The following is a 115,343-nucleotide window of genomic DNA, read 5'->3' as shown; positions in this document are numbered from 1 at the left end:
GTTATAATAGAGCATTTTCCTCTATCTCTCACAATCACACAAGATACTCACGTGAAAGCTTGTAAAAAATATCACTCAAACGCGATAGATTTATGCCACGAATACCGCACAGCTTCCCTTAGCCAAACCCCCATTGCCCGCTATATCCTCACGTGATAAACAGACTCGATGTTCCTTACATCGACTACTCAATAACGTTAAACTCCACCTTGCTAAAGACTAATATTTGTGATCTGTCAATCTACTCTTAGAAGTTCTACTTCTAACCGTCTAATCGCTTGCTGTTGTTTGAACGCCGCCTTTGCATATACCCAACATAACTTTCTTCTTCCCTGCATACTTCTTAAATTTGCAAATACATAAAAAACGAACCTTTTGCCCTTAAATGCATTGTCATTTCAGACCTTAATCTCTTTCTCCCAAAACCTATAAGCTCACGCACCCTTATCCTCATAATATAACTTTAGCAATTCTTTCTTTTATTTTGAACAAAAACTCTGCTAAAAACAGAGGAAAGTGAATCTTGCGAAGGAGGGTAAATCAATGACGACATTTATTGCCAAGAGAATAAAGAATTACATCTCTAAATATCTTTATTATACACAATATCCACTCAAAAAAATTATTGTAAATGGTTTATGTGCTCTTATCTTTGTTTTCATAATTCTGCCATCTGCACTCGCTCAACAATACCGACTTGGCGACATAGAAATCATTAATCCTTGGACGCGCGCAACACAAAAAGGTATAAAAGTTGGAAGCGGTTATCTCTATATCATTAATCATGGTAACATCCCAGATCGTTTGGTTTCTGTTTCAACAAATGGAGTACAGACAACAGAAATCCACTCCATGACCGTTGTTAACGATATTATGAAAATGGAAAAAGCACATAATGGCATTGAAATTCCGGGCAATGGCGAAATCACACTTAAGCCCGGAGGCGATCATATCATGTTCATGGGACTTGCACAACCGTTCAAACTAGGTGACAAAATCGGCGCAATATTGACATTTGAAAAAGCGGGGAAAATTGACGTCGAATTCTCTGTAAATGCTACGAGAGCAGCATCGCCTCCAAAATAAGCTCCTGCTCACCAATTCTTTTATCACAATTAACCTAACATTCCAACATAAGAAGCGTGAAAAAAATTTTCACGCTTCTTATTATTTTTGTCTAGCGTCGCAAAACATACCGTAAAAAAGCAAAGGACTTACCCTTTGTCTAATTAGGCGCAATCGATTTCAGGAATACGCAAGACTTGTCCAGGATAAATTTTATCTGGTGATTTCAGCATCGGCTTATTGGCTTCAAAAATGAATGTGTTTTTATCACCTTGCCCTTTTCCGTAAACTTCTTCAGCAATTTTCCAAAGATTATCACCAGATTTTACTTCATAAAAACGAGAGGCTTTCATAGGCGCATTATCTGCAATCTTTAATTGGTCAACATCAACAGAAGAAATACCATGCGAGTTGCCAACAATCAAAAGTGCTTTTTCAAGTGTTTCCCTATCTGGAACCTCACCACTTAGAACGGCTTTACCTTTTTCAACATGAATATTTACTTTTTCTGTGCCAAGTTGAAAATTATTAAATGCAGCTTTAAAATCTTCTTCTTCTGGCTCATGATCCCCAATACCTAGCTTTTCACCAACCGTTTTCATGAAATTAAAAAGTCCCATTATAGCCTCCTTTGCCTGTAGCGGAAATAAATTTTTTATGCATATGACACCACACTCTTTTCTTTGCTCTTAAAAAGAGATAGGCATTTTTTCTAAACTTCAACAATCAAAAGCAAACCTGTTCAATTATGGGACAAATACAACTATAAATTTTGATAAAAAATACCTTTATAAAAATTTTCTCTCAAGCGGAGGGATCTTAACACACGCAAAAACATTATAAAATTGCAAAGATAAAACAAGCTTTTATCGCAAAAATAGAAGGGTTTTTACTTTGCTACAATTTGTATCATATTTGTTTTGCAAAAAAAATGTGAACTCCCATATAAATAGCGTGAGTAGTTTACTACCACGACAATAGAAAGGTCTAAGAAGCCATGAAAGATACACCAGCAATCACGCAAACGATTGTACTTGTTGATGATGACCGTAACATCTTGACATCTTTATCTTTTGCGCTTGAGACAGAAGGATATCGCGTTGAAAGTTATACAGATGGAGCATCTGCACTCAAAGGTTTAACACTGCATCCCCCACATTTAGCTATTTTTGATATTAAAATGCCCCGAATGGATGGGATGGAACTTTTGCGCCGATTGCGTCAAAAATCTGATATTCCAGTTATTTTTCTTACCTCTAAAGATGATGAAATTGATGAACTATTTGGACTCAAAATGGGAGCTGACGATTTTATTACCAAACCTTTCTCTCAACGTCTTCTCATTGAACGCGTAAAAGCTATTTTGCGCCGTTCCAGTGCTCGTAACCAGCCGCTTGCAACAGGAGCATCTTCCACCTCGTCTCTCAAACGTGGAGATCTTGTGATGGATCAAGAACGTCATACCTGTACATGGAAAGATAAACCTGTTATCTTAACTGTTACAGAATTTTTGATTCTACAAACTTTAGCGCAAAGACCAGGAGTTGTAAAAAGTCGTGATGCTTTAATGGATGCTGCCTATAGTGATCAAGTTTATGTAGATGATCGTACCATCGATAGTCACATCAAGCGTTTGCGTAAAAAGTTTAAACAAGTGGATGATGATTTTGCAATGATTGAAACACTTTACGGTGTGGGCTATCGTTTCCATGAGGTGTGAAGCTATTTTGTCGCAAAAATTTGAACGGCGATCAAATCGATGACAAAAAATAATCAACCGGAAACTCTGCAAAAAACAGCATCAAATGATATCCCTTCAACACCATTTCTTATGTTTTCCCATTTCCATTTTCAAACACAACGTCTCCTCAGACAATTGTTTTTTTCCAGTCTTACACGCCGCATCGTCATTTTAAATCTTGCTGCCCTTGCTATTCTTGTTACAGGCATTTTATACCTTAATCAATTTCGTGATGGTTTAATTGAAGCAAAAATCAAAAGCTTATGCACCCAAGGAAAGATTATCGCTGGAGCCATTGCGGCTTCTGCAACGATAGATACAAATTCTATTCTCATTGACCCCAAAAAACTTTTGGAATTACAAGCTGGAGAAAGCGTTACACCCGCACCTCAATCAACAGACTCTTGGGATTTTCCCATTAATCCTGAACAAATTGCTCCTCTTTTACGGCGCCTCATCACACCTCAAACAACAAGAGCACGTATCTATGATCGTGATGCTACCTTACTCCTTGATTCGCGCGTTCTTTATTCTAGCGGCGAAGTTTTTAGCTATGATTTACCCCCAATTAAAACGGAACAAAACCTGTGGAAACGCTTCACTTCATGGTTTTCAAGCGCATTTTATAGCGATGGTATTGCCATTGATAGAGAGCAAGCGAAAATCCGAGGTATTGCTTATCCAGAAGTTTACCGAGCACTCAATGGATCTATTGCTACTGCCAAACGACGTAACAGACAAGGTCAATTAATCGTTTCTGTTGCCGTGCCTGTTCAGCGCTATCGTGCAGTGGTGGGAGCGCTTCTTCTTTCAACTACCGGTTCAGATATTGATAACATTGTAAAGGGTGAAAGACTGGTTATCTTTAAAGTCTTTGCCGTTGTCGGAAGTGTGCTGTTGATACTTTCCCTATTTTTAGCCCATACGATCGCGCATCCATTGAGCAAATTGTCTGCCTCTGCCAACCGTGTGCGCAATGGCAACAATAAGCGTGTAGAAATTCCTGATTTTTCAATGCGTGAAGATGAAATCGGTCATCTTTCAACCTCTATTCGTGATATGACAAATGCTCTTTACACACGCATTGAAGCCATTGAACGCTTTGCTGCTGATGTAAGCCACGAATTAAAGAATCCACTTACTTCCTTGCGTAGTGCTGTTGAAACACTCCCACTGGCTAAAAATGAAGAAGCTCAGGAACAATTGCTTGAAATTATTCAACATGATGTACGTCGTCTTGACCGTTTGATTACTGATATTTCTGATGCCTCACGGCTCGATGCAGAACTCGCTCGTGAAACCGCGCAAATCGTGGATATAACATTGCTTCTGGAAAGCCTTGTTCATGCTGTTCATGAAGTATACCGTAATACGCAAACCATTGATATCAGCCTTAATATTGTCCCGCGTCCTCATGGAAAAGCCTATCTTGTTTTGGGACATGAACTCCGTTTGGGACAGGTTATTTCAAATCTCATTGAAAATGCGCGTTCTTTCATTCCCCATGATAACGGTAAAATTTGTATAACTATGAAGAGTGATGCTTCAACTCTCACCTTAATCATTGAAGATAATGGCCCTGGTATTCGTTCAGAGAATATTGAACGCATTTTTGAACGCTTCTATACGGATAGACCAAATGAAGATACATTTGGGCAAAACTCAGGACTTGGCCTTTCTATTAGTCGGCAAATTATCGAAGCTCATAATGGGACAATTACAGCTGAAAATATTGTTGACCCCAAACTCGAAAATAGTAAAACTGGTGCACGCTTTATCATTGTGCTTCCCTTCGCTAAATAAACCCTTTACCCAAAGCAAAAAGCATGACAACAAAAAATGAAATACTCCATGCAAATTGCCTCCAACTTGGAGGAAAGGGTCTATTGATTATAGGCCCATCTGGCTCAGGAAAATCAACACTCACCCTTTCTTTGCTGGACCGTGCTAGGTGGTCAAAACGTGAAGCAAAACTTATCAGTGATGATTATACAATGCTTTGTGTGGAAAATGGAAAACTCCGTGGATATACTCCAGAAGGTTTGCAGGGCGGTATCGAGATTCGTGGTGTTGGTCTCTATACGATAGAGTTTGAAAAACAAACAACTATTGATTGCGTTATTCTTCTTGGTCCTGAATATGAGCGCTTCTCAACGAATCAAACTTTTAAATTTGCGGATCTGCATATTCCTCTTTTAAAACTTCCCAGCCTTCATGAAGCAGATTGCACTGCCATTTGTCAGGCTATTGAAGCATTCTTTTTTAGAAAAATATGGTCGAAATCTGTCTAATTTTTTATAAAGGGGAAAAAATCATTATTTTTGCCTTTTTTTGAAAATTTTTCTTGGCAGTACAGCAAAGCTTTGTAAAATATCCTTCCTACCATATGGTTGGATCTTTTAGTTAACAGGAGTTTTTGTAAAATGATTGGACTCGTGCTTGTAACGCACGGTGAGTTGGCTATTGAATTTCTGCATGCTGTGGAACATGTTGTTGGAACACAAGAAAAATTTGCAACAATATGCGTCTATCCCGATGATGACATGGATCAGCGCCAAGATGATGTTATAGCCGCAGTTTCCTCTACAGATACAAACCATGGTGTGATCATATTAACAGACGTGTTCGGTGGAACACCATCAAATATAGCTATTTCTGCTGTTAAAAAAGGACGTGTTGAAATGATTGCGGGTGTTAATTTACCCATGCTCATTAAACTGATTTCTATTCGCCAATGCCCTGATATTTCATTATCTGAAGCTTTAAGAATAGCGCAAGAAGCAGGGCGTAAATATATTAATGTGCCAAGTATGATTTTAGCGGATAATTAAATACTAATGCTCTCTAAAGACACTCTCCCACGTATATTAAGTCGCCATTTCAATATCTGTAATAAGCGTGGATTGCATGCGCGTGCTTCTGCAAAATTTGTACAAACTGTTGACAGTTTTAACGCCATTGTTGAAGTTGAAAAAGATGGAAAAATCGTTGGTGGTTCATCAATTATGGGACTTATGATGTTAGCTGCTTCATCCGGTTGCAACCTCACCATTCGCGTTTCAGGACCAGAAGCAACTGACGCTCTTGATGCTCTTGAAAAACTTATAAACAATAAATTTGGAGAGGAAAACTAGAATTTATTACCAGAAAAAGAATGATGATTATTTCTGAGATAAGAAAATTTTTTCCCATTATTATATTGATTGGCTTTTTTGCTTTTCTTTTCAAAATATCAACGTTCATATCCATTATGAATTGGCATTATGGTGATCGTAGGCGTAGATTGTAGCAATTTTGTTGTGTACAACATTATATTCCTATTCTTTTCCAACAATATTTGAATGTTTGTTGTATATTATGGTTATTATCATACTTAACATGTATAATGAAGTATTTACAGTAAAGAGAAACATTCATCCTTTATTGGATGTGCTAACCCTTAAGCTACCTTGGAAAAGGTAAAATGTACTCACAATTAGAAATCTATCTTTATCTTAAGCCGTTTTTGCGGTATCTATAGATGAAAGCACAAAACAACCTTCTACTCCACATCTTTATGATGAGATGCATGCAAATACAGCTTTTATTGTCATCATAACCATTCTTTTAAGATTAAAAAGCTTTATGAATTCAATTCACCATTATAGCAGACATTCTTTAAATATTCTCTTTCTGCATCATTGCATTATCCAAAATGATACATATCTTACTTTCACAATCTGCCATCGCGCTTGCGGTGGCGTCTTTTTATTGTAAGGAGATACCATGCAACGTCTATTTAGCGCTCTTCAGATTCCTCCACAAACAACGGAAGCACTCATATCACTGCAAAATGGCTTACCGAACGCGCAGTGGATTAACCCGCAAAATTTTCACATCACTTTATCTTTTTTTGGTGAAGTTGAGAGCTCCACAATGGATGCACTTATTTGTGCCTTTGATACAATAAAGCTTCCTCCTTTTGTACTACAACCAAGGGGTTTTGAAGTTTTTGGTTCAGAAAAAGCTCCACATTCTCTGGTTGTTCGTATTGAGCCTTGTGAAACTCTCAACCTTTTACACGAACAAATGCAATCCATTCGAAGTAGCCTGAACTTAACGCCTGATGAAAAGCAATTTACCCCCCATATTACTGTTGCACGATTGCTTGATATTAAACCCGAAGATCTTCCTTCTTATCTGTCTTCTCAAGGTGATTTTTCATTTCCTGCCTTTGAGGTTGATCATTTTGTTTTATTGTTATCGCCATCCCCCTCAAGCGATGCCCCATATATTGTGAGAAGAAGCTGGATACTTCAAGAATAAAAGGGTGTCAAAACACCCTTTAGAGCTCTCTGGTAAAATGCTTTACGAATATGAGATCATGTATAATACTATACTTCTGTGTCGATGATGTTGTTATTGATATGTCTTAGACCGAATCAGATTCAACAGAGGGTTCTTTTATCCCCCCTTTGGCTACACCCACTATCGCAGGACGCAAAACGCGCTCACCGATAATGTAACCTGCCTGAATAACTTGCTGAACAGTATTATCTGGAACATCAGAGTTAGGGATTTCAAACATTGCTTGATGAAAGTGAGGATCAAATTTTTGCCCTTCCGGATGAATTTTCTGTACCCCGTGGCGCTCTAACGCTGCTATCATTGCACGCTCAGTCATTTCCACGCCCTCAGCTAATGTTTTCAACCCAGCATCATTCTCCTTTGCCCCTTCTGGAATAGCCTCCAAAGCCCGATTAAGGTTATCAGAAACGGATAACATATCACGTGCAAAACTAGCAATTGAATAAGCCTTCGCATCTGCTACATCACGTGCAGTACGACGTCGAAGGTTTTCCATATCTGCAGCAAGACGTAAAAGCTGATCTTTCAACTCTTTATTTTCGTCCTGCAAAGCAACTAAGGGATCGACAAGTTCATTCTTTTCTTCTTCAACCTCTGCGCAAGCCTCTGCTTCATGTGTTTTTAAAAACTCATCAGCTGCTTGTTTAAGTGCATCGCGGTCAGCTGGATTTTTCAAATCGTAATTTTCAAATGAAGCGTCAGTAAATTTGTTTTTTTCATCAGACATAAAAGTTCCATTCCTTCATAAGATTTGTTATTATCGATATTGAAATTTTGTAAACAAAAATCAAGAGGTATTTACGTATCTTAATACAATAAGCATTTATAGTACAAATATTCACTTGGTCGTTTTAACGCAACAATTGTGATATAAGCTGAGCTGTGTAATCAACCATGGGCACAATCCTGGCATAATTAAGCCGTGTGGGGCCAATAACTCCTAAGGCACCAATGACTCTTTGCTTTGAATCGCAATAAGGTGCCACAACTAAAGAAGAGCCAGAAAGTGAGAACAACTTATTTTCCGAACCAATAAAAATGCGAACTCCCGAACCTTCATCCGTTAAATCGAGAAGCTGTGCCATACTTTCACGCGTTTCAAGATCATCAAATAGGTGTCGTAACCGCTCTAAATCTTCTTCTGCTTTCACATCTTCAAGCAAATTGCTCCGCCCACGAACAATAAGATGTATTTTATGATCAGCACCTTCTCCTCCCCAAAGAGCTAACCCCGTTTCAACAAGATGATGAGATAAATGATCAAGTGCAGCCCGTGTTTCTGAGCATAAACGTGCAATTTCCTCTTTAGCTTCACTCAATGTTCGCCCCTGAATATGAGCATTAAGAAAATTCGTTGCCTCCGTTAGTTGTGCATGGGTAACCCCTTCTGGTAAATGAACAATACGATTTTCAACCTCACCTTGTTGTGTCACCAAAACTGCAAGGGCATGCTCCCTATCAAGGCGCACAAATTCAATATGCTTTAATGTCCCTTCATGTTTTGTTGCTAAAACGAGCCCTGCTCCACGTGATAGATCCGAAAGAACTTGGCTCGCTTGAATGAGAAAATGTTCAACTGATTGTGCGTGACCAGCCTCCTTGACTTGATTTTCAATACTTTCGCGCTCCTCAATTGGCAAATCACCCGCCTCCATAAATGCATCGACAAAAAATCGTAAACCTGATTGTGTCGGCATTCTCCCTGCAGATACATGAGGTGCATAAATCAAACCGAGATGTTCAAGATCACTCATCACATTACGAATGGTTGCAGGTGATAATGTCTGTTGCAAAAGCCGTGAAAGATTGCGTGACCCTACAGGTTCACCATCATTAAGATAGGCTTCAACAATATGGCGAAAGATATCACGTGAACGCTCATCAAGATATTGTAGTTCATTATCAATAGGTTTGCGCTTCATCACAATTGTTTCACTACTTTTAAAATATTCTCTCCTTATATAAGTTTTGCCAGGGTTTGGTCAAACAGTTTAAAACAGTGCAAAAGCGTAATACATATTTATCATAAAAAAAATGCTATCATCAAAAAGAAAGATACTTTTATGTATCTTTCCAATTATTGTCCTTATCAAATACATAAGATGTCATTTGAACAAAATATGAATGAACATTCAAAAATATTATGTCTCGTAAAATCTGGCAGAATTTATATTATATGATCGTTCAAGCTGGTTTTTAGCACAAAAAATCGCTATCCCCTTTCAATTTGGAGAGATGTATATGAGAAGCATAACAACTCAAAAACTCGTCATTGCTACACATAACACCGGCAAATTGCATGAAATTAGTGCATTGGTCACTTCTTTTGGTCTAAAAATACAATCAGCAAAAGAGCTTGGATTGCCTGAACCAAAAGAAACAGGAACAACGTTTGAAGAAAACGCTTATATCAAAGCCTTTGCAGCCGCAAAAAATACAGGACTTCCTGCCCTTTCTGATGATTCAGGCCTAGAAGTGGATGCATTGGATGGTGCACCAGGTGTTTATACAGCAGACCTCGCTCTTCAACCCGATGGAACACGTAATTATTTAAAAGCTATGCAAAAAATAGAAGACGAACTCCAAAAAATCAAAGCTTATGAAAAAAAACAACGAAAAGCTCGGTTTATATCGGTTCTTTGCATTGCATGGCCCGATACGCATGCAGATTATTTCCGCGGGTGCGTTGAAGGTACATTCATTTGGCCTCCACGTGGCGATAGAGGTTTTGGCTTTGATCCCATTTTTTTACCAGATGGATATGAAAATACCTTTGGCGAAATGACAACGGAGCAAAAACATGGCTGGAAACTCAACGATAAAACACCCCTCTCGCATCGTGCGCGTGCTTTCAAGCTTTTAGCAGAAAATCTTCTGGTACGCTCATGAATAAAGCTTTTGGCATTTACATTCATTGGCCTTTTTGTGCAACTAAATGTCCTTATTGTGATTTTAATTCACATGTGCGTGCCCATGGTGTTGATCAACCACGTTTTGTAACCGCCTTTGAACGTGAAATAGAAACGCAGTACTATAAAATAGGACCACGTCGTATTACGAGTATTTTTATCGGCGGGGGAACACCTTCTCTTATGACACCTCAAACTGTTGATGCCTTGTTGCAAGCAGTTGCAAGAAAGTGGACAATCGATGATAACGTTGAAATTACACTGGAAGCCAACCCATCAAGTGTGGAAGCAGAACGCTTTCGCGGATACCGCTTGGCAGGCGTTAACCGCCTGTCCTTAGGAGTACAAGCACTTAATGATAAAGCGCTACGAAAACTTGGCCGTCTTCATGATGTGAAACAGGCTCTTCACGCCATTGCTTTAGCACGAGAAATCTTTCCACGATTATCTTTTGATCTCATTTATGCCCGCCCTGAACAAACACTCGAGCAATGGAAAGATGAACTTTTTCAAGCCATAGACTTGGCAGCAGATCATCTTTCTCTTTACCAACTGACTATCGAGGAAGGAACTGCCTTTAAACGGCTTCATGCCGCCGGAAAACTTATTCTCCCCGCTTCAGAACTCGCAGCAGATCTATATCATCTTACCCAAGAAATAACTTCACTGCACGGACTTCCAGCCTATGAGATCTCAAATCATGCGATCCCCGGTGCCGAATCAGCACACAATCTTCTCTATTGGCGTTATCATGAATATGCGGGCTTTGGTCCAGGAGCTCATGGACGCTTTATTGAACGCTCACCTAATAATTTTTCTGCTTATTCAAAAACCCCTTTCTCTCAAATTGAAAACTGTGAGCGTTATGTCACAATAAATGAAAAATACCCTGAACATTGGCTCGAATTGGTAGAAAACACAGGGCATGGCTGTGTTGAAACAGAAAAATTGACCGCACCACAACAAGCAAATGAAATGCTTCTCATGGGACTGCGTCTTTGCGAAGGCTTGGATCTTTCGCGTTATGAAATCTTAAACCCCTATGGCTTACCAATGGAAAAGCTTATCGATTTACAACAGCAAGGACTGGTCGAAATGGTAGGAAACCAGCGCTTAAAAGTGACAAACAAAGGGCGCATTCTACTTGACCACATTATCGGCCAGTTGGCACACTAAAATCCTTGTGATTTTGACCTGCTGTTATATCACTTGCTGCATAATATTTACGGTTTTCAGTTTGAAAAAAGTTGCTTTAAAAACAATTGCGTCTCACTGAAAAAAATCAACAATGAAACATTCATAAATAGAAGTGAGGGTTTCCAATGCATCAAGGGGCACACATTCATCTACCATATGCATAGTCTGCCCCGGTAAGCCAAATTCAATCACTGGGCAATAATCTTTAATAAATCGCGCATCTGAAGTTCCCCCTGAAGTTGAACATTCTGGTATGTTCCCTGTCACACTTTCAATAGCATTCGATAAAGTTTTAACGAGTTTATCATTTTTGGTCAAAAAAACATCCCCAAAACTTGGAATCCATTCAAGCTGATAATAGGGGCATTGATTACCGTTGTTTTTTGATTGCACTGAAGAAAGACGCTTTTCAATTTCCGCAGTGAGCGTTTCTTTTGTCCAGATATCGTTGTAGCGTATATTAAAACGGACTGTCGTTTGCGCTGGAATAATATTTACTGCGCAATTACCTGTATCAATGGTTGTTAATTCCAAATTACTTGGTTGAAAATTCTCTGTGCCTTGATCTAAGGCTGTTTGTGTTAATGCTTGAATAAGCTTATTTACTAAAGGCAATGGATTGGCTGCCCGCTCAGGAAAAGCAACATGACCTTGGCGCCCTTTAACCGTAATGATACCAGAAATTGATCCTCGGCGGCCAATCTTGATCACATCACCAACAGTTTTTACGCTTGTTGGTTCTCCTACAAGAGCCGCAGTCCATTTTTCCCCTTTTTTCTCTGCCCATCTGAGAAGCTTGACCGTACCGTTAAGTGCAGGACCTTCTTCGTCACCAGTGATCAGAAGACTTATTGTTCCTTTAATAGACTGTTTTTCTAGAACTCGGGCCAACGCCGCAATAAAACAAGCGATCCCACCCTTCATATCAACAGCACCCCGCCCGTATAATTTGCCCTGCTCTATTACACCTTCAAAAGGAGGATATGTCCAGCTTTCTAGCTCACCTGGCGGCACCACATCAGTGTGACCCGCAAACATAAGATGCGGATCCTCTTTCCCCATTTTTGCATAAAGATTTTCAACATCTTCTGTATTTTTATCCGAAAAAATAGGACGCTCAACACGAAATCCCATCTTTGTTAGAAACTGTTCTAAAGTTGATAAAATACCCGCTTCATGAGGTGTAACAGAAGGACAACGAATAAGTGCCTGTAAAAGCTGAAGTGGGTCTGTAAGGACAGGCATAAGCACTTTTCCAATCTGAATTTAAGAATTATCAAAGATTAGTAAGCTGAATTACAAAAAAGATAAAGTAAAAACATTGAAGACACTCAGCAAACCAAGCAGGGGAAGACAATCGTGCTGAGGCTTCAATGAATTCCTCATCATATGATGAAGCACATACATAATGGAAAGCTCAATAAAAAGTTCCATTAAATGGTGTTCTATTCAAGATTTTTTCATATTTCCAGATTCATCTAACCGATATGAATGAAAATTGATTGCTTGCAACATATGACCATTTTCCTTCAACCAAGCGCGATATGTTTTGCTTTCTGGACAAAGTTTTTCACAGAGAGCCCAAAATTTAGGTCCATGATTCATTTCAATAAGATGGGCGACTTCATGCGCAACAATATATTCAACAATTTCTTTTGGTGCCATAATAAGACGCCACGAAAAAGAGAGGCGCTTGTCTATCGAGCAAGATCCCCAACGACTTTTTGTATCTTTATAACAAACTGACTTCACTTTACGCTCTACTTTATGTGCATAATGTGTAACCAATGGCGTTATAGTAAGCGCAGCCTGTTTTTTTAAAACATCAGCAACACGCCTTGGCAAATATTCTAATTGTCCATAAACGACAATCTGAGGTTCTTGTCCCGCATCACCTGCAATGATTTCCGTCACCCCACGCCCTGCTCTATGTCTTATGGTATGTGCAACACCCAGTAAAGGAATCGTTACACCCTCTTTGAGGCAAGAATTTTTGTGAGAAAATTGTAGGCGAGCAAGGCGTGCTTCAATCCAAGATCGGTGTTTTTCAATAAAACCTTGAACTGAACAGAGACTTATCCCCGGTGGTGTTGTTACGCAAACTCCTCCATCACTTGCATCAATACGTAATGTAAGACGGCACGCACGCTTATGTTCATGTACCTGTAAAGGCACAACGCGATCAGAGAAAATAAAATACTGTTCATAAATAGTCATACATTATGTCTTCATCATCAATGAATTTGACCCTTCTTCCGCATTAATCCGATCAATCAATGACCTCAATACCGTTTCGAGGCAATCCAAATCTTGCGGACGCGAAAAGCGATGATCTGCATCACGAACAAATGTCAATGTTACATCATTTAAAGGCAAATGATTAAGTAAAGTCAATGTATGTTGATAGGGTATCTCCTTATCTTCCATCCCTTGTAGAATATGGATTGGACAGCCAACATCAATACATCCATTCATGACACAGTTGTCTCGTCCATCTTCAATTAACGCTTTTGTAAAGGGCATTGGCTCCGCATCACCAACTGCAGGTCGTTCAACATACCCTTTTTCTTCCAAAATTTTCCATTCCTCTGGACCCAACTCTGGTTCTACCAATGTTTGTGTAAAATCAGGAGCTGGCGCAATCAATACCATACCAGCAAGCCTCTTGTTTTTCTGCGCTAGCATCATAGCAAGCCTTAGAGCAATCCATCCCCCCATAGAGGAACCAATCAAAATTTGCGGTCCTTCACAATAGGTTTCAAAAGTTGCTAAACTTTCTTTAACCCAACGTGAAATCGTCCCTTGAAAAAAATCACCCTCAGACTCTCCATGGCCAGAGTAATCAAAACGTAAACAGGACAAACCACTCTTCTGAGCAAAATTATCAACCAACATCGCTTTGCTCCCCAACATATCAGATTGATAGCCAGAAAGCCAAACTAACCCAGGAGAGCAACTGCCTTTACGATAACGTACTGCAAGAGCAGTGTTTTCAAACGAAAAAAATTGGCAAGGAATATTTTGATCCATCATTATTTTCCTCTATAAAACACTTTTACTAATAAAAGAAAAATTTCTACCTCCGAATTAAACTTCAAAATCATAAATCAAATAATGAAAAAAGCACGAATTCTAGTTGTTTTTCTGTGTGTAATTGTATATTAAATTAAGCTATAGATAAATCAAAATTAAGGAGCATAAACCATTCGTAGACCGTTTAAAATGACATCTACCCAGAAAGATGGGCCACGCTCAAATCAGGATATCCGTGTTCCTCGCGTCCAGCTTATAAATGATGAGGGACAGCATCAAGGTATTGTTGCAATACAAGAAGCACTCGCCATGGCTGCGGATGCAGGGCTTGATTTAGTTGAAATTGTACCAAACGCGGAACCACCCGTGTGTAAAATCATCGATTTGGGCAAATTGAAATATCAAACCCAAAAAAAAGCAGCTGAAACACGTAAAAAACAAAAGGTCATCGAAATCAAAGAGATTAAGATGCGTCCGAATGTTGATGTCCATGATTATGACGTCAAACTCAGAGCTATTCACCGCTTTATTGGTAATGGCGATAAAGTAAAGATTACTTTGCGTTTTCGTGGTCGTGAAATGGCGCATCAAGACCTTGGGTTAAAGCTACTTCAGCGTGTTAAAGAAGATACAAGTGAAATTGCTAAAATCGAATCTGAGCCCAAACTCGAAGGTCGTCAAATGATGATGGTGATAGCAGCTAAGTAATTTTTCATTGGGATAATGTACAAAATGAAACTTATCTAGAGTTTGAGTGGATGTATATGGTTTAAAGGCACTGCATATGGTTGTTGTGGTGCTTTTAAGTGGTCGTTGTGGTGTTCTAATTTCTCTGTTAAGATAATACTCTTTTTTATTATCTTTCTCATTATGAAGACTAAACATTTTTAATAAGAGTGCTTCAATCTTGCATAAAACAACGATAGAATATAGAAGCACTTCATGATCAAAAAACAAATTTCCGCTTTTGATAAGCATCTTATCTTTCGTCTCTTGCGAGAAAATTTTCATAAACATGTGCGTTGGTATAGTGCAGCTATTCTTTCAATGATCATTATTTCCTGCACAACTGCAGCTAGCGCATGGATTATGCGTGATGTGGTCAATTATATTATTGATGCGCAAAATTTTGGTATGATTGTTTTGGTTTCTAGCATCATTGCGTTCATTTTTATTCTCAAAGGGATTGCAACTTTTGCTCAAATTTACTTTTTAAGTAAAGCAGGCAATAGCATCGTTGCTGAACAACAGCGCAAAATTTACGCACGTCTTATGGAACAGGGTGTTTCTTTTTATCACAATAACACTTCATCTGATCTTCTTGTCCGCGTAACTCACAACGCTACAGCAGTACGTAATATCATTGATACAATTATCACAACTTTTGTGCGTGATTTACTTTCTGTTAGTGGTCTGTTGCTTGTCATGTTTATTCAAAACTTTACGTTAATCGCTATTACTTTAATAGTGGGACCACTGGCTTTTTTAGGGGTCAGAATGGCTTTAAAACATGTTCGTAGCCTTGTGGAAAAAGAACTCCTTTCACTCGGTGAAATTATCAAAATTGTGCAAGAAAGCTCTATTGGTATTCGAGTCATCAAGGCTTTTTCATTAGAAGAACTTATGAAAAAACGTATGGACAAAGCCATTTATAATGTTGAAAAACAAGCAAATACTATTGCAATGCTTCAAGCCATTACAAATCCGATTATGGAGACACTCGCTGGTATTGCTATTGCGGGAATCATCTGTTTTTCCGGCTATCTTGCCACCCAACGGGCAGGTGTTCAAGGTGAGTTCATGTCCTTTATTGTCGCTTTACTTCTTACTTATGAACCGGCAAAAAGACTTGCAAATGTACGTGTCAAAATTGAATCTGGCTTGGTTAATATCCGTACAATGTACGAAATACTCGATCATCCTCTTACGATTACAGAACACGAAGAAGCTAAAGATCTGGATAAAAAACAAGGGGGCATCCGTTTTGAACATGTTTCTTTTGCATATACGGATAACCAAATGGTGTTAAAAAACATCAATCTAGAAATAGAACCCAAAAAAATGACCGCATTGGTAGGACCTTCAGGATCAGGAAAATCAACCCTTATTAATCTAATTATGCGCCTTTATGACCCCACACAAGGACGCATATTAATCAACAATCAAGACATCCGCTATACTACATTTCGCTCCCTTAGAAGTCTGATAGCCTATGTGGGACAAGATACTTTTCTTTTTCAAGGAACAATCAAATATAATATAGGACTTGGAAAAGCAGGAGCCAGTGATGATGAAATTATCAGAGTAGCAAAATCAGCCAATGCACACGACTTTATTATGGATCTACCAAATGGCTACGATACACAAATCGGTGATAATAGCTGTAATCTTTCAGGTGGACAAAAACAGCGACTCGCTATTGCTAGAGCAATGCTTCATAACAGTGAAATTCTCATTCTTGATGAAGCAACAAGTGCTCTAGATTCGCACACTGAAGCACAAATTAATGAAGCTCTTGATCATCTCACCAAAGGGCGTACAACTATCATTATTGCTCATCGCCTTTCAACAATTGCTCAGGCTCATAAAATTATTGTCATAAAAGATGGTCAACTGATTGAGCAAGGTAACCAAAAGGAGTTGCTGGAAAAAGAAAATGGTTTTTACAAAAAACTCCATAATATCCAATTCAAAAAGCACACATCCTAGTTCTTAGATATTTAAGCAAGATTTGAGATAAAAAGTGGATAAGTGATCTTGTTTCTTTGTAGAGAACGGTGGAATACTATGGAGAGTTATTACATTACGTACGGCAATTAGTAAAAGATGCACGGTTTAATGAAAATAAGTATCTAAGTTCGCAACTAAAAACCTTACCCATTGTTTTCTTGAAAGTATTTGTTTTAAAAACAGGAGCTCAATAGCGAGAGTTTTCCCCATTTTTCAGAACAGCAGTGCGGTATCTATAAATGTTATGATCCTCATACATGTAGAGGGAGATGAAACAAAGTTTTGAAAGAACTTGCTAAGAATTATTATGGTGGAACTGTGATGATCGATACCATCTTTGTCGGTACTTATCCGCGTGCTACAGGCTATAGATTAAGAATAGCATGAGAAAAAAGCAAAGGGGGACGTACCATAAAACCTCACATATTGCGAAGAATGCCATCTTATCGAAGTCTTATTCAAAAAATATAATACATTGATTTACAATAATTCATCACTTTGCAATTTATTTAAATGAGTGATCAGAATATCGTAAGATTCTCTTATTGCAAACTCCCTTATGATCAACCAGAAAAGAAAAGATCATTCACTCGCACATCACAAACAGAATTGGTGTATAAATAAAATCATTTAAAAAAATGAGTAAATATGTCTCTTATACATCTCAATGCAAAAACAATCACAACATTGAAATCTGCTCAAAAATGACGGTACCGGTTTTGTCATCCATAGGCGTAACAGATAGCGGTGCCTGATGGATTTTCGTTCTACCATTCACGGGTAGCGCTATAATAAAGGGATTGGAACAAACAGAGATGTTAAAATAAATATATGAATGAAAAGCTTATCCCATAAGAGAATATTATAAACAAAAAAACAAATACTTCAGACGTATCTTCCCACGATCTGGTAAAAAAGTCTCTTCTTTACGTGGGATTCCTAGCCTATACTCCAATCTTCCCATGGCTTAGAGAATTAAATGCATAAACTAAGCAATTGGAATTTCACAAATTCAATCCTTAATAATCTCTTTCATAAAATATACCAACACTAGAATTCTTTTCATTTCCTATGGCACCTTTAGCTTTGAGATGACGAGAAACATCTAAATTAATTATTCCTTTTGTGGTTCCATCTGACCCTGCTTCAAAACCTAAATAAATGTTATTGTGTATATAGCGTCCAATACGTAAACCCGTATTCCCTTTTTCATCAACGGTAACATCAAGATCATCAAGACCAATTTTAGCCCGTAGAGTGTTCAATAAGGATGTATTAGAAGCGCCTGCAAGATCAGCTGCCGCTGCCGCAAGCTGCGCAATCTGAAATGGTGATAATTCGCTAAGAGAGCGATTAAAAATCAAACGCGCTAAAACTTCATCCTTCGGCAAATTAGGTTGTGACGAAAAATGAATATCAAGATTATCAATCGTTCCACTTACAGTGACAGTGACACGAATATCACCACTATTCTTGTTTGCCGCAAAATAAACGGTAGGATTAAGATTGCCACTAAAACTCGCTTGTCCATGATCGAAATTAAGACGCTGTGAAAGAATATCAAAACGTCCACGAATCATCTGAAACTCACCAACTGGGTGCACATCATTCAATGGACCTGCTATGTTAATGCGTCCTCCCAGTTCGGTATCTAAACCTCGTCCACGTACAAAAAACTGATTGCGTGCCGTAATACGCATATTTGATAGTACAACAGAGGAAGATTCTTGAGAGACTTTAGAACTTGTATTGGTATTCTTAACATCAGCACGCTCAAGTGTTTCTTGAATCGATTTAGTTAAATTCTTATTTTTAATACCAAGAAATTTTGCGTTTTGAAAATAATCCGGAACAAAAACTTCAGCTTTTTCAACTGTAATATCACCACCAATAACAAGATTGTCCAAAAAATGACCCGTCATTGTCATCTTTCCTGACAACGTTGCAAGAATCATAGAACCATCATTATAATTGGCGTGGTCAAGATGAAATACCAAATCTGGCTGTAGATCACTAGAGATACGGCCTGAAGCAGAAACGAATCCCCCCTCAGACGAAAAAGCTGAAGCTTTCTCTATAAGAATATTATCGCCATTTAGTTTGCCTTCAATGGTTATATTGTTCAGTCCTAAATTTGTTTTTGAATCAAAAAAACTACCATCAACTATAGAAAGATCCCCCATTAACTGTGGCTGAAATAATGCACCTTTTAAAGTTGTATTAATCTTTGCTGTGCCCGTTATATGCGCACCGCGTTTAGCTAAAAATAGATCAATAAAAGAAAGAGGTGTCGTTCCTTTAACACTTAAATTAACTTCTGAACCATTTAAGGAAACAGGCCCATTTATGGAGAGATCCAATCCTTTATCTCCAGTTACTACCATATTTTCAATGTGAAAAGTTGCTTTTTTGTAAGAACCACGTGTATTCATATTGATCGACATAGGACCTCCATGCGTCATAGCGGTCAAGCTTTGACTAGAAAGCTCAAAACAAGCAGATGGATCCTTCATTGTTCCACCAATATCGACCTTACCTACAACCGTTCCTCCAAGCGCTTGCCCTGCAACAAAACCATTAACCAAACGTACAGGAAAATCTTGCAAGTTAACATGGAGATCAAGCTTGTTTTTATCTAAAGATATACGACCTTGTGCCTGTGCCTGTAGCCCTTCTCCCGTTAAATTTGCATTTAAGGTGAGATTTTTGTCTACTGTTTTACCTGTAGCAGTAAGCATGAAAGGCATTATTTTTTTATCTTGAAGAGCAACGGTTGTCAGTCCCTCCCCTTTTATATCATAAGTTACATCAGGCTTTTCAAAACTACCAAGAATTAAAGCATGGCCTGTTACAGTACCAGATGCTCCAAGATCAGATTTCCATAGATTAACTAAAGCAGCAGGAAACGCATTCATTGTAAGATGAACATTAAGGGTATCTCGCACATTTCCTGCAAGTATAATTCTTCCTCCATTCATCGCAATTGCTAATTCATTTATTGTCATTCCATTTTTATCAAAAACAATCGTAGCCGCTTTAGGTAATGTTGCATGAAAATTGCGTTGTTTAACATCTATGGTTTCAATCTGCATTTCTCGTTTTATACCTTCTGGAAATCCCATCGCAACCATACGGCCAGAAAGGTGTGCATTCGTATTATTAGGTAACATCGCTTGAGCAGTAAAAATTGTTTGCCCATTTTTAACATTGGCTTGAGCTCTCAAATGATTAATCATCATCAGAGGCGTTTGAATATACTCTGCATTGATAGAACCCTCAAGCTGTGTCATGCTAAAAGGATCAGATATATCCGCTTTGACTTCTAACTTTTTAACTTTATTTTTTGCAAAATTCAAACGGTCAACATGCACTTTTAGATTGGCTTTTTGTCTGCCATTTTGTTCATTAAAAACAAAATCTCCTCTTATTTTTCCACTGCCTTCCTGCAAAAATAACGCAGAAAGCACTGAAATATCATCAGCATCAATATGCAAAGCACCTTTAACAAAACCTTTCGTTTGAGAAAGATCACCGGTTATTTTTGCACTGCCCCCTCTCATATCGATATCTTCAAACTTTCGAATCTGATAAGAATCCTTAAAAGAAGCCGATAAATACAATGGTTTCTTAGCAAAAGTTCCTTCACCCTTTACAGAGCCTGTTAAAGAAGGTACCAGCGATGTATTATCCATCAGTGTTTTTATCGTAAGTGTCGTATTTTGTAGCTTCTTCCCCATTAAAAATGCTTCAGCAACATGGGCACGTGTATCAAGCTTTATGAGGTTATTGTACCCTCTAGCCGTACTTTGAATTGTAAGCGCACCTTTTATTCTTGAATCCAATTTAGCAAGATCAGATATTTTAGCATAAAAATCCATTTTAGCTCTCTCACTTGAAAAATATCCATCAGCTTTTATATCTGCGTATTGATTTTTCAAATCCAAACGACGCAAAACCAAACCTGCCGTGTTGTAAGCAACACCGCCTGAAAGAGTAAAATTTCCTTTGAAGAAATTATCGAAAGGCTCCATGCCTATCTTCATATTGTCAGCCATCCCTGATAATTCAAGATCAAAAGTGCGACTTATTAAACCAACTGTTCCTTTGGCTTTAATATCTGCGCTACCTGATAGTGGTTGTTTACTCAACAGGTTAAAAGGAGCGAGTGTTTGCGTTTTCAGACCAAGATCGCCTTTAAAAACTAAATGATCCATCTTCCCCTTTAACCAAGCAGAAAAATCCTGACCCGTAACACTAAAATCATGAATCAAAACGGGTTTGCTAGAAAAAATATCCGTATCTAGATAGACATGAACTGTTTGACCTACATTTTGTCCCAACGTGTCCGTATTTTTTTCAATCCCTCGAAGTATTCCTTTAACCTGAATACCAACATGACGAGAAGCTGCATTATCAAGATTTTCGCTCACTCCCCCCATATCAAAAATTGCATCACGAATATGAATATTTTTATTGCTCAACTGATGTACGACAAGCCGTCCATTCCAGGATTGTTTTCCTTCGCGGCCATAATCAATGTTTAAAGCAAGATTTTCCACACGCGTTGGCACTTCTGACGCTGCTAAATGTGCTGTCCCATTTTCCTTATCAAGAGCCATTTTACCATCAACAAAAAGCCGCCGTAAAAATCCATCTGCTGTTATTTCAGCATTGGCAACAACATTCATTGCTTTTCCCTGAATGACCATATTATCAAGGTGCGTTACGCCCTCTTTTGTCGTTCTTGCCTCTGCTTGCAATGTGATATCAGATTCAAAGAAGCTACGATATTGAGGAGGCATTAAAGAGCCAAGTGTGCCCACTAATTTAGTAGAAAGACTGTGTCCTTCTTCAATACTTGCAAGAACAACATCGCCATCTAAAATAGGATGGTGATCGACTTCTAAATAAAGTTTGACAGCCAAATCATCAAAAGTACCATCACCTTTAATAGAAAGATTTAATGAAGGGCGCTTTTCAATTTTCAAAACATTGGCCAAAATACCATTTTGCGGTTCATTTGCAGAAATATCAATTTTAGCTGTGCGGTTGCTATTGGATACCTTCGTTAGAACAGAAAAAGATCCTTGTGCATCTAAACGATGAGCCGCTAAATCAGCATCAAAAACACCATTAGCTAAAGTTAGATTCCCTTTTAAGGACACATCAGCAAAAAAACCAAAAAGGTCCTGTTCAAACGCTACATGCTCAACCGTAAGGGTATCGATAGAAATGGCAAATGGCAATTTCGGTAAAGAAAACTTCCCAACCTCAAGAGAAGAGTTACCTTGTGGTTTGCGTAAAAATGTGATCTGTTCCAACGAAAGCTGGTTGATATCCATACGCCCTCTCAGCAACGCTAAGCGGTTCCAATCCATTTTAGCATTGGTAATTTTAAGCCATACACCTTTTTTGTCACTCACGGTAATGGTATCAACTGATGTTTGAGAAGACAGTGTCCCTTGCACATTATGTAACCGTACTTGGCGATTAGGCGCTGAAAGTCCGCGTTCAATAAAAGAAACAAACCATGAATCATCATCGGCTCTTGCTTCGCTAGAAAGTGAAATGCCTCCCTGCGCAAAAATAAGAGCGCTCACAAAAAGAAACAAAAATCCAAATAAGAAAGCCGATAAACGCACAGTTTTTTTCATTAAAACGCTTGCCCTATACCCACATAAAAACCAACACGAGGATCACCTTTCTCTCGCTTAAGAGGAAAAGCTAAATCAACCCGTAAAGGACCAAGACCTGTCATATAGCGACCTCCAATACCAGCTCCCCATTTAATTTTTTGAGAAAAATCAAAACCCGCCTTCTCCCCTACAAGCCCTCCATCAAGAAAACCGACAAGCCCTATCTTACCATTTAAAGAAAAGCGTAATTCTGCTGTACCCTCAACAAGTGCTTGTCCACCAACAACAGCATCATTGTCTGTTTTGATACCAATATTGCGATAAGCATAACCGCGAACAGATCCACCACCACCAGCAAAAAATAGCGTATCTGAAGGTACTTGCGCTTTATTACTCCCAAGAATTGCACCAAGCTTTGCTCGTGTTGCAAAAACAAAACGGTCCTTTTCATCCAGTGTCCAATAAGAACGACCTTCCACAGTCATTTTTGCTACAAAATTGTTAGAACGCATTTCATAAAAAGGTTCAACAAACGCTTCACCATACAAACCTTTTGTCGCATTAAATTTGTTATTACGGCTATCATAAATCAAACTACTGGGTAACCCAATTGTGGTAAAATGACGATTCCCAAAATAGGCATCGCGTGAATAACCATTAGAAACCTCTAAAGCAACCTGTCCCGATAGATTACCGTTAAAGATATGCGTTACACCGAATTTTCCTCTAATGGCTTTTGTCGTATAATTTTCTAGGACATCTTGCTGTATTCTCAATTCTGTCCTAAAATCTGTATCAGGAGTAAATACACCGGGCTTTATAAATGTACCACCGAAAAGATAATCAAAATTCTTCGGATTATATGACTTTTCCTTGTGGCTGCCAATGCCGCTTATTTTTGTCTCAATTTTAAGGTGTTCTGCATGGCCGAAAAGATTGTTATGCATCCAATAAGCCTCAAAACCAGCACCATCTAATGTTGAATAGCTACCACCTGCACCGAAACGACGCGGCTTACGCTCTTGTAAAACAAGCGTAAGCGGTAAACTGCCATCTGAATTAATTGTATCAGCCTCACGTATATTAATAGCACGAAAAACATTAAGTCGTGCAAGTCTTTCATTCGCCTTGGCTAATGCATTAGAATCGTATTTTTGGCCTACCTTCAATCCTGTCATCCATGCAATATAGGCCGAATCTACGCGTGGCTTCCTACTAACATTACGCACGCTTAAAGGACCATAATAAGCTTCTTTTCCCGGATCAACGGTAAGCTGTGCATCAATGAGACGTGCAGCATGATCAGCAACTACCTCACTCTTTATAACTTGCGCTTTAGCATAACCTTGTCGACGCCACCCTTCAATCGCCCATCTTTCTGCTTTCAGAATGGTTTCAGATTTGGCAATAGTCCCAACCTTATAACCCAATTCTTCAATTGTAGGTATTTGATTGGTTTTATATTTTATGAACGGAGCAACTTTATCGATACCTGCAACACTAAAAACGTATTGTGGACCGGCATCAATGGTAATAACAATATTAGATTGTGCTGGGAGTTGAGTTACTGGGCTTAAATCGGCAGCTTCTAAACCATTAATCTTGATACTAATAACACTGCCATAACGTCCATCAGCGTAAAGAGCAGAGAGAATTGCCCGATAATCTGAACGGGCTTTAGCTAATAGACCAGAAGAACTAAATGCTTTATCTTTATCAGCAACAAGAGAAGAAACAGCCTTAACTATTTTAATACCTTCTGACGGCGCCCCCAATGGTGCAACGACATCAACCTTATAAAATTTCTCTGTACCACTGACATTATACGAAGAGACATTTTTTTTCTTTTTATCAAAAAGAGGGATGCCAAAAAAATCAAATGCTGCAAGTGGCTGAGGAAAAGCGCAGATGAAACATAGACTTATGAATACACTGCGCATGGCTCCTGACTCTGAAAAAAATCCTTTCTGGCATACCATAAAATCAGATACCTTTAATACACTTCACATTATATTACTTTGTACTATAAATAACACCAAACAAGAAAGATAAATATGCCTATTCTTGAGATTTGCTACATTTGATAACATCAAATAATTCTTTTTTCTTGCGCTACATAACATTTCCCCTCTTATACTCACAAAATCCTATACTGCCATGCAACACAAACAGCTTCGCTTCTTTTTTTCTAACACATTCATTTAACTCATTATAAATGTTTTATTTAACCGCATATAATCATGGTTAAATTTGCGCAAATTATACTCCCCAATTACATTCCAAAAGCTTGCGCACCTATATAGATCTCCCACTCTAGAAAACCATATAAAGACTTCTTGATTTTTATGTACAGATATGTTTGTCTCTTCTAAATTAAAAGGGGGAGAATAAACGGATGATCGCGCGTGTCACAACTGTTGCTTTTCGCGGTCTAGAAGCAGTACCTGTCGATGTACAGGTTATGATTTCCCCTGGTAAAGTAGGAATGGCTATTGTTGGATTAGCCGATAAGGCAATCGCAGAAAGCCGTGAACGTGTGCAAGCAGCCCTTCATGCTTGTGGACTTTCTATGCCTAATAAACGCGTTACTATTAATCTTGCACCAGCTGATTTGCCTAAAGAGGGATCACATTATGATTTACCAATTGCCGTAGGCTTAATGCTTGCTATGGGAATTCTTCCTTCTGACGTAGCGCAAGATTACATCATTTTAGGAGAATTATCGCTGGATGGCTCACTTACAGCCGTCAATGGTGTTTTACCGGCCGCAATGACAGCTTTATCACTTAATAAAGGGCTTATTTGTCCCTATCAATGTGGACCTGAAGCAGCATGGGCAAACGCAGAGATGAACATTCTCGCACCCGAGACTCTTCTTACCATGGTCAATCATTTTAAAGGAACACAAATACAAAAACGTCCACAACCACGCCATTATACAATCCAAACTGAACTTCCAGACCTTTGCGAAATTAAAGGACAAAAAACCGCCAAACGTGCATTAGAAGTTTGTGCTGCTGGACGACATAACCTTTTGTTTGTAGGTCCTCCTGGTGCAGGCAAATCTATGTTAGCTCAACGTTTACCTTCCATTTTGCCGCCTCTTGATAGCCGTGAACTCTTAGATGTTTCTCTGATTGCTTCTATCACAGGAGAAACAGTCCATAATACCATTTCACTCCACTGTCCCTTTCGTGCTCCGCATCATTCTGCTTCCATGGCAGCTATGATTGGTGGTGGTCTTAAAGCACGACCAGGAGAAGTCTCACTTGCACATAATGGCGTTTTATTTCTTGACGAGTTGCCTGAATTTTCTCCACAGGTTCTTGATTCTCTTCGTCAACCTTTAGAGAGTGGAGAATGTGTTATCGCCCGCGCTAATCACCATATCAGCTATCCTGCCCGCATTCTACTCATTGCTGCAATGAATCCTTGCCGATGCGGTATGGCAGGCGAAAAAAACCATGTTTGTGCTAAAGGAATACGTTGTCAAATCGATTATCAGTCCCGTATTTCTGGTCCTCTGCTCGACCGAATTGATTTACGGATTGATGTTCCTGCTTTAACAGCTATGGATCTTATGCAACAAGAGCAATCAGAAAAAAGCTGCGATGTTGCAAAACGCGTCGCACAATGCCGTGCCATCCAAATTAAACGTTTTACGAAATTGGGTCTTGACCATATTCGCACCAACGGTGATTGTCCTGCTAAAATTATCGAACAAATTGCTATTCCTGATAAAAATGCAGCCACACTCTTAAGGGATGTAAGCGAAAAGATGCACCTTTCTGCACGCGCCTATCATCGCATTCTCAAAGTTGCACGCACCATTGCTGATCTCGACGACGCAGACCATCTTTCACGCCATCATCTCGCAGAAGCTATTTCCTATCGACTGGGCACTGAAAAGCTAACAGCTCTTACCTAAGGAAAATACTCATCAATAAAAACTAATTGGAAAATAGCGCAGATAAAGCTCTGCAAGCTTGCCATCATTTTCTAGAGATTTAAGAGCATAATTGAGTATATCAACCAATTTTTCGCTCTTTCTTGCAACAGCTAGCCGCATTCCTTGCCCCAATAACTGTGGAGCCATATATGCTCCTCCAACAAAATGACAGCAATCACCGGATTTTGGATCATTCAGCCATAAAGATAAAGCAAATCCATCATCAAAAATAAGATCAATTTTATGATCCTGTAACGCTTTATAGAGCTCCACCCTGTCTTTAAATCCCTGCCATTTGGCTCTAGGAAAATAACTATGAAATAGCTTTTCGTGAGCACTTTTGAGCAGAAATCCACTGCTTAAATATGCAAGTTTATCGCTTATTGGCTCATCGAAATTCACAAATCGTGAAGCAACAAATCGAGCCGGGAAGCGCAGATAAGATCTTGTAAAAACAAGATCTTGATGCGTTTTAATCGTTTCTTTTAAACCAGCAATAATCACTTCTGCGCCACCATCTTTGACATGGTCTACAAGCTCTTCCCAAGGAATAACTTCTACTTCACAGATTTTCTCAAGGTTTAATTTTGAACAAATAGCGCGCAATAAATCGATATTATAGCCTGCAAGATGCCCTGTTTGATCAAGAAAATTAAAAGGAGGAAAATCAAAAGTTGTTACAAAACGCAAACGAATTATATCTGTTGTATCAGGTTTTATAAAATGTTTATGCGAATCAAAAAAAGAAGGGAGTCCTGCAGCTGTTTCAGCCTTTACGAAAGAGGAAAACAAAAATCCCCATGTTGCAAATAAAACTCCAATAAGAACATTGAATATATTTATAAGTTTTTTTATTTTCAAAGTTTTTCCCCCATTTTCAAAGCTAAAATACAAACTTTTCAACTATAATATCTAATGCACTTAACTGAAATATCTGCCATTTTATGGATTAAAATTCCTGCTATTCTCCAAAAACTGTCAAAAATAACAGTTTCTGTAAAATTTTCAGAACAGATTGGTGACAACAGAATTTTGTCGCAAAACTCCTTATACAAACGCATTCTCATTTTTCTTCTATGAGCGATAAACTGCACGCACTTTTGGCTTTACTAGACAATTTTATCAAAATTCTTCGCATTCCCAAAAAGCATGTTGCAAAAAAATCTCATCAGTTTTTAAACATCACGCAAAGTAAACAAAAAATGGTCTATTTTTATGAAATAATTTAATGTGTATCGTATAAGGAGTGCTTATAAAAATACAAAATTTGCGCTTTATTCCTTATCATAAAAAAAGCAGTAATATTTCATTCTTTCTGTAATTGCAAAATCCAAATCACTATTATCCCCATTCAAAAAATTAAAATCTTATGAAAAATAAACCTCTTGAAATCAATTTTGCATGTTTTTGGCATCTAACATACAATACGACAATGTTTGCGCATGCAAAAACCATTCTCTTTCTTTATAGACCGACAAATGTTGAATATAAATCTGATATACGATAAATATCTGATATGGTTATTCCATAAAATAACTGGACAGAACATTAAACTTCAAAAAAGTTGATGAAATATCGCAAATTGAATATAGAAATGGATTAACTTATGAGTGATGAAATAACCTCACCTACACAGAATGGTGACTATGATGCCGCTTCTATCAAAGTTCTCAAAGGACTTGATGCTGTACGCAAGCGTCCTGGTATGTATATCGGTGATACAGATGATGGTTCAGGATTGCACCATATGGTCTATGAGGTCGTAGACAATGCGATTGATGAAGCTTTAGCCGGTCATGCTACCCTTGTAAACGTCACACTTCATACTGATGGTTCTTGCTCTGTTCGCGATAATGGACGCGGAATTCCAACAGATATTCATCCAACAGAGGGTATTTCAGCAGCTGAAGTTATCATGACACAGCTCCATGCAGGGGGAAAATTTGATCAAAATTCTTATAAAGTTTCAGGTGGATTACACGGTGTTGGTGTCTCTGTTGTTAATGCATTATCGGTTTGGCTAAAACTGCAAATCAAACGCAATGGTAAAATCCATGAAATATCATTTACTCATGGCGTCGCCGATGCCCCGTTAAAAATTATTGGTGATTGCGATGCAGAAAGTGGAACAGAAATCAGGTTTTTGCCAAGTTCTGAAACCTTTACTATGGTTGAATTTGATTTTGAAACTTTAGAACGTCGTTTGCGCGAACTCGCTTTTTTAAATTCTGGCGTATACATTCTTCTTGTTGACGAACGCCATGCTGACATTAAATCCGTCGAATTGCATTATGAAGGTGGGTTAGTTGAATTTGTTAAATATATTGACCAAACGAAAAAAACACTCCTTGATACTCCTATTTACATTGCCAATGAAAAGGATGGGATGAGCGTTGATGTTGCCCTATGGTGGAATGATTCCTATCATGAGAAAGTGTTGTGTTTTACAAATAATATCCCTCAGCGTGATGGTGGAACACACTTAATAGGTTTCCGCAGCGCTTTAACACGTCAAATTAATGGCTATGCTGAATCTTTAGGCATTGCAAAAAAAGAAAAAGTTAACTTAACTGGTGATGATTGCCGTGAAGGACTAACCGCTATTCTTTCAGTCAAAGTTCCAGATCCAAAATTCTCTTCGCAAACAAAAGATAAATTGGTTTCTTCTGAGGTGCGCCCTATTGTTGAAAATTTGGTGAATGAAGGGCTTTCAGTATGGCTAGAAGAGCATCCTAATGAAGCAAAATTGCTTATTAATAAAGTGGTAGAAGCTGCGACAGCGCGTGAAGCGGCACGCAAGGCACGTGAACTTACAAGACGAAAAGGAGCTCTTGATATCACTTCTCTACCCGGAAAGCTTGCCGATTGCCAAGAACGTGATCCAGCTAAATCGGAAATTTTTATCGTCGAGGGAGATTCTGCTGGTGGTTCAGCAAAAAGTGGACGTTCACGTCAAAATCAAGCGATTTTGCCCCTACGCGGTAAAATCCTCAATGTTGAACGGGCACGCTTCGATCGTATGCTCTCATCTGAGATGATTGGAACACTGATCACTGCCCTTGGAACTTCTATTGGTAAGGATGAATTTTCACCAGATAAATTGCGTTATCATAAAATCATCATCATGACCGATGCGGATGTTGATGGTGCGCATATCCGCACACTCCTACTCACTTTCTTTTTTAGGCAAATGCCTGAATTGATTGAACGTGGACATCTCTATATCGCTCAACCACCCCTCTATAAAGTATCGCGGGGAAAATCTTCACAATATATCAAAAATGAGACAGCATTCGAAGAATTTTTAATCGATATTGGATTGGAAGAAGCAACTCTGGAATTGTCAACAGGTGAAATGCGCGCAGGTGCCGATTTACGCCAACTTGCTGAAGATGCTCGTATGCTACGCCAGCTTTTAAATGGTCTTCATACACGCTATGATCGCACGGTTGTTGAGCAAGCAGCAATTGTTGGGGCTTTTAATCCTGATGCCCTTTCAACACCAGAAAAATCTCAAAAAACAGCAGATAAAGTCGCAAACCGCCTTGATTTAATCGCTGACGATATAGAGCGTGGTTGGAGCGGTCAATACAGACCAGATGGAAGTTTATGTTTTGAACGTATTTTACGCGGCGTTAAAGATGTTTTTATTTTAGATGTAGGACTTATCAATTCAGCTGACGCGCGCCAAATCGATCGCGTTTCTAAAAGTTTCATAGAACTATATAACCCTCCCCCACTTCTCCATCGCAAGGATAAATCAGAACGCATTTTTGGACCTACGAGTTTATTGGAAAGTATTTTTACAAACGGTAAAAAAGGTATTACTCTCCAACGTTATAAAGGCCTTGGAGAAATGAATGCTGAACAGCTTTGGGAAACAACTCTTGACCCTGATGCGCGCTCTCTTTTACAAGTTAAAATCAATGACGCAACCGATGCAGATTCACTCTTTTCTCGTCTTATGGGTGATGAAGTTGAACCTCGGAGAATTTTTATTCAAGATAATGCTTTAAGCGTTGTCAATCTTGATATCTAAAGGTACTCTTTTGTTTCTGGCTGTTTAAATGTCGCGGTTTTGTGCGTTGTTTTTCGTATTTGAACATTCCCTTTATACTTCATTTACGATAAAAGAAAAATAAGGGAGGTCATGCATATGACAGCTGAAACAGAACGCGTAGGAGCCGAAGGTGGCATGGAGCACTCTTTTGGCTTTACAAGAATTGATGAAGCACAAAAACAATCTATGGTTGATGATGTGTTTCATTCTGTCGCTGAAAACTATGATAAGATGAACGATATCTTATCGTTGGGATTGCACCGTGCATGGAAAAATTTTATGGTTGCATGGCTTTCTCCCCCAGCACGTTCCAATTGGAAGGTTCTTGATGTGGCTGGTGGTACTGGTGATATCGCTTTTCGCATTCTTAATGCTTCGCGCCAAAAAGCCCACGCTACAGTGCTTGATATTAATGGCTCAATGCTTAGCGTCGGCAAAAAGCGCGCACAAAAAAATGGTCTTGCCCCTCTGATCGATTTTGTTGAAGCCAATGCAGAACATCTACCTTTTGAAGATCAAAGCTTTGATGCTTACACAATTGCCTTTGGAATCCGTAACGTACCTCATATTGATAGAGCCTTGAGAGAAGCTTTTCGTGTTTTAAAACCAGGTGGGCGGTTCTTATGTTTAGAATTTTCAAATGTCGAGATGTCTTTGCTTGACAAAATTTATGACCTTTGGTCTTTCTATGCCATTCCAAAACTTGGTCAACTCATTGCAAATGATGGCGATTCTTATCGCTATTTGGTTGAATCTATTCGCAAATTTCCTAAGCAAGATGATTTTGCCCATATGATTAATCATGCAGGTTTTTCGCGAGTATCGTACCGCAATCTCACAGGTGCGATCGCAGCGCTACATTCAGGCTGGAAGATTTAAAATGGTGCGAATTTCCACTTATTTTCAATTGATGCGGGCAGGATGGATTTTAGCGCGTGAAGGTGTTTTAAGTGCTCTTCCTAGCGATGATCTTATAGGATTTCCAGCATTGTGTCACCGTATAGCAGGTGCGTTAGCACGACGCAAAACGAAAAAAAAGCAACGATCTGAAAATATTTCATATGCCATCAATAAACTTGGCCCATCTTACATCAAACTTTGTCAATTTCTTGCCACAAGACCTGACATTGTCGGACGTGATATTGCGCAAGATTTGGTGCAACTACAAGATCGTGTTCAAACATTTTCCTGCACCAACGCTATTGCCCAAATTGAAAATTCACTTGGCCGCTCTATCAATGATTTATTCGTAAACTTTTATCCACCCATTGCCGGCGCTTCTGTTGCTCAAGTCCATCCAGCTGAGTACTATGATGAGGAAGGCCATAAAAAAAAATGTGCTGTTAAAGTTATTCGTCCCAATATTAGAACACGTTTTGCCAAAGATCTTAGAAGCTTCTATCTCATTGCCCATTTACAAGAACGTTATATACCCGCTTCTCGAAGACTCCGTCCTGTTTGTGTTGTTGACACTTTGGCACAAACCACACGCATTGAAATGGATTTACGATTAGAAGCAGCTGCCATATCCGAAATGGCTGAAAATATTCAACATGATTCAGGATTTCGGGTTCCACAAATTAATTGGGAACGGACAGGACGCAATGTTTTAACAATGGAATGGATCGATGGTATAAGGATATCTGAAATTTCTGCCCTCAAAGAAGCTGGTTTTGATTTGCAAGCGCTCGCAATTACGCTCATTCAATCTTTCCTTCGTCATACATTGCGTGATGGTTTTTTTCATGCCGATATGCATCCTGGTAATTTATTTGTAGACCACAAAGGATGTATTGTTGCTGTTGATTTAGGAATTACAGGACGACTTGGCAAAAAAGAAAAGCATTTCCTTGCTGAAATCCTTTACGGCTTTATTACTCGCGATTACCATCGGGTGGCACGTGCTCATTTTGAAGCAGGATATGTGCCTCCACATCACAACATTGAGAGTTTTGCTCAAGCCAATCGAGCCATTGGTGAACCGATTCATGGGCAGTCAGCGCAAAGCATTTCCATGGCTAAATTACTCACGTTGTTGTTTGAAGTCACTGAATTATTTGATATGCAAACGCGACCTGAACTTTTACTGCTACAAAAAACTATGGTTGTCGTTGAAGGTGTAGCCCGCATATTGGATCCTCATTTTAATATGTGGCAAGCCTCTGAACCCGTTGTCAGAGAATGGATTGGCAAAAATTTAGGACCCATGGGAATCGCAAAAGACTTTAGTGAAGGGGCGCAAGCTCTCTTTTCTCTGGCACGAAAAACACCGCAATTGATACAAAATTTCCAACGTATGGAAGAAGACTTCAACCAAATGAGAGAAACAGGATTTAATCTTTCTCCCGCAACACTTAAGAAACTTGCTGTCGAACAAAGTCGTACCAATCGTTATGCTCGTTATAGCCTATTCATTATTGCGCTTTGTTGTGTTTGTTTAACTTTTTATCTTTTTCATCTTTTCTAATCTGATCAGTATGCTAAAAAATATCGATGATGAAATCATTGCAATCACTTTATTTCTTGGATATGTTTTATGGCCAGTATTACCATTCGTAATCTTTCACCTGAAGTCAAAGAATCTTTGCGCATACGCGCTGCGCAAAATGGTATTTCTATGGAAGAGGAAGCCCGCCGTCTTTTAAGCAATCCCATCACTCCAGCGACACTCCCCTCTCAAGCAAGCGCTGTTGAATTGCAATCATTGAAATCAAAATCACTTCTTATTATTATTGGTGGTAGCATTGCATCCTATAAAGCGCTTGATCTGATTCGCCGTTTGCAAGAACGTGGAGCGTGCTTAAACATTATTATGACAAAAGCAGCGCAAAAATTTATTACCCCTTTAGCAGCTGAAGCTTTGAGTGGTCGTACTGTGTATAATGATTTATTTTCACGCGAAGAAGAACATGATATCGGACATATCCGATTAGCACGTAATGCTGACCTCATTATTTTAGCTCCCGCTACAGCTAATCGCATTGCAAAAATAGCTAACGGCATAGGAGATGATCTCGCTAATTGTGTGCTTTTAGCAGCACGCTGTCCAGTTTTGATTGCACCGGCCATGAATCCAGCCATGTGGGCACATCGAGCAACTGTTCGCAATGTCGCACAACTGCGTGCAGATGGCGTTCATATAGTAGAACCAGAAATCGGCAAAATGGCTGAGCGTGATGAGGAAGGCTGTGGACGCATGAGTGAACCCTTAACAATTGTAGCCTTAGCAGAAACTCTCTTGGGCGTGCAAGAAAAGCCACTTTCTGGCCGCCATTTCATTGTTACTTCTGGTCCTACCCATGAGCCAATCGATCCAGTGCGTTATCTTGCTAACCGTTCTTCAGGTAAACAAGGTCATGCCATTGCGACAGCTCTTGCACATTTGGGTGCCAAAGTGACGCTTATTTGTGGACCGGTCACTCTTGCCGATCCACAAGGAGTGAAAACTATTCATGTTGAAACAGCATATCAAATGTTACAAGCCGTTCAAGCCGCATTGCCTGCCGATGGAGCTATTTTTGTTGCAGCCGTTTGTGACTGGCGCAGCCAAACACAATCTTTACACAAGATCAAAAAGAGCAATCATAAAACTCTACTATCCTTGCATATGGTTGAAAATCCTGATATCTTGGCAACAATTGGACACGCTTCAAACCGCCCCTCACTGGTGATTGGGTTCGCTGCTGAAACATGTGATATCATTGCAAATGCACAAAAAAAGTGTATCGAAAAAGGAGCAAATTTCATTCTTGCTAATGATATTACTCTTCACGCTGATGGCACAAGCGCCATGGGTGCTGATACAAATCAAGTTGCTCTCATCAGTAAAGAAAATGTTGAACAATGGCCACACATGAGTAAAAAACAAATAGCACAAAAACTAGCAAAGGTTATTGTGTCATTTTTCGATCCTCATACCCCTGCTCCTCAATAAGCGAAAGAAGCCTTATTTCAAATGGAAATAAGAGTTTTTGGACATCAGGCAATTGAATACCTTTAAAAAGGCAACACAAAAAAATAAAATCCATTTACAAAATCGCATAAAACTGTTTGAACAGTAATTCTTATTGAGAAACGACTACCTTTGTACAAAAAACAATCCCCTCCTATCGAAAGAGAGGAAAATTCCTCTCGTGATTTTCTGCCATATATAAAGATCTCTCACATCTCAAACTCAAAAGATGAAGATTCTTAACCCGCACCAATCTGTCATCCTATTGATTCTTCTCGAGAGACTTTTATCTGCCAACCATTTATGGAATTCACTTCATAAACTCTATGGGAAAGTCCTAGACTAAATGTTTTTCTCAAATCCACACTTCTATACTTAATTGATACAAACTAAAATCAGACAGTGACAACGTTTTATTTTTCAACATACATGAATGCGCTTTATATCACCACACTGAAGAAAATTTTTTATAGCATTGTAAGAAATACTATTTTTTGGCTGTTTATTCTTCATCAACAAAATTGTAGAATTTACAAAATTACGTGCATATTCAAAGCATTTTCCAATCTCTCTCTTGTCTTCACTATTTTTTTCTTATTTAGTCGGTTGTTATGATTTTTACTGCTGCTTATCGTGCTTTACAACGTCTTATAACCTCGCAATATCGCGCTATGATCTTAAAAGCATTGGGAATTACCTTTGTTGTGCTCGCTATTTTATGGTTATGTATGCGTCAGCTTTTTATATCCTACTTTTGGCCTTGGATTGCTGATTTTCTTCCTGGATTACCTAGTTGGGCAGGATGGTTAGGGTTTGGCATGCTCATAGTTTTTAATCTTAGTTTGGCTTTATTGATGGCTTTTTTTATTGCTCCAATCACAGCTATGATTGGTGGTTTTTTTATTGATTCTGCAGCTGAAATTATTGAAAAAGAAGACTATCCAAACGAGCCTATTGGTCAGGCTCTGTCGTTTGGGCGTTCTCTCATTCTTTCTTTGAAATTTGTTGTTTTAAGTCTTTTTGGTAATGGAATCGCTTTTATTTTGTTTTTTGTGCCAGGTGTTAATTTGATTGCCTTTTATGTTATTAATGGCTACTTGCTTGGTCGTGAATATTTTGTGTTTGCCGCCTACCGCTTTCGATCCGAACAAGACGCTCATGCTTTTTTACACATTCATTATGCGACAGTTTTTTGTGCAGGACTGTTGATCGCATTTTTTGTTTCGATTCCTATTCTTAATTTAGCAACACCACTTTTCGCAGCCGCCTTTATGACACACTTACACAAAATACTTTCCCAAAAGACCACCGCATGCGTCACACAAGAATGATGCCACTCTTTCACTCAAAATCCACCAAAATGCATGAATAAAAGAGAGCTTAAAACAAACGCGCTTCTTTAAACGACCACTTTCATCCCTCTCATCAAAAAAACTCTTTGAAAAAAATCTTGCTCTGATGCTAACGTTTCGTTAACATAACATTACCGTATCCATTGTTTTTATGGACTATTATAGCCTTACTGGTATTTTATGATTATGAGTTTTCTTCGCTTCAAAACTGTTAGTGTTAATGATTAATTGAATGTTAGTTTTTATCAAAAGCAAATGAGGAGTTTGCCAACCAGTGCAGAAAATAGATCGTGATATCAAAGCAAAAGAACAAGCGATGTAAATTATTAAAACCGCTGACAGATTTGTTCTAAGGAATATTCTTAATGCAGATGACTGTTGTAACATTGGAAAGATTAAAAAAATTAAAGGGCAACAGAGTTAGGGTTGTACGTATACTGGTAAAAGCATTAAATAGACTCCGTTTATTCAGCCAGCAAAGTAAATCTGACCACTTAAATTCTATATTCCTTCAAATCGTGCAAAAAGTGTGTAATATTTAAAGAGAGGCTATACAGATGAACTGGATTACAAATTATGTTCGTCCTAAAATTAACTCTATATTGGGACGCCGTGAAATTCCAGACAATTTGTGGATTAAAGATCCCACCACGGGTGAAATGGTATTCCATAAAGATTTGGAAGCTAATCAATATGTAGTCCCCAATTCTGGTTATCATATGCGCATCAGTGCCCAAAATCGTCTCATGCATTTTTTTGATGATGGTCTTTATACGCCTCTTGAAAATCCAAAAGTTGTGACAGATCCTTTAAAGTTTCGCGATGAAAAACGCTATATTGATCGGTTAAAAGATTATCGTTCTAAACTTGGTGTTGATGACAATATTTTAAGTGCACACGGTACTATTGAGAACTTACCAATTATAGCCACCGTTCAAGACTTCGCCTTTATGGGTGGATCACTTGGTATGGCTTCAGGAGAAGCTATCATCAAAGCTTTTGATACTGCCATTGCCAAAAAATGCCCTTTGGTTCTTTTTGCCGCTTCTGGCGGTGCACGCATGCAAGAAGGAACACTCTCATTGATGCAAATGCCCCGTACAACAGTAGCAATTGAAATGCTGAAAGAAGCAAAACTTCCCTATATTGTTGTTCTTACCAATCCAACAACCGGTGGTGTTACTGCTTCTTACGCCATGCTCGGCGATATTCATATTGCCGAACCTGGCGCTATGATTGGTTTTGCGGGACCACGCGTGATTCAACAGACTATACGTGAAACTTTACCAGAAGGTTTTCAAAGTAGTGAATATCTGCTCGAACATGGCATGATTGATATGGTTGTATCGCGTTTAGAAATGAAAACTACCATTGCACGACTTTTGCGTTTGATGATGAAACATCCGGCAGCTGTTAATCCTTCCAATCCATCCCCAACAAGTTCTCAAGCATCGCTTTCTAAAACAAAAGCTGCTTAGACTATGGAAAAAAGCCAAATACAAAGGATGATAGATGATTTACTAAAAAGCTATCCGAAAAAATTTGATCTTTCTTTAGAACGTATTCTCCAACTTTTAGAGCGTCTTGGTAATCCACATTTAAAGCTTGCACCTGTTATTCACATTGCTGGAACAAATGGCAAGGGATCTGCTTCAGCTATTTGTCGCGCTCTTTTGGAAAGTGCAGGTTATTGCGTTCATGTATACAGCTCACCCCATCTGGTCAACTGGAATGAACGCTGTCGACTAGGTCAAATAGGAGGTGGTCAACTTGTCACAGAGAACCAATTAGCTAAAATAATTCATGAAATCATAAAAGTAAACCGTCAAGAGCTGATTACTGTTTTTGAAATTTTTACAGCAGCTGCCTTTATGTTATTTAGCACACATCCAGCTGATGTCGTGATTCTAGAAGTTGGATTAGGGGGACAGTTTGATGCTACAAATGTCATAAAAAAACCAGCTGTGTCCCTTATTATGCCCATTGACTACGACCATGAAACCTTTCTTGGAAACACAATTAAACAAATCGCTTTTCAAAAAGGTGGGATTATCAAATCAGCAGTTCCTGTCGTCATTGGTAAACAAGATCACGATGAAGCCCTTCCTGTTTTAACGTCTATTGCTGATAAAAATAAAGCACCTTATTCCCTGTTTGATCAAGATTATCAAAGTTATACAGAATATGGACGCATGGTCTTTCAAAACAATCAAGGTATTATGGATCTTCCACTTCCTAACCTTATTGGAGCTCATCAAATTGCTAACGCAGGAGCCGCTCTTGAAGCAATTCACCAAGCAGGTTATCGACTTTCAGAAAAAACGATAAGTCATGCTCTGCAAAATATTTACTGGCCAGCACGGATGCAACATCTTACCCATGGACACTTGGTTAATCAGCTGTCTCCTAGCATTGATTTATGGCTAGATGGTGGACACAACCCCGCTGCTGGAAAAGCTCTTGCGGCAGAACTTACTCAATGGAGAAAAAAATCAAACCGTCCTCTTATTATGATCGTCGGCATGCTCAATACCAAAGATACTGTCGGTTATTTTCGTCCTTTAGCCAACCTTGTAGATGAAGTGTATACGATCCCATTGATCAACAACGATGCAGGTGTTTGCCCAACGATTTTAGCTGAATCAGCTCGAAAAGTAGGTCTTTTTGCCAACCCTCAATTTCATCTACAAAGTGCATTACAGAAAATTAACTCAGAGCATAGAGAAGCTCTTGTCCTTATTGGTGGTTCCCTCTACCTTGCGGGCGATATTTTACGTGACAACAAAACACCACCATGTTAGAAATTGGTTATTTATTGAGCTTTGAAAGATAGACTTTTTGATCATGCAACTTGATTGTGTACTTTATCAACATCCTAAACTCATTACTGTTTTTGGCGGTTCTGGCTTTGTGGGACGGCATGTTGTTGAGGCTTTAACTAAGCGAGGTTATCGCGTTCGCATCGCCGTTCGTTGTCCGCAAAAAGCTTATTATATGCTTCAAATAGGAGAAGTGGGACAGACCCAAATGCTCAAAACTGATGTCAAGCATCGTGCCTCTGTTGAACGTGCTTTGCTTGGTGCAGATGGCGCAGTATTTCTGCCTGGTAGTTTAACACAGGCAAATCAATCGAACTTTCAAAAAACGCAAATTGATGGTATCCAAAATGTCTCTGAATTAACGGCTAAAGTCAGTATTCCATTTATTTACATGTCAGCGCTTGTAGCTAATCAAAACGCTTCATTTCTTTATGCACGCGTCAAAGCTATGAGTGAAAAAATCGTTCAGAATACGCATCCTCAAGCAATTATTATGCGCCCATCAGTTATCTTTGGACCAGAGGATTGTTTCTTTAACACCTTAGCGAATTTGTCTTGTTTTTTACCAATCATGCCCCTTTTTGGAGGTGGACAAAGCAAATTGCAGCCCGTGTACGTTGGTGACATCGCTGAATTTGTTTTGCGTGCTTTAGAAGGACAGGTTATATCTGGAAAAAGTTATGATCTTGGTGGCCCTCAGATTATCACATTCAAAAATGTTCTTGAAAAAATACTAAAAATTATTCACCGCAAAAAAATAATTCTATCCACGCCCCTTTTTGTCGGGCTTTTAATGGGAAGTATTTTTGGAGCTATTGGTAAACTGCCTCTCTTACCGACACTGGTAACGGCCGACCAAATACGCTTTCTGCAAGTGGATAACATCGTCTCTCAAGAAGCCGTAGAAAATGGATACACCTTAGAAGGGGTAGGAATTATCCCTAGAGCAATGACTGCGCTCTTGCCAAGTTATCTATGGCGGTTCCGTCCAGAAGGTCAATTTTCCAAAGGTTTATCAGTCTAGCATACATTCTCTTTGTGATCGAATTAAATTTCTACCTCACAAAAGGAGAGATAGCTGTATTAAAGGAATTTTTATGTCTAGATCTTTTCTCAGAAAGTATAATCTCATAACAGTCTTCTTTGCCACCCCACACCTCCTTACAATTTAAAAACAAACGAACGTCGACAAACTTTGTTCACTCAATAGAACTCTTCATGAGTCCCTATATATTAATCGATAATATCATCTCTCAAATGCATATCTGTTGCAAAAATTTATGGAAACTTGAAAAAGATTTTTCACAGAAAGAAGCCATTCTATTGGCTTGCATTTTTTTTTAATTTCTCCTACCGTCTCGGAAAAATTGCTTTTGAAGGAATAGAGAATGGCAGCTCAAGATTATGTTGTCAAAGATATCGGGCTTGCTGCCTATGGTCGGAAAGAACTTGATATTGCCGAAACAGAAATGCCCGGTTTAATGGCTTGCCGTGAGGAATTTTCTTCCATTCAACCTTTGCGCGGAGCACGTATTTCTGGTTCATTGCATATGACCATTCAGACAGCTGTTTTGATTGACACACTGAAGGCACTCGGTGCCAATGTACGGTGGAGTTCTAGCAATATTTTTTCTACGCAAGATCACGCAGCAGCAGCTATTGCAGCCACAGGTACTCCTGTCTTTGCGGTCAAGGGCGAAACGCTTGAAGAATATTGGACTTATATAGATGCGATTTTCCAATGGCCTGATGGCAGTCCCTCCAATCTTATTTTAGATGATGGAGCTGATGCTACAAACTATATTTTGATGGGGTGCCGTGCGGAAGAAAATAAAGATATTTTATCTCATCCCAAAACAGAAGAAGAAGGACTTTTTTTCCAACAAATCCAAAAACGTATGGATGCTACACCAGGTTTTTTCACACGTCAGCGCGCAGCAATCAAAGGTGTGAGCGAAGAAACTACAACGGGCGTACACCGCCTTCATCAATTACAAAAGCAAGGGCTTTTGCCTTTTCCAGCTATTAATGTCAATGATAGTGTCACTAAATCAAAATTTGATAATAAATATGGATGTAGAGAATCACTCGTAGATGGTATCAGACGCGCAACCGATGTTATGATAGCTGGAAAAACCGCTATTGTCTGTGGTTATGGGGATGTGGGTAAAGGTTCAGCAGCTTCTCTTTCAGGTGCCGGAGCACGTGTTAAGGTGACAGAAATTGATCCAATCTGTGCACTTCAAGCGGCTATGGATGGCTATGAAGTTGTTAATTTAGATGATGCTGCCTCCAGTGCCGATATTATCATCACAACAACTGGCAATAAAGATATTGTTCGCTTAGACCATATGCGGCAAGTTAGGGACATGTGTATTCTTGGAAATATTGGCCATTTTGATAATGAAATCCAAGTATCAGCTCTTAGAAACTTGCCATGGACAAATATTAAACCACAAGTCGATATGATTACCTTTCCTGATGGAAAACGCATCATTTTACTCTCTGAAGGGCGCTTACTGAACCTCGGTAATGCTACGGGGCACCCCTCTTTTGTTATGTCAGCCTCATTTACAAACCAAGTTTTAGCGCAAATTGAACTCTTTACCCGTTCAGAACACTACAAAAATGAAGTAACTGTTTTGCCCAAACATCTTGATGAGAAAGTTGCACGTCTCCACCTCGATCGGTTAGGAATAAAATTAAGCGTTTTATCAGAAGAACAGGCTGCTTATATTGGTGTTACACCTCAAGGACCTTATAAACCAGATCATTATCGTTACTAAAATGGTTTCCTTGGGTTAAAAGAAAAAGGAAAACGCATCGTGACCAGCTTTGGTGATTATAACCCCAAAGAAAAAACTCAAAAAATGATACGAATCTGTATCGATGTTTTTTGCTTTCTTTTCCTTTTTTTTCCAACATGGGCTATTGCTCAGTCATTGGAAATGCATCTACCATTTGCGTTCACTTTGCCGGATGGCCCATGGCTTATTTTAGCACTTTGTGGAGGAATTTCTTGTGCTTCACTTCTTGCTTGCATGGCAGTTATTATGCATACAAAAAAAGCTTCATTGGAGCCTTTGAAGACAATTCAAGCAGACTTTTCTGAAAAACTTCAATATTATGAATGGCTTCTGGAAGAAACAGGGCAATCTCTTCTTATTTGGGAAAATCCAACAGCCTTGCCACGTGTGGTTGGCAACATTCCTGCGTTGCAAAAAGCAGGAATTCCGCAGCAAGATTTTCAGTGTTTTGAGCTCTGGCTTGAAAAAACTTCAAACCGAGAACTTGACTACGCACTCACGCAATTGCTTTACAAGTCTCATCCTTTTGAACTTTCTGTCACTACCAAGAACAACATATTGTTGCAAGTTACAGGAGTGATAGCCGGAACAGTAGCCATCGCACGTTTTCAAGATATCTCAACACAGCAGAGCGAAAATGCGCGTTTACAGAAAGATATCGCCAAAATCCTCATTGAACTACGAATGCAACGCAATCTTCTTGATCTTATTCAAGAACCGGTATGGATACGAGATTGTGAGGGAAATGTTTGTTTTGTTAATCGCGCCTTCAGAGAAATGACAGACTTTCGAGAAGGTAGTAATGAAGTCGTTGATCTTTTTAATGAAACAACACAACGTAAAACAGATGAAACAGAAACGATTTTTCAAGAACATGTTCATACAGTTATTAATGGAGAACGGCACCATTTCCATCTCACACGTATTACAACAGAAGAAGGGATGGCAGCTTTTGCTCGTGATGACAGCGCATATGAAAATCTTGCCAATGAACTAAAACGTGTTCTTCAAAGCCATTGTGAAACCCTTGACCAAATCTCAACGGCTGTAGCTGTTTTCGATACCAACCAAAAATTAAAATTCTGCAATCATGCTTTTAAAATCTTATGGCCGTTAGAGAGTTCTTTTCTAGAAAGTGAACCAAGCCACACATTGCTTCTTGAACAGTTGCGTGAAAAAGGACTCATTGGTGAACATCCTGATTGGCGCACATGGAAAGAAGAACTTCTAAAAGTCCACCAACAAACAGAATCGAATCAACAGATTTGGAATCTTCCAGATGGACGCACGGTACGTGTTATTTCCAGCCCCCATCCACAAGGAGGCGTCACTTGGCTTTATGAAAATCTTACAGAAAAAATTGATCTTGAACGACGATATAATACACTGATTAAAATACAAGGAGAAACACTTGATAAGCTTTCAGAAGGAGTAGTGGTTTTTGGCACAGATGGACGTCTTCGTTTATCGAATCCAGCTTTATTAAAATTGTGGTCTCTCCCTTATAATTTACTGGTAGAAGGCACCCACATTACGCAATTACAAAACCATTGTTCACCCTTAACCGTAGGAAAGGAGTGGGATCAATTTACTAAATTTATTACAGGTTTAGATGAAAGACGCGATACCTATTCAGGTCGTATGGATCTCAAAAGTGGCATGATCATTGATTACACAGTGGTACCGCTTCCCAATGGACAAACAATGCTTACTTTTGTTAATGTCACGGATACTGTTCATGTTGCGCGTGCTCTTCAAGAGAAAAATGAAGCCTTAGAAAAAGCTGATCATTTGCGTAATGAATTTGTTCAACACGTTTCCTATGAATTGCGTACACCACTCACCAATATTATTGGATTTTCTGATATTTTACGCGATCAAATTTTTGGCTCTATTAATGAACGCCAAAAAGAATATCTTGGGCACATTCACTCAGAATCAGGCACTCTCTTGAATATTGTTAATGATATTCTTGACCTTGCAACTCTTGATGCGGGCATCATGGAGCTCGACATACAGCCAGTTAATATTGCGGATGCCATGGTACAGGCAGTAGCGCGGGTAGAAGAGCGCCTTAACGGGCGCCATATTACGCTTTTACAACAAATTTCTCCTTCCTTAAATTTTATTTCCGTTGATGCAACACGTTTGCATCAGATCTTTGTTAATGTTCTCAGTAATGCCATTAATTTTGCGACCGAAGCAAGCACGATTGAATTTTGTGCTGAAGAACAAGATGGTCACATAGTCTTCAGTGTTCATAATGAAGGATCTGATATTCCAGAAGATATTCTTGATCGCATTTTCAAGCGTTTTTCTTCCCATGCACATAATGGTGGGCGCGCTGGAGCAGGTCTTGGTCTTTCCCTTGTCAAAAATTTCGTTGAACTGCACGGTGGACATGTTGAAATTCTTACCGGCGCTGGACAAGGAACAACGGTTAAATGTTTTTTTCCTGTTCCCAAAGGAGATAACGTTTTTTAATTTCGTCTTTTATAAGTTTTTTTCATCCATTCTACGGAATTCTTCATGCATTTTAATTTTTTTCTTGAAAATGAAGAAGCAACCAAACTTTTTGCACAAGATTTAGCTCTCGCTTTAAAGCCTAGCGATATTGTAACACTCCAAGGTGATCTTGGAACAGGAAAATCAACTTTAGCGCGTACAATCATCCGTACGCTTGCTAATGATAACACTCTAGATGTTCCAAGTCCTACTTTTACTCTTGCTCAAAGCTATCAGCTTCCACAATTTGAAATTGTTCATGCTGACCTTTATCGCCTTTCTATGGCAGAAGAAATTGATGAATTGGGGCTTCATGAAGCATGTGAGCAAAGCGTTTTACTTATTGAATGGCCAGAAAAAGGTGCAGATCTTTTGGGGCCTGTTACCTTTGCCATCACCTTACAGTATGAAGACTATGGACGTCGTGTGACTCTTACATCCGTAGAAAATTCCAATGAACGTCTACAGCGGTCTTTTGCAATTCGCACATTTTTAACAACCCATGGACGCGGTCATGTTCATCGTCGTTTTTTAGCTGGAGATACTTCCACACGTACCTATGAACTGCTGGATAGTGGGCATTGTCAAGAAGTTCTCATGGATGCACAAACCATGGAAACAGATCCCTCTTATGTAACAACGGCACAACTTGCAAAAGATATCCGTCAATTTGTAGGGATCAATCAGCTCATTTTAGACAATGGATTTTCCGCCCCCCACATCTTTGTCGAAGATTTTGAAAAAGGACTTTTGATTTTAGAAGATTTCGGGCGGGAAGGGATTTTAGATCAAAGCGGTAATCCTCTAGAAGAGCGTTATATTGCCTGTAGTGAATTACTAGCAGCTTTTCACCAAAAGTCGTGGCCTTTTGAAAAGCAATTGACAAAATTTTTGCTTCAAATTCCCTCCTATGATTGCCAAGTACTACAAGCAGAACTCTCCTTATTGCTAGACTGGTATTTGCCCTTCCAAACACAAAAAACCTTGGATCAAGAACAACGTGAGGCTTTTTTTACTTGTTGGAAGCTTTATCTCGATAGCCTTACCAAAGGAGAGAGTACCTTCGTTATGCGTGATTATCATTCCCCCAATATTCTTTGGCGCGCGCATGAAAAAGGCATTGCCCGCATTGGTCTTCTTGATTTTCAAGATGGTTTAAAAGGTCCAACATCCTATGACCTTGTCTCTTTAGCACAAGATGCACGTCTATTTATTTCACCAACACTCGAAGCGAAAATTCTTGATGCCTATTGCAATGCACGTCATCAAGCACCACGCTCTTTTGATGAAAATGAATTCCGCAAGCTTTACGCAATTGCAGGCGCTCAGCGGGTTTCAAAAATTCTAGGAATTTTTGTACGTCTCTACCAACAAGATGGAAAATCATCCTATCTTAAATATCTTCCCTATCTGCAAGATTACCTTGCTCGTAATCTTTCACACCCAACTCTTTCACATTTACAAAACTTATATCAAAAAATGGGACTTATTTCAAAAGCATGATAGGCTCCTTATAACTTTAACCTTTGCAAAACATTCTTCAAAAAAGCAAACTGTTTTTACTAATAAACGTGAGAATAAGTGTATGCTGGTGACTATTCTCTTTTTCCAAACCTTCGATGAGAATCAACAGAAATGATCTTCTAAACCGGTCGTTTAACTCAAATCAAAAATCTATTACACAAATATAGCTTTTCAGTTTTTTCTACCATAAAAATTGTATACAGTAGAAACAACGCAAATAATCAACAAGATGGAATATTTTCCACGCACTCCTAATGAGATCATATGGCCCTTAAACCGCGTGTCTTTTCTATTTCTCCAGGAACTGCTTTTCTACCGCATTTTGTTGATGCATTGCTATCAGGCATTCTTATTGAGAACTTCGCACCAAATGGGAATGTCCAGACAGCTCTTGCTGATACCCTCATTTATGTACCAACGCGCCGTGCTGCTCGTGCTTTACGTGCTGCATTTGTTGAAAGAAGCGCTACACAATCAACCTTTTTGCCAACCATTCGCGCTCTAGGAGATCTGAACGAAGAGAGTTTCCTTTTTGTTGAAAACAATACCAACACTTTGAATCCTCCCATTGGAGATACTGAACGCCTTTTGCTTTTAGCGCGCCTTATTCATCCATGGCGCGAAAATTTGCCTGCTCATCTGCGTGCCATGTTTGGTACAGAAAATGTACTTATTCCTGCTCATACTGCCGATGCAATTTGGCTTGCTCAAGATTTAGCACATCTGATGGATGAAATTGAAACAGAAGCAGCAGATTGGTCAAAACTTAAAGAAATTGCACCTGATATGATAGCCGAATGGTGGCAAATAACGCTCAGCTTTCTCACCATTGTCACACAAAGCTGGCCACAAATCTTACAAGAAAGACAACGGAGTAATCCAGCTGAGTGGCGCAATCAAGCACTCAAAATGCACGCAGAAACTTTACACCATACACAACCTAACAAACCTATACTTGCAGCTGGTGTTGCAGGTTCTATTCCCGCAGTTTCTCATCTTTTAAAAGTAATCTCTCGCTTGCCAAAAGGAGCTGTTGTTCTTCCTGGACTTGATCTTCATATGGATGAAGATCAATGGAATGCATTGGGCGCGAATAATAAAGAAAGAACAACTTTTGATTTTTTCGATCACGCAGCAAACGCTTTTAGCCATCCTCAATATCATTTAAAAAAACTTCTCTCTCTTATGAAATGTCGCCGCATTCATGTTCGTGAAATTGGACAACAAAGTGCAATAAAAGCAAAACGTGCAGCTCTGTTGTCAGAAGCACTCCGACCAGCTTCTACAACAGATAAATGGGTACAAATTGTCCGTGATGATTATGAAACCATTTGCGCAGATTGGTCATTCATTGAAGCTATAAATGAGCGTGAAGAAGCCCTAGCTATTGCCGTTGCATTACGTAATGCCATTGAAGAGCCCCAAAAAAATGCAGCTCTTATCACAAATGACCGTAATTTAGCACGTCGTGTGTCCGCTGAACTACAGCGATTTGGAATTGAAGCAAATGATTCAGGGGGAATACCACTTGCACAAACATTGCCTGCAACCCTGTTGCGGCTTCTTTTAGAAAATGTGTTTCAACCTAATGATCCCATTGCTTTTCTTTCCCTTCTCAAACATCCACTCACAATGCTTAAACAAAATCGTCATCGCTTACGCGAAATGGCAGAAAATTTTGAACTCTTTGTTCTGCGAGACAGCACTAGCCATATCAATCTTTGTGAATGTGACCAATTTCTTGAAAAATGGATGGAAACATATTGCAACAATACTTCTAAAACGAAGACTCTTGACAAACAAAAGTGCGAAGAAGCACGCGCTCTTTGTCACCTTTTGGTTAAAGCTATCGAACCTTTAGCATATCTCCTAAAACAGGAGAGAGAATGCACCATCAATGAAGCAGCAATAGCAACAGTTGAGGTCTTTGAAAATTTTGGACGCGATGAGAACGATTCTCTTGTAACTCTTTATCAACATGAAGCAGGGCAAGCCTTATCAACTTTTTTGCGTGAATTGGTGAGTGATCAATCAGGCTTAAAATTTCGTCTTTGCGAATGGTCCGCTATGTTTTCGGCTTTAATAGCGACACGCTCCGTTACGCCTTCCCCAGGGGGGCATCCGCGTTTATTTATCTGGGGCACTTTGGAATCACGTTTACAAACGGTTGATACAGTAGTTATCGGCGGTCTCAATGAAGGATCATGGCCTATAACAACCCACAATGACGCTTTTTTATCACGACCAATGAAAATGATGTTAACTCTTGAACCTCCAGAACAGCGTATTGGTCTTTCTGCACATGATTTTCAATGGGCTATGGGAATGAATAAAGTGGTGATGAGCCGAGCACTAAGGGTTAACCACGTTCCTTCACTTCCTTCACGCTGGTTACAGCGCTTAGAAACGGTTATAGGAAAACAGGTTTGGAAACAAATCCGTACACGGGGTGAAGTATTCCTTCATTGGGCAAAAATGCTTGATAAAACAAATATCATTGCCTGTGCAAAACGTCCTTGCCCCATACCGCCCCTTGATATGCGTCCTCGCCATTTTTCGGTCACTGAAATAGAAACCTTGCGGTATGATCCTTATGCCATTTATGCCAAAAAAATCTTGCGTCTTAAACCGCTTAAAGCGCTCACCCATACATCTTTTGCTGCTGAACGTGGAATACTTTATCACGCTATTCTTGCTGCTTTTGGAACAAAAGTAAAAAATCCAAATGCCGAAAATGCATTGGATATATTGCTAACTCTTGGACGACAAGAATTTGATAAGTTTAATTTACCTTCCGATGTTGAAATAATCTGGTGGACAAGTTTTGAAAATCTTGCTCCCTTCATTATTCAGTGGGAACAAAGTATAGAGCCTCGAGAACGACATACCGAAGTAGTATCCGAAAAAATACCTATAGGTACAACAGGTGTAACTCTTTCAGGACGCGCTGATCGTATTGATGTATTGACAAACAAAACGGTTGAAATACTTGATTTTAAAACCAATACGCCTCCCTCATCAAAACAAGTTCGTGATCTATTATTTCCACAATTGGCACTGGAAACAGCTTTGCTCATGAAAGGAGCCTTTACAGATTTTCAAAATATTATCCCATCAAATCTACTTTACATCCCTCTCAATGGAAAAGGTGAAATCACTCCTAAATCAATTTTTTCAAAGAAAGGAGAAAAAGAGCACCAAAGTGTCATTAATCTCGGTGAAAAAGCATGGGAACATCTTATCGCATTAATAGAGTATTATAAAAATCCACAACAAGGCTATCTTTCACACGCAGTCCCTTTAAAAAAAGAATATGAAAGTGACTATGACCACCTGGCACGCTTATGGGAGTGGTCAAATGAATTCCATAAAGGAAACCAATCATGACCCTTTTTTCTATTCCTGAAGCAGCCCTTGATGCACAAGCAACAGCAACACACCCCCAAAAAAATGTATGGGTTTCTGCAAATGCAGGCTCTGGAAAAACCCATGTTTTAACCGAACGCGTTATTCGCTTGCTTTTAAACGGTACCCCTCCCGCACGTATTTTATGCCTCACTTATACGAGAGCAGCAGCCGCTGTCATGCAATCACGAATTTTTCGCACACTTTCCAGCTGGAATGAGCTCGATGATGCACAGCTTAAAGAAATATTATCGCAGCTTGAAAACAAACCTATCAATGCAACAAAAATAACCTATGCGCGCCAACTCTTCGCTCGTGCCCTAGAAACACCTGGGGGTTTAAAAATCCAAACTATTCATGCATTTTGCGAATCTCTCTTGCATCAATTTATGCTAGAAGCCAATATTGCTGGACATTTCGAACTCATAGATGATGTCAACCGCAAAAAATTACAACAAGAAGCGCGCTGCCAACTTTTAAAGCATAATGATGCACAACCCGCTTTGAAACAACTGCTTAAGGTTATCAGTGAACACACTCTTAACAAATTGTTGGATGAAGCAAATGAAAAGCAACATAAACTGCATGGTTTTTTATCCTCTCTTTTGTCTGAAAATGGAGAGGAACAATTGCGTGCGCTGTTTAATTTAGCACCTTATGATACAAACCAGCAGCTACTGGAAAAAATTCAACAGACGGCTCGCCTACCTCTTTATGCTCTTACACATTGCCAAACCTATGGTAATAAAAATACCAAGGCTATGATTGAGAAACTTTCCCAATTAGAAACCACTTGTGATGAAACAACCATCATCAACGTCATTTCAAATGTTTATTTTAAAGCGACAGGCGATCCCCGTAATTTTTCACTTATATCTTCTAAAAAGTCAGATGAGATTTGGCCCTTTATTCAACAAACGATTGAAGATAAACAAAGAAAGCTTTCTGTTCTTTTAGAGAAATATCAATGCGTAAAAATTCTCGCACTCAATATGGCCGCTTTTCATCTTTGTGCCATTTATCTCAAAATTTATGCAAATTTAAAAAAAGCCAATGGTTTTTTAAATTTTGATGATCTCATTGAGCGTACACTCCATTTGTTGCAACGTGAAGGTGCGAGTCAATGGGTACACTATAAGCTTGATCATGGTCTTGATCATATTTTGCTTGATGAAGCACAAGATACCAACCCTGAGCAATGGAAAATTATTCAACTTTTGGCGCAAGAATTTTTCACAGGTTATAGTCAACGTGACAATATACGCACTCTTTTTGCTGTTGGAGATGAAAAACAATCTATCTATTCTTTTCAAGGCGCTGCCCCAGAAAATTTTGCTGCAAATGGCAGAATGATTCAAAAAAAAGCAGAACAAGCGAAGCAGAAATTTGAAAAAATACAACTGAATTATTCTTTTCGCTCTACAGCTGATGTTCTTAAAAGTGTTGATCTTGTTTTTGAAACACCAGAGAATTACAAAGGGCTTTCAGCAGAAAATACAAAAACAGTGCACGAAGCTATTCGTATTCACAGCCCTGGTGAAGTTATTTTATGGGATGCACTTTCCAAAGAAACTAATGAATTTCCTAACGATTGGCATTTAACTGTTGATCAGTCAGATACACCGGAAGTACGTCTAGCGGAAAAAATTGCTGAAACTATTGATGGCTGGTTACAGAAAGGAGAAATGCTTCCAGCAAAAGGGCGCTTAATGCGTGCAAGTGATATTATGGTCTTAGTTCGTAAGCGTGACGAATTTGTCTTAGCGCTTTCTCGTGCCCTTAAACAACGCAATGTACCTGTCGCTGGCGCTGATCGTTTACAGCTTACAAAACATATGAGTGTGCGAGATTTAATGGCGCTTGGACGTTTTGTTTTGCAACCACAAGATGATTTGTCTCTTGCTTGTGTTTTAAAAAGCCCTCTTTTTTCGCTTAGTGAAGAGGAACTTTTTCAAATTGCAGCATATCGTACAGGTTCTCTCTGGCAAAGCCTATGTATGCATGCATCATCGCATGCATCTTTTAAAGACACCTTTGAAAGTCTCAATGAATATCGCAATTTAGTTGATAAAATGCCAGTTTTTGAATTCTATAGCCATATCTTAAACAATGATAAGGGACGACTAAAAATTCTAGCTCGCTTAGGATCAGAAGCAAATGACGTACTTGACGCTTTTATGGATTACACACTCACGATTCAAAAAACGGGGTTACCAGGATTACAAGCTTTTTTGGAAACACTAAGCGCAAGTGAACCAGAAATTAAACGTGAATTTGATCAAAATCATGAAGAAATCCGTATCATGACTGTTCATGCTGCTAAAGGGCTGGAAGCTGCTGTTGTATTTCTGGTTGATCCAGGGAGTGCTATTTGGCATTCGCAGCATGCTCCCCACCTTCTGAAAGTTCCCTTAAACAATACACAACTGAACGACCAACGAGCTTATATCTGGCACCCCAATGCAGAGTTTAACACAAAACCCTCTGAAAAAGCACTTTCGCATTTAAAAGAGCGTGCAGAAGAAGAATACAAACGTCTTCTTTATGTAGGAATGACACGTGCTGAAGATCGATTATTTGTTTGCGGTTATAAAAGTGAGCGCACCTTTTCTGATACATGGCTACAACTGGTAAAGAAAGCTCTCAAACCACATGCCGTTGCTATAAAAGGTCCAGCAGAAGATATTGCGGCTTGGCGCTACTGCATCACACCCCACATTTCTACCCCAATAAACCAAGAGGTACATTATGCGAATAACCAAACACTCCCACCTTTACCAGATTTTTTCTCCCGTAAAGTCCCAGCAGAACCAACTCTACCGAAGCCATTAAGACCCTCTGTTGCTAGTCTCTCTATTGAAGCTGATAATGAGCTTTTCTCTCATTCAAAACAGTCTAGCATCTCACCTGTTTTGGGAGAAACAAATACCAACAGAGCTTTTTTCATTGAATATGGTAATATTGTTCACCGATTGCTGCAATATTTGCCCAATTGCACGCCTAAAAAACGTCGCGATTATGCTCGACGTTATCTTAAAATGAAAGCCTCTCATTGGTATCAATCCCAAAAAGAAGATGCACTACGTCATGTTTGGCAGATTTTAGATCATTCATATCTCAAACCCCTCTTTTCTGACCATTCACGTGCTGAAGTCTCCCTCATGGGTATTATAAAAATTCGTGGAAAAGAACAAGTAGTTTCCGGTCAAATTGACCGTCTATACATAACAGAAAATAGCATTATCTTTGCCGATTTTAAAACGGGAATCCCACCAAAAAGCGAAGCTGCTATCGCGTCACGCTATTTGTTGCAAATGGCTCTTTATCGAAAATTGCTGCAAGCTATCCATCCCAACAGAGATGTTCAAGCTCTTCTTATTTACAGCAGAGAAGCAAAAGTTTTCAAACTTTCTCCGGAAAAACTTGATGCAATTCTTGATAAAATTGCCCTATAAGCTAAAAATTCTTTTTCCTAAAGCTTCTTATAATTTATCTTTGCAATAACTTGATATGAATCTTCACCATACCAATCTATAATAGAAGTAGATATAAAGGATATACTCATGACATGTATAAAAGTTGATGAAAGCAATTTCGAAAGCGAAGTTCTGACCTCTTCCACTCCTGTTGTAGTTGATTTTTGGGCAGAATGGTGTGGACCTTGCAAAATGATTGCTCCAATTTTGGATGAAATTTCAGCAGAAATGCAAAATCAAGTTAAAATTGCCAAAATAAATATTGATGAAAATCCGGAATTGGCTACCCAATACGGAGTACGCTCAATTCCTACATTATTGATGTTTAAAGGTGGAAATGTTTCATCAAATATGGTTGGAGCCGCTTCCAAGGGACGCGTTTCCGAATGGATCAAAGAGGGACTTAGTTAAATCTGCTTATAACAGTTCTTGCCACAAAAGAGAGGTGACTCCTCTCTCTTTTTTGTTTTGATTTTATTAAAAAACCGCTGTTACAATAGTAAAAGTTTCTCTTTATTCAGAGCGGATTTGGTAATCCTTAAAAGCTGCAAATTTTATTTTCGGTGCCCGCTCTGCTTCATAATTCAATGAAAAATGATTTTCTGCTAAAAAAACTGGATCGCCATCCAGATCATGAGCAATGGCAAAGCGGTGATTGGTTACAAATTTTCGCAATTCATCTTTATCCTCTGAAGAAATCCAACGGCATACACTAAAGCGCGCTGATTCAAAACTTACCGGCAAAGAATATTCCACCTTAAGTCGTTCCGTTAAAACATCAATTTGCAAGGCACCAATCACACCAATGAGAGAAGGCGAACCATCTTCGGGGATAAATAACTGTACGACACCTTCTTCGGCCATTTGCTGTAAAGCTTCTTTGAGCTTTTTTGCTTTCATCGGATCACACAAACTAACACGACGTAAAATTTCCGGTGCAAAATTGGGCACACCTTTAAAAAGAATATCTTCCCCTTCTGTCAATGTATCACCAATCCGTAATGTTCCATGATTGGGAATACCAACTATATCACCAGCATAAGCTTGATCAGCAATTTGACGCGAGCGCGCAAAGAAAAATTGTGGTGCTGAAAGTGTCATTGGCTTTCCAGTTCTTACCAATTTTGTCTTCATGCCACGTTCAAGCATCCCTGAACATACCCGCAAAAATGCAATACGATCACGATGATTAGGGTCCATATTAGCCTGAATTTTAAAAACAAATCCTGTCATTCTAGGTTCCGTGGCTATAACATTGCGTTGATCTCCACCCTGATCACGAGGACTTGGACCAAAATCAATAAGCGCATTGATCAAATCACGAACACCAAAGTTTCGTAAAGCCGAACCAAAATAAACTGGTGTCATATGTCCTTCACGGAAAGCTTGCAAATCAAATTTTTTACAAACACCCTGAGCAAGTTCCACTTCTTCAATAAAGGGTGCACGTTGATTTTCAGGAAGTAAATGTGCAACCTCATCAGACCCAGAGATCACTTGTGGTGTTACCTCATCATCCTTTCGACGAAAATACTTGTGATGAAGATTAAAAGTGCCAACAAAATCTTTACCCATACCAATGGGCCAAGTTATCGGTGCGGTATCAAGTGCGAGTTTCTCTTCAATCTCATCTAAAATTTCTAAAGGATCACGCACCTCACGATCCATTTTGTTGACAAAAGTAATAATAGGAATATCTCGCATCCGACAAACTTCAAATAATTTCAGCGTTCTAGGCTCAATGCCGCGTGCACCATCCAACACCATAACAGCACTATCAACAGCCGTGAGAGTGCGATACGTATCGTCAGCAAAATCTTCATGTCCCGGAGTATCTAACAAATTAAAAATATGATTCTCATATTCAAACGTCATCACCGATGTCACAACTGAAATACCACGATCACGTTCAATATGCATCCAATCAGAACGGGTTTGAATACGATCTTTTTTTGCTTTCACTTCACCGGCAAGCTGAATAGCTCCACCAAATAATAACAATTTTTCTGTTAGTGTTGTTTTCCCCGCATCTGGGTGAGCAATGATCGCAAATGTTCGTCGCCGTTTTACTTCTTGCACTCTCTTTTCCATTATTCACCTATAGGCCGTGCAAGCGCTTCAGCAATCAGGGCACGCATTTCATTAATCCCATAGAGCGCGATAAATGATCCCAATCGTGGTCCTCGTTCTTGCCCTAAAAGCACTTCATAGAGCATCTGAAAAAAGACATTTGAAACACCAGGACCTCCTTCAGGGCTTTTTTTGCTATGATCTTGATAGCGTTCTGTCAAACGTGCAACATCAAGAAGCGTATTTTGAATCATGTTTCCATCAATAGTTTCAGGCAAATTAGCTAATTTTGCATCAATTTGCGCTAATGTTGCTCGTTCACTGTCATCTGGTGTTCGAAATTTTTTGTTTGGTTTAACAAAAGCATCAAAATATTTAATGGCAAACTGCACCAATTGATCAAGGGCTGGATAAGTTTGCGGATTTGCTCCTTTAGCATAGCGAGAAATAAAGCCCCAAAGAACATCTTTATTCTCTGCATTTGAAGCACTTACTAAATTTAAAAGCATAGCAAAAGATACAGGCAAATCAACCTGCGGAGGGCAACCATTATGGATATGCCATACAGGATTATTAAGCCGTTCTTGCCATTTTTGACGGCCATAGGCTGAAAGATGCGCATAATATTCATCAACAGCTTTTGGAATAACATCAAAATAAAGTCGCTTTGCTGTTTTCGGCTTCAAAAACATATAAAGCCCTAAACTCTCTGTTGGAGCATACGTTAACCACTCATCAATGGTTAAGCCATTTCCTTTGGATTTTGAAATTTTCTGCCCCTTTTCATCCAAAAATAGCTCATAATTAAATCCTTCTGGTGGATTACCACCAAGCACTTTGCAAATTTTGGAAGAGAGGTTGGTGGAATCGATAAGATCTTTTCCCGCCATTTCATAATCAACGCCAAGCGCTTTCCAGCGCATCGCCCAGTCTACCTTCCACTGGCACTTAACTTTTCCCCCTGTAACTTCCGTTTCAATGGTTTCTCCTGTTTCAGGTTCAATATAGGTAACAGTGCCTTTTTCAATATTACGGGCAATCATCGGCACTTGCAGCACTTTTCCAGAAAATGGGGAAATCGGCAAAAAAAGCGAATAAGTAGCCTGTCGCTCTTCACCCAATGTTGGTAAAATGGTTGCCATTACCTTGTCATAACAGGCAAGTATTTTTAAAAGCGTTTCATCAAAACGACCGGAACTATAATAATCTGTCGCGCTCGCAAATTCATAATCAAAACCAAACTGATCAAGAAAAGCGCGCAAACGGGCGTTATTTGCTGCTCCAAAAGAAGGATAATCATCCCCAAAAGGATCTGGAACACGGCTAAGTGGTTGACCAAGATAGCTTTTCATCTTCTCGCGATCAGGTACATTATCAGGAACTTTACGTAAACCATCCATATCATCAGAAAAACAAAGAAGTTTTGTTTTAACTTTATTCTCAGTGAGAATATGAAAAGCATGACGCACCATGGTTGTACGTGCTACTTCCCCAAAAGTCCCAAGATGCGGTAAACCAGAAGGCCCATAGCCTGTTTCAAATATTACACTCTCGGGGTAACCTGTTTTTTCATATCGTTTGATAATTTTGCGCGCTTCTTCAAATGGCCAAGCTTTCGATTGAACAGCCGCATCTCTTAATTCGAGTGTAAAGCTAAAGGTATCACACTGGTCACGCATCATCATCTTTATCCTAATATTAAATTCTTTCACGATATGGTGTATAGTTCTTGAATTTATTCGTCAATAATAGCAAGCGAAAAGGTATAAACTCTTATCATACTCTTGCCATAATCAGCACCCGCCCTATTATTTTGTCTATACTTTACGTAAACGAAAGTGTGAATATTATGAATCGCAATTTACTCGTTTTGATTATCGCTGCTTTAATCGTTCTTCTTATAGGTTTTTCTTATTACACTTACCAGCAAGAAAGCAAAACCTCTAGCATTGAACTCAAAATTGATGAATAATCCATCTGCAACCAAAACCAATTAAAGAAATTTCCTTCCTTAACTTTTAATATAAAATCTGTCCTGCGCTTAACACTGTTAAAATGACTTGTGTTATGTTTCCGTATGTATTAATGAGCGCGCTGCTAATGTGCGTAGACGTAATGCATTTAATTTAATAAAACCAGCAGCATCTTTTTGGTCATAAGCACCCTGATCATCCTCAAAAGTTACTAATTCACGAGAGTAGAGTGATTTTTTGCTTTCGCGGCCTTCAACAATCACATTACCTTTATAAAGCTTTAGCGTAACTTCACCTTCAACATTTTCTTGAGATAAATCAATAGCTGCTTGTAACATCTTACGTTCAGGCGAAAACCAAAAGCCATAATAAATGAGCTCTGCATAACGCGGCATTAATTCATCTTTTAAATGCGCTGCACCACGATCCAATGTTAAGGATTCCATCGCGCGATGAGCCGTTAAAAGAATGGTCCCTCCTGGTGTTTCATAAATCCCACGCGATTTCATACCTATAAAACGGTTTTCTACCAAATCTAATCGACCGATACCGTTATCGCGTCCATAATTATTCAATTCAGTAAGTAAATCCGCAGGAGAGAAACCTTTCCCATTAATCGAGATAGCATCACCTTTTTTAAAGCCTATCGTGATTATAGTTGCTTGATCTGGAGCTTCTTCCGGAGAAAGAGTGCGCATATGAACATATTCAGGAGCAGGAAGCGCTGGATCTTCCAAAACTTTGCCCTCTGATGATGAGTGTAATAAATTTGCATCCACGGAAAAAGGTGCATCACCTTGATTATCCTTCTCTACCGGAATTTGATGTGCATGCGCAAATTCAACCAACTCTGTACGACTTTTAAAAGACCAATCACGCCACGGAGCAATAATTTTTATATCAGGATTAAGTGCATAAGCAGAAAGCTCAAAGCGTACCTGATCATTGCCTTTTCCTGTTGCTCCATGGGCGATAGCATCTGCACCTGTTTCTTTGGCAATTTCAATAAGGCGCTTTGAAATAAGTGGACGAGCAATGGATGTACCTAAAAGATAGCATCCTTCATAAACTGCATTGGCTCGAAACATTGGAAAGACAAAATCACGCACAAACTCTTCACGCAAATCTTCAATATAGATTTCTTTAACACCCAGAATTTCAGCTTTACGACGAGCAAGTGCTAACTCTTCCCCCTGCCCTAAATCAGCTGTAAAGGTTACAACTTCAACATCTAGTTCACTTTGTAACCATTTAAGAATAATCGACGTATCTAGCCCCCCTGAATACGCTAGAACAACTTTCTTAACATTTTTCCATTTTTTCATTTTAAAGCTCTATATAGTTTCCTTTCTTTTCTTCTACTCAGAAATTAAAACTATGCAAGCAATGAAAACAAATTCCTTTTAAGCAACATTAAATAGATGCAAAAAAACGAAAAAGTGTAAAGAGGGATGTTTTGTGATGGGTAATAAGTTGTGAACAGCTCTTTAAAGAAATAAAAGTGATTTACATGTCATTTTTCCATGAATAGCCTATGATGATACAATTTTTCTCAGCAGCGTTGATTCTAGCGCTCATTCCAGAACCTGATATTATACTGTCTGTATCACGCATTATTGCACAAAGCAAAAAGACTGGAATTATATGTGCTTTAGGGAGTGCTACGGGTTTCAAGCTGTTACTGTAGCACTTGGCATATCAGCACTTATTTTTACCTCACCGCGCGCCTTTTTTCTTCCTAAAGTTGTAGGCGCCTTTTACCTTCTATGGCTTGCCTTTCAGGCATTGCGTAAACATTCCACATTTTCTCTTAAAGAAACATCCACCAAATACAAAAGCCTTAGACGCAATTATTTTACTGCTATTAGAATTAACCTTTTAAATCCAAAAATTATCCTTTTTAACGTGATTTTCTTGCCGCAATTTATCAATGTAAATGATCCTATGGCTACGCAAAAAGTGCCCATTTTGAGTCTCTCTTATATTCCCATTTCTCTACTTATTAATATTTCTATAATTTTTATGGCTCATAAATTTTCCTACAGACTCAAGCAAAATCCTTCTTATACCCGCTTTCTTAATTGGCTTATCATAAGCATTTTTACCAGTTTTGCTCTACGTGTTCTTATTGATGAAAATTGAAATCATTCATTGCAAACGTTCAGATTTACGTAAACGTTCTGAAGCAGATTTAAGCTGACCGCACGCAGCCAAAATATCGCGTCCGCGCGGCATTCGAATAGGTGAGGCATAACCTGCTTGATTAACCACATCGGCAAAACACTCAATTTGTTCCCAATCAGAACATTGGTAATTCGTCCCTGGCCATGGATTAAAAGGAATCAAATTGATCTTAGCAGGAATACCTTTAAGTAATTGAACCAACTGTTTGGCATCATCCAAACTATCATTTACATCTTTCAGCATAACATATTCAAATGTAATTCTCTTAGCATTCGAAAGACCTGGATAATTACGGCAAGCTTCCATTAACAGTGCAAGCGGGTATTTTTTGTTTATTGGAACAAGCATATCCCGTAGCGTATCACGCACCGCATGGAGTGAAATCGCTAACATTACCCCTATTTCCTTTCCTGTTCGTATGATTTCAGGAACCACTCCACTGGTTGAAAGAGTAATTCGACGTTTTGACAAAGAGAGTCCATCTCCATCAGAAGCAATTAATAAAGCTTTTTTGACTGCTTCAAAATTATAAAGTGGTTCCCCCATCCCCATCATAACAATATTGGTAATTTTGCGCCCTTCAACTGGAACAATTGCCCCATCAGGGATATTCCTATCAGGAAAATCACCCAAACAATCACGCGCAATCAATAATTGTGCCAAAATTTCTTCCGATGTTAGATTGCGAACAAGCACTTGTGTTCCTGTATGACAAAAAGAACAAGTTAACGTACACCCTACCTGAGATGAAAGACATAAAGTACCACGCCCTTCTTCAGGAATATAAACCGTTTCAACTTCAACAGGTCTTCCAGCTCCACGTGCAGGAAAACGTAACAGCCATTTACGTGTACCATCTTTTGATATCCGTTCTGCAACAATTTCAGGACGCGCAATGGAAAAGTGATTTTTAAGCATTTCTTGCATTTGCTTAGAAATGTTGAGCATTTCATCAAAATTTGAAACACCACGCACATAAAGCCAATGCCAAAGTTGACGTACACGCATACGCGCTTGACGCTCCGGAACACCGATCGCCTTTAAAGCTTCAACCATTTCATCTTGCAACAAGCCAATTAAAGAGGGTTTGGATCTCTCCTCCACTACAATATTTTTTGATTCTCGTGCTAAGCATGCACCAATCGGTCTGAGGTCATATGAAACGGCCATTGCTTTCCAATTTATATTGCTATTTTAGAGTTACAGAGAGACCTTAATGACATTTTTGTGCTGCATTTAATGCAGCAGTTACCCCTTTTAAGGAATAAGTATAGGTGGTATAGGTTCCCCGCTTTGAGATGGCCTTCACCGTCATATTTCTTCCAGCACGCATAGCAGAAACAAGCTGCTTTTCTAGCTCTGATGAAGCTAACCAAGCGGATGAATCTTTCGTGAAAAAATCAAAATTTTTATCTCCGATGGTAACTGTGACCTTTGAGCCTTCTTTAAGTGTATAACCAGCCATAAATTGTGGTTCAAACGAGACAGGAGAATTCGAGCGCTTGGTTACCAAAAAGAAATTATCGCCATGATTAACTGTCGTTGGAAGAGATTCTAAAGGTACTGACAACACATAGCAAATTGCATTTTCTGGCGATTTATAAGAATAGGCCCCCCAAGCTTCAAATTGATTTAAACGGCTTGGCGTTTGTGCACATGCTGACCCGGAAATAACCAGAATTATTACAGATGCAGCAATAACAGTCTTTTCAAACATCTTTATTTAGCTCACTTCTTTAATCTCTAACAAGATTCTCTTCATTGGAAAAACTCTACAAAAACTCGTCAGTACTCTAGTGTAGTTGCTCCAATCTTTTCAAAAAGCAAAATACTTTTACGCCGATCAAAACAATTTTCTTACCTTTAATTGTGACCTTTTAATCGTTATTAAAATATAAATTTTTTATTCAATAACCAGACTAAAAAAACAACCTTTTGATTTTATTCTATAAATTTTGTTTTTCTTATAAAAATCTAGCTCTTGAGGCAATTGGAACTCAAAACAAGGTATGAGTATAACATCATCCTGTTAAGAAATAAACCACACTTTTTACCGCAAGCAATTTCTTTAAAATCACATGATGCGATCAGTGGTTTAGATTCCTTAAGTACAGATTATATTATTTTCTAACTTTGTTCTGTAGTACACCATCGATAAAAGTACATTATCATGTCCTTTAAGCTGCATTTGATTCTGAATTTTGAATTAATAAAGCATAAAGCGCATTGGCATCGTGGGTGTTGCGCAATTTTTGTACAACATCAGCATAACGTAAAACACGTGCAATCTGTGATAAAGCCTTTAAATGATCTGCACCCGCATTCTCAGGTGCTAAAAGGAGAAAAATAAGATCAATCGGTTCATCGTCAAGAGCTTCAAAATCAACTGGGCTTTCAAGGCGTGCAAATATACCAACGATTCGGTTAATATCCGGCAATTTTCCATGAGGAATCGCAATACCACCACCTAAACCCGTTGAACCTAGTTTTTCACGTTGCAAAATAACATCAAAGATAACACGTTCACTCAAACCTGTCAGCTCAGCCGCTCTTTCTGCTAAAATTTGCAGAACTTGTTTCTTCGAATTCGCCTTAAGAGCCGGAATAATTGCTTCCGGTGCAATTAACTCACTCAAATTCATACTTTAATTTTCCTTTTACACACTCAAACGCTCATCTATAAACTTGTAAACGGTGTTATCTAAAGTTATTTCATTTTCTTGCATCATCGCATGTGACTTTATTTTTCAATTTATAACGAGTGATCGTTCAATTCATTAAATATCACTCTCAGCGCAAAAATAGACAGTAATTCAGATCCAAATTAATAGCATGAAAAAAGAGGAAATGATTTTGTCCGTAAAATTAACTTCCCTACGGTACCAGCAAATACGATCATTCATAAATTTATCGACCTTTTCATTATAATAGTTAGTGTACAATTCTTCATCAGATATTATTTTTCCTTTTAAGAACCGGCTCCTATAAAGTGAGAAGCGTATCGAGGTAAGATGGCACTTTATTTTGACAATTATTGTGCGTATTGTGTGGCTTGAGTGCTATACGACCAGAATGATCTAAAATTTTTAAATCATACTATGGCTGTTTTAAAGAAGTTCACAGACTTATCCTTATATTCGCAGCTGTGCATCCACTTTTAAATGCGTAATGCAAACCAACAAAATACAACAAATCCTATTTGACAACTGTAATATACAACTCATGATTTACTGTAAAAATATCCAAAACAGCATCATCGATATGTTGTTTGATTCAACAAAGAAAAATATCTAATATCTATATACCTTCCAACAATACGCCCATTTATTTATGGTCTCGTTTATCATTCATTATCAGGTTAATCCAATAATATCTTTTCTATGGTACAATCAAAAGCAAACCGAACTGATAAAATCATAAAATTATCTCACCTTTATGAAGTCCTTTTTCAATACTCAGCAAAAACTCAGTTTAAAGTTATGATAATCAAAAAAGCTTTGACATAAATAAGAGGCTTCTTAGCAATGGTAATATAAATAAAATCTTCAGAGAATATCTTATTGCTATCTCCTTTAAAAAATGCCTATTTTCTCCTTTTTGTATCCAAAAAACTAAACTACATCTATTTATTTATTTTAAAGCTTTTAACAATGTCATAACAGTTTTTGCAATGGTATAACTCTTGTTCTTGATCATAAAGATCAAAATAAAATTCATCTACCTTCGTGGAACTAGTTTAAATAACTCAATATGTGGAAATGATGTTTCTGTTCACCACATTGACCTATTTAAACTTAAATCAAGACTTATAGAAGCTATACAATCAGAGAGAAAATTGATTTCCCAAATAAATTCTGCGTACATCAGCGTTATTGATAATATCGTTAGGAGAGCCGTGAACTAATACTTGTCCTGCGTAAATGATATACGCACGGTCAACAAGCCCTAGTGTCTCGCGCACATTATGATCCGTTATCAAAACACCAATTCCACGCCTAGTTAAATAACGAATAAGCTGCTGAATATCAAAAATAGCGATAGGATCAATGCCTGCAAATGGTTCATCAAGTAATATAAAATTGGGACGAGAAGCTAAAGCACGTGCGATTTCTAAACGCCGACGCTCACCCCCTGATAAGGAAAGAGCTGGCATTTTACGTAAATGTTCAATTTTAAATTCATGTAAAAGGCTATCTAACTCTTCACGCCGTTTAAGGCGATCTTTTTCAACAATCTCCAAAACAGCTTTAATGTTATCTTCTACTGAAAGACCACGAAAAATAGAAGCTTCTTGTGGAAGGTACCCAATTCCTAAACGAGCACGTCGATACATCGGAAGATGGGTGATATCAAATCCATCAATTTTAATGGATCCTCCATCAGATTTAATAAGACCCGTAACCATATAAAAACAAGTCGTTTTTCCCGCACCATTGGGACCTAAAATACCGACAGCCTCTCCAGTACGAATACCAAAAGAAACACCCTTAACAACCTGTCTTCCACGGTAAATCTTAACCAAATGGCTGGCAATTAAAGTCCCCTTTAAGCGCTTTCTTAAACCTTCATTTGCAAGAGCACATTTATCCGTCTGTTTTTTTCTTTTGATTCCAAACATGAAACCTTAATGGCCATTCTTTTGACTTTGTTTAAAAACGATAGAAACACGACCCTTTTTTTTAGGCGCCTCACAACCTTCTAGAAAAGCCTTTCCACTTTTCATATCTGCTATTAGTTTACACCCTGTCGCTACACTATCACCATCGGTTAATACAACGTTATTCCCTGTTAAGCTCATTATTTTTGTCTTTCCATCAAAAACGCCTTTATCACCTGTAGCGACTTGCGTGGCAATTTTTATGTAAACCTTTCCCAAAGCTTCCATTCTCCTAATACCCGTCGAACCAAACCAGGCAGGTGATGATGCCTTTATATCTGTCTGGCTCTTATCAGCTCCTTTATGTGCTTTATCGTAATAAACAACTAATTTTGCTGTTCGCAGAAGACGTTCACCTTGAATTACCGAAACATCACCATTAAAGAGTGCTATCCCTTCTTTATCACGTATTTCTAAGGAATTTGCATAGAGTTCCACTGATTCTTTGTCATTTGATAAATTAATTCCAAAATGAGCCACTTCACCATATCCGAAAACTGTTCCAGACCCTAATAATCCCAAGCTTAAAGCCAAAGAAATGCCTAAATATTTTTTGTATGGTTCCTTCAGCTTCATCTCATCATCCACAATTCTTTTGTTTATATACACACATAACTTCTCTTTCATAACAGTCGCTTATCGTGTTTATACTCTTTCATTGTTTATCAAGTACTAAATGCACACCACCATGAAAGTACATGTTTTGTCCTTTTTCTCGAATTTGCAAAGCGTTTGCTGTAAGATGAAAGCCCGCACGCTGGATATTGATACCTTTATCTGTTTTTAATTGCCCCTCTGATAAATTAATATTTGCTGCCATAAATTGCGCAATCGTTCCATCACTCGTGGTAATAGTGAATGGCTTATCCAATTGCAAGCAGCCATTCATATTATCGTACATTCCCCCTTGTGCATCAAGAAAAACCCGTCTTTGTTTGCTTACAAGCGCCTCAGCTGTAATGTTTTGTAGCCCAATTACTCCAGCACGTGTGCGATCTTGAAATGCCTTTTCCGCTTTCAGCCAATAAGGTTCATGAGAGCGCGTATAACCTTCTAACTTTGGATTGAGCATCGTCAATTTCATTATCTCTCCCTCTCCATTACCCGCAGTCACAGAGTCGTCAGAAGCAACGGGAACAAAGAAAAATGTAAACCAGCAAAAAACGAGTGCTATAACCAATGCTAAAATAGGTAAAAAAAATTTTAATACGCTAATGCGGCGAGAATGACGAGATGCTTTTTTAAAAACATCTCCAAAAGAGGATTTTGTTGAAAAAACTCCATAATGATTGTTTACGGACATACTACCCTAATCTCTTAAATGTTCCGCTTTTTGCAACTTGTATACTCCTTATAAGAGGTATTTTCAAATTTTGTTTCTTGCAATTTGTTTTTTCTTAGTTTTATTTTGCTTTCATTCGTTTATATGTTGTAATGTGTGTGCATAAAATGCGCAATTATAATTATAGAGAACCTTTTTTACATGAAAGCGAGGCTATTTTGGTTAAATCAGAGCTTGTGCAAATTATTGCCCGTCAGAACCCGCATCTTTTTCAACGTGATGTGGAAAATATTGTAAACGCCATTTTTGAGGAAATTTCAACAGCACTTTCGAATGGTAATCGTGTTGAGCTTCGTGGTTTTGGAGCTTTTTCTGTTAAAAGCCGTTCAGCCCGTAACGGCCGCAATCCACGAACAGGTGAAGCCGTCGTCGTTGAAGAAAAATGGATTCCTTTTTTCAAAACTGGCAAGGATTTGCGTGATCGACTTAATCAATGAGTAAACTTATGACAATTAAACGTGTCCTTTTAACAATTGCTTTGCTGATTCCTACAGCGCTTTTGCTTGCTTTTATCTTAGCTAACCGTCAGATGGTTACATTAACCCTTGATCCTTTTCGAATACACTCTGAAAATTTTACCTATCACGCTCCTTTTTTTATATGGCTTTTTATTTTTTTTGGTCTTGGTATTTTATTAGGAAGCCTAATCAATTGGTTTGCGTACCGTAAATGCAAAAAAGCTCTCAAAAAAAGCAAAGCGGAACTCGAGAAATTGAAAATATCGATTACAGATATGGTGCAATAGTACTTTAGAGGAATTTTTTCCCGACGGTATTCAACACAGAATTAAAAGTGCTCTTTCTCTTTTTTCCTATACATGCTTTAATTGACTTTAAGCTTTTGCATTCTTACGAATAATTTAAGAGCCTTTTAATACCAGTTTTTAAAATACCTGTATCATGGTAGTGAATATGCCTGCACAATGCTCTCAGCCTCACCAAAACGATAGATATCCGCAGGAAAAATTACCTCTTATTTTAGAAACCAGTATGAGTGCAGATTATGCTCTCATTGACTCTGGTAATGGACAAAAATTAGAGCGTTATGGAGCTTACCGCATTATTCGACCAGAAGGTCAAGCATTATGGAAACCTGCTTTATCACAAAAGTATTGGGCTAATGTTGATGCTATTTTCACCGGCAACCTCGATGAAGAGGGTGTTGGTCGTTGGCATTTCCCCAAAAAACCGCTTGGTGAAACTTGGCCACTTGCTTGGAATGGTTTGTCTTTTCTAGGTCGCTTTACTTCTTTTCGTCACGTTGGTCTCTTTCCTGAACAAGATGCTCATTGGCGCTTTATAGAAGAACAAATTATTAAAGCTACACGTCCAATCAAATTACTCAATCTTTTTGGCTATACAGGTATTGCTTCTTTGATTGGCGCGCGCGCAGGTGCAAATGTTACACATGTTGATGCTTCTAAAAAAACCATCGCTTGGGCAAAAGCCAATCAAGAAAAAGCGGGATTGTCAGATCGCTCTATTCGTTGGATTTGCGATGATGCTGTAAAATTTGTTGAGCGCGAACTGCGTCGTAAAAAAACTTATGATATGATCCTTCTTGATCCTCCTGCATATGGGCGTGGGCCTCATGGCGAAATTTGGCAACTGTTTGATCACTTACCGGCTATGATTACAAGCTGTCGTAAACTTCTCTCTGATAAACCTCTTGCGATCGTTCTTACAGCTTATTCTATTCGCGCTTCATTCTACGCACTTCATGCTTTAATGCGTGATGAATTGATAAATCTTGGCGGTACAGTCGAATCAGGAGAACTGATTTTGCGTGAAGAAGTCGCTGGACGCGCCCTTTCTACTTCTCTTTTTAGCCGTTGGATTGCTTGAATATGTATATACAAAAAACCGGTAAAGTTAAAGAAATCATCTCCCTTAGCAATCCCATTATCAAAGATATTCGAGCACTCAGCCAAAAGAAAAACCGTAATCGAGAAAGTCTTTTCATGGCCGAAGGACTTAAATTGGTGATTGATGCTCTCGATCTCGGTTGGATTATACAAACACTTATTTTTTCTAAAAACAAAATTGGCAATACTACTATAGAAAACACCGCTGCACGGACTGTAGCCAATGGCGGTTTTGTCATTAAAGCTTCGCAAAAGGTGATGGAATCCATTACCCGACGCAATAATCCACAAACAGTTATTGGTATTTTTAAACAACAATGGCAACCACTTGAAATGATAACAGGACGAGTTGAAGATGTTTATGTTGCACTTGATCGGGCGCGTGATCCTGGAAATCTTGGTACCATTATTCGCACTGTTGATGCTGTGGGAGCTAAAGGCGTTATTTTGATCGGCGAGACAACAGATCCTTTCTCACCCGAAACAGTACGAGCAACCATGGGATCAATTTTTTCCATACCACTTTATCGCTGTGATGAAAGCACCTTTTTAAGCTGGTCTAAAAATTTAAAAGGTACAGTTGTTGGCACACATCTCAAGGGATCTACTGATTATCGTACAATTAATTTCAAAAATGGCCCTATTATACTTCTCATGGGAAATGAAAAACAAGGTTTACAAGATATTCTTGCGAGTTGTTGCGATAAACTCGCACGTATTCCACAAAGTGGACGCGCTGATTCTCTTAATCTAGCAATAGCAACAGCTCTCATGCTTTATGAAATCCGCCGTCCTTATTTAACACTGTAGCATATGAGGCCCAAATATGATGCGTAAATCACTACCCTTTTTCCTCCTTGGTTTGGCGCTTACAGTAGGAGTTGATCAAGCAGTAAAACACTGGGTTATGCACAATATGCTTCTAGGAACAGCAAAACCGCTTCTTCCTTTTCTTTCCCTCTACCATGTGCGTAATTCTGGTATCGCATTTTCGTTTTTTTCTTCTTTTTCTCACTGGGGACTTATCGCCATTACGCTTGTTATTATCGTTTTTCTTTTATGGTCCTGGAAAAAGGTTGAATATAATAAATCTTTAACGTGCTTTGGCCTTACCCTTATCATTGGTGGAGCAATTGGCAACCTTATTGACCGTATTCGTTTTCATCATGTTACTGATTATATCCTTTTTCATATTGATGATATTTTTTATTTTGCTATTTTTAATCTTGCAGATAGCTTTATCACACTTGGCGTTATTGCTATCTTCATTGAGGAATTACGTATCTGGATAAAAACAAAACATTCTTCAAATCATAAATTCTCTGAATAAAAGTTTGTTCATTTGGAAATGAATAATCGTATTTTATACAACTTGATGAGATATGTACATCCTCATACCCTAGTATTTTTACCCTATATTTTGGAAATCGTTTCTTATTTCCGTTATAATTTTGTTAAAAATATTCTATTCTGTTATCTCTACAGCTATGCCTTTAGAGCACAAAGAACGGCCTGTTTGTTAAAAAAAACAACATTTTCTTACTTTCTTATTTTCCGCGTTGTTTTCTTAATGGTTATAGTTGTTATACTAAAATACTTGCACAAATTCTTCTTATGAAATCATTTCTATATTTTTTTGCATATTTCCCAATTATAAACTTAACTCATCTATTTTAAATATAGAAGAAATGTTCAATGACAGATCAATAGATGAATCGGTATATGTATTGAAAATGTTGTTCTAAATAGTACAATATGCCTTCCATGAAGTTTGTAAATGCAATATTGAGAATTTTAAAATATAATGATTGGTGCTTCTTGTAGCTTCATAAACGCAAAAATAGTCGTGCCTAATAGATTTGAAATTTTATGAGCAACAAAGAAAAACGCATATTCTAACCTTTTATTCCCTCGCAAAAGTGTTATAAGAAAGGACTCGGTGGTTTTATTCAAAATAAGACTTTTTCTTACCAATTTGTAAGGTTTCTTTCCAACGAAAATCTCTTGTAATTTTAAAATAAATCCCCATAATAGGGGGAGGTATGCTGGAATTTCACCAGCGGCGCCTGGGGTTTTTTGTATAAGCCAAGTCGGAGTTTATACAAGCCTGCTGTTTTAGCAGTATAAATTTTTAACCCCGACATCTGGTGGAACATATGCTAAAGGACTTTATATTATGGCTGATTTTAAAAATTTACGTTCGGCGTCTGTTTCTCATGCCGATGCATCAATTGATCAAGGATTGCGCAGCTATATGCTGGGTATCTATAATACAATGGCCATTGGTTTGCTTATTACGGCCGCTGCTGCTTATGCAATTGCATCATTGGCAACGACGGCAGATATGGGCCAGGCAGCCGCTCAGATTAGTAAAAGTGTTTACTTGACTCCATTCGGAGTAACATTTTATACATCGCCACTCTCCTACATTGTTATGTTTGCACCACTTGTGGCGGTATTCTTCCTCAGTTTTAGAATTAACACATTGAGTACTAGTGCGGCCCGTAGCCTCTTTTTTGGATATGCTGCTCTCGTTGGACTCTCACTGTCCTCCATCACTTTACGTTATACAACAGAAAGTGTTGTACAAACATTTGTTATTACAGCTGCAGCTTTTGGTGCTCTTTCACTTTATGGTTATACGACAAAGCGTGATCTCACAGCGATAGGCTCATTCCTTTTTATGGGTTTGATCGGTTTGTTGTTTTCTATGGTTGTGAATATCTTTCTTGGATCAAGTGCCTTGCAATTTGCTATCTCTGTGATTGGCGTGTTGATCTTTGCTGGTTTAACAGCTTACGACACACAAAACATAAAATTAATGTACTATGAAGGAGATGGTGTTGATACCCAAGGTCGTAAAGTCATTATGGGTGCGCTGAGTCTTTATCTTAATTTCATCAATATGTTTGTTTTCTTACTTCAGTTTCTTGGCTCAAACCGTGACTGATTATAAATGCCGTAGCTTATAATTAAAGAACCTTGTTTCTCAAAGGAAGCAGGGTTCTTTTGTTTTTGGCACCATCATTTACCCTTTACCCCTTAGGTAATAACCCTTTTTCTCACAAAATGACAAAGATGCCTTACAAGCAAAAATTTCCTTGGTTCACCGCATTTATCCAGAAAAAACTCCGTAGCTCCCTTTTAAATGCCATCCACAATCGCTCTTATTATCGGTCAGATATAATCAATCGGAATAACCATTATGATCTTACCGTCGCTTCCTATAATGTTCATAAATGCGTGGGTGTTGATAAGGTTTTTAATCCTACGCGTATTGTTCGTGTTATTGCTGAATTGCAAATTGATATTCTCGCCCTTCAAGAAGCAGATAAACGTTTTGGTGAACGCGTTGGCTTGATTGATCTTCATCTGTTAAAAACTGAAACGGGACTGATTCGAGTGCCTCTGAATCCCATGTCACCTAACGGTCATGGTTGGCATGGTAACGCTCTTTTTGTGCGAAAAGGATGTGTACACGATATCTTACAAGTCACTCTTCCTGGTATTGAACCACGTGGTGCTGTAATTGTAGAGTTGGAAATGGACACAGGTCTTATTCGTGTTATTGCTGCTCATTTTGGCTTGTTACGCCATTCTCGCAATCAGCAAACAAAAATGCTTCTTACACTTCTACAAAAACGCCCCCTTATACCTACACTCCTTATTGGAGACTTCAATGAATGGCGAGTGGGAAAAGGCTCTTCTTTAAACCATTTATCTCCTTATTTTGACAGCACATTTGGAACTGTGCCAAGTTTTCCTTCTCGCTTTCCTTTTCTAGCCCTTGATAGAATTTTTGCTTTTCCCCATCAATTGGTGACAAATATTGAAAACCATAATTCACCACTTGCACGTATCGCCTCAGATCATTTGCCTATCAAAGCTTATCTTAACCTTGCCAATGCAATGACCATTCTTAAAACAAAATACATCAAAAAGGTTAATGCGCCTCACCCCAATTTTGAGCAACCATGACTTTCACTTCAAGTGGTACAGACAAAGAAAGGACTGGCATTGTAGCATTTTCCATAACTTTTTTAACAACAGCCATGGTTTTTTCACTCTCATTTTCCGGTATCTCAAAAATTAATTCATCATGCACTTGCAACAACATTTTTGCTGACAATTTTTCTGTTTCTAAAGCATCTTCCATTTGAATCATGGCACGGCGAATAATATCCGCTGCTGATCCTTGAATCGGAGCATTGATAGCAGCCCGTTCATTAAAGGCACGTACCCGTAAATTGGCTGCTTTTATTTCTGGATAATGGATACGACGTCCAAAAATTGTCTCTACATAACCATTTTGGCGCGCAAATGTCTTAGTCGTTTCCATATAGTCTTTAATCCCTGGGAATCTTTCAAAATAAAGTTGAATATAACGGCTTGCTTCTTGTCGCGAAAGACCTAATTGATTGGCTAATCCAAAAGCTGAAATACCATAAATAATACCAAAATTAATGGCTTTTGCACGTCGTCGTATATCCGAATGCATACCCTCTATCGCAACCCCAAACATTTGTGATGCCGTTATAGCATGAATATCCTGACCTTGTGCAAAAGCTTCTTTTAATGCCGTAATGTTGGCAATATGCGCAAGAATGCGCAATTCAATCTGGCTATAATCAGCTGATAGTAGCATATGTCCTTTTGGAGCAATAAAAGCCGCCCGTATTTTACGTCCCTCTTCTGTTCTTACTGGAATATTTTGTAAATTTGGTTCCGATGATGATAAGCGTCCCGTTGATGTTGTTGCCAAAGAATAATTTGTATGAACACGCCCTGTTTTTGGCATAATATAAGAAGGCAGAGCATCTGTATAAGTAGATTTTAGTTTTGCAAGTTGACGCCAATCAATAATTTTACGTGGCAAAATATGACCATCAGCAGCCAACTCCTCTAAGGTCTGAGCAGAGGTCGACCATTGACCACCTTTGGTCTTAGCGCCTCCAGGTAAGCCCATTTTGCCAAAAAGGATATCACCTAATTGCTTTGGCGAGGCAAGATTAAACTTTTCACCAGCTAGCTGAAAAATTTCCTCTTCTAGAATAAAAGCAGCCTCAGCTAATTCTCCTGAAAGGCGCAATAAAATCTGCCGATCAACAAGAATCCCACGTTCTTCCATTCTTGCAACAACTTCTATCATTGGTCGATCAAGGCGCTCATAAATTTTTGTCATTCCTTGAGCCACAAGCTGCGGTTTTAAAACTCGCCATAAACGGAGCGTTACATCAGCATCCTCCGCAGCATAAAGGGTTGCCTGTTTTAAATCCACTTGCGCAAAAGAAGTAATCTTTTTTCCGTTATGCGTTAACTCCTTGTAAGAAATCGGTTTATGTCCAAGCCAACGCTTAGATAAATCATCCATGTTATGTGTTAAAGTCCCAGCATCTAAAGCATATGACAAAAGCATAGCGTCATCAAATGAGCATATCACAATGCCATGTTGTTTCATCACCAACCAATCATATTTTATATTCTGACCAATTTTTAATACTGCTGGATTTTCTAATATTGGCTTTAAAAGTGCCAAAGCTTTTTGTGTTTCAATTTGCCCGACAACACGCCCACCGCCTAAAAGATCATCTTTCCCTTCAACATGTTCAAGGGGTACATAGGCTGCTTTTTCCGGCTGTAATGCCAATGAAAAACCAACAAGCTTTGCTTGCAGTGGATCAAGGGAAGTCGTTTCAGTGTCAAAAGCGAAAAAACCTTGTTCTTGTGCTTCTGATAACCAATCTTTCAAAATTTCTTCATCAAGAATAGTCGTATAGGCATCTATTGTAATTTTTTGAGACAGAGCTTGATCTTTACGTTTTTGTGCTAACAATTGTGGAGAATTTTCAGAAAAATCATGAGAAAATACCCTCTCATCTTTCTTAACATCATGCTCTAACCCTTGTGCAAAATTAACCCAATTAACGTTTATATCGAGTGCATTAATAACTTCTGCATCACATTCTGTTGCCTCTGCTACGCGACGTGTTAATGTTGTAAATTCCATTGCTTTAAGAAAAGCGATTAAGCGCGGGCCATCTTGTGGTTCTAAAACAAAATCATCCAAATCATTGTCTATAGGCACATCTGTTTTAAGCCGAACCAATTCACGAGAAATTTTTGCTTGTTCACTATAAATTTGAATGTTTTCACGTCGTTTTGTTTGCTTAACTTCTGTTACGCGCTGCAACAAAAGATCAAGTGTACCAAATTGATCCAGCAATTGGGCTGCAATTTTTGGGCCAATGCCTGGAATACCTGGTACATTGTCTGTCGGATCTCCAATCAAAGCTTGCAAATCAACCATTTTTTCAGGCGCGACACCCCATTTTTCTATAACTTCAGAAATACCAATATGCTTATCTTTCATTCCATCATATAAGGATACGTGCGCACTCACCAATTGCATAAGATCTTTGTCCGAAGAAATAATTGTTGTTTTTGCTCCAACCTTTGTTGCCAGTTGTGCATAGGTAGCAATCAAATCATCGGCTTCAAACCCTTCCTTTTCAATGCAAGGTAAATTAAAAGCCTTTGTTGCTTGGCGTATTAAAGAAAATTGAGGAATAAGCTCTTCAGGAGGTGTCTCTCGATTCGCTTTATATTGTGGATAAATTTGTTTCCGAAATGTATCAGATGAATAATCAAAAATAACAGCAAAATGCGTTGGAACAACGCCGGTGGCTATATTGCGTACATCACAGAGCAATTTCCACAGCATATTACAAAAACCAGCTACGGCCCCTACAGGAAGTCCATCCTTTTTGCGCCTTAAAGGTGGTAAAGCGTAATAAGCACGAAAAATATAACCCGATCCATCAACCAAAAAAATATGATCTGTTGTTTTCATAACAATTTCATTTCTCCATTTCGGCTAAAAAACAATTCACTTTTATATATTTTTTTACCCTTATTTATAAAATTTATCGAATTGCCTCTAAAAAGCCATTTTTTATTTTCATAAAGTATGGAGTCGTTACAATTTATATTCAGTACCTAGAGCTTTTCTTTGCTGTTACAGGATATAATAGCTTTCATTTTGCTCCTCCTATGATAGCTGAGGTACGATGTAGCGACAGGGTCGTTGTGGTGTTCCCCTCCCCAAAACGACCGTATTTTTTTGAGCCATTATTTTCAGAGATTTTTTTCTCTCTAGATTTTTAAATAATCTTCCTAAGAAGAAGGTGAGAAAATTATTCAGGGATTTTGAAATCATTCCACAAAGCTTTCTCACCCATTTTATTAATAAAATCAGCATGCATGCTTCTTTCTTGCGCACTTAGTCTTGAAGGTAAAGCCTGTGGACGAAATTTAACTGCATAGGGGGGATCTTTGTCATTCTGGATATCCTTATCAACACTTCCCTTGTTCACAAAACCCAATACGCCCTGCTTTCCACCAATGAGTTCAATATAAACATCGGCGAGGATCTCTGCATCAAGCAAAGCACCGTGGAGAATACGATGGCTATTATCAATTCCAAAACGTTTGCACAAAACATCCAGAGAATTAGGCCCCATAGGAAATTTACGCCGTGCCATAGCCAATGTATCAAGAATATTATCAACACTGATAAGCGGTTTATTTGCTCGTCCTAATTCTGCATTAAGAAAGCCAATATCAAAACTCGCATTATGCGCGATCATCGTTGCGCCATTGATAAATTCCAAAAATTCATCGGCAATATCACTAAAGCTTTTTTCATTCTTCAAGCGCTCATTAGTCAATCCATGAATGGCTACAACTTCATCAGGAATAATAACGCCTTGTGGGTTTAAATAAACGTGAAATCGGCGTCCTGTAAGATAGCGATCAACCATCTCTACACAACCTATTTCAATTATGCGATCTTTCTCTTTATCTAAACCCGTTGTTTCTGTATCAAAAATAATTTCACGCATTCTTTCAATTCTTTAGTAAACTTTTTATCACGTAAAAAACTTGTTGACGTGTACTCTCTAAATCTTTTCCCGTATCAATGACAAAATCAGCACATTCTCGTTTTTTTTCATCAGACATTTGCTTAGCATTAATAAAAGCAAATTTTTTTTCATTCATATTTGGACGAATCATGGCACGCTCTTTTTGTATTGCTAATGGTGCAGAAACAACCACCACACTATCTACACGTTTTTCACCATTTGTTTCAAAAAGAAGTGGAATATCAAGAACAATTAATTTTTTTCCTTGTTGGCGTGCTGTGTCAATAAACTCTTTTTCTTTTTTTCGTACCAAAGGATGAATTATTTTTTCTAATGTTTGTAATTTTTTATTATCGTTAATCAAAATCTCAGAAAGCTTTAAGCGATTAACTTTACCATTTTCAACAACACTAGGAAATATACGCCCTATGAGCGACAAAATTGGCTCACTCTTATAAAGTTGATGTACTGCATCATCAGCACTAAAAACGGAAATACCAGCTTGTTTGAAAAAATCAGCGACTGTTGATTTTCCCATAGCGATTGATCCGGTCAACCCTATAATTTTCATCCTGTCTCTTCACCCATATCCTTTAAGATTGCTGTTCGTAGCGCCTTTGTAACTTGTGGTCTTATCCCAAACCATCGTTCAAAACCGGGAACAGCTTGATGTAAAAGCATACCAAGCCCATCAACTATCCTTAAACCATGCGCTTTTGCTTGTTGTAAAAAAGGTGTTATCAATGGTGTATAAACAATATCTGTCACTATTGTTGTTGTCTTTGTTTTATGAAAATCACAAAAGAAAGAATCATTTTTTTCTTCGTGTGGATTTGTCATACCCACAGAAGTCGTATTGACAATTAAATCAGCTTGGTAAAATACTTCATCAGCACTATGCCAATCGTGAACTTCAACAGGTTTTCCGAAATGCTCAGCTAAATCATCAGCACGTTGTTTTGTACGATTAAGCAAGAAAATACGTTCAAATCCCCGTGTTTTTAAGGCATATAAGATAGCACGTGCAGCACCACCTGCACCAAAAACAAGAGCTGTTTCCCCAACCCAATCAGAAACCGAATCATCAAGACTAGCGCAAAAACCATAGGCATCACTATTTGTGGCACAAAGTTTATCTCTTTCATACCACAGTGTATTAACAGCACCAATTATGGTTGCTACATTATCTTTATGATTTGCTAAATGAAAAGCCTCTTGTTTATAGGGTAGAGTGACATTTCCCCCACAAAAACCTCTTTCCTGTATAGATGCAAAAAAATCTGTAAATTTGTCAGGAGCTACTTCCTGTGCTAGATATTCACCTTGTAAATTATATTGTTTAAGCCAAAAATTGTGAATTTTTGGTGATTTTGAATGGTGAATAGGTGTACCAACAACAAAAGCACGTGGAAAAATTGTTTTTTTACAATTTATTCTCACATCAACCATCAATAGCTCCTAAATGCCGCAATTTTACGAGTAAAGGCAATAAGGGTAAACCAATAATGGTAAAAAAATCTCCATCAATTTTTTCAAAAAGATGGATTCCTTCTCCTTCAATTTGATATACCCCCACGCTGTTTAAAACATCTGTCCCCACACTTTCTAAATAACGTTCAATAAACTCTGATGAAAGAGAACGTACTGTCATATGTGCACTAAAAGCTTCTACCCAAATTTCTTGACCATTTTGAAATAAAGCCACTGCACTATGAAGAGAATGTGTTTTTCCTGATAAATAGCACAAACGTTGATGTGCTTCCTTTTTACTTGTAACTTTATGAAAAACTTGCCCCCCTAAATCAAGCACTTGATCACAACCAATGACCAAAGCATCAGGAAAGCGATCAGAAACATTTTTTGCCTTTGCACTTGCAAGAAAGCAACTGAGTTCTTTAGGAGTCTTTGTTTTTACTGATTTTTCTACTTCTCTTTCATCAAAAGAGGCTCCTTCGATGAAAAAATTTAAGCCTGCTTTTTTCAATAATTGTTCACGATAAGGACTAAGAGATGCTAATATTAGTGTAGCTGCTACCATATTTTTCTCATTTTTCTTCACGGAATCGCGATAAAAGTTCAAATATAGCAGCAGCTGTTTCTTCAATAGAGCGTCTTGTGACATCAATAATAGGCCAACCAAAACGTTCACAAATGCGTTTTGCATAAGTCAATTCTTCAGCTATGCTGATTCTATCAGTATAGCTTTCAATAGCAGAACACTCTCCCAAATCTCGATTTTGACGAATATGTGAGATTCTTTCAGCTGAAGCGATTAGACCTATAATTAAAGCATTTTTTGCTTCTAAAACAGCTTCTGGTAAATCAATACCCGGAATAAGAGGGATATTAGCAGTTTTGATTCCACGATTTGCTAAATAGATACTCGTAGGTGTTTTAGATGTTCTTGAAATTCCTACAAGGATAACATCTGCACTTGATAAATCACTAGAAGATTGTCCATCATCATGTTCTATTGTAAAATCTAATGCATCAATACGACGAAAGTAATCTGCATTGAGATCATGCTGTGCACTTGCACGTAAATTTGTTGGCGTTCCAAGATAAGACTGAAAAGCATCGAGAACAGGATGCAATATGTCAATACAGGGAACGTTTATTTTTTCACATCTTCTTTTAAGAAGAAGTTTAATCTTTTTATCAATAATTGTGTAAAGAACAATACCAGGCTCTTGTTGTATCTCATCAAGAGCTCTCTGTAACTGCGTTTCATTACGAATCATAGGATAGATATGCTCTGTTGTTTGGCTCATTGTATATTGTGAGGCAACCGCCCTTCCAACAGAGATTAATGTCTCTCCCGTTGCATCAGAAAGCATGTGTAAATGAAAGCATTTTTTTTCTTTTATCACAAAAATTTTAACTCCTTGTTAACATATGTGTATATATGCTCAGCATCTTTTGTGAAACTAAAATTTAGCAAAAATTTTCTATTTTTATGCACAAATTAAATAGTTGTGATAATTGAAATCATTCTCATGAGAGAATAACATGGATAATGCCTTCAAGGTCATATTATGCTTGTGTTTTTTATTTTATATTATGTGGATAAAATTGAGGATAAAAAAGTATAATTAATAATTCACATTAAACACAGGTATAAATAATAAAAATCCTATCTTTATAAAAATTTATTAATATATAAAAACATAGGAAAATTAAAAATAAATTTTTATATTTTTTAAATATAATATATATAAATCTGTATCTAATTAGTGATTATAAAATAATTTTGTATTTTTCTTATGAAAATTGATTTTTTATGTAATTTTCCTTAAAATATTATTATAAGATAGTTCATTTTTGAGTTTTTCAGTTTATATAATTGATTTTTTTATAAAATTAAATAATTTTATACGATAATAATTCGTATAAATGATGCTTGCAGATTGAAAAAATTGAGTGTACAATGAATTTTTCTTATAAGAATATTTCATTCTTTAATTCTTCCAGATCTAATCTAATGACTATCCCCCATCACTTAAAGAGCATATTTCATGCAAGAAATGAAACTACAAGAACTTAAAAGTAAAAATCCCGTTGAACTTGTTTCTTTTGCTGAAACATTAGAAGTTGAAAATGCTTCTTTGATGCGAAAACAAGAATTAATGTTTGCTATTTTGAAAAAACTTGCTTCGCAAGACGTGGAAATTATTGGAGAGGGAGTCGTTGAAGTTTTACAAGATGGATTTGGATTTTTGCGATCTGCTGACGCTAATTATCTTCCAGGACCTGATGATATTTACCTTTCTCCCGCACAAATTCAGTCTTTTTCTTTAAAAACAGGTGATACCGTTGAAGGTCCTATACGTAGTCCAAAAGAAGGTGAACGTTATTTTGCTCTTCTTAAAATTAATACAATTAATTTTGAAGATCCTGAAAAAATTCGTTATAAAATTCATTTTGATAATCTCACTCCTCTTTACTCAAATGAGCGTTTTCAGATGGAAATACAAAATCCTACAGAAAAGGATATGTCATCACGAGTAATTGATTTAATATCTCCATTAGGAAAGGGGCAGAGAGGATTAATTGTAGCACCTCCTCGAACAGGAAAAACGGTTTTACTTCAAAATATTGCTCATTCTATTACAACTAATCATCCTGAATGTTATCTTATTGTTCTTTTAATTGATGAACGACCAGAAGAAGTTACTGATATGCAGCGTTCTGTAAAAGGAGAGGTCGTTTCTTCTACTTTCGATGAACCAGCAATACGTCACGTTCAAGTAGCCGAGATGGTTATTGAAAAAGCAAAGCGTCTTGTTGAATATGGACGTGATGTGGTTATTCTTCTCGACTCCATTACACGTCTTGGGCGTGCTTATAATACGGTTGTTCCTTCATCGGGTAAAGTTTTGACAGGTGGTGTGGATGCTAATGCTCTACAGCGTCCTAAACGTTTTTTTGGTGCTGCACGTAACATTGAGGAAGGTGGATCTTTAACTATTATTGCAACGGCTTTGATTGATACTGGTAGTCGTATGGATGAGGTTATTTTTGAAGAATTCAAAGGAACAGGTAATTCAGAAATTGTTCTTGATCGTAAAGTTGCTGATAAGCGTATCTTCCCAGCTATGGATATTTTGAAATCCGGAACGCGTAAGGAAGAGCTTTTAGTTGCGCGGCAAGATTTGCACAAGATTTTTGTACTTCGTCGTATTTTAACACCCATGAATGTAACTGATGCAATTGAATTTTTAATTGATAAATTAAAACAAACAAAAAACAATAGCGAATTTTTTGATTCAATGAATACATAGAAACATTAAGTTTTTTTCTTAGGATATATCCTGTGGATACAATCTTTGCTGTTTCGAGTGGGTTATTGCCTTCAGGGGTTGCAGTCATTCGGCTTTCTGGCCCTCATGTTGTGAATGTTGTTAGGACGCTTTGTGGTTACTTACCTAAAGCGCGGTTTATGCATTACGGAAATCTTACTGCTCGTGATGGTAGCTTTCTAGATTCTGCCTTGACTGTTTTTTTTCCTGCTCCTCATAGTTTCACGGGAGAAGATTGTGCAGAGTTTCATTTACATGGAGGAAAAGCCGTTGTTAATCGTTTTCTCGATGAATTGTCTACATTTTCTGGATGCCGTATTGCAGAGGCAGGTGAATTTTCTCGTCGTGCATTTATGGAGGGAAAATTAGATCTTGTTCAAGCAGAAGGTCTTGCTGATTTAATAGAGGCAGAAACTGAAAGTCAGCGACGTTTAGCTATTATGGGTACGAGCGGACGTTTAACAACGCTTTATCGTGATTGGCGTCATAAACTTATGAAAGCACGTGCCTTTATTGAAGCAGAACTTGATTTTGCCGATGAAACTGATATTCCAAACTCGCTATCTGATAAAGTTTGGAAAAATTTAGAATATCTTTGTATTTCTCTTCGAGAACATATTAATGAAGGAGAACGTGCTAGTATCTTACGTGATGGGTTAAAAGTTGTCATTGTAGGGGCTCCAAATTCTGGAAAATCAAGCATTATGAATCGTTTGGCTGGGAGACCTATTTCTATTGTGACAGAAGAAGAAGGTACAACCCGTGATGCTTTAGAAATGAGACTTATTTTTGGTGGTTTACCAGTTCTTCTCACAGATACTGCTGGTTTTAGGGAAACAGAAAATAAAATAGAACAATTTGGAATAGAAGTTGCAAAACAGCATGTTAGAGATGCTGATTTAGTTGTTTTAGTTTATGATATGGGAAATCCTAAGCAAGTTGATTTACCAGAAACATCAGCTGAAATATGGCATGTTGGTAATAAGCTTGATCTTTATATAGATAATAAAAAACATTGGTTTATACAATTTTCTGCGTTAACTGGTTCAAATTTTGACTGTTTTATTAAGGAACTTGAGTCGTTTTGTTTACGTCGTGCTTCTGAAATTGGAAATCTTTTTCCAGCACGTAAAAGACAACTTCAGTTATTAAAAGAAGCTGTTAGAGAAATTGAGTCTTCTTTGAATTATACTTCTCTTGATTTAAGTTTACGTGCAGAACATCTTCGACGTGCGAGTGATTTTCTTGGGAAAATTACGGGAGATATAGATGTTGAAGATTTGCTTGATGTTATTTTTTCAGAGTTCTGTATTGGTAAATAATGATTCACGTGAAACATTGATTATTTAATAGACAGATTTAAAAGTTTATGTATTTTATATCTTGTTTCACGTGAAACTTTAGAATAGTTCTTTATGGAATGAATTCAGATGCAGTTATATGATGTTATCGTTGTTGGGGGTGGTCATGCTGGCTGTGAAGCTGCTTCAGCTTCAGCGCGTGCTGGTGCGCAGACAGCTCTTGTTACACATAAAATATCAGCACTTGGAACGATGTCATGTAATCCTGCTATTGGTGGGCTTGGAAAAGGACATCTTGTTCGTGAAATAGATGCTTTGGATGGTCTCATGGGACAAGCAGCGGATGCTGCTGGAATTCAATTTAGGCTTCTTAATCGACGCAAAGGACCAGCAGTAAGAGGACCTCGTACGCAAGCTGATCGACAACTCTATAAAAAAGCAATTCAAAAACTTTTACAAGAACAAGATAATCTCATTCTCGTTGAAGATGAAGTTGTTGATCTGATTGTTAAAGATAATTGTATTTCAGGTGTTGTTTTAAAAAATCAAGGAAATTTTTTTTCTGGTGCTGTTGTTTTAACAACGGGGACATTTTTAAATGGTCTTATTCATATTGGGGATAAGAGGTGTGCTGCTGGACGGATAGGAGAAAAGTCAAGTGTCAAGCTTGCTGAACGCTTAAAAAATTATAATATAAATCTTGGAAGATTAAAAACAGGAACTCCAGCTCGTCTTAGTAAAAAAACTATACGTTGGGAATATCTTCAAAAACAGCAAGCTGATGAATATCCTGTGCCCTTTTCTCTTTTAACAGAAAAAATTGAACAGCCGCAAATTGAATGTGCAATAACACGTACAAATACGCTAACACATCAAATCATTCGTGAGAATATTCATCGATCTGCTTTATATTCTGGAAATATTGAAGGGTTAGGACCACGGTATTGTCCTTCTGTTGAAGATAAAATTGTTAAATTTGGAGAACGTGATGGACATCAGATTTTCCTAGAGCCTGAAGGGTTGGATACTGATACTATTTATCCAAATGGCCTTTCTACTTCTCTTCCTGAAGATGTACAAGTTTCTTTTTTGAAAACTATTGAAGGATTAGAAAATGTTGAGGTTTTACAACCTGGATATGCTATTGAATATGATTTTGTTAATCCCCAACAATTGACGAGAACTTTAGAGTTGCGTTCTTTACCAAGGTTATTTTTAGCTGGACAAATTAATGGTACAACAGGATATGAGGAAGCTGCGGCTCAAGGGCTTTTAGCTGGATTGAATGCCGCCCGTAAGGTTGCAGGGTTAGATGAAATACTTATAAGTCGTTCTACAGCTTATATTGGTGTTATGATAGATGATTTAGTTTCGCGAGGAGTTTGTGAACCTTATAGAATGTTTACATCACGTGCTGAATTTCGTTTGTCTTTACGCTCTGATAATGCTGATACTCGTTTAACTCCTTTGGCACAGCAATGGGGTATTGTCAGTAAAATACGTTGGGATTGTTATCAGCAAAAACAGCACCGTCTTGATCAGGCGCGATCAATCTGCCAAAAACTTTTTTTAACTCCCAGTGAAGCTTCTACTCGTGGATTACAGATAAATCACGATGGAATTCGGCGTTCGGCTTATGATCTTCTTTCTTATCCCCATATGACTATAGAACGTCTTTTACATTTCTGGCCACAATTAAAGTCAATTGATTCTAAAACTGTTGAATCCTTAGAAATTGAAGCACAATATGCAGTTTATTTAGAAAAACAAGCACAAGATATTGCTGCTCTTCAGCGAGATGAACGTTTAGAAATACCTTCTTCTCTTGATGTTCAATCAATATCAGGTCTTTCAAATGAACTAAAGACAAAAATTCAACAAATATCACCGCGTTCAATCGCTGATGCACAAAAAATTGATGGAATGACACCAGCAGCATTGTCGCTCATTATCACTTATATTCAACGTCAAAAACGTGAAAAGGCTCAATCAGTTTAATGGATATTTCCACGGAAGAAAAATATCAAGCACTCTTAAATATTATTCCTTCTGTTTCACGTGAAACGATGAAGAATTTAATACAATTTGAAAATTTAATAATACAATGGAATACGCATATTAATTTAGTATCTAATTTGACAATACCAGTTTTATGGAAACGTCATATTTTGGATTCTGCGCAGATATATCCTTTACACAGCGATCTTCTGTATTGGTGTGATCTTGGATCAGGAGGAGGATTTCCTGCAATTGTTATTGCTATTTTAATGAAAGAAAAAAAAGTAGGGCATATTGATCTTGTTGAAAGCAATGGAAAAAAAGTAGCTTTTTTGCGAACAGTCATTGCTCAACTTAGTCTTCCTGCAGTAGTTCATCATTGTAGAATTGAGGATGTTTATGAAAAAATAAGAATACCGGATATTATAACAGCGAGAGGATTAGCTCCGTTAAGTGATCTCTTACAGCTTGTTTTTCCATTGTTAACAAAAAAAACAATAGCTCTTTTGCAAAAAGGTAGGGATTACTCTAAAGAAATAACAATTGCCTCTGCCAATTGGCGCTTCGATCTGCTAAAACATAAGAGTAAAATTGATGAAAATTCTGTTATTTTAGAAATTTCTCATGTTCGATCATATAGAGGGTAAGGCAAAATGAGCGAAACACGAATTATCGCTATTGCAAACCAAAAGGGTGGAGTAGGTAAAACAACCACTGCAATTAATCTTGCAACAGCTTTAGCAGCGATTGGTGAAAATGTTCTCATTATGGATATTGATCCGCAAGGAAATGCAAGTACAGGATTGGGAATTGATCGTAATAGCCGTCCTTTATCCTCTTATGATGTTTTTATTTCAGGGATTTCTGTCACACAAGCTGCTTTGAAAACAGCTGTTCCAAATCTCTATATTGTACCCTCTACACTTGATCTTTTAGGTGTAGAAATGGAAATTGCTTCCTCACAAGATCGCATACAACGATTACGTAAAGCTCTCTGTGATGATCCAAAGATGGAGAAAAAATACAGTTATATTCTCATTGATTGTCCTCCGTCTCTTAATCTTCTTACACTTAATGCCATGGGTGCTGCAGATTCTGTTTTAGTACCAATGCAGTGTGAGTTTTTAGCACTTGAAGGTTTAAGCCAATTACTTGAAACAGTAAAGCAAGTACGATCTATTCTTAATCCATCTCTAGAAATTCAGGGTATTGTTCTAACGATGTATGATGGGCGTAATAATCTTTCGAATCAAGTTGTCGAAGATGTACGTTCTTTTATGGGAGATAAAGTTTATCGCACTGTTATTCCACGAAATGTACGGGTATCAGAAGCTCCATCTTTCGGTAAACCAGTATTGCTTTATGATTTAACATGTGCTGGTAGTCAAGCTTACTTACGTCTAGCATCGGAAGTAATTCAGCGCGAAAAACAAGCACGCGCCGCTGCTTAAAAATGTAAAAAATTTTGTAAGAAAACTCAAAGAGCAAAATTATGAATGATGATCAATCAAAAAAAAGACTGGGTCGTGGATTAGCGGCATTAATTGGAGATATCAGTTTAAACAACGATCTTACACGTTCATCAAATACTGATAAATTTACAGAGTCCAATGTAGTTTCTCCTGTTTCTGAACGATTTGTTCCACTTGAATCTATTTCGTGCAATCCACATAATCCGCGACGCCATTTTACCGATTTAGAACTTGATAATTTAGCACAATCAATTCGCCAGCACGGTGTTGTTCAACCTGTTATTGTAAGACCGTCACGTGATAATCCTCATCGGTTTGAATTAATTGCTGGCGAACGGCGTTGGCGTGCTGCACAGCAAGCAAATTTAAGTAAATTACCGGTCATTGTTCGCGATGTAGATGATAAAACCGCTTTGGAATTGGCAATTATTGAAAATGTTCAACGTGCCGATCTTAATCCTATCGAAGAAGCAATGGGATATGAGATTTTGCTGAATGAACATGGATATACGCAAGCAGATTTAGCGCAAGTTATTGGAAAAAGTCGCAGTCATGTTGCTAATACGCTTCGCTTGTTAAAACTTCCACAAAAAGTACAACAATTCTTAACAGATGGGCAGCTCTCCGCTGGTCATGCACGCTGTCTTATCACTGTTGATCATCCGCAGGATTTAGCCGAAAAAATTATTCGTGAAGGGCTTTCTGTGCGCCAAACGGAAGTACTTGCATATGAACAGGCAAATCCAAAAGTCAAAAAACGAACTGCTGTTGAGAAAGATACAGAAACAAAATCTTTAGAAAAATTACTTGCAGATGTAATCGGAATGAAAGTGACTATTCGGCATGGCAAAAAAGGTGGTGATTTAAAAATACGCTACTCTTCACTAGAACAATTAGATGATATTTGCCGGCGTTTGCAAAACTAATTAATTGTCTAAAATAGCACGAATTCTATCGATATATTTTTGATTGAAATTTAAATTATCTGAAGATACAGTATTTTTTTATCTTCAAAGGCTATTATTGCAGCTAAAGTTGTTCGAATAGCCATGAGACCAATAACGTAATCTTTTAGGTGAGAGATTATGTTTTCTTAAAAGATCTGTTAGTTTTGATCTAGCAGAAATAGAAGAAATGAGTCTTTCAATGCTGTGATTATTCTCTGTATTTAATGCCTCTAGATCTTGAGGTAAATCCTTAATTTTTTTGTTTCAGTTATTCTATTTTTGAGAGGAAATATTCTGTTAAAGGATATTTACAATGATATTTAGATTGCTGATAGAGAGAGAACAAATTGATTGTCCGTTCCCTTGCCATTGTTATTTGAACATATGTTAAAAAAGGGAAAAGAAAAAGCAAACACAATGCCAATTTAAAAACGATCAAAATTTATCCTTTTTTCCGGACGTTAGCGAAGACTTTTTCGTCTGCAAATTTAATCATTTGTTCAAAGTAGTACGAATTCTATTTACAACGCCTTTTTAAAATAACAAGCATTCTATACATATGTTTTTTACCAAATTCCAAATTATCTAAAACTACAGTATTTTTTTCATCAAAAGAAAACCCCTCCTCTTTGAGAACGTCAAGAGGAACTAAAAGCATTTTTAACGTTGCTTGAAAGGCTAGGATTCCTATAGCGAAATCTTTAGGTGTGATATTATTTTTTCTTAAAATATTCATTAATTTTGGTTTATTAGAAATAGAAGCTATGAATCCTTCAATATTGTTGTCGTATTCAATTTCAATATCAGATGCTTTTTCAGTATTGGATGCTTTTGACTCTTGTGATAGATTTTTACACTCTTCTTTCGTAATTCGTTCCATTTTTAAAAGCAAATCCTCTGTTAAGGTGTAATTTGCAATAACATGTGGGAACTCAAATTTTTTGTTTATTTCCTTTTCATTTGCTATTGTTAGTTGAGTATGTATTACAAAAAGAAAAAGGAGAAACAAACGTAATGCAAACTTAAACATTGTTAAAAGTTATCCTTTCTTTTTCGAATTTCAGCAAAAACTTCTTCGTTTGCGAAGTTAATCAATTTTTCAAAATAAAACAGTTATAAATGTTGCTCACAGCAGTCCATATTCTGTACATATGTTTTTTACCGAATTCCAAATTGTCCAAAACTACAGTATTTTTTTTATCAAAAAAAGTATCTTCTTTTTCAGAATTTTCGTAAAGTATTATTAATAATGTTGTTTCAAGAGCATTGTAACCAACAGCAAAATCTCTAGGCGTGATGTCATTGTTTTTTAAAATATTCATTAGTTTTGGTTGATCAGAAATAGAAGCTGCGAATTCTTTAATGTTACTGCTAAATGGGATATTGGATGCTTTTGAATCTTGTGATAGGTTCTCACACTCTTTTTTCGTAATTTGTTCCATTTTTAAAAGAAAATCTTCTGTTAAGGCGTAATTTGCAATAACATGCGGAAACTCAAATTTTTTGTTTGTTTCCTTTTCATTTGCTATTGTTAGTCGGGTATGCATTACAAAAAGAAAAAGGAGAAACAAACGTGATACGAACTTAAACATGGTTTAAAAGTTATCCTTTCTTCTTCGAATTTCAGCAAAGACGGCCTCATCTGTTTCTTCTTCCATTGCAAGGCTTCTTCGCAACATACTGTCATCCCAGCGAAGAAAGGGATTAGTAACTTTTTCTTGCCCTAAGGTTACTGGTAAAGTCATAGTGTTTTTTGCATGTAGCAAAAAAACTTCTTCTACTCTTTGACGAAGTTTCTGATTATGTGGATCAAGTGTTAATGCGAAAAGAGCATTGTTTTTGGTATATTCATGACCGCAATAGAGACGTGTCTTATCGGGAAGTTGACGAAGCTTTTTTAAAGAGTTGAGCATTTGAGCAGGTGTTCCTTCAAAAAGACGTCCACAACCGAGTGAGAAAAGTGTATCTCCAGCAAAGAGTATACCTTCTTTAGGGAGATAATAAGATAATGCGCCCAAAGTGTGACCAGGTGTTGAAAGAGCTAAAAGCGGGTGCGTGCCAAAGAAAATACTTTCATCAGGATGAAGTGTTTGATCAAGATGATTAATCTTTTCTCTCTCTGCTTCTGGTCCAATAACGACAGCCTTATAAACTTGTTTTAACTCTTCCAGTGCTTCTACATGGTCGTGATGATGATGAGTTACAAAAATAGTCTGGAGTGTCCAGTTACGGCGTTTTAAGGCGTTATGAATCGCTTCACTTTCAGGTGCATCAATTGCAGCTGTGTAGCCGCTTTTTTCATCATGAATGAGTACACCAAAGTTATCTTTTCGACAGATGAACTGTTCAATTAACATATCTTTTCCCCATGAACAGTGTGCAGCCATAAATCTACAAAAAAATCTAGAGTTATGGACAAGTTATGTTTAAGAATCAGATTTGTCTCCTTCTGTAAAAAGTCCTTGTGAATGCCTAAGGATAAGGGGCATTTGGATAAGCATGAAGAGGATTGTTAGGGGCATAACACCAAATACTTTAAAGCTGGTCCAAAAATTATCACTAAAATTGCGCCAAACGGCTTCATTCAAAAGAGCAAGAAAAACGAAAAAGAATGCCCAACGATAGGTAAGTTTTTGCCATCCTAAATCATCAAGTTTTAAAGTAGAGTCAAACGCATATCGTAAAAGTGGTTTTTTAAAACACATACCACCAAAGAGGATGAGCGCAAATAAGCTATTAATAATTGTTGGTTTCATTTTGATAAAAGTATCATCGTGAAGCCAAAGAGTTAAAAATCCAAAGACTATAACAAATATTCCTGAAATAAGAGGCATTGCGGGAATTTTTCGTGCAAGGATCCATGATAAGCTTAGAGCAACGATGATGGCCACCATGAAAATAGCTGTTGCAGGAAAAATAGGCTTACTAAAATTTTTAAAAAGTCCGATATTATTTAACAACCATTCGCCCTTATAATTGGCCAGAAAAAAGACAACTAATGGCCCCATTTCCAAGAGAAATTTTATGGTTGGTGAAAAATCAGATTTTTGATTGCCATTGATATTTTTCAAATTTTTGTTGTTATAAGAATTAGATCTAAAAGAAGATTTTTTCATGCGTGTTTTCCTGTGATGGTTGTAGCAAAGTCAGAAGCAGAAAAAGGTTGAAGATCCTCAATATTTTCTCCTATACCGATAAAATGAACAGGTAATTTATATTTTTCTGCGATGGCAACAAGGATTCCTCCTCGTGCGGTACCGTCGAGTTTTGTCATAACTAAACCATTAACGCCGGCAATATCGCGGAAAATATTCACTTGATTGAGCGCATTTTGCCCAGTTGTTGCATCAAGCGTTTGAAGAATTGTGTGTGGTGCTTTAGGATCGTGTTTCCCTAAAACACGAATAATTTTTGCCAATTCATCCATCAGTTCAGTTCTATTTTGTAGGCGCCCAGCTGTATCAATGATCAATACATCACTGTTTGCTTTTTTGGCTTTTTCATAAGCATCAAATGCTAAGCTGGCAGCATCTGCACCTAGTCTTGTTGAAACAACAGGTGCTCCTGTGCGTTTACCCCAAATATGTAATTGTTCAATGGCTGCAGCGCGAAACGTATCACCAGCAGCCAGCATAACTTTTAGTCCTCCTGCGGTTAGCTTAGCTGCAAGTTTTCCAATAGTTGTCGTTTTTCCTGTTCCATTTACACCTACAAGCAAAATAACATGAGGTTTATGGTTAAGATCAAGTTCTAGTGGAAGCGCAACAGGTTCTAGCACTTTTTTGATTTCGTTAGCCACGACGATATGAATATCATCTGGAGATAGGTTTTTTTCGTAACGACTGGAAGCTAAAGTATCGGTGATGCGTGCAGCTGTTTCCACACCAAGGTCTGCTTGAATAAGAATATCTTCTAGCTCTTGCAACGTATCTTCATCAAGCTTTCCTTTAACAAAGAGGTCGCTTATGGATTCACTTAAGCGCTGTGAGGAAAGAGCTAATCCTCTTTTTAGACGTCCAAACCATGCTGCCTTTTTTTGTTCAACAGAAGGTATAGGAGAAAGCTCTTCAGTTTGTTTCTCACTGATTGTATTCGTGACAATTACTTTGCTAGAATGTGATTCAAAAAGCTGTGTCTTTTCACTGTAGTTTTCGGATGTTGTATTTTGGCTTTCTGTTTGTTCTTCTTTTTCAACATCTATGAGGGAGCAATCGTTTTTTATAATTTCACTTTTTGATTTATTTTTTTCTACTCTATCGGTTTCATCATGAGGTGGAATTTGTTGCAATTGCGGCTCTTTATATTTGTTAAAAGAGAATATTTTTTTGATAAAAGATTTTGTCATAAGGGTTCCCTGCTCAGGCTGCGTTCAATTTTTGGAGAGTAGCAATCAATTTATCGCCATCGTGATCAACGATAAGAGCTTGAACAATTGTTCCAGTTTTAGCACCTTTAATTTTTGCAAGAGTATAATCTTCCGTTCGTCCGATTTCATCTTTTTCAACAAGAATTGTTTGCTGACTATTTTGTAAGAGAGCAAGATGTTTTTGATAAGCTTCTTCCCCCGCTTTGCGTAACCTTTCTGCACGCATCTTGACCACACTACGATTGATTTGCGGCATACGTGCGGCAGGTGTCCCTTCTCTTGGACTAAAAGGAAAGACATGGAGGTGTGTTAAATTACAGTCATTGATGAGAGCGAGACTATTTTGGAACATCTCTTCTGTTTCAGTGGGAAAACCAGCAATTAAATCAGCGCCATAAACCATTGTAGGACGTTTGGCGCGCAAATCTTGGCAAAATTGAATTGCATGTTCACGCAAGTGTCGCCGTTTCATTCGTTTTAGAATCATATTATCACCTGCTTGCAAGGATAAATGCAAATGGGGCATTATTCTTTTTTCATAGGCTAAAAGATTGACGAGTTCTTCGTCTACTTCAATAGAATCGATCGATGAAAGACGCAATCGAGGCAAATCAGGCACGTGATGCAAAATGGTTGAAGTCAATTTTCCTAAGGTTGCTTTTCCAGGGAGATCGTGACCATAGCTTGTGAGATCAACACCAGTTAGAACAACTTCTTGAATACCATTTCCTATCAGTTGTTTAATTTGTTCAACGACAGCACCCATGGGAACTGAGCGTGATGGCCCGCGACCATAAGGAATAATGCAAAATGTACAGCGATGATCACATCCATTTTGTACCTGTACAAAGGCACGGGTACGCTCTTCCATTGAACTTACCATGTGTGGAGCAATTTTTTGCACCTCCATGATGTCGTTGATACGCAATTTTTCAGAATGGTTGATGCCAAAATCAGGAAGTTGACGGTAAGAATGCGCATGAAGTTTTTCTTCATTTCCTAAAACAAGATCTACCTCTGTCATTGAGGCAAAATTTTTCCCTTCTGTTTGTGCGGCACACCCTGTGACAATAATGCGTGCGTGAGGGTTTTCACGTCTTGCTTTGCGGATAGCTTGTTTTGCTTGTCGCACAGCTTCGGCAGTAACAGCGCAGGTATTAAAGATAATAGCACCATCTTTAAGCTGATCTAGCCCTGAAGAAGCACTTTCTTTGCGTATGATTTCTGTTTCGTAACTATTGAGTCGACAACCAAAAGTTACTATTTCTATAGCCATCAAAAGTGATCCTTTTTATAGTTCCCCGTTAAAGAGTTAAAAAAACCACTAAACTCATATTTAACTGGACCTGTCATAATAATATGATCGTCTTCTCGATAAAAAATATTCAATTTTCCTCCTGGTAAGTTCACATCAATATGGCGTTGTGTGAGTCCACGCCGATAGGCAGCTACTGCACTTGCACAGGCAGCACTGCCGCATGCTTGCGTTAATCCAGCGCCTCGCTCCCATGTGCGTAAATTTAGGCTTTTCTTTGACGTGACATAAGCAATGGAAATATTGCATCGTTCTGGAAAAAGGGGATCATACTCAAGCTTTGGTCCATACTTTTCTAATGGAATATGTTGAATATCATTTTCAACAAAAAAAATAGCGTGGAGATTACCAACGGATACAAGGCAAGCATCCCTTAAAGGACCAGCGGTAAGTTCTACATGATTGGTGTCCACTATTTCACGTGAAACAGGCATCTCTTGTGCATTGAAATTTGGGCATCCCATGTCAACAGAGATGAGTTTGTCTGTTTGGCATTTACCTTCAATAATTCCAGTGGGTGTCTCCAATCGAAAAGTTTCACCGAGATTGTGGTCTGTAAGCCAAGCAATGACGCAACGGGTTCCGTTACCACAGGCTTTGGCCATTGACCCGTCGGCGTTCCATATTTCGATGCGGAAGTCAGCTTTATTTTTGCTAGATGGATGGATAGCCATAATTTGATCAAAATGTGTTTGGGGATCTGCTGCTAAGGCAAGAATTGCTCGTGTTGTGAGCGCACACGTACTGTCACGCATATCAGCAACAATGATTTGATTTCCAAGACCGTTCATTTTACTGAATGGTGTTTTCATAAAATTTCTCTATTTTTAGTGATTGCCCACAAAAGATATATGACTGAAAATCTTATAAATTTCCAGTGTTTAATGAATATAAAATTGAGTGAAAAGTTATTTTATCATTTAAAATAGATAAATTTCACTGTTTTTTTTGATTTGTTAATTTATCTTTATAAAATATCATATAACAAACGTTCATTCATCTCTTTGAGTAAGCTTATTTATTGTCGTGGGAAAGAGTATTGATATGTCATTTTCAAAAATTTCGTTTTTCGTTGCACTGTTAACTGCAACACTTTTAAGCGGATGTTCAACATCGCGGTTTGACAGTAATGATAGTGGCAACACACTGGAAGTTTTTTATCCACTTCAACAAATACCAACAGAAGTAATGTCTGATGTGTCGTCTTCTCGTTCATTGGCATCTGAAGCAGCAGACGCTTCAATGTATGAGAAAGGGGATTCCCAGAGTGATGGACGAATGGCTAGTCTCGAATTACCAAGTACTGCTGTTGATTTGTTTCCCGCAAGCATTGCTGGGGTGTGGAATCTTTCTGTAGGCGGTAAAGTTTGTCGAATTGCAACACCACAAACGAAATTTGGTCAAGGGTTTCGTGCTGGTCCTTTACATTGTCCAGGAATTGTTTCTCAGGTGAATTCGTGGGCTGTTAAAGGAAAAAGACTATATTTCTATAATAATTCAGGGCGTGTTATCGTTGCTCTTTATTCTTCCAATGTTGGTCGCTTTGAGGGACGTACACTTGATGATCATCCGGTTGTTTTAAGCCGTTAGAACGTTTTTAGCCGTTTATGAAAAAATAAGGGATATGTGTACAGATTTGTGAAGGAAGCTTGTATTTTTCATTGAGAACGGATTGAAAAAAGGTTGTTTTGATGATTTTAGTGTCAACGCGCTATAAGGAACTGGTGCCCAAAGGAGAAATCAGTTTTGATCCGGCTCAATTGGCTTTAACAGAGCATTTTGATCATTTGTTACAATATATTATAGAACAAGATGTTTCTCGTTCTTGGTCATTTTGGCGTTTTTTCAAGAAAAAAAAGCAAACTTTTTCTCGTGTTTCGAGACAAGGTGATGATCCTTTTCAGGGACTGTATGTTTATGGTGATGTAGGACGAGGCAAAACCATGCTGATGGATTTGTTCTTTTCTTGTTTGCCGCAGAAATGTAAAAAGCGTGCTCATTTTAACGATTTTATGGCTGATGTGCATGAGCGCATTAATGTTTATCGTCAAGCATCAAAAGATGCAAAAGCTGAACCAAATAATCCTATTTTAGCTGTTGTGGAAGATCTTGCACGAGAAGCGCAGATACTTTGTTTTGATGAATTTAGTGTAACAGATATTGCTGATGCTATGGTATTGGGGCGCCTTATCTCTGCTTTGTTTGATCGAGGGGTTTTCTTTGTTGCGACTTCAAATGTTGCTCCAGATAATCTTTATTATAACGGTTTAAACCGAGAGCTCTTTTTGCCATTTATCCAAGTTCTGAAAGCACATGTTCGCGTTATTAATCTTGATGCAAAAACAGATTATCGCCTTGAAAAATCAAATCTACAACAGGTGTATGTGTCGCCGTTGGGGTTGGAAGCAAATGAACGCATGGATCAGGCATGGACGCTGGTGTTGCAAGGACACAAGGAAACATCTGATGAACTTTCGATAAGAGGTCGCCTTGTTCATATTCCGCGCTCTGGAGCAGGTTGCGCCCGCTTTGATTATCAAGATTTGTGTGCAAAGTCTTTAGCGGCGGCTGAGTATTTAGCCTTGGGAGAGCGTTATCATACAATTTTTGTTGATAATGTGCCGGTGATGGATGATGCGTGCCGCAATGAAACCAAACGGTTCATTTTACTTATTGATGTCCTCTATGAACGCCACATAAGATTATTTATGTCAGCTGCTGCAAGGTTTGATGGATTATACAAAGGGCGTGCGCAGACGACGGAAACATTTGAGTTTCAGAGAACACAGTCGCGTCTTTTTGAAATGCAAAGCCAAGATTATTTAAAAATTTGGGCAGAACGTTTTCTTTTGAAAGGGAAAAATTGATCATAACTTTACCTTTACGTAAACAGTAAAAACAATAACTATTTGAATTCAAAAGAAGTGTAATAATTCTGTTGTATTTTTTTAAAATTCACTTTATCGATACAGAATGGTAATTTTCTCATAGCTGTTTTCTTGGAGGATTTTTGCTTTTATGAGGAGAGAAATTTGGTGAGTTTCGTATCTTTCTCCTTTTGATAATAGTGTTGAAAATTGGGCTGAGGTCAAAGAAAATATTCAGTATACTGGCGCCGGTAAATGCGCGCCGAGTTATCTAACGTTAGGAAGAAATAAAATGGCACGAAAGAAAATAGCTCTTGTTGGTTCGGGTATGATTGGTGGGACTTTGGCACACATAATTGGGCTTAAAGAACTTGGTGACGTTGTCTTATTTGATATTTCAGAAGGTGTGCCACAAGGTAAGGCCCTGGATATCGCCGAATCTTCACCTGTTGATGGTTTTGATATCAGTTTAAAAGGTGCTAATACTTATGAAGCAATTGAAGGTGCTGATGTTGTTATTGTAACAGCAGGCGTTGCGCGAAAACCCGGTATGAGCCGTGATGAACTTTTGGATATTAATTTAAAGGTGATGGAGCAAGTTGGAGCTGGGATCAAAAAATACGCTTCTTCAGCGTTTGTTATTTGTATTACCAATCCTCTTGATGCAATGGTGTGGGCATTGCAGAAATTTTCAGGTCTTCCTACACATAAAGTGGTTGGTATGGCTGGTGTTCTTGATTCAGCGCGTTTTCGTCATTTCTTATCTGAGGAATTTAAGGTCTCTGTTAAAGATGTGACAGCGTTTGTTTTAGGGGGCCACGGTGATTCAATGGTTCCTCTCGTGCGTTATTCAACGGTTGGTGGTATTTCTTTGCCTGATCTTATAAAAATGGGCTGGACAACACAGGAAAAAATTGATCAAATTATTCAGCGTACCCGAGATGGCGGCGCAGAAATTGTCGGTTTGTTAAAAACAGGATCTGCTTTTTATGCACCAGCAGCTTCTGCTGTTTCTATGGCTGAAGCTTATTTGAAGGACACTAAGCGTGTTGTCCCTGTCGCTGCTTATCTTTCAGGGGAATATGGGGTTGAGGATGCTTATGTTGGTGTTCCCGTCGTGCTTGGTGCGGGCGGTGTTGAACGAGTCATTGAAATTGATCTCGATAAAGAGGAAAGAGCTGCTTTTGAGAAATCAGTGAATGCGGTGCAAAAACTTTGTGAAGCTTGTATTGCTCTTGTGCCTAGTCTCAAATAAATTGAGCAAGGTTTTGTTCATTACAATAGAGTATTTTAAAATATTAGGATTTGAGGATTAATAAAAGTGATCCGTAAAAGAAAAGGACAAATGCATGAATATCCATGAATATCAGGCCAAACGTCTGCTTCATGAATATGGGGCACCAATTGCAAATGGTGTTGCTGTTTATTCTGTGGAGCAAGCTGAAAAATGGACAAAAAAGTTGCCTGGACCACTCTATGTGGTTAAAAGCCAGATTCATGCTGGTGGCCGTGGTAAAGGAAAATTTAAAGAACTTGGTCCTGATTCAAAGGGTGGTGTTCGCCTTGCAAAATCCGTTGAAGAAGTTGTTACATATGTCCAAGAAATGCTTGGTAAAACTTTGGTAACTAAACAAACAGGTCCAGAGGGTAAGCAGGTCAATCGTCTTTATATTGAGGATGGTGCTGATATCGAACGAGAGCTTTATCTTTCACTTTTGGTTGATCGTAGCGTTGGTCGGGTCGCATTCGTTGTTTCAACGGAAGGGGGAATGGATATTGAAACGGTTGCTGAAGAGACACCAGAGAAAATATTAACTCTGCCCGTTGATGCTGAACAGGGCGTTACTTCTGCCGATTGCACAAGGCTTTGTGATGCATTGCAATTGCACGATAATGCACGGGAAGATGGTGAAAAGCTTTTTCCAATTCTCTATAAGGTGTTTTGTGAAAAAGATATGAGTCTTCTGGAAATCAATCCGCTTATTGTGATGAAAAATGGCCGTTTGCGCATTCTTGATGCGAAAGTTTCTTTTGATAATAATGCTTTATTCCGTCACTCGGATATTTTGGAGTTGCGCGATCTTTCAGAAGAAGATCCAAAAGAAATCGAAGCATCAAAGCATGATCTGGCTTATGTTGCCCTTGAGGGCACAATTGGTTGCATGGTCAATGGTGCGGGTCTCGCTATGGCAACAATGGATATTATCAAACTCTATGGAGCTGAGCCCGCAAATTTTCTTGACGTTGGAGGTGGTGCTTCAAAAGAGAAGGTAATGGCTGCTTTTAAAATTATCACTGCTGATCCGAATGTTAAAGGCATTTTGGTCAATATTTTTGGTGGTATTATGCGTTGTGATGTTATTGCTGAAGGTGTGGTAGCTGCCGTTAGAGAAGTTGGTTTAAAGGTTCCTTTGGTTGTTCGTCTTGAAGGCACGAATGTTGAGCAGGGTAAAGCGATTATCAGTGACAGTGGTTTGAACGTTATTCCCGCTGATGATTTAGATGATGCTGCTCAAAAAATCGTTGCAGCCGTGAAGGGAGCTTAAGCTATGTCGATTCTTGTGAATAAAGATACAAAAATTCTGGTTCAAGGGCTTACAGGCAAAACAGGAACGTTTCATACAGAACAAGCGCTTGCTTATTACGGTACGCAAATGGTTGGTGGCGTTAATCCTAAAAAGGGTAATGAAATATGGGAAGGCTCAAAAGGTGAAACTCTTCCTATTTTTGCCAGTGTTGCGGAGGGAAAAGAAAAGACAGATGCAGATGCTTCCGTTATTTATGTTCCTCCTGCAGGGGCAGCAGCAGCTATTATAGAAGCTATTGATGCCGAGATTCGTTTGATTATCTGTATTACGGAAGGCATTCCTGTTATGGATATGGTTAAAGTAAAGGCGAGATTAGAGAAATCGAAATCACGTCTTATTGGTCCTAATTGTCCTGGTATTCTCACACCAAATGAATGTAAAATTGGTATTATGCCCGGTTCTATTTTCAGAAGAGGTTCTGTTGGGGTTGTGTCGCGGTCGGGAACTTTAACTTATGAAGCAGTCTTTCAAACCAGTCATGAAGGTCTTGGACAGACAACAGCTATTGGTATTGGTGGCGATCCTGTTAAGGGCACTGAATTTATTGATGTGTTGGAAATGTTTTTAGCTGATGATGAAACCCAGTCTATTGTTATGATTGGTGAGATTGGTGGTTCCGCTGAAGAAGAAGCAGCACAGTTTCTCCAAGATGAGGCAAGAAAAGGTCGTAAAAAGCCAGTGGTTGGTTTTATTGCTGGTCGTACAGCACCTACAGGACGCACAATGGGGCATGCTGGTGCTGTTATTTCTGGTGGTAAAGGTGGGGCAGAAGATAAAATCGCTGCGATGGAATCGGCAGGGATTCGGGTCTCTCCTTCACCATCACAGATAGGTAAGACCTTAATGTCAGTTTTGAAAGGGTAAAAAACTTCATCTGAATAAGAATTTATCCTTATTCGGATGAAATATGGGATATAAAAAGACAAAACTTTTTTGAATTTTTTTGCCCTCGTTTGCTTTATAAGCATTAAAGGTTGGGAAAAATATAAGGAGACGGAATAGATGTTCCGGAGAGGTGTATGGCAAGGCAGGACGAGATAAACAGTCTTTTTGCGCAAACGTCATTTCTATATGGTGGAAATGCGGGTTATATAGATCAACTCTATGCCGAATATGAAAAAGATCCCGCCAGCGTAGATTCACAGTGGCGTACTTTTTTTGAAAACCTTCATGATAAAAAAGAAGATGTTCTCAGAAATGCTGAAGGGGCAACATGGCAACGTGATCATTGGCCGTTAAAGGCAAATGGAGAATTGGTTTCTGCTCTCGATGGCGATTGGTCTGTTCTTGAAAAACATGTTGGTGATAAATTGAAAGAAAAAGCAGCAACGAGTGCTGCGCAAAAAGGAAAAATCTCTGATGAACAAGATATTATTCGCGCAACGCGTGATTCTGTTCATGCTCTCATGATGATTCGTTCTTTTCGTGCGCGTGGGCATCTTCGTGCACGGCTTGATCCTCTTCAATTGGCGGAAAAACTCGAGGACTATAAAGAACTTTCTCCAGAAGCTTACGGTTTTACTCCTGCTGATTATGAGCGTCCCATTTTTATTGATAATGTTTTAGGGTTTGAGTATGCAACCATTCCCCAGATGCTTGAAATTCTCAATCGTACCTATTGTTCAACAATTGGTGTAGAGTATATGCATATCTCTGATCCTGCTCAAAAGGTATGGCTTCAAGAACGTATTGAAGGATCAAATAATCGAATTGATTTCACAAAGGAAAGCAGAAAAGCTATCCTTAATAAGCTTATTGAGGCGGAGGGGTTCGAGCAGTTTTTAGATACAAAATATAAAGGAACAAAGCGTTTTGGACTTGATGGTGGTGAAGCGCTGATTCCTGCTCTTGAACAAATTATTAAATGCGGTAGTGCTCTGGGCGTGCAGGAAATTGTTTTAGGAATGGCTCATCGTGGCCGTTTAAATGTTCTTTCACAAGTTCTTGCAAAACCACATCGGGCTATTTTTCATGAATTTAAAGGGGGATCTTATAAGCCCGATGATGTAGAGGGATCAGGCGATGTCAAATATCATTTAGGAACTTCAGCTGATCTTGAATTCGATGGTAAAAAAGTTCACTTATCGCTTTTGGCCAATCCATCTCATCTTGAGATTGTTGATCCGGTTGTTATTGGCAAGGCTCGTGCTAAACAGGACCAACTTTTGGGCCCTACGCACACTGATGCACTCCCATTAAGTGAGCGTTCGAAAGTTTTGCCGCTACTTATTCATGGCGATGCTGCTTTTGCAGGACAAGGTGTTATCCAAGAAACTTTTGGCCTTTCAGGTCTTAAAGGTTACCGTGTTGCAGGCTCTATCCACGTTATTATAAATAATCAGATTGGGTTTACAACGGATCCACGTTTTTCGCGTTCTTCGCCTTATCCATCGGATGTGGCAAAAATGATTGATGCGCCAATTTTTCATGTAAATGGTGATGATCCTGAGGCTGTTGTCTTTGTTGCAAAAGTAGCGACAGAGTTTCGTCAAATTTTCCATAAACCGGTGGTTATCGATATGTTCTGTTATCGTCGTTATGGACATAATGAAGGCGATGAGCCTTCCTTTACACAGCCGCTTATGTATAAGGCGATCCGTAATCACAAAACCACTCTTCAGCTCTATAGCGACCAGTTAGTTGAGGAAGGGGTGATTGCTTCAGAAGAGATTGAACAGCAAAAAAAGCTATGGCGCGATAAGCTTGAAGTTGAGTTTGAAGCGAGTGCTTCTTATAAGCCTAACAAAGCTGATTGGCTTGATGGGAGTTGGACGGGGCTCAAAGCTTTCAGTAACACTGATGAACAACACTCTGGAAAAACGGGGGTTGAGTTAAAGACTTTAAAGGAAATTGGACAAAAGCTTGTCGAAATTCCATCAAATTTTCATGTTCATAAAACTATTCAGCGTTTTTTAAGCAACCGTGCTAAAATGTTTGAAACCGGTGAAGGAATTGATTGGGCAACAGCTGAAGCTTTAGCTTTTGGTTCATTATGTTTAGAAGGGTCACCAGTTCGCCTTTCCGGTGAAGATGTCGAACGTGGAACTTTCTCACAACGTCATTCAGTTCTCTATGATCAAGAGAATGAATCTCGTTATATTCCTTTGAACCATTTGCAAAAGGGGCAGGGGCTTTATGAAGTTGTTAATTCTATGCTTTCTGAGGAAGCTGTTCTTGGCTTTGAATATGGATATTCTCTTGCTGAACCACGAGGATTAACGCTTTGGGAAGCGCAGTTTGGTGATTTTGCTAATGGTGCACAGGTCATTTTTGATCAATTTATTTCATCTGCAGAGCGTAAGTGGCTCCGTATGTCTGGTCTTGTGTGTTTATTGCCTCATGGTTTTGAAGGGCAAGGGCCGGAACATTCTTCAGCACGTTTAGAACGTTTCCTTCAATTGTGTGCAGAAGATAATATGCAGGTTGCTAATTGTACAACCCCTGCAAATTATTTTCACATTTTGCGTCGGCAAATTAAACGTGATTTTCGTAAGCCGTTGATTTTAATGACACCAAAGTCACTTTTACGTCATAAGCGGGCGGTTTCTTTTCTAAGTGAAATGGGATTGGAAACGGGTTTCCACCGCTTGTTGCTTGATGATGCGGAATGTCTCAAAAACTCCGCCATTAAATTACAGAAAGACAATAAAATCCGCCGTATTGTTCTTTGTACGGGCAAAGTTTATTACGATCTTTATGAAGAACGTGAAAAAAGAGGCATTGATAATGTTTATTTGCTGCGTGTTGAGCAGCTTTATCCTTTTCCTGCAAAAGCTTTGGTGGATGTATTGTCGCGATTTTTGCAGGCAGAGGTTGTTTGGTGTCAAGAAGAACCAAAGAATATGGGGGCTTGGTCATTTATTGAACCTTATTTAGAATGGGTTTTGACGCATATTAATGCGCAATATTCACGTGCACGTTATGCAGGGCGTCCTGCAAGTGCATCACCGGCCACGGGGTTGATGGTGAAACATCTTGAACAACTTGCTGCGTTTCTTGAAGACGCATTAGGTTCTTAATTTATTACTACTCTGATGTATGGAAAAATATTATGACTACTGAAATCCGTGTTCCTACTTTGGGCGAATCGGTTACCGAAGCAACAGTTGGCAAATGGTTTAAAAAGCTTGGTGAAGTTGTTGCTATGGATGAGCCCTTGGTTGAATTAGAAACTGATAAGGTAACAGTTGAGGTTCCTTCGCCTGTCGCAGGAAAATTATCTGAAATCATTGCAAAAGAAGGCGATACGGTTGAAGTGAATGCGCTTTTAGGGGCGGTTGAAGCTGGAGCAGCTGGTGTTTCCCAGTCATTTTTGCCTTCTGCTACACCTGTTCCGGGAGCTCCATCTGAATTGGAGCAGTCTTCTTCAAGCAGTAAAATGCCTCCTGCTCCTTCAGCCGCAAAATTGATGGCTGAAAACGATATTGCAAAAAGCGATATTTCGGGTTCTGGAAAACGTGGACAAATTCTTAAAGAAGATGTTCTTGGTGTTGTAGAACAAGGAACGAAAGTATCTGCTCCTCCTGTTTCTGCATCCAATTTTGCACCTACCTCTATATCCAGCTCTTCAGCTGCTCCTGTTCAGGAAATACGTGAAGAACGGGTTCGTATGACGAAATTACGTCAAACAATTGCGCGCCGTCTTAAAGATGCACAGAATACAGCAGCAATGTTAACCACATTTAATGAGGTTGATATGTCTGCGGTGATGGATTTGCGCAAGCGTTATAAGGATCTTTTTGAAAAGAAACATGGTGTTAAGCTCGGTTTTATGGGATTTTTTACCAAGGCTGTTTGTCATGCACTAAAAGAACTTCCTGCTGTTAATGCAGAAATTGATGGAACAGATATTGTTTACAAAAACTATGTCAATGCCGGAATTGCTGTTGGAACGGATAAAGGACTTGTCGTTCCGGTCGTTCGTGATGCAGATCAGATGTCGTTGGCAGAAATTGAAAAAGAGATTGGCCGTCTGGGTCGTCTTGCTCGTGATGGAAAATTAGCAGTTTCTGATATGCAAGGTGGAACTTTTACCATTACCAATGGAGGTGTGTATGGGTCGTTAATGTCGACGCCGATTTTGAATGCACCACAATCTGGTATATTGGGAATGCATGCGATTAAAGAACGAGCAATGGTTGTTGGCGGTCAAATTGTGATCCGACCCATGATGTACTTGGCACTTTCTTATGATCATCGTATCGTAGATGGGCAAGAAGCTGTGACTTTCCTCGTGCGTGTTAAGGAAAGTTTGGAAGATCCGGAACGCCTTGTTCTTGACTTGTAAAAATAAAGTTTTCAGGATGAAAGGAAAAACGGATGTCTTATGATGTTGTTGTGATTGGAGCGGGTCCAGGCGGTTATGTAGCAGCAATCAAAGCAGCGCAACTGGGGCTTAAAACAGCGATTATTGAAAAGCGTATGGCACTGGGTGGCACATGTCTCAACGTTGGTTGCATTCCTTCTAAAGCATTATTACATGCTTCGGAAGTGTTTGCTGAAACGCAGCATGGTTTTGAAACACTTGGTATTTCTATTTCAAAATCTAAGCTTAATCTTGAGCAGATGATGGCGCATAAAAAAGCTGTTGTAACGGCCAATACCAGTGGTGTTTCTTTTTTGATGAAAAAGAATAAAGTTGACACTTTTTTTGGTACGGCTAGAATTTTAGGTGTGGGTCAAATTGAAGTCCTTGCTAGGGATGGTCGTAAACAAACGATTGAAACAAAGAATGTTATTATTGCTACGGGGTCAGAGAGTTCTGGCATTCCAGGTGTGAATGTTGAAATTGATGAAAAGGTTATTGTGTCTTCCACAGGGGCGCTCGCACTTGAAAAAGTACCAACACGCATGATTGTTGTTGGGGCTGGTGTTATTGGTTCGGAGCTTGGTTTGGTTTGGAGCCGCTTAGGTGCTAAAGTTACCATTATTGAATATCTTAATAAAATTTTAGGATTAATGGATGGTGAAGTTTCACGGCAGTTCCAGAAAATAATGCAAAAACAAGGGATTGAATATAAGACTGGTACAAAAGTAACAGCTATTACGCAGTCTGGTTCGACGGCTCAAGTGAGTTTTGAAGCGGTTAAAGGCGGTGCATCTGAAACTTTAGAGGCTGATGTCGTGCTCATTGCTACTGGACGTTCTCCATACACAGAAGGTCTCGGTTTGGTAGAAGCTGGTATCCAGTTGGATGAGCGTGGCTTTATTGTAACGGATGCGAATTGGCAAACCAATGTTCCAGGAGTTTATGCGATTGGTGATGTCGTTAAAGGGCCGATGTTGGCGCATAAAGCGGAAGAAGAAGGCGTTGCTGTGGCTGAAATTTTGGCAGGTCAAAAAGGACATGTTAACTTTGATGTCATTCCTAGTGTTGTTTATACACAACCGGAAATTGCCAGTGTAGGAAAGACAGAAGAAGAACTTAAAGCTGCTGGAATTGATTACAATATTGGCAAATTTCCCTTCATGGCTAATGGACGTGCACGTGCGATGCAAAAAAGTGATGGATTTGTTAAAATTCTTGCCGATAAAAAAACAGATCGAGTTTTAGGTGGACATATTCTTGGTTTTGGAGCTGGTGAGATGATTCACGAAATTGCAGTTTTGATGGAATTTGGTGGTTCATCAGAAGATCTTGGGCGTTGTTGCCATGCGCATCCTACCTTATCAGAAGCAGTGCGGGAAGCAGCTTTAGCAACATTTGCTAAACCGCTTCATATCTAGACGCGTTTTTAGCACTCTATGATGCTTCTTAAAAAAGCCTAAAAGATGTTTTTATTGTTTGTGTGTTGTATGTTTTAAGAAAAACCGCCTTGTATGTGGCGGTTCTTCTTTATCTGTCATTGATATATCAAAAGTTTAAAACTGTAATTTTTTCTCTTCTTTTTGTTCTCTTATATAGGTGGGAAGTCCCATATGATCGAGATATTTTAAGAAGGGATGTTGTGGTAATTCTTCTACATTAACCATGGTTTTAACATCCCATGGACCGGTGGCAATGAGAAGGGCTGCTGCTGCTGCTGGTACACCAGCTGTATAAGAAATGCCTTGGGCACCGGTTTCGTTAAAAGCTTGTTTGTGATCGGCTATATTATAGATAAAAACTTCCCTTGGATTTCCATCTTTTTCACCTTTTATAAGATCTCCAATACAGGTTTTTCCTGTATAATCTGATGCTAAAGAGGCTGGGTCGGGTAAGACGGCTTTTACAACTTTCAAGGGAACAACTTCTTGGCCTTCTGCTGTTTTAATAGGCTGTTCGGATAAGAGTCCTAGATTTTTCAGTACGGTAAAAACAGTGATATAACGTTCACCAAATCCCATCCAAAATCGGATATTTTGAACATCAAGATTTTTGGATAACGAATGAATTTCATCATGTCCTGTCATATAAGCTTTTTGTTTTCCAACAACTGGTAAATCCCACTCATGGCTGACTTCAAACATTTGATTGGAAGTCCATTGTTTATTCTGCCACGACCATACTTGTCCTGTAAATTCTCGAAAGTTAATTTCTGGATCAAAATTGGTGGCAAACCAACGTCCGTGATTTCCGGCGTTAATATCAATAATATCAATATCGGTGATTGTATCAAAATAATCATCGCGTGCTAATGCTGCATAAGCATTTACAACACCGGGATCAAAGCCTGCTCCTAAAATAGCGGTTATACCAGCTTTTTCACATTCTTGACGTCGAGGCCATTCATAATTGCCATACCAAGGAGGTGTTTCACAAATTTTCAAAGGGTCTTCATGAATTGCGGTATCGATATAGGCACATTTGGTTTCAATACAAGCTGAAAGAATAGACATATTAAGAAAAGCGGAACCAACATTAATAACAATTTCGCATTTTGTTTTTTGGATGAGTTTTACAGTTTCTTCTACATTCATTGCATTGAGTGTATGTCCCTTGAGGACACCTTGTTCTTTCATTGTATTTTTTTCTTTAATGGATGCAATGATGGCTTCACATTTTTTGAGTGTCCGTGAAGCAATATGAATCTCACCGAGAATATCGTTGTTTTGAGCACATTTGTGCGCAACAACTTGTGCAACACCTCCAGCACCAATAATGAGAATGTTTTTCTTCATTGTGGGGTTTATCTCCTTTTTAACAGTGTTCTACGACGTTTTTTAATGGTTATTTTTTATGAAAGGCTTCTCTGATAGTCATTATAGCTAAATTGGCGTTGAAGTGTTAGTGTACCATCAAATTCTTTGATAACAATGGCAGGCATTGCAACGCCATTAAACCAATTCTTCTTAACCATTGTATAACCCGCAGTATCTTGAAAAGATAGCCTATCACCTATTTTAAGGGGTTCAGGGAAATAAAATGTTCCAAAAATATCACCAGCAAGACAGGATTTTCCGCAGACCATAATTTCATGGGGACCTTGATTGGGTTCTAATTTGGCATTTTCATGATAAATTAAAAGATCAAGCATATGTGCTTCAATGGAGCTATCAACGATGGCGAGTTTTTTTTCATTATACAATGTGTCAAGAACACTTACTTCCAGTGTGGTGCTTTTTGTTATAGCGGCTTCTCCTGGTTCTAGAAAAATAGTAACACCATAGGTTTTTGAAAAATGTTTTAAGCGTTTTGCAAAAGTTTCTAGAGGATAATTTTCAGCGGTAAAATGAATACCACCGCCAAGGCTTATCCAGTCAACCGCAGAGAAAAGTTCTGCAAATTTTTCTTCCATGTGATTCAGCATTTGGTTAAAGAGATTAAAATCAGCATTTTCGCAATTGTTGTGGATCATCAGACCATTTATGAGGGGTAGAACTTCTTTTATGGCGTTTTGATTGGTTTCGCCTAAGCGGCTAAAAGGGCGGGAAGGGTTTGCAAGATCAAAATTGGATGCGCTGATTCCTGGATTTAACCTCAAGCCTCGTTGGATGGTCTTGGTAACGTTAGCAAAACGTCGAAGCTGTTGGATGGAATTAAAGATGATTTTATCTGCATAGCCACAGACTTCATCAATTTCATGATCTGCCCACGCAACTGAATAAGCATGGGTTTCTTTGCCAAATTTTTCTCTTCCTAAACGTAATTCATAAAGGGATGATGATGTGGTTCCATCCATAAACTCAGACATTAAATCAAATAGACTCCATGTTGCAAAACATTTCAAAGCAAGCAAAATTTTTGCTCCGGACATTTCTCGTAAGTGTGTGATGGTTTCCATATTCCTTATGAGTTTAGATTTATCGATAAGATAATAGGGAGTTTTAATCATTGTTTATCCATTCTTTTTTGAAGGATCTTATTGCAAAGTTTAACGTTTAATACAAAGAGCAAAAGAATGTCTCAAAAAAAAAGAATTTTTTTCTCTCTGGCAGTAAAAAAATTTTCTGTAACCGTGTTTTGATTTTGTAATGTTGAGATTTGCGTTATGTGTATGAAAAAAAAATTATATTATACTTTGGCTCTTATATTCGTTGGCAGTTTTTTCATTGTAACAACCAATATTGTTAATTTGGTGCAAAATAAGAGTGATGTTGAAGCTAAAGTGGTTCCTCAAGCTTTTGTTCAAGAGAGTGCAGTACCTTTGATTTTTACAGGGCGTAGAGAACTTAACGGTTTTAAGGGTTATCATAATTATCGGCATGGTTATCGTAAATATATAGATAACTGGTGGTATCCTGAGGCAGCTTTCGTTGCATTACCGCATCTAAACACAAAACATACGATCTTGAAAGCTGTATTAGATGCAAAAAAATTTCCTCAACAACATATCAAGTCTTGTCGTGCGCGTTACCGCTCTTACAATGAGAATGATAACAGTTACCAACCTTTTCATGGATCTCGTAAGCAGTGTCTTTCGCGCTTTTTTAAGGGGTAGAAATTGTTAAATGTGAAAAATCTCTACCTAGCTTTATCGTGCTTGTTGTCGTTTTTGAAATAAAAAGAGAATTTATATGATATGCAGTTTTTTCATGCGACAGTTGTTTTTTGAAAAATTTAAATATTTTTAAGTTTTATTAAATCTTATTATCGTAAGTGCAGGATGAGGGGGTGGCAGTGAAATTTTTATTTTGTCGATGACAAAATATTAAAGCAAAATGGAGTTTGAAGAATGATAACACGGGAAGCAATGTTGATATTGCTCGTTTTGCTTCCCTTTTGTGGAAGTGCTATCATTGGCTTTTTTCGCTCGACAGCAAAAAATAATGAAGCATGGTTCGCTGGGGTCATTGCACTTTTCAGTCTTCTTTTTACAATAATGCTTTATCCGGAAGTTCGTGGAAATCGCGTAGTGCGTTTAGATATTTCTTGGCTTCCAGAATGGGGGACTGATTTGATCCTCCGTATGGACGGTCTGTCGTGGCTTTTTTGCTTGCTTATTACAGGAATTGGGCTGCTTGTTGTCATTTATTCACGTTATTACATGGATCCAGCGGATTCTGTACCGCGTTTTTTTTCCTTTTTTCTGGCTTTTATGGGATCAATGACAGGAATAGTCTTATCAGGCAATCTCGTTTTTTTGGTTATTTTCTGGGAACTCACCAGCATTTTTTCTTTTTTGTTGATTGGCTATTGGTATCATAATGCCAGTGCGCGTGATGGTGCACGTATGGCTTTAACAATCACAGGTTTTGGTGGTTTTGCCCTTTTTATTGGGGTTTTATTGGTTGGGTATATTGTTGGCAGTTTTGATTTGGATAAGGTGCTGCAGTCTGGAGATATGATTCGGTCAAGTTCTCTTTATAGCCCTGTCCTTGTTTGTATTTTATTGGGAGGATTAACAAAAAGCGCGCAGTTTCCGTTTCATTTTTGGCTGCCTAATGCGATGGCTGCTCCAACGCCCGTATCGTCTTATTTGCATTCGGCGACAATGGTGAAAGCAGGATTGTTTTTGCTTGTTCGTTTATGGCCAGTGTTATCCGGGACAGAATCTTGGTTTTGGCTGGTTGGCTTTTCAGGACTCTCAACATTGCTTCTTGGTGCTTATTTTTCCATGTTTCAGCAAGACTTGAAAGGGCTGCTTGCTTATTCAACCATTAGTCATCTTGGATTGATTACCACACTTTTAAGTCTTGGTAGCCCACTGGCATGTGTCGCGGCGATCTTTCATATGGCTAATCATGCTACTTTTAAAGCTTCTTTATTTATGGCAGCCGGTATTATTGATCACGAAACGGGGACACGCGATATGCGTAAGCTAACAGGTCTTTATCGCTCTATGCCTATCACAGCAACTCTAGCTTTAGTAGCGAGTGCAGCAATGGCCGGAGTTCCTTTGTTGAATGGTTTTTTATCGAAAGAGATGTTTTTTGCTGAGGCGGTTGAAACGCATATGGAATCATGGCTCGATTGGATTGCACCTTATGTGGCAACGCTGGCTAGCCTTTTTAGTGTGACCTACTCTATACGCTTTATTCATGGTGTCTTTTTAGGGTCAAAACCCGTTAATTTACCCAAAACTCCACATGAACCACCGCATTTTATGCGTTTACCGATGGAATTTTTGGTATTTATTTGTTTGGCAGTTGGTATTTTCCCTAATTTAACAATAGGGCCTATTTTGGATAATGCAGTTGTCTCTGTTCTAGGGTCGATGGCAATCCCTTATAATTTGGCTGTTTGGCATGGCTTTAATACTCCACTAATGATGAGTTTTGTTGCTTTATTAGGAGGTGGATTACTCTATGCTGTCGGGCATCATTATTTTTTATCCTGTGATGATGGGCCTCCTTTTTTTCGTCACTTGAATGGACCGCGTATTTTTGAACGCATTCTCGTGATTATTTCTTGGAAATGGGCACGGGCGGTGGAATCTGTTTTGTCAACACGCCGTTTGCAAATACAGTTGCATTGGATTTTTTGGGTGTGTTTTGCATTTGTTGTTCTTTTGCTTTGGAGTGATGGTCTCATTTCAGCAGGTTCGTTACCGCTTTTTCCACTTGATATTCCTTTTCTCGCTCTTTGGTTGGTCGGTGGATTGTGTGCACTTTTAGTTGCTTGGCAAGCAAAGTTTCACCGCCTTGCGTCACTCATGCTCTTGGGAGGAGCCGGCTTGATGACTTGTGCAACCTTTTTATGGCTTTCTGCACCTGATTTAGCAATAACTCAATTGGTTGTTGAGGTTGTAACAGTCGTTTTATTATTGCTTGGTTTGCGATGGTTGCCTAAGCGTTTGCATCATCCTACTCCAACGCCTGTTCGTTTTTTTGTGCGCTTGCGTCGTATCCGTGATTTCATTATGGCACTTGTAGGAGGTGTTGGTATGGCATGGCTTTCCTTTGCAATGATGACACGCCCTCAAGGTACAACAGTTTCTGATTTTTTTCTGAAGAATGCTTATTCTGGTGCTGGTGGTCGAAATGTTGTGAATGTGTTGTTGGTGGATTTTCGTGGTTTTGATACCATGGGAGAAATTGTGGTTTTGGGTGTTGTCTCACTCACTGTTTTTGCCCTTTTACGACGGTTTCGTCCTGCTCCTGAAAGTATTGATGCACCTTTTCAACAACGTATTCAGAAAGCTTTTGATATGGCGCAGCCTGATCGGAATCTGGGGGATACAATATTGAACTATCTTGTTGTTCCTGCTGTTATTATGGGTTGGCTCTTTCCGGTTATTATCGTTTTTTCTGTTTATTTATTTATGCGAGGGCATGACCTTCCAGGAGGCGGATTTGTCGGTGGTGTAACTTTAGCGATAGGCTTTATTTTGCAATATCTTGCACGTGATATTCGTTGGGTGGAAAATCGTTTGAGGGTTTTACCTTTACGTTGGATGGGATTTGGCTTGCTGCTGTCAGTTGCAACGGGGGTGGGGTCTTGGTTCGTTGGATATCCTTTTTTAACCTCATTTTTTCAATATGCGCATCTTCCGTTGATTGGGAATATTCCCGTGGCGTCTGCTTTTTTGTTTGATTTTGGCGTGTTTTCTCTTGTGTTGGGAGCAACTGTTCTTATTTTAATTGCACTGGCACACCAATCAATTCGTAGTTACCGAATTGGTAAAAAACCGAGTGTAAAAGAGAAGGAAAATTAATGGAAATTATTCTTTCTTTAGGTATCGGTGTTCTTGTTGGATCAGGCATTTGGCTTATTTTACGTCCACGAACTTTTCAAGTCATTCTTGGTTTGTCTTTGATCTCCTACGGTGTCAATCTTTTTATGTTTTCAATGAGTAGACCGCGTAGCAATGCTGCACCGATTGTTGATCCTTCCACGGTGATCAATCCAGCTAATTACGTTGATCCTCTCCCACAAGCTTTGGTTTTGACAGCGATAGTGATTGGTTTTGCGACGACAGCTTTATTTTTGGTTATCCTTCTGGTTTCACGGGGATTAACAGGTTCAGATCACGTTGATGGACGTGAGGTGCAGTGATGGAATCCTGCGTGCAGCATCTTCTTATTTTGCCTATTCTTTTACCGTTAAGCACTGGAGCGGTTCTTCTTTTCTATGATGAACGCCGTTCGAAATTTAAATCATTGATTAGTCTTTCTTCTGCGGGATTGTCGATCGTTACTGCTATTTTATTGATTCTACGTACTCTTGAAATAGCGCCCGCATCGGAGGTTTATCGGCTTGGCAATTGGCCCTCTCCCTTCGGAATTATTTTGGTTCTTGATCGTTTAAGTGCTATGATGCTTTTACTTTCCAGCTTAGTGATTACTGCCGCGCTAGTTTTTGCACAGGCTCATTGGTACAAAGCTGGTTCTCATTTTCAGTCACTGATGCAATTTTTCATGGTCGGAGTAAACGGCGCTTTTTTGACAGGTGATTTGTTCAATTTATTTGTGTTTTTTGAAGTGATGTTAACAGCTTCTTATGGGCTTGCATTGCATGGTTCTGGTCAGTTGCGTGTGCGTGCAGGGTTGCATTATGTTGTGGTTAATCTTGTTGCTTCGTTGCTTTTTTTAGTTGGTACAGCACTCATTTATGGAGTCGTTGGCACTCTTAATATGGCCGATTTAGCTGTTAAAATAAAACGTATAGCTGCTGAAGATATTGTTTTATTCGAAATAGGTGCTGCGCTTTTGGGTGTAGCCTTTTTACTTAAAGCGGGTATGTGGCCACTTAATTTTTGGTTGATGCCGACTTACAGTGCTGCGGCAGCACCTGTTGGAGCTTCTTTTGCACTTTTGAGCAAGGTGGGTATTTATATTATTTTACGTCTAACACTACTATGGTTTGATCTTGAAAGTGGATATTTTAACCATTTTGGTCATACGGTTTTGTTTTATGGTGGGCTCGCCACCATGATTTTTGGTTTTATTGGGGTATTGGCTAGCCAAGTTTTGGTACGTTTGGCAGCTTATAGTGTTCTTGTATCTTCTGGTACATTGTTGGCAGCAATTGGGATGGGCAATGCAGCCCTAACAGCGGGAGCACTCTTTTATATTGTTTCTTCAACTTTAGCACTTGGCGCTTTTTTTCTTCTGGTGGAATTGGTTGAACGCTGTCAAGATGTGGCTGCTAATGTTTTAGCTGTTACAATGGAAGTGTATGGTGACGATGAAGAAGAGGAAGAAGATGAAATTGGCACCTATTTGCCGGTAACCTTAGCAATTCTTGGGGCTTGTTTTGGTATCTGTGCCATTTTAATTATTGGGTTGCCACCCTTTTCTGGTTTTGTTGCTAAATTTATGATGTTCATGGCAATTTTAAATCACAGTAAAGAGGATTTTTCTGCTTCTATACCGGTTTACCATGATTGGTTTTTTGTGGTTTTTGTGACCATCTCTGGTTTTGCGGCTTTGATTGCTTTAACACGAACGGGTATTCGAACTTTTTGGGTTTCTCTTGAAGGGAGGGTTCCACGTGTGCAGATGATTGAATTTGCACCTATTGTTCTTCTCCTTGCTTTGTGTTTTCTTATGACAATTGTAGCCAATCCTGTTGGTCATTATATGTCTGAAACTGCTAAAACTTTGCATGATCCTCAGAATTATATTGGAAGTGTTTTAGATGATTTTTCTCTCGAAAATAGGGAGATGAATCAATGAATCATTTTTGTCCTTTCCCTTTTTTCAGTGTGGTAATTGTTTTTATGTGGTTGACCTTAAACGGGTTTAGTTTAAGTCAATTGCTTTTGGGGATTATAATTGCTTTGTTTAGCGGTTGGGTGATGCGGATTCTTGAGCCGGAAAAGATCACTATTAAAAATTGGCGGGCAGTTTTTCGTCTGATTTTTCGCATGTTTGTCGATTCTATAATTTCAAATGTTTCAGTGGCTTACTTTGTTTTAACAAAAAGGTCTCAAAAACAGCAGTCTGGTTTTATTGTGGTGCCTCTTTTGCTCGAGAGCCCTACCGCTTTGGCTGTTTTAGCATGCGTCCTTGCGGTAACTCCAGGAACCGTCTGGATTGCCTATAATAAAAAAAATGGTGAACTTTTGCTTCATGTTTTAAATTTTAAAAATGAATATAATTATCAACAGGTTATCAAACAACGGTATGAGCAATTGATTTTGGAGATTTTCTCATGAGTATGATGATCCTTTATTGGGGGATTTTTCTCTCGCAGTTTTTTTTAAGTTTGGCAATGATTCTCGCGCTGTTTCGATTGATTCGTGGTCCACGGGCGCAGGATCGGATTGTGGGTTTGGATGCTCTTTATACAACTACTGTTCTTTTGTTTCTTACATTTGATATTCGTTCAGGAACAACCATTTATTTTGTAGCAGCTCTCATCATTGGGCTTTTAGGTCCTGTATCGAGTATTGCTTTGGCAAAATTTTTAATGCGGGGAGAAATTATTGAATGAAGGATGATGTATCGCTTATAGTTGCTATTACTGTCACAGTTTTTTTGATATTGGGATCTGGCCTCACATTGATTGGGACGATAGGGTTGGTACGTCTTTCCAGTTTTTATAAGCGTTTGCATATGCTTTCGTTGAGTACGAGTTGGGGTACTGGTAGTATTCTCATTTCTTCGTTTATTTATTCAACGTTTGTGGATCATCATTTTGTGTTTCATGAAATATTATTGATGATTTTTTTACTTGTGACAATACCGGTAGCTTCCATGTTGGTGTCACAGGCAGCGGCTTATCGACACCATTCGGAAAACGAATTAGAAAAGTTGGAAAACGAATTAGAAAAATCAGAAAACGAATTAGAAAAGCCACTGGCTCTTTTGTCGCATCGGGCAAAAAAACAAACGTCCGCATCAAAAGAGATATCATACGATTAGAGCCAGTACGGTTTCATGTGCAACAGCTTATTTTATATCTTTATCTTTTTCTTCTACACAGTGGATTGGCTTCTCTTCCTTTGGATCATTAATGAGATCATAAAGTATGGCTTCGTCTTTTTTTGTCCACCAAACATATATGTCTCCCATATATTTCACTCCAGAAGCGGAGATTACATTGGAAGCAATGACGCGTCTATCTTTCCATTTGAAATCAACTAACGAAATATTATCAGCATTGAGATAGGTTGCTTCAACGCGTTCTTTACTTGTTCCAGTATCACATTTATAGGCAATGGTTTCTGTTGTTGGTTGCGGATCGTCTGGTACCTCAATGACTAAAGAGCCAGCAAAGGCGCCGATTGAGTTGAAGAGTGATAGATTTAAAGGGACTAAAAATCCTAAAACGAGTAGAGTTTTTTTCATGATGTTTCCTTAATTAATTAGAATAATAGCATTGATTCATCCTTACAGAAGATGGGGTTTTTTTCTTCTGGATCATTAATAAGATCATAAAGTATGACTTCGTTGTTGGTTTTCCACCAGATATAATGAGCTCCAGCGTATTTTGTTCCCGTGGTGGTGATTGTGTTGGCAGCGATAACGCGATCGCTTTTCCATTTGAAATCAACCAACGAAATATTATCAGCATTGTGGTAAATTGCTTCAACGCGTTCTTTACTTGTTCCAGTATCGCACTGGTAGGTAATATTCTCTGTTTTTGGCTCTGGATTGTCTGGTACCTCAATGATTAAAGAGCCAGCAAAGGCGCTGATTGAGTTGAAGAGCGATAGATTTAAAGAGACTAAAAATCCTAAAACGAGTAGAGTTTTTTCATGATGCTTCCTCAATTAATTAGAATAATAACGTTGATTCATCCTTACAGAGGATGGGTTTTTTTTCTTCTGGATCATTAATAAGATCATAAAGTGTGACTTCGTCTTTTTTTGTCCACCAAACATATATGTCTCCCATATATTTCGCTCCAGAAGCGGAGATTACATTGGAAGCGATGACGCGTCTATCTTTCCATTTGAAATCAACCAACGAAATATTACCAGCATTGATATAGGTTGCTTCAACGCGTTCTTTACTTGTTCCAGTATCGCACTGGTAGGTAATGGTCTCTGTTTTTGGCTCTGGATTGTCTGGTACCTCAATGACCAAAGAGCCAGCAAAGGCACTAATTGAGTTGAAGAGTGATAAACTTAAAGCGGTGAAAAATCCTAAAATATGTAAAGTTTTTTTCATAATGCTTCCCTATATTCCTATATTGTGCACAAAGAATTATTTGATTGATACGATGGTGTCTACGGCAGGATTCGAACCTGCGACCCCAGGATTCATACCACTTCGATTTTCACCGCCAGCCTTATCGGCTGTTCGTGGTCTGGACTGTCTCTTCACCTTGAAGCCTTTAGCTCTTTAGGTGCTGCCCGTTCAGTCTCTACACCTTTCTCTCATTTGAGGAGAGACTTGGCTCGGGATTGGCATATAGTCTCCTATGAAGCTTTCCCCGAATTTGAGCAGATCCACTTTGAGGATTTCTCCTTAAGGCGCCCAATTTCTTTAGGAATCCTGTGCTCTATCCTACTGAGCTACGCAGACATCATCATACCTATTCCTTTAATGGAAGTATAAAAACGAATCAATTATATTCAATATGAATTAACGAATTTCTGCTAATTTTTGTTCCAGAAATGTCAAGATTGCATCTGGTGAAACATTTTTTGCAATAAATGATTGGCCAAGTCCGCGTGTTAAGATGAAGGTTAAATTGTTTTGCGAGACTTTTTTATCTTGAGCAATGAGAGTCATCAGCATTTCAGCATCTGGTAACTTCCCCGGGATATCCTTTAGCTGTGTAGGTAATCCTATTGCTTTAAGGTGTGCTTCAATACGTTGTGTGAGTGTGGTGCTTATTAAATTTAGTTGAGCAGAGAATTGATGCGCTAGAATCATTCCAATTGCTACAGCTTCACCATGAATTAGACGGTTTGAGTCATAGGCGGTTGCTGTTTCAAGCATGTGTCCAAATGTATGGCCAAGATTTAAGAGTGCGCGTTCTCCTGTTTCGTATTCATCGCGTGCTACAATGTCGGCTTTAAATTGGCATGAGCGGACAATAGCTTCTGTTCGTATTGGGCCATTAGAAAAAACTTTCTGCCCGTTTTTTTCAAGCCACTCAAAAAAATCAGGTTGGTTAATAAGGCCATATTTAACCATTTCTGCGTAGCCAGCACGAAATTCGCGCGGTGGTAGGGTATCAAGAAGACATGTGTCAGCAATAACGCATTGTGGTTGATAAAAAGCACCAATAAGGTTTTTACCATATTGGCTATTGATTCCAGTTTTTCCACCAACGGAGGAGTCAATTTGTGCTAGAAGCGTTGTCGGCATCTGAATGAAGTTCATACCACGGCGTATGATGCTTGCGGCAAAACCTGCTAGATCGCCAATGACGCCACCACCAAAGGCAATAACGAAATCGCTTCTTTCTAGACGTGCAGAAAGAATTTGGTCGATGACTTTTTGCAGCGTTGAAAAGGATTTTGATTGCTCTCCTGCTTCTACGATGATTGGAAAAGCATAAATTTCGTTTTTTGTTAATTCTTCTTGCAGTGTAGCCAAGTGGAGAGATGCAACATTTGTATCTGTAACAACAGCTAAACGCGTCTGAAAACCTTTTTGGTTAAGAGAACACTTAATGTGTGAGGCAGCTTGTGCAATTAAATCCGGACCAATGATTATATTATAACAGTGCTTATCTAGTTTAACAGTAACGGTCTTGGCTTGCATGCTGGTTGTTCCTATTGTTAATTTCTGTGTATAGGTAGTGCTGTATAGATCGTATGACATTTTGTGCTACAGTGTGACAGCTTTCTTTATGACTGTTAATTGTTAAGTTTGCTTTTGCATAGATCGGATAACGCTGTTCCATGAGTTTTTGCATGATTTCTTTAGGATTGGCTGTTTGAAGCAGGGGGCGTGTTGGGCGCTT

At 38.5% G+C, this 115,343-nt stretch carries 93 protein-coding genes and 1 pseudogene (1 of these 94 cut by a window edge); 56 read left to right on the top strand and 38 right to left on the bottom strand.

Going from position 1 to position 115,343, the window contains the following annotated elements; translation table 11 throughout:
* The first annotated feature begins 543 nt into the window (after positions 1 to 543).
* Positions 544 to 1,086, top strand: a complete 543-nt coding sequence (locus V4P57_RS08720; protein ID WP_455466132.1) for a copper chaperone PCu(A)C — start codon at positions 544 to 546, stop codon at positions 1,084 to 1,086.
* Between the two features lie 143 nt (positions 1,087 to 1,229).
* Here the strand turns inward: V4P57_RS08720 and lysM are convergent, their stop codons facing one another.
* Positions 1,230 to 1,685, bottom strand: coding sequence for a peptidoglycan-binding protein LysM (gene lysM / locus V4P57_RS08715; RefSeq protein ID WP_455466131.1), 456 nt, complete (start codon positions 1,683 to 1,685; stop codon positions 1,230 to 1,232).
* Positions 1,686 to 2,062: 377 nt separating this feature from the next.
* Between lysM and V4P57_RS08710 the strand changes: the two genes are divergently transcribed.
* The 6 genes from V4P57_RS08710 to thpR all read left to right on the top strand — a co-directional run bounded on the left by V4P57_RS08710 (position 2,063) and on the right by thpR (position 7,111).
* Entirely contained in the window at positions 2,063 to 2,785 is a 723-nt protein-coding gene (locus V4P57_RS08710; protein WP_455466130.1) for a response regulator transcription factor, read from the top strand.
* 39 nt (positions 2,786 to 2,824) lie between these two features.
* Positions 2,825 to 4,609: a stimulus-sensing domain-containing protein gene (locus V4P57_RS08705; protein WP_455466129.1), complete on the top strand. Its 1,785-nt coding sequence runs from the start codon at positions 2,825 to 2,827 to the stop codon at positions 4,607 to 4,609.
* A 23-nt stretch (positions 4,610 to 4,632) separates the two neighbouring features.
* On the top strand, positions 4,633 to 5,097 hold the full coding sequence (locus V4P57_RS08700) for an HPr kinase/phosphatase C-terminal domain-containing protein (protein ID WP_455466128.1): 465 nt from the start codon (positions 4,633 to 4,635) through the stop codon (positions 5,095 to 5,097).
* 132 nt (positions 5,098 to 5,229) lie between these two features.
* Positions 5,230 to 5,637: a PTS sugar transporter subunit IIA gene (locus V4P57_RS08695; protein ID WP_455466127.1), complete on the top strand. Its 408-nt coding sequence runs from the start codon at positions 5,230 to 5,232 to the stop codon at positions 5,635 to 5,637.
* Positions 5,638 to 5,643: 6 nt separating this feature from the next.
* On the top strand, positions 5,644 to 5,940 hold the full coding sequence (locus tag V4P57_RS08690) for an HPr family phosphocarrier protein (RefSeq protein WP_455466126.1): 297 nt from the start codon (positions 5,644 to 5,646) through the stop codon (positions 5,938 to 5,940).
* Positions 5,941 to 6,571: 631 nt separating this feature from the next.
* Positions 6,572 to 7,111 carry an RNA 2',3'-cyclic phosphodiesterase gene (gene thpR, locus V4P57_RS08685; RefSeq protein ID WP_455466125.1) on the top strand — a complete coding sequence of 180 codons (540 nt, stop codon included), beginning with the start codon at positions 6,572 to 6,574 and terminating at the stop codon, positions 7,109 to 7,111.
* Positions 7,112 to 7,217: 106 nt separating this feature from the next.
* Here thpR and grpE read toward each other — a convergent pair whose 3' ends face one another.
* Both grpE and hrcA read right to left on the bottom strand, forming a co-directional pair.
* The gene (grpE, locus tag V4P57_RS08680; RefSeq protein WP_455466124.1) at positions 7,218 to 7,880 is read right to left on the bottom strand and encodes a nucleotide exchange factor GrpE; all 663 of its coding nucleotides are present in this window, start codon (positions 7,878 to 7,880) and stop codon (positions 7,218 to 7,220) included.
* A 124-nt stretch (positions 7,881 to 8,004) separates the two neighbouring features.
* Positions 8,005 to 9,075 (bottom strand): heat-inducible transcriptional repressor HrcA, encoded by a 1,071-nt coding sequence (hrcA, locus tag V4P57_RS08675; protein WP_455466123.1) that lies wholly within the window; start codon positions 9,073 to 9,075, stop codon positions 8,005 to 8,007.
* 319 nt (positions 9,076 to 9,394) lie between these two features.
* Between hrcA and rdgB the strand changes: the two genes are divergently transcribed.
* Together rdgB and hemW are read left to right on the top strand one after the other, a co-directional pair.
* Positions 9,395 to 10,042 (top strand): RdgB/HAM1 family non-canonical purine NTP pyrophosphatase, encoded by a 648-nt coding sequence (rdgB, locus tag V4P57_RS08670; RefSeq protein ID WP_455466122.1) that lies wholly within the window; start codon positions 9,395 to 9,397, stop codon positions 10,040 to 10,042.
* Positions 10,039 to 11,238 carry a radical SAM family heme chaperone HemW gene (hemW, locus tag V4P57_RS08665; RefSeq protein WP_455466121.1) on the top strand — a complete coding sequence of 400 codons (1,200 nt, stop codon included), beginning with the start codon at positions 10,039 to 10,041 and terminating at the stop codon, positions 11,236 to 11,238. The genes rdgB and hemW overlap by 4 nt, the downstream gene beginning before the upstream one ends.
* A 93-nt stretch (positions 11,239 to 11,331) precedes the next feature.
* Here hemW and dapE read toward each other — a convergent pair whose 3' ends face one another.
* The 3 genes from dapE to V4P57_RS08650 all read right to left on the bottom strand — a co-directional run bounded on the left by dapE (position 11,332) and on the right by V4P57_RS08650 (position 14,289).
* Positions 11,332 to 12,504 carry a succinyl-diaminopimelate desuccinylase gene (dapE, locus tag V4P57_RS08660; RefSeq protein WP_455466120.1) on the bottom strand — a complete coding sequence of 391 codons (1,173 nt, stop codon included), beginning with the start codon at positions 12,502 to 12,504 and terminating at the stop codon, positions 11,332 to 11,334.
* Positions 12,505 to 12,708: 204 nt separating this feature from the next.
* Positions 12,709 to 13,476 carry a M48 family metallopeptidase gene (locus V4P57_RS08655; protein ID WP_455466119.1) on the bottom strand — a complete coding sequence of 256 codons (768 nt, stop codon included), beginning with the start codon at positions 13,474 to 13,476 and terminating at the stop codon, positions 12,709 to 12,711.
* A 3-nt stretch (positions 13,477 to 13,479) separates the two neighbouring features.
* Positions 13,480 to 14,289, bottom strand: a complete 810-nt coding sequence (locus V4P57_RS08650; protein ID WP_455466996.1) for an alpha/beta hydrolase — start codon at positions 14,287 to 14,289, stop codon at positions 13,480 to 13,482.
* A gap of 192 nt (positions 14,290 to 14,481) precedes the next feature.
* On the opposite strand from V4P57_RS08650, the gene infC reads away from it, so the two are divergent.
* Together infC and V4P57_RS08640 are read left to right on the top strand one after the other, a co-directional pair.
* On the top strand, positions 14,482 to 15,000 hold the full coding sequence (infC, locus tag V4P57_RS08645; protein WP_455466118.1) for a translation initiation factor IF-3: 519 nt from the start codon (positions 14,482 to 14,484) through the stop codon (positions 14,998 to 15,000).
* Between the two features lie 234 nt (positions 15,001 to 15,234).
* Positions 15,235 to 17,001, top strand: a complete 1,767-nt coding sequence (locus tag V4P57_RS08640) for an ABC transporter ATP-binding protein (protein WP_455466117.1) — start codon at positions 15,235 to 15,237, stop codon at positions 16,999 to 17,001.
* A 1,040-nt stretch (positions 17,002 to 18,041) separates the two neighbouring features.
* On the opposite strand, the gene V4P57_RS08635 is transcribed toward V4P57_RS08640, so the two are convergent.
* On the bottom strand, positions 18,042 to 22,676 hold the full coding sequence (locus V4P57_RS08635; RefSeq protein ID WP_455466116.1) for a translocation/assembly module TamB domain-containing protein: 4,635 nt from the start codon (positions 22,674 to 22,676) through the stop codon (positions 18,042 to 18,044).
* On the bottom strand, positions 22,676 to 24,637 hold the full coding sequence (locus tag V4P57_RS08630; protein ID WP_455466115.1) for an autotransporter assembly complex protein TamA: 1,962 nt from the start codon (positions 24,635 to 24,637) through the stop codon (positions 22,676 to 22,678). The genes V4P57_RS08635 and V4P57_RS08630 overlap by 1 nt, the downstream gene beginning before the upstream one ends.
* Positions 24,638 to 25,053: 416 nt before the next feature.
* Between V4P57_RS08630 and V4P57_RS08625 the strand changes: the two genes are divergently transcribed.
* On the top strand, positions 25,054 to 26,586 hold the full coding sequence (locus tag V4P57_RS08625; protein ID WP_455466114.1) for a YifB family Mg chelatase-like AAA ATPase: 1,533 nt from the start codon (positions 25,054 to 25,056) through the stop codon (positions 26,584 to 26,586).
* 12 nt (positions 26,587 to 26,598) lie between these two features.
* Here the strand turns inward: V4P57_RS08625 and V4P57_RS08620 are convergent, their stop codons facing one another.
* Complete coding sequence (locus tag V4P57_RS08620; RefSeq protein ID WP_455466113.1) at positions 26,599 to 27,468, bottom strand: transporter substrate-binding domain-containing protein; 870 nt, start codon at positions 27,466 to 27,468, stop codon at positions 26,599 to 26,601.
* A 745-nt stretch (positions 27,469 to 28,213) separates the two neighbouring features.
* Here V4P57_RS08620 and gyrB point away from each other — a divergent pair.
* From gyrB to trxA, 14 genes are all read left to right on the top strand, one after another.
* The gene (gene gyrB / locus V4P57_RS08615) at positions 28,214 to 30,646 is read left to right on the top strand and encodes a DNA topoisomerase (ATP-hydrolyzing) subunit B (protein WP_455466112.1); all 2,433 of its coding nucleotides are present in this window, start codon (positions 28,214 to 28,216) and stop codon (positions 30,644 to 30,646) included.
* Positions 30,647 to 30,763: 117 nt separating this feature from the next.
* A complete protein-coding gene (gene ubiE, locus V4P57_RS08610) occupies positions 30,764 to 31,546 on the top strand; it encodes a bifunctional demethylmenaquinone methyltransferase/2-methoxy-6-polyprenyl-1,4-benzoquinol methylase UbiE (RefSeq protein WP_455466111.1) in 783 nt (260 codons plus the stop codon).
* Between the two features lies 1 nt (position 31,547).
* Complete coding sequence (gene ubiB / locus V4P57_RS08605) at positions 31,548 to 33,134, top strand: 2-polyprenylphenol 6-hydroxylase (protein ID WP_455466995.1); 1,587 nt, start codon at positions 31,548 to 31,550, stop codon at positions 33,132 to 33,134.
* A gap of 69 nt (positions 33,135 to 33,203) precedes the next feature.
* On the top strand, positions 33,204 to 34,601 hold the full coding sequence (gene coaBC, locus V4P57_RS08600; RefSeq protein ID WP_455466110.1) for a bifunctional phosphopantothenoylcysteine decarboxylase/phosphopantothenate--cysteine ligase CoaBC: 1,398 nt from the start codon (positions 33,204 to 33,206) through the stop codon (positions 34,599 to 34,601).
* A 629-nt stretch (positions 34,602 to 35,230) separates the two neighbouring features.
* Positions 35,231 to 35,950 (top strand): sulfate transporter family protein, encoded by a 720-nt coding sequence (locus V4P57_RS08595; protein ID WP_455466109.1) that lies wholly within the window; start codon positions 35,231 to 35,233, stop codon positions 35,948 to 35,950.
* Between the two features lie 578 nt (positions 35,951 to 36,528).
* Positions 36,529 to 37,449 carry an acetyl-CoA carboxylase, carboxyltransferase subunit beta gene (gene accD / locus V4P57_RS08590; RefSeq protein WP_455466108.1) on the top strand — a complete coding sequence of 307 codons (921 nt, stop codon included), beginning with the start codon at positions 36,529 to 36,531 and terminating at the stop codon, positions 37,447 to 37,449.
* Positions 37,450 to 37,452: 3 nt separating this feature from the next.
* Positions 37,453 to 38,772: a bifunctional folylpolyglutamate synthase/dihydrofolate synthase gene (locus tag V4P57_RS08585; protein WP_455466107.1), complete on the top strand. Its 1,320-nt coding sequence runs from the start codon at positions 37,453 to 37,455 to the stop codon at positions 38,770 to 38,772.
* A gap of 43 nt (positions 38,773 to 38,815) precedes the next feature.
* Complete coding sequence (locus tag V4P57_RS08580; protein ID WP_455466994.1) at positions 38,816 to 39,814, top strand: complex I NDUFA9 subunit family protein; 999 nt, start codon at positions 38,816 to 38,818, stop codon at positions 39,812 to 39,814.
* Between the two features lie 364 nt (positions 39,815 to 40,178).
* Positions 40,179 to 41,576, top strand: coding sequence for an adenosylhomocysteinase (gene ahcY, locus V4P57_RS08575; RefSeq protein WP_455466106.1), 1,398 nt, complete (start codon positions 40,179 to 40,181; stop codon positions 41,574 to 41,576).
* Positions 41,577 to 41,615: 39 nt separating this feature from the next.
* Positions 41,616 to 44,081, top strand: coding sequence for a PAS-domain containing protein (locus tag V4P57_RS08570; RefSeq protein WP_455466105.1), 2,466 nt, complete (start codon positions 41,616 to 41,618; stop codon positions 44,079 to 44,081).
* 45 nt (positions 44,082 to 44,126) lie between these two features.
* Positions 44,127 to 45,605, top strand: coding sequence for a tRNA (adenosine(37)-N6)-threonylcarbamoyltransferase complex ATPase subunit type 1 TsaE (gene tsaE / locus V4P57_RS08565; protein ID WP_455466104.1), 1,479 nt, complete (start codon positions 44,127 to 44,129; stop codon positions 45,603 to 45,605).
* 285 nt (positions 45,606 to 45,890) lie between these two features.
* Entirely contained in the window at positions 45,891 to 49,013 is a 3,123-nt protein-coding gene (gene addB / locus V4P57_RS08560) for a double-strand break repair protein AddB (RefSeq protein ID WP_455466103.1), read from the top strand.
* Positions 49,010 to 52,486, top strand: coding sequence for a double-strand break repair helicase AddA (gene addA / locus V4P57_RS08555; RefSeq protein ID WP_455466102.1), 3,477 nt, complete (start codon positions 49,010 to 49,012; stop codon positions 52,484 to 52,486). Before addB ends, addA begins: the two co-directional genes overlap by 4 nt.
* Before the next feature lie 108 nt (positions 52,487 to 52,594).
* Complete coding sequence (trxA, locus tag V4P57_RS08550; RefSeq protein WP_455466101.1) at positions 52,595 to 52,918, top strand: thioredoxin; 324 nt, start codon at positions 52,595 to 52,597, stop codon at positions 52,916 to 52,918.
* 102 nt (positions 52,919 to 53,020) lie between these two features.
* Here trxA and V4P57_RS08545 read toward each other — a convergent pair whose 3' ends face one another.
* Together V4P57_RS08545 and V4P57_RS08540 are read right to left on the bottom strand one after the other, a co-directional pair.
* Complete coding sequence (locus tag V4P57_RS08545) at positions 53,021 to 54,598, bottom strand: peptide chain release factor 3 (RefSeq protein ID WP_455466100.1); 1,578 nt, start codon at positions 54,596 to 54,598, stop codon at positions 53,021 to 53,023.
* Positions 54,598 to 56,259, bottom strand: coding sequence for a lysine--tRNA ligase (locus V4P57_RS08540; RefSeq protein ID WP_455466993.1), 1,662 nt, complete (start codon positions 56,257 to 56,259; stop codon positions 54,598 to 54,600). Before V4P57_RS08540 ends, V4P57_RS08545 begins: the two co-directional genes overlap by 1 nt.
* A 167-nt stretch (positions 56,260 to 56,426) precedes the next feature.
* Between V4P57_RS08540 and V4P57_RS08535 the strand changes: the two genes are divergently transcribed.
* Positions 56,427 to 56,549: a hypothetical protein gene (locus V4P57_RS08535; RefSeq protein ID WP_455466099.1), complete on the top strand. Its 123-nt coding sequence runs from the start codon at positions 56,427 to 56,429 to the stop codon at positions 56,547 to 56,549.
* A 93-nt stretch (positions 56,550 to 56,642) separates the two neighbouring features.
* Here V4P57_RS08535 and V4P57_RS08530 read toward each other — a convergent pair whose 3' ends face one another.
* Positions 56,643 to 57,875 carry an argininosuccinate synthase gene (locus V4P57_RS08530; RefSeq protein WP_455466098.1) on the bottom strand — a complete coding sequence of 411 codons (1,233 nt, stop codon included), beginning with the start codon at positions 57,873 to 57,875 and terminating at the stop codon, positions 56,643 to 56,645.
* A 209-nt stretch (positions 57,876 to 58,084) separates the two neighbouring features.
* Between V4P57_RS08530 and V4P57_RS08525 the strand changes: the two are divergent.
* Positions 58,085 to 58,692: pseudogene (locus tag V4P57_RS08525) on the top strand (LysE family translocator).
* Between the two features lie 6 nt (positions 58,693 to 58,698).
* Here V4P57_RS08525 and rlmN read toward each other — a convergent pair.
* From rlmN to V4P57_RS08495, 6 genes are all read right to left on the bottom strand, one after another.
* Complete coding sequence (gene rlmN / locus V4P57_RS08520; protein WP_455466097.1) at positions 58,699 to 59,904, bottom strand: 23S rRNA (adenine(2503)-C(2))-methyltransferase RlmN; 1,206 nt, start codon at positions 59,902 to 59,904, stop codon at positions 58,699 to 58,701.
* A gap of 43 nt (positions 59,905 to 59,947) precedes the next feature.
* Complete coding sequence (locus V4P57_RS08515) at positions 59,948 to 60,451, bottom strand: invasion associated locus B family protein (RefSeq protein WP_455466096.1); 504 nt, start codon at positions 60,449 to 60,451, stop codon at positions 59,948 to 59,950.
* A 460-nt stretch (positions 60,452 to 60,911) separates the two neighbouring features.
* Entirely contained in the window at positions 60,912 to 61,376 is a 465-nt protein-coding gene (gene ptsN, locus V4P57_RS08510; RefSeq protein ID WP_455466095.1) for a PTS IIA-like nitrogen regulatory protein PtsN, read from the bottom strand.
* A 1,181-nt stretch (positions 61,377 to 62,557) separates the two neighbouring features.
* Positions 62,558 to 63,352: an LPS export ABC transporter ATP-binding protein gene (lptB, locus tag V4P57_RS08505; RefSeq protein WP_455466094.1), complete on the bottom strand. Its 795-nt coding sequence runs from the start codon at positions 63,350 to 63,352 to the stop codon at positions 62,558 to 62,560.
* A 6-nt stretch (positions 63,353 to 63,358) separates the two neighbouring features.
* Entirely contained in the window at positions 63,359 to 63,967 is a 609-nt protein-coding gene (locus V4P57_RS08500; RefSeq protein WP_455466093.1) for an LptA/OstA family protein, read from the bottom strand.
* A gap of 79 nt (positions 63,968 to 64,046) precedes the next feature.
* A complete protein-coding gene (locus V4P57_RS08495) occupies positions 64,047 to 64,694 on the bottom strand; it encodes an LPS export ABC transporter periplasmic protein LptC (RefSeq protein ID WP_455466092.1) in 648 nt (215 codons plus the stop codon).
* 197 nt (positions 64,695 to 64,891) lie between these two features.
* Here V4P57_RS08495 and ihfB point away from each other — a divergent pair, with 197 nt between their 5' ends.
* The 7 genes from ihfB (at position 64,892) to V4P57_RS08460 (ending at position 70,575) form a co-directional block, all read left to right on the top strand.
* Positions 64,892 to 65,170 carry an integration host factor subunit beta gene (gene ihfB, locus V4P57_RS08490; protein WP_455466091.1) on the top strand — a complete coding sequence of 93 codons (279 nt, stop codon included), beginning with the start codon at positions 64,892 to 64,894 and terminating at the stop codon, positions 65,168 to 65,170.
* Positions 65,171 to 65,178: 8 nt separating this feature from the next.
* Positions 65,179 to 65,478 carry a lipopolysaccharide assembly protein LapA domain-containing protein gene (locus tag V4P57_RS08485; protein WP_455466090.1) on the top strand — a complete coding sequence of 100 codons (300 nt, stop codon included), beginning with the start codon at positions 65,179 to 65,181 and terminating at the stop codon, positions 65,476 to 65,478.
* A gap of 166 nt (positions 65,479 to 65,644) precedes the next feature.
* On the top strand, positions 65,645 to 66,577 hold the full coding sequence (locus V4P57_RS08480; RefSeq protein WP_455466089.1) for a class I SAM-dependent methyltransferase: 933 nt from the start codon (positions 65,645 to 65,647) through the stop codon (positions 66,575 to 66,577).
* Between the two features lie 2 nt (positions 66,578 to 66,579).
* Complete coding sequence (locus V4P57_RS08475; protein ID WP_455466088.1) at positions 66,580 to 67,407, top strand: TrmH family RNA methyltransferase; 828 nt, start codon at positions 66,580 to 66,582, stop codon at positions 67,405 to 67,407.
* Positions 67,408 to 67,423: 16 nt separating this feature from the next.
* Entirely contained in the window at positions 67,424 to 67,927 is a 504-nt protein-coding gene (lspA, locus tag V4P57_RS08470; protein WP_455466087.1) for a signal peptidase II, read from the top strand.
* 846 nt (positions 67,928 to 68,773) lie between these two features.
* Positions 68,774 to 69,547 (top strand): Bax inhibitor-1/YccA family protein, encoded by a 774-nt coding sequence (locus tag V4P57_RS08465; RefSeq protein WP_455466086.1) that lies wholly within the window; start codon positions 68,774 to 68,776, stop codon positions 69,545 to 69,547.
* A gap of 119 nt (positions 69,548 to 69,666) precedes the next feature.
* Positions 69,667 to 70,575: an endonuclease/exonuclease/phosphatase family protein gene (locus V4P57_RS08460; RefSeq protein WP_455466992.1), complete on the top strand. Its 909-nt coding sequence runs from the start codon at positions 69,667 to 69,669 to the stop codon at positions 70,573 to 70,575.
* Here V4P57_RS08460 and polA read toward each other — a convergent pair.
* The 6 genes from polA to V4P57_RS08430 all read right to left on the bottom strand — a co-directional run bounded on the left by polA (position 70,541) and on the right by V4P57_RS08430 (position 77,389).
* Positions 70,541 to 73,447 (bottom strand): DNA polymerase I, encoded by a 2,907-nt coding sequence (gene polA, locus V4P57_RS08455; RefSeq protein ID WP_455466085.1) that lies wholly within the window; start codon positions 73,445 to 73,447, stop codon positions 70,541 to 70,543. The two genes, V4P57_RS08460 and polA, sit on opposite strands and share 35 nt — an antisense overlap.
* A 343-nt stretch (positions 73,448 to 73,790) precedes the next feature.
* On the bottom strand, positions 73,791 to 74,498 hold the full coding sequence (dnaQ, locus tag V4P57_RS08450) for a DNA polymerase III subunit epsilon (RefSeq protein WP_455466084.1): 708 nt from the start codon (positions 74,496 to 74,498) through the stop codon (positions 73,791 to 73,793).
* A 4-nt stretch (positions 74,499 to 74,502) separates the two neighbouring features.
* On the bottom strand, positions 74,503 to 75,090 hold the full coding sequence (coaE, locus tag V4P57_RS08445; protein ID WP_455466083.1) for a dephospho-CoA kinase: 588 nt from the start codon (positions 75,088 to 75,090) through the stop codon (positions 74,503 to 74,505).
* The gene (locus tag V4P57_RS08440; RefSeq protein ID WP_455466082.1) at positions 75,087 to 75,968 is read right to left on the bottom strand and encodes a shikimate dehydrogenase; all 882 of its coding nucleotides are present in this window, start codon (positions 75,966 to 75,968) and stop codon (positions 75,087 to 75,089) included. The genes coaE and V4P57_RS08440 overlap by 4 nt, the downstream gene beginning before the upstream one ends.
* Positions 75,961 to 76,557, bottom strand: a complete 597-nt coding sequence (locus V4P57_RS08435) for a Maf family nucleotide pyrophosphatase (protein WP_455466081.1) — start codon at positions 76,555 to 76,557, stop codon at positions 75,961 to 75,963. The genes V4P57_RS08440 and V4P57_RS08435 overlap by 8 nt, the downstream gene beginning before the upstream one ends.
* A gap of 7 nt (positions 76,558 to 76,564) precedes the next feature.
* Positions 76,565 to 77,389: a pyruvate, water dikinase regulatory protein gene (locus V4P57_RS08430; protein ID WP_455466080.1), complete on the bottom strand. Its 825-nt coding sequence runs from the start codon at positions 77,387 to 77,389 to the stop codon at positions 76,565 to 76,567.
* Between the two features lie 645 nt (positions 77,390 to 78,034).
* Here V4P57_RS08430 and rho point away from each other — a divergent pair.
* From rho to V4P57_RS08400, 6 genes are all read left to right on the top strand, one after another.
* Positions 78,035 to 79,300 (top strand): transcription termination factor Rho, encoded by a 1,266-nt coding sequence (rho, locus tag V4P57_RS08425; RefSeq protein ID WP_241437853.1) that lies wholly within the window; start codon positions 78,035 to 78,037, stop codon positions 79,298 to 79,300.
* A gap of 32 nt (positions 79,301 to 79,332) precedes the next feature.
* Positions 79,333 to 80,640, top strand: coding sequence for a tRNA uridine-5-carboxymethylaminomethyl(34) synthesis GTPase MnmE (mnmE, locus tag V4P57_RS08420; protein ID WP_455466079.1), 1,308 nt, complete (start codon positions 79,333 to 79,335; stop codon positions 80,638 to 80,640).
* 108 nt (positions 80,641 to 80,748) lie between these two features.
* On the top strand, positions 80,749 to 82,617 hold the full coding sequence (gene mnmG, locus V4P57_RS08415; RefSeq protein ID WP_455466078.1) for a tRNA uridine-5-carboxymethylaminomethyl(34) synthesis enzyme MnmG: 1,869 nt from the start codon (positions 80,749 to 80,751) through the stop codon (positions 82,615 to 82,617).
* A complete protein-coding gene (gene rsmG, locus V4P57_RS08410; RefSeq protein WP_455466077.1) occupies positions 82,617 to 83,264 on the top strand; it encodes a 16S rRNA (guanine(527)-N(7))-methyltransferase RsmG in 648 nt (215 codons plus the stop codon). Before mnmG ends, rsmG begins: the two co-directional genes overlap by 1 nt.
* Before the next feature lie 6 nt (positions 83,265 to 83,270).
* The gene (locus V4P57_RS08405) at positions 83,271 to 84,068 is read left to right on the top strand and encodes a ParA family protein (RefSeq protein ID WP_455466076.1); all 798 of its coding nucleotides are present in this window, start codon (positions 83,271 to 83,273) and stop codon (positions 84,066 to 84,068) included.
* Between the two features lie 41 nt (positions 84,069 to 84,109).
* Positions 84,110 to 85,015 carry a ParB/RepB/Spo0J family partition protein gene (locus V4P57_RS08400; RefSeq protein WP_455466075.1) on the top strand — a complete coding sequence of 302 codons (906 nt, stop codon included), beginning with the start codon at positions 84,110 to 84,112 and terminating at the stop codon, positions 85,013 to 85,015.
* A 538-nt stretch (positions 85,016 to 85,553) separates the two neighbouring features.
* Here V4P57_RS08400 and V4P57_RS08395 read toward each other — a convergent pair.
* The 7 genes from V4P57_RS08395 to dapF all read right to left on the bottom strand — a co-directional run bounded on the left by V4P57_RS08395 (position 85,554) and on the right by dapF (position 91,529).
* Entirely contained in the window at positions 85,554 to 86,066 is a 513-nt protein-coding gene (locus V4P57_RS08395) for a hypothetical protein (protein WP_455466074.1), read from the bottom strand.
* A gap of 61 nt (positions 86,067 to 86,127) precedes the next feature.
* The gene (locus tag V4P57_RS08390) at positions 86,128 to 86,628 is read right to left on the bottom strand and encodes a hypothetical protein (RefSeq protein WP_455466073.1); all 501 of its coding nucleotides are present in this window, start codon (positions 86,626 to 86,628) and stop codon (positions 86,128 to 86,130) included.
* A 3-nt stretch (positions 86,629 to 86,631) separates the two neighbouring features.
* Positions 86,632 to 87,393: a hydroxyacylglutathione hydrolase gene (gene gloB, locus V4P57_RS08385; protein WP_455466072.1), complete on the bottom strand. Its 762-nt coding sequence runs from the start codon at positions 87,391 to 87,393 to the stop codon at positions 86,632 to 86,634.
* A gap of 69 nt (positions 87,394 to 87,462) precedes the next feature.
* Complete coding sequence (locus tag V4P57_RS08380) at positions 87,463 to 88,152, bottom strand: septation protein A (RefSeq protein WP_455466071.1); 690 nt, start codon at positions 88,150 to 88,152, stop codon at positions 87,463 to 87,465.
* A complete protein-coding gene (gene ftsY / locus V4P57_RS08375; RefSeq protein WP_455466070.1) occupies positions 88,149 to 89,381 on the bottom strand; it encodes a signal recognition particle-docking protein FtsY in 1,233 nt (410 codons plus the stop codon). The genes V4P57_RS08380 and ftsY overlap by 4 nt, the downstream gene beginning before the upstream one ends.
* A 13-nt stretch (positions 89,382 to 89,394) precedes the next feature.
* Positions 89,395 to 90,678, bottom strand: coding sequence for a tRNA (N(6)-L-threonylcarbamoyladenosine(37)-C(2))-methylthiotransferase MtaB (mtaB, locus tag V4P57_RS08370; protein ID WP_455466069.1), 1,284 nt, complete (start codon positions 90,676 to 90,678; stop codon positions 89,395 to 89,397).
* Positions 90,678 to 91,529, bottom strand: a complete 852-nt coding sequence (dapF, locus tag V4P57_RS08365; RefSeq protein ID WP_455466068.1) for a diaminopimelate epimerase — start codon at positions 91,527 to 91,529, stop codon at positions 90,678 to 90,680. Before dapF ends, mtaB begins: the two co-directional genes overlap by 1 nt.
* A gap of 232 nt (positions 91,530 to 91,761) precedes the next feature.
* On the opposite strand from dapF, the gene V4P57_RS08360 reads away from it, so the two are divergent.
* The 8 genes from V4P57_RS08360 to lpdA all read left to right on the top strand — a co-directional run bounded on the left by V4P57_RS08360 (position 91,762) and on the right by lpdA (position 102,898).
* Positions 91,762 to 92,307 carry an AprI/Inh family metalloprotease inhibitor gene (locus V4P57_RS08360; RefSeq protein WP_455466067.1) on the top strand — a complete coding sequence of 182 codons (546 nt, stop codon included), beginning with the start codon at positions 91,762 to 91,764 and terminating at the stop codon, positions 92,305 to 92,307.
* Positions 92,308 to 92,408: 101 nt separating this feature from the next.
* A complete protein-coding gene (gene zapE / locus V4P57_RS08355; RefSeq protein ID WP_455466066.1) occupies positions 92,409 to 93,584 on the top strand; it encodes a cell division protein ZapE in 1,176 nt (391 codons plus the stop codon).
* Positions 93,585 to 93,876: 292 nt separating this feature from the next.
* A complete protein-coding gene (gene mdh, locus V4P57_RS08350; protein WP_455466065.1) occupies positions 93,877 to 94,839 on the top strand; it encodes a malate dehydrogenase in 963 nt (320 codons plus the stop codon).
* A gap of 94 nt (positions 94,840 to 94,933) precedes the next feature.
* Positions 94,934 to 96,130: an ADP-forming succinate--CoA ligase subunit beta gene (gene sucC / locus V4P57_RS08345; protein ID WP_455466064.1), complete on the top strand. Its 1,197-nt coding sequence runs from the start codon at positions 94,934 to 94,936 to the stop codon at positions 96,128 to 96,130.
* A 3-nt stretch (positions 96,131 to 96,133) separates the two neighbouring features.
* Entirely contained in the window at positions 96,134 to 97,036 is a 903-nt protein-coding gene (sucD, locus tag V4P57_RS08340) for a succinate--CoA ligase subunit alpha (protein ID WP_455466063.1), read from the top strand.
* 155 nt (positions 97,037 to 97,191) lie between these two features.
* A complete protein-coding gene (locus V4P57_RS08335) occupies positions 97,192 to 100,191 on the top strand; it encodes a 2-oxoglutarate dehydrogenase E1 component (protein WP_455466062.1) in 3,000 nt (999 codons plus the stop codon).
* Positions 100,192 to 100,223: 32 nt separating this feature from the next.
* Positions 100,224 to 101,459, top strand: coding sequence for a 2-oxoglutarate dehydrogenase complex dihydrolipoyllysine-residue succinyltransferase (gene odhB / locus V4P57_RS08330; RefSeq protein WP_455466061.1), 1,236 nt, complete (start codon positions 100,224 to 100,226; stop codon positions 101,457 to 101,459).
* A 32-nt stretch (positions 101,460 to 101,491) separates the two neighbouring features.
* Positions 101,492 to 102,898, top strand: a complete 1,407-nt coding sequence (lpdA, locus tag V4P57_RS08325) for a dihydrolipoyl dehydrogenase (protein WP_455466060.1) — start codon at positions 101,492 to 101,494, stop codon at positions 102,896 to 102,898.
* Positions 102,899 to 103,033: 135 nt separating this feature from the next.
* Here lpdA and V4P57_RS08320 read toward each other — a convergent pair whose 3' ends face one another.
* Both V4P57_RS08320 and V4P57_RS08315 read right to left on the bottom strand, forming a co-directional pair.
* The gene (locus tag V4P57_RS08320) at positions 103,034 to 104,272 is read right to left on the bottom strand and encodes a saccharopine dehydrogenase NADP-binding domain-containing protein (RefSeq protein ID WP_455466059.1); all 1,239 of its coding nucleotides are present in this window, start codon (positions 104,270 to 104,272) and stop codon (positions 103,034 to 103,036) included.
* 56 nt (positions 104,273 to 104,328) lie between these two features.
* Positions 104,329 to 105,426, bottom strand: coding sequence for a carboxynorspermidine decarboxylase (locus V4P57_RS08315; RefSeq protein WP_455466058.1), 1,098 nt, complete (start codon positions 105,424 to 105,426; stop codon positions 104,329 to 104,331).
* A 156-nt stretch (positions 105,427 to 105,582) separates the two neighbouring features.
* Between V4P57_RS08315 and V4P57_RS08310 the strand changes: the two genes are divergently transcribed.
* The 7 genes from V4P57_RS08310 (at position 105,583) to mnhG (ending at position 112,342) form a co-directional block, all read left to right on the top strand.
* The gene (locus V4P57_RS08310; RefSeq protein WP_455466057.1) at positions 105,583 to 106,032 is read left to right on the top strand and encodes a BA14K family protein; all 450 of its coding nucleotides are present in this window, start codon (positions 105,583 to 105,585) and stop codon (positions 106,030 to 106,032) included.
* Positions 106,033 to 106,266: 234 nt separating this feature from the next.
* Positions 106,267 to 109,188, top strand: coding sequence for a monovalent cation/H+ antiporter subunit A (locus V4P57_RS08305; protein ID WP_455466056.1), 2,922 nt, complete (start codon positions 106,267 to 106,269; stop codon positions 109,186 to 109,188).
* Positions 109,188 to 109,529 carry a Na+/H+ antiporter subunit C gene (locus V4P57_RS08300; protein WP_455466055.1) on the top strand — a complete coding sequence of 114 codons (342 nt, stop codon included), beginning with the start codon at positions 109,188 to 109,190 and terminating at the stop codon, positions 109,527 to 109,529. Before V4P57_RS08305 ends, V4P57_RS08300 begins: the two co-directional genes overlap by 1 nt.
* On the top strand, positions 109,529 to 111,151 hold the full coding sequence (locus V4P57_RS08295; protein ID WP_455466054.1) for a monovalent cation/H+ antiporter subunit D: 1,623 nt from the start codon (positions 109,529 to 109,531) through the stop codon (positions 111,149 to 111,151). Before V4P57_RS08300 ends, V4P57_RS08295 begins: the two co-directional genes overlap by 1 nt.
* Positions 111,148 to 111,633, top strand: coding sequence for a Na+/H+ antiporter subunit E (locus V4P57_RS08290; RefSeq protein ID WP_455466053.1), 486 nt, complete (start codon positions 111,148 to 111,150; stop codon positions 111,631 to 111,633). The genes V4P57_RS08295 and V4P57_RS08290 overlap by 4 nt, the downstream gene beginning before the upstream one ends.
* Positions 111,630 to 111,911, top strand: a complete 282-nt coding sequence (locus tag V4P57_RS08285; protein ID WP_455466052.1) for a K+/H+ antiporter subunit F — start codon at positions 111,630 to 111,632, stop codon at positions 111,909 to 111,911. The genes V4P57_RS08290 and V4P57_RS08285 overlap by 4 nt, the downstream gene beginning before the upstream one ends.
* A complete protein-coding gene (gene mnhG, locus V4P57_RS08280; protein WP_455466051.1) occupies positions 111,908 to 112,342 on the top strand; it encodes a monovalent cation/H(+) antiporter subunit G in 435 nt (144 codons plus the stop codon). Before V4P57_RS08285 ends, mnhG begins: the two co-directional genes overlap by 4 nt.
* Before the next feature lie 27 nt (positions 112,343 to 112,369).
* Here mnhG and V4P57_RS08275 read toward each other — a convergent pair whose 3' ends face one another.
* The 5 genes from V4P57_RS08275 to V4P57_RS08255 form a co-directional block, all read right to left on the bottom strand.
* Complete coding sequence (locus tag V4P57_RS08275; protein ID WP_455466050.1) at positions 112,370 to 112,768, bottom strand: MliC family protein; 399 nt, start codon at positions 112,766 to 112,768, stop codon at positions 112,370 to 112,372.
* A 17-nt stretch (positions 112,769 to 112,785) separates the two neighbouring features.
* Positions 112,786 to 113,193: an MliC family protein gene (locus tag V4P57_RS08270; protein ID WP_455466049.1), complete on the bottom strand. Its 408-nt coding sequence runs from the start codon at positions 113,191 to 113,193 to the stop codon at positions 112,786 to 112,788.
* Between the two features lie 4 nt (positions 113,194 to 113,197).
* A complete protein-coding gene (locus V4P57_RS08265) occupies positions 113,198 to 113,593 on the bottom strand; it encodes an MliC family protein (protein ID WP_455466048.1) in 396 nt (131 codons plus the stop codon).
* Between the two features lie 417 nt (positions 113,594 to 114,010).
* Positions 114,011 to 115,141 carry a 3-dehydroquinate synthase gene (gene aroB / locus V4P57_RS08260; RefSeq protein ID WP_455466047.1) on the bottom strand — a complete coding sequence of 377 codons (1,131 nt, stop codon included), beginning with the start codon at positions 115,139 to 115,141 and terminating at the stop codon, positions 114,011 to 114,013.
* Positions 115,116 to 115,343: the end of a shikimate kinase gene (locus tag V4P57_RS08255; protein WP_455466046.1), read on the bottom strand. 405 nt of this gene lie beyond the right edge of the window; 228 of the gene's 633 nt are visible here — the last part of the coding sequence; its start codon lies beyond the right edge, outside the window; it ends in the stop codon at positions 115,116 to 115,118. Before V4P57_RS08255 ends, aroB begins: the two co-directional genes overlap by 26 nt.

Source organism: Bartonella sp. B39 (assembly GCF_053795145.1).
Note: the sequence above shows the minus strand (reverse complement) of the source record. Positions and strands in the feature narration are given on the sequence as shown.

Excerpts from the sequence above, each read along its gene's own strand:
- V4P57_RS08710 (WP_455466130.1), top strand. The coding sequence starts at position 2,063 with ATGAAAGATACACCAGCAATCACGCAAACGATTGTACTTGTTGATGAT.
- V4P57_RS08635 (WP_455466116.1), bottom strand. The coding sequence starts at position 22,676 with ATGAAAAAAACTGTGCGTTTATCGGCTTTCTTATTTGGATTTTTGTTT.
- V4P57_RS08265 (WP_455466048.1), bottom strand. The coding sequence starts at position 113,593 with ATGAAAAAAACTTTACATATTTTAGGATTTTTCACCGCTTTAAGTTTA.
- addA (WP_455466102.1), top strand. The coding sequence starts at position 49,010 with ATGACCCTTTTTTCTATTCCTGAAGCAGCCCTTGATGCACAAGCAACA.
- grpE (WP_455466124.1), bottom strand. The coding sequence starts at position 7,880 with ATGTCTGATGAAAAAAACAAATTTACTGACGCTTCATTTGAAAATTAC.
- lysM (WP_455466131.1), bottom strand. The coding sequence starts at position 1,685 with ATGGGACTTTTTAATTTCATGAAAACGGTTGGTGAAAAGCTAGGTATT.
- rlmN (WP_455466097.1), bottom strand. The coding sequence starts at position 59,904 with ATGGCCGTTTCATATGACCTCAGACCGATTGGTGCATGCTTAGCACGA.
- V4P57_RS08475 (WP_455466088.1), top strand. The coding sequence starts at position 66,580 with ATGTATATACAAAAAACCGGTAAAGTTAAAGAAATCATCTCCCTTAGC.
- infC (WP_455466118.1), top strand. The coding sequence starts at position 14,482 with ATGACATCTACCCAGAAAGATGGGCCACGCTCAAATCAGGATATCCGT.
- lptB (WP_455466094.1), bottom strand. The coding sequence starts at position 63,352 with ATGTTTGGAATCAAAAGAAAAAAACAGACGGATAAATGTGCTCTTGCA.
- V4P57_RS08720 (WP_455466132.1), top strand. The coding sequence starts at position 544 with ATGACGACATTTATTGCCAAGAGAATAAAGAATTACATCTCTAAATAT.
- V4P57_RS08465 (WP_455466086.1), top strand. The coding sequence starts at position 68,774 with ATGGCTGATTTTAAAAATTTACGTTCGGCGTCTGTTTCTCATGCCGAT.
- rdgB (WP_455466122.1), top strand. The coding sequence starts at position 9,395 with ATGAGAAGCATAACAACTCAAAAACTCGTCATTGCTACACATAACACC.
- V4P57_RS08405 (WP_455466076.1), top strand. The coding sequence starts at position 83,271 with ATGAGCGAAACACGAATTATCGCTATTGCAAACCAAAAGGGTGGAGTA.
- sucC (WP_455466064.1), top strand. The coding sequence starts at position 94,934 with ATGAATATCCATGAATATCAGGCCAAACGTCTGCTTCATGAATATGGG.
- ubiE (WP_455466111.1), top strand. The coding sequence starts at position 30,764 with ATGACAGCTGAAACAGAACGCGTAGGAGCCGAAGGTGGCATGGAGCAC.
- V4P57_RS08585 (WP_455466107.1), top strand. The coding sequence starts at position 37,453 with ATGGAAAAAAGCCAAATACAAAGGATGATAGATGATTTACTAAAAAGC.
- mnhG (WP_455466051.1), top strand. The coding sequence starts at position 111,908 with ATGAAGGATGATGTATCGCTTATAGTTGCTATTACTGTCACAGTTTTT.
- addB (WP_455466103.1), top strand. The coding sequence starts at position 45,891 with ATGGCCCTTAAACCGCGTGTCTTTTCTATTTCTCCAGGAACTGCTTTT.
- ubiB (WP_455466995.1), top strand. The coding sequence starts at position 31,548 with ATGGTGCGAATTTCCACTTATTTTCAATTGATGCGGGCAGGATGGATT.
- V4P57_RS08320 (WP_455466059.1), bottom strand. The coding sequence starts at position 104,272 with ATGAAGAAAAACATTCTCATTATTGGTGCTGGAGGTGTTGCACAAGTT.
- V4P57_RS08395 (WP_455466074.1), bottom strand. The coding sequence starts at position 86,066 with ATGTTTAAGTTTGCATTACGTTTGTTTCTCCTTTTTCTTTTTGTAATA.
- V4P57_RS08655 (WP_455466119.1), bottom strand. The coding sequence starts at position 13,476 with ATGACTATTTATGAACAGTATTTTATTTTCTCTGATCGCGTTGTGCCT.
- ahcY (WP_455466106.1), top strand. The coding sequence starts at position 40,179 with ATGGCAGCTCAAGATTATGTTGTCAAAGATATCGGGCTTGCTGCCTAT.
- V4P57_RS08460 (WP_455466992.1), top strand. The coding sequence starts at position 69,667 with ATGACAAAGATGCCTTACAAGCAAAAATTTCCTTGGTTCACCGCATTT.
- hemW (WP_455466121.1), top strand. The coding sequence starts at position 10,039 with ATGAATAAAGCTTTTGGCATTTACATTCATTGGCCTTTTTGTGCAACT.
- V4P57_RS08335 (WP_455466062.1), top strand. The coding sequence starts at position 97,192 with ATGGCAAGGCAGGACGAGATAAACAGTCTTTTTGCGCAAACGTCATTT.
- V4P57_RS08595 (WP_455466109.1), top strand. The coding sequence starts at position 35,231 with ATGATTTTTACTGCTGCTTATCGTGCTTTACAACGTCTTATAACCTCG.
- sucD (WP_455466063.1), top strand. The coding sequence starts at position 96,134 with ATGTCGATTCTTGTGAATAAAGATACAAAAATTCTGGTTCAAGGGCTT.
- V4P57_RS08535 (WP_455466099.1), top strand. The coding sequence starts at position 56,427 with ATGAATCGCAATTTACTCGTTTTGATTATCGCTGCTTTAATCGTTCTT.
- V4P57_RS08650 (WP_455466996.1), bottom strand. The coding sequence starts at position 14,289 with ATGGATCAAAATATTCCTTGCCAATTTTTTTCGTTTGAAAACACTGCT.
- V4P57_RS08515 (WP_455466096.1), bottom strand. The coding sequence starts at position 60,451 with ATGTTTGAAAAGACTGTTATTGCTGCATCTGTAATAATTCTGGTTATT.
- dapF (WP_455466068.1), bottom strand. The coding sequence starts at position 91,529 with ATGAAAACACCATTCAGTAAAATGAACGGTCTTGGAAATCAAATCATT.
- V4P57_RS08690 (WP_455466126.1), top strand. The coding sequence starts at position 5,644 with ATGCTCTCTAAAGACACTCTCCCACGTATATTAAGTCGCCATTTCAAT.
- mtaB (WP_455466069.1), bottom strand. The coding sequence starts at position 90,678 with ATGGCTATAGAAATAGTAACTTTTGGTTGTCGACTCAATAGTTACGAA.
- V4P57_RS08275 (WP_455466050.1), bottom strand. The coding sequence starts at position 112,768 with ATGAAAAAAACTCTACTCGTTTTAGGATTTTTAGTCCCTTTAAATCTA.
- V4P57_RS08315 (WP_455466058.1), bottom strand. The coding sequence starts at position 105,426 with ATGATTAAAACTCCCTATTATCTTATCGATAAATCTAAACTCATAAGG.
- V4P57_RS08300 (WP_455466055.1), top strand. The coding sequence starts at position 109,188 with ATGGAAATTATTCTTTCTTTAGGTATCGGTGTTCTTGTTGGATCAGGC.
- V4P57_RS08435 (WP_455466081.1), bottom strand. The coding sequence starts at position 76,557 with ATGGTAGCAGCTACACTAATATTAGCATCTCTTAGTCCTTATCGTGAA.
- V4P57_RS08545 (WP_455466100.1), bottom strand. The coding sequence starts at position 54,598 with ATGGAAAAGAGAGTGCAAGAAGTAAAACGGCGACGAACATTTGCGATC.
- mnmG (WP_455466078.1), top strand. The coding sequence starts at position 80,749 with ATGCAGTTATATGATGTTATCGTTGTTGGGGGTGGTCATGCTGGCTGT.
- hrcA (WP_455466123.1), bottom strand. The coding sequence starts at position 9,075 with ATGAAGCGCAAACCTATTGATAATGAACTACAATATCTTGATGAGCGT.
- V4P57_RS08390 (WP_455466073.1), bottom strand. The coding sequence starts at position 86,628 with ATGTTTAAGTTCGTATCACGTTTGTTTCTCCTTTTTCTTTTTGTAATG.
- V4P57_RS08700 (WP_455466128.1), top strand. The coding sequence starts at position 4,633 with ATGACAACAAAAAATGAAATACTCCATGCAAATTGCCTCCAACTTGGA.
- V4P57_RS08305 (WP_455466056.1), top strand. The coding sequence starts at position 106,267 with ATGATAACACGGGAAGCAATGTTGATATTGCTCGTTTTGCTTCCCTTT.
- V4P57_RS08540 (WP_455466993.1), bottom strand. The coding sequence starts at position 56,259 with ATGATGCGTGACCAGTGTGATACCTTTAGCTTTACACTCGAATTAAGA.
- ftsY (WP_455466070.1), bottom strand. The coding sequence starts at position 89,381 with ATGACAAAATCTTTTATCAAAAAAATATTCTCTTTTAACAAATATAAA.
- rho (WP_241437853.1), top strand. The coding sequence starts at position 78,035 with ATGCAAGAAATGAAACTACAAGAACTTAAAAGTAAAAATCCCGTTGAA.
- mdh (WP_455466065.1), top strand. The coding sequence starts at position 93,877 with ATGGCACGAAAGAAAATAGCTCTTGTTGGTTCGGGTATGATTGGTGGG.
- V4P57_RS08360 (WP_455466067.1), top strand. The coding sequence starts at position 91,762 with ATGTCATTTTCAAAAATTTCGTTTTTCGTTGCACTGTTAACTGCAACA.
- V4P57_RS08285 (WP_455466052.1), top strand. The coding sequence starts at position 111,630 with ATGAGTATGATGATCCTTTATTGGGGGATTTTTCTCTCGCAGTTTTTT.
- V4P57_RS08705 (WP_455466129.1), top strand. The coding sequence starts at position 2,825 with ATGACAAAAAATAATCAACCGGAAACTCTGCAAAAAACAGCATCAAAT.
- V4P57_RS08310 (WP_455466057.1), top strand. The coding sequence starts at position 105,583 with ATGTGTATGAAAAAAAAATTATATTATACTTTGGCTCTTATATTCGTT.
- V4P57_RS08640 (WP_455466117.1), top strand. The coding sequence starts at position 15,235 with ATGATCAAAAAACAAATTTCCGCTTTTGATAAGCATCTTATCTTTCGT.
- odhB (WP_455466061.1), top strand. The coding sequence starts at position 100,224 with ATGACTACTGAAATCCGTGTTCCTACTTTGGGCGAATCGGTTACCGAA.
- V4P57_RS08580 (WP_455466994.1), top strand. The coding sequence starts at position 38,816 with ATGCAACTTGATTGTGTACTTTATCAACATCCTAAACTCATTACTGTT.
- aroB (WP_455466047.1), bottom strand. The coding sequence starts at position 115,141 with ATGCAAGCCAAGACCGTTACTGTTAAACTAGATAAGCACTGTTATAAT.
- V4P57_RS08500 (WP_455466093.1), bottom strand. The coding sequence starts at position 63,967 with ATGAAGCTGAAGGAACCATACAAAAAATATTTAGGCATTTCTTTGGCT.
- lpdA (WP_455466060.1), top strand. The coding sequence starts at position 101,492 with ATGTCTTATGATGTTGTTGTGATTGGAGCGGGTCCAGGCGGTTATGTA.
- dnaQ (WP_455466084.1), bottom strand. The coding sequence starts at position 74,498 with ATGCGTGAAATTATTTTTGATACAGAAACAACGGGTTTAGATAAAGAG.
- gyrB (WP_455466112.1), top strand. The coding sequence starts at position 28,214 with ATGAGTGATGAAATAACCTCACCTACACAGAATGGTGACTATGATGCC.
- V4P57_RS08630 (WP_455466115.1), bottom strand. The coding sequence starts at position 24,637 with ATGGTATGCCAGAAAGGATTTTTTTCAGAGTCAGGAGCCATGCGCAGT.
- V4P57_RS08440 (WP_455466082.1), bottom strand. The coding sequence starts at position 75,968 with ATGGTTGATGTGAGAATAAATTGTAAAAAAACAATTTTTCCACGTGCT.
- accD (WP_455466108.1), top strand. The coding sequence starts at position 36,529 with ATGAACTGGATTACAAATTATGTTCGTCCTAAAATTAACTCTATATTG.
- gloB (WP_455466072.1), bottom strand. The coding sequence starts at position 87,393 with ATGTTAATTGAACAGTTCATCTGTCGAAAAGATAACTTTGGTGTACTC.
- tsaE (WP_455466104.1), top strand. The coding sequence starts at position 44,127 with ATGCATTTTAATTTTTTTCTTGAAAATGAAGAAGCAACCAAACTTTTT.
- V4P57_RS08625 (WP_455466114.1), top strand. The coding sequence starts at position 25,054 with ATGATCGCGCGTGTCACAACTGTTGCTTTTCGCGGTCTAGAAGCAGTA.
- rsmG (WP_455466077.1), top strand. The coding sequence starts at position 82,617 with ATGGATATTTCCACGGAAGAAAAATATCAAGCACTCTTAAATATTATT.
- V4P57_RS08290 (WP_455466053.1), top strand. The coding sequence starts at position 111,148 with ATGAATCATTTTTGTCCTTTCCCTTTTTTCAGTGTGGTAATTGTTTTT.
- trxA (WP_455466101.1), top strand. The coding sequence starts at position 52,595 with ATGACATGTATAAAAGTTGATGAAAGCAATTTCGAAAGCGAAGTTCTG.
- thpR (WP_455466125.1), top strand. The coding sequence starts at position 6,572 with ATGCAACGTCTATTTAGCGCTCTTCAGATTCCTCCACAAACAACGGAA.
- coaBC (WP_455466110.1), top strand. The coding sequence starts at position 33,204 with ATGGCCAGTATTACCATTCGTAATCTTTCACCTGAAGTCAAAGAATCT.
- V4P57_RS08480 (WP_455466089.1), top strand. The coding sequence starts at position 65,645 with ATGCCTGCACAATGCTCTCAGCCTCACCAAAACGATAGATATCCGCAG.
- V4P57_RS08530 (WP_455466098.1), bottom strand. The coding sequence starts at position 57,875 with ATGAAAAAATGGAAAAATGTTAAGAAAGTTGTTCTAGCGTATTCAGGG.
- V4P57_RS08380 (WP_455466071.1), bottom strand. The coding sequence starts at position 88,152 with ATGAAAAAATCTTCTTTTAGATCTAATTCTTATAACAACAAAAATTTG.
- V4P57_RS08695 (WP_455466127.1), top strand. The coding sequence starts at position 5,230 with ATGATTGGACTCGTGCTTGTAACGCACGGTGAGTTGGCTATTGAATTT.
- V4P57_RS08400 (WP_455466075.1), top strand. The coding sequence starts at position 84,110 with ATGAATGATGATCAATCAAAAAAAAGACTGGGTCGTGGATTAGCGGCA.
- ptsN (WP_455466095.1), bottom strand. The coding sequence starts at position 61,376 with ATGAATTTGAGTGAGTTAATTGCACCGGAAGCAATTATTCCGGCTCTT.
- polA (WP_455466085.1), bottom strand. The coding sequence starts at position 73,447 with ATGAAAACAACAGATCATATTTTTTTGGTTGATGGATCGGGTTATATT.
- V4P57_RS08485 (WP_455466090.1), top strand. The coding sequence starts at position 65,179 with ATGACAATTAAACGTGTCCTTTTAACAATTGCTTTGCTGATTCCTACA.
- coaE (WP_455466083.1), bottom strand. The coding sequence starts at position 75,090 with ATGAAAATTATAGGGTTGACCGGATCAATCGCTATGGGAAAATCAACA.
- zapE (WP_455466066.1), top strand. The coding sequence starts at position 92,409 with ATGATTTTAGTGTCAACGCGCTATAAGGAACTGGTGCCCAAAGGAGAA.
- lspA (WP_455466087.1), top strand. The coding sequence starts at position 67,424 with ATGATGCGTAAATCACTACCCTTTTTCCTCCTTGGTTTGGCGCTTACA.
- V4P57_RS08295 (WP_455466054.1), top strand. The coding sequence starts at position 109,529 with ATGGAATCCTGCGTGCAGCATCTTCTTATTTTGCCTATTCTTTTACCG.
- dapE (WP_455466120.1), bottom strand. The coding sequence starts at position 12,504 with ATGCCTGTCCTTACAGACCCACTTCAGCTTTTACAGGCACTTATTCGT.
- V4P57_RS08495 (WP_455466092.1), bottom strand. The coding sequence starts at position 64,694 with ATGTCCGTAAACAATCATTATGGAGTTTTTTCAACAAAATCCTCTTTT.